We start from the raw sequence: 112328 nt of genomic DNA, 5'->3' as shown, positions 1-112328 counted from the left end.
GGGTCGCCGTCCCGCCATTCGTCTTTTGTGATGGGCGTTCGGCGCCCTGAAATCAACCGCGACAACCGCCATCTGGCGAAAACTGATACCGGTGTCCAGATCACCTGCCGGTCCCGAGGAAAGGCAATATTGACACCGGTTACCAAAATGACTAGCTTGTCGCAAAACCAGCAAAGGAACCGGATCATGAAGATCGCGCTGATCACCGAAAACAGCCAGGCCGCCAAAAACGCCATCATCCACGACGCATTAACGACGGTCGCCGAACCGCTGGGCCATGAGGTGTTCAATTATGGGATGTACTCGGCGGACGACAAGGCGTCGCTAACCTATGTCATGAACGGGCTGCTGGCCGGCATCCTGCTCAATTCGAAGGCCGCCGATTTCGTGGTCACCGGTTGCGGCACCGGCATGGGGTCGATGCTCGCCTGCAACGCGATGCCGGGCGTTTTCTGCGGGCTGGTGATCGATCCGACCGATGCGTTTCTGTTCGGCCAGATCAATGATGGCAACGCCATGTCGATGCCCTATGCCAAGGGCTTCGGCTGGGCCGCCGAGCTCAACCTGCAGGATGTCTATCGTAAGCTGTTCGATGGCGAGCGCGGTCTGGGCTACCCCAAGGAGCGCGCCGAAATCATGCGGACGAACCGCGGCATCTTGAAAGATCTCAAGGCCGCATCGTGCCACGACATGCTGACGGTGCTGAAGACTGTCGATCAGGATCTGCTTCGCGCGGCGATCGCGGGCGAGAAATTCGCGGACTATTTCTACGCCAATTCGCAGGACGACGCGATCAGCGCCTATCTGAAGAGCGTTTCGGCGGAGCGGGCGCTCGCCTGACATGTCCGGACTGTTTGACCTAACGGCCAAAGTCGCGCTGGTCACCGGTGCGAACACCGGCATCGGACAAGGGATTGCGCTCGCGCTCGCCGAAGCGGGCGCCGACATTGCCGCCGCGGGTCGCTCGCCCGCCGACGATACGGTCGGCAAGGTGCGCGGGCTGGGGCGCCGGGCGGAGAATTTTGCTGCCGACCTGTCGAGTGTCGGCGCGGTGCAACCGCTCGTCGACGCGGTGCTCGCCGAATTCGGGCGGATCGACATATTGGTCAACAACGCCGGCATCATTCGCCGCGCCGACGCGGTCGATTTCACCGAAGCCGACTGGGACGCGGTGATGGACACCAATCTCAAGACGCTCTTTTTCCTGTGTCAGGCGGCGGGCAAGCACATGATCGCGCGCGGCAGCGGCAAGATCATCAACATCGCCTCGATGCTGACCTTTCAGGGCGGTGTTCGCGTGCCGAGCTACACCGCGTCGAAAGCGGGGGTCGGCGGGCTCACCAAGCTGCTCGCCAACGAATGGGCGGCAAAGGGGGTGCAGGTCAACGCGATCGCGCCCGGCTATATCGCGACGAACAACACCGCGGCGTTGCAGTCGGACGAGACGCGCAACCGCCAGATCATGGAGCGTATCCCGGCGGGGCGCTGGGGCGACCCCGGCGACATCGGCGGTGCCGCAGTGTTCCTGGCGTCGCGCGCGTCGGACTATGTCCAGGGCCACATCCTCGCCGTCGACGGCGGCTGGCTCGCGCGCTAGCATCGCGCGATGACCGGACGCCTCGTCTTTTTCGGCGAACTGCTGATCCGCCTGACCGCGCCAGGCAACGAGCTGCTCATGCAGTCGCCGTCGCTGGCGCTCCATGTCGGCGGGGCCGAGGCAAATGTCGCGATCGGCCTCGCGCATCTCGGCTATGATTGCGCGATGGTGAGCCATGTTCCCGCCAACGCACTGGGCCGCGGCGCGGTGGCGGCGGTGCGTGGCGGCGGTGTCGACTGCGCCGCGGTCACCAGCGGCCCCGGGCGTATGGGGCTCTATTTCCTCAGCGTCGGGGCGGGGCTGCGGTCGTCCGAAATCGTCTATGACCGCGCCGGGTCGAGCTTTGCGGCAACCGGCGCCGACGATTATGATTGGGACACGTTGCTCGGCGGTGTGCGCCTGCTCCACCTGTCGGGGATCACCCCCGCGCTCGGGCCGCGTTCGGCCGAAGCGGCGCTGGCCGCGGCGCGGGCGGCAAAGCGGCGCGGTGTACCGGTCAGCTTCGACGGCAATTATCGCGCGATGCTGTGGGAGGCATGGGACAGCGACCCGCGCGCGATCCTGTCCGAACTGATCGGCCTCACCGACATCTTGTTCGGCAATCATCGCGACCTGTCGCTGGTGCTGGGTCAGGAATTCAGCGGCGAGGGCGAGGACCGGCGGCGCGAAGCCGCCGAAGCGGGCTTTGCCGCTTTCGCGGGCCTCAAACTGATCGCCTCGACCGCCCGCCACACCGTCACCGCCGATCACCACCGCATCGCGGCGCGCGTCGACCTGCGCGGCGGCGGTCATCAGACCGACGAGATCGACGTGACCGGCATCGTCGACCGCATCGGCGCGGGCGACGCCTTTGCCGCTGGGGTGCTCCACGCGCATCTCGCGGGCGGCGATGCGCGGGCGATGGCTGAATCGGGCCTCGCGCTCACCGCGCTCAAACATTCGCTGCCGGGCGATGCCAGCCGCTTTGGGCAGGCGGATATCGATGCCTTCCACGGCGGCGGGCTTGATGTCCGGCGCTAAGCTGACGCGGCGCGGCCTGCTCGCCGCGATCGCAGCGTCGTTGCTGTTGCCCATGGTCGCGAAGGCAGAGATTTTTACGCCGATAACGCATGTCGGCAGCGTCAAGGCGCATGACGGCGCCTACCGATCGGGCCGCTTCCGCGGCTTTGGGTCGGACGGCAAGGCCTGGGCCTTCACCGGCATCCGCTATGCGCGCGCCGCGCGCTTTGCGGCGCCGGTTGCGGTGACCAAGGCTGAGCAGTTGAAAGGCGACAGCTTCGGTCCGGCCTGCCCGCAGAGCGGCGACCGCTACCAACCGCAGGGCGAGGATTGCCTGTTCCTCAACGTCTGGACGCCCGACATTGCGGGTAAGCGCAAGCGCCCGGTGATGGTCTATTTCCACGGCGGCGCTTATTCGACCGGCAGTGTGACCGACCCGGTCAACGATGGCGCGGCGCTTGCTGCGCGCGGCGATGTCGTGGTCGTCACCGTGAATCACCGCCTCAACGCGCTCGGCTATCTCTATCTCGCGCGGCTCGACCCGCGCTTTCCGGACGGCGGCAATGCCGGACAGCTCGACCTGATCGTCGCACTCCAGTGGGTCCGGCGTAATATCGCGGCGTTCGGCGGCGATCCCGCCAATGTCACGCTGTTCGGCCAGTCGGGCGGCGGCGCCAAGATCGCGACGCTGATGGCGATGCCCGCGGCGAAAGGCTTGTTCCACAAGGCGATCACGATGAGCGGGCAGCAGGTCACCGCCTCGGGGCCGCTCAACGCGACGAAGCGCGCGCAGGCGTTTCTCGCGAAGCTGGGCGAAGCAGTCGATCCCGCGACCGCGCCGGTCCAGCAACTGGTTGCGGCGCTCTCGGCAACCGACCCAATCCTTGGCGGCGGGGTGTATATGGGGCCGGTGCTCGACATGCGGCACCTGACGCGCCACCCCTTCTGGCCCGACGCGGCGCCGCAATCGAACGGCATCCCGCTGATGCTCGGCAACACGGTGCTGGAGACGCGCGCCTTTTATGCGCCCGACGGCAAGCAGCTTGCGGGACTAAACTTCGACAATCTCGCCGCCCGCATCGCGCCCGAAATGCGGATCGACGCGCATCCCGAATGGGTGGTCGGCGAATTCCGCGCGCGCTATCCGGGGGCCGCGCCGCTCGACCTGTTCCACCGCATCGTCACCGCGGCGCGCAGCTGGCGCGGGCAGATCGAAGAGGCCGAGGCGCGCGCACGCGCGGGCGCGCCGGCGTTCGTCTATCAGCTCGATTTCGAGGCGGCCAAACACACCGACGACATCGGGCTCAGCTTCGGGACGATTCCCGATCCGACGGCGGCACAACAGGCGATGAGCGACAGGCTGATGGACGCTTTCGTCCGCTTCGCGCGCACCGGCGATCCGGGCTGGCCCGCTTATGATCTGCAGCGGCGGCCGACGATGATTTTCGATACGGCGAGCCGGGTCGAAAATGATCCGCGGCAATGGGAACGCGAGCTGTTCGCGCGGGTGCCCTATATCCAGCCCGGAAGCTAGACCATCTTCCGGTCGGCGAGCCAGTTCCACAGCAACTCGGGCCAGATCGCAACCGGCAGACCCGCCGTCTTCATCAAGCCAAAACCATGCTCGCCGCGCTCGAAAAAATGCGCCTCGCATGGCGCCCCGACCGCGCGGGTCGCCTCGCGCAGCCGGACGCTGTTCGCGATTTTGACGACGCTGTCGTCCTCGGCGTGGAGCAGCCACAGCGGCGGCTGGTCGGCCCGGGCATTCAATTCGGGCGAATAAAGTTTCTCGCGCGCGGCGTCGGGGTTGGCGCCGATCAGCTTCTCGCGGCTCACCGCATGCGCGATCGCGGGGTCCATCGACACCACCGGGTAGATGGCGGCGAGCGCGTCGGGACGCGCCGACAGCGCATCGGCGGCATCGACCGGCGCATAAACCCCGGCATCGAAGCGCGTGAGCAGGCTGGTCGCAACCTGCCCGCCCGCCGAAAAACCGCCGAAGGTGACGCGTGCTGGGTCGATGCCGTCAAACTTGGCGCGGCTCCTGACGAGCCGCACCGCGCGCTGCGCATCGGCGAGCGGGACGTCGGCCCTGTTCGTCCAGCCGTCGCCCGGTAAGCGGTAGAACAGCACGTAAACGGTGACGCCGCGGTCGCGCAGCCAGCGCGCCAGCTCATAGCCTTCCTTGTCGATCACGACATAACGATAGCCGCCGCCGGGAGCGAGGATGACCGCGGCGCCATTGGGCTTGGCGGGGCGGAAGATGTCGAGCCGAGGGCGGGCGATGCCTTGCAGCATCCGGTCGCTGGCGTTTGGATCGTCGCTGCGCTGGACGACTTGTTCGACGAGGCCGGGCGGCGGCGTCAAACGACCCGCGGGCCAGAGGGGGATGCTCGCGTCAGGGGCGAGGCCGGCGGGCCGTGTCCACGCCGCCTGTACGGCCGTGCTCGCGAACGGCAGCGCGAGGCTGGCGGCGAGCAGGTCGCGGCGCCCGACCGCCACCTACTCAGGCACCTTGTTGGGATAAGCGATGATCAGCACCAACGGTTCGTCACCGGTCTGGCGGATACCGACTTTCGCGCCTTTGTAGAGCCACGCCGCCATGCCCGCCTTCAGTGCCTTTTCGTCGCCGTCCGAGTGGACGACGCCAGTCCCCGACAGGACATAGTAGATTTCATCATGATCGATGGGGTGGACGCCGATCGCGGCGCCGACGTGCAGTGCGCGCTTGCGAAATTCAAAGCTGCGTGGGGCGGGGACGCGGTCGCTGATCCGGTAGGCGGTGGACAGGCCGATCGCGCCGTGCGGCGGCGCCTCCTCGCGCACCGTGTCGGCTTCGTCGATCACGACCATCGCGGGCGCATCGGCCCCCGCGAGGAGGAGCGCGGCGAGCCACATCGTCACTGGCCCGTCCGCGACGCGCGGTCGCGCGGTGAGAGGATTTCCTGCGGCATCGGCGCCGTCTGGCCGGGATAGAGCCCCGATCGCGGTTCCATCGTCGCCAGATCCCAGTCGGCGTCGACAAAGCGCGCGCGCACCGGCGGCGCGACTTTGGGATAGGCGCTGACCTCCTTCTCGTCGTCGATCACTTCGCCGCGCCCTTCGGCGACGAAAAACAGCACCCGAATTTCTTCGGCGTCGCGCGCCCACGGCCGCGCCCCGGCGCTGGCGAGCACCGATGTTTCGACGTCGCGCACCGGCAGGATCTGGTATCCCGCCAGCGGCGCGAGCGGAGCCTTGGCGCGGATCAGTTGCGCGCGCGTTTCGCCATAACGACCGAATTCCGGCAGCGGCTGGCCGTGACGGTCGACCAGCAGATTGTCCTTGCCATAATAGGCCAGATCGCCGTCGCCGCCGAGCATCAGGAAGGGCAGGCCGGGGTCGGTATCGTTGCCGCCGCGCATCACATTGCCGACCGCGGTAATTTCGCCGATCACATAGGGCTGGCCGACCCATTCGAGGTTCATCAGGTTATAATGCACCGCGCGGTGCTGCGGGTTATAGATCAGATTGTTGATCATCAGCGCCTGCGCGCCGCCCTTGATCAGCGGGTTGCGCTCGACGTTATGCGCCCAGACGTTGCGGTAGAAAACGATCCCGGTCGCATTGTCGTGGATCAGCGACCCCTTGCTATGCTCGCCCTTGGGATGGCTCGCATCGGCGAGGCCTTCGGCGGCAAGGTTGTTCGAAAAGGTGATGTTGCGGCTCGTCCCCGCGCGCCATTCTTCGACGGTCTTGCCGGTAAAGCGCGGCCCCGACGCCGACATATTTTCGTCGATCCCCCACATGAGCGTGCAATGATCGACGATGACATTATGCGCCGCGACGGTCGAGAAGGTGTCGGCTTCCCAGCCGCTGCGCTTCGGCTGGCCATCGACCCCGGTATAGACACGCAGGTGGCGGATTACGACGTCGTGCGTCCTCACGTCGATGCCGGTGCGGATCAGGGTGATCCCCGGTCCGGGCGCGGTCTGGCCGGCGATTGTCAGAAACGGATGGGTGACGCTGATCGTCTGGCGGCCCATGTCGATGACGCCGCCGACCTCGAACACGATAATGCGCGGCCCCGGGGTTTCGATCGCCGCCTTCAGCGATCCCGGGCCATCGGGCGCGAGCGTCGTGACGCGCAGGATCTGACCGCCGCGTCCGCCGACCGTGTGGGCGGCGGGACCGACCGCGCCGGGAAACGCCAGCGGCGCGGCATCGGCGGCGAGCGCCGGACTTGCGGGCAGCGCCAGCGCCAGAAAAAGCGCGGCTAGCCAAGGCTTTTTGGGCATCCCGTCTCTCCATTTCTTTGGGGTATTGACACGGTTGATCCAATCCCTCTATCTTCCTGACACCGGTTACCCCAATCGGTCAACGAGAAAATAGTCCAAGGGAGAGGGTTATTGCCGGGCCAGTCGCAACCGACGACGGCCCCGCCATCACTCTCAAAAATTTCTGGCCAGGCGATCGCGCCGATTTGTCTGGTCTCGCAAAGTAACCGGTGTCATTTCTTGCCAAAGCGAGAAGGACGGCCGATCAAGGGAGGATGATAATGGCTATTCATGCAACGCGGGGCCTTCGCGCTTTGACACAATTGGCGTGCGGCGCTTCGCTTGCCGCGCTGGCGGTGTCGCCGGCCTATGCTCAAGACATGGCAGCGGCTGAAACGGCGGGCGAAACGGTCGCGGCCGAAGACGAAATCGTCGTCACCGGCTTCCGCGCCTCGCTCGACAAGGCGCTCGACGTCAAGCGCGAGTCGGTCGCCGCGGTCGATGCGATCGTCGCCGAAGATATCGCCAAATTCCCCGATCAGAACTTGGCCGAATCGCTCCAGCGTATTCCCGGCATCACCATCCAGCGCGACGGCGGCGAAGGCCGCGGCATCACGGTGCGCGGTCTGGGATCGCAATTCACCCGCGTTCGCGTCAACGGGCTCGAAACCGTCGCCACCTCGACCGACGGCGCCTCGGCCAACCGCGACCGCGCCTTCGACTTCAACGTCTTTGCCTCCGAATTGTTCAGCTCGATCGTCGTCCACAAGACCGCGTCTGCCGAACTCGACGAAGGCTCGCTCGGCGCGGTGGTTGATCTCAACACGGGCAATCCGCTGGCTGGCAAGAGCGGTTTTACCGCGGCGCTGTCGGCGCAGGCGAGCTACAACGACCTGTCCGAAAAGGCCGGTCCGCGCGTTGCCGGGTTGCTCAGCTGGGTGAATGACGCCGGGACGCTCGGCTTCGCGGTGTCGGCGGCCTATTCGGACCAGAAGACGCTCGAACTCGGCAACAATACGGTGCGTTGGGCGCAGGCGCGCTTCGATTCGGTCAATGGCGCCCCGTGCTTTACCACCACCGCAACGAGCGGCATCGGGGTTGCCAATTCGGGCGGCGTTTATACCAATGGCCGCTCCGCCGCATGCGATTCGGTCGCGCTAGCCTTTCACCCGCGCATCCCGCGCTATGGCGAGATCGCGCACGACAAAAAACGGCTGGGGGTCACCGGGTCGATCCAGTTCGCGCCGACCGACGCGACCAAGATTTCGCTCGACGCGCTCTTTTCCAGCTTCAAGCATCAGCGCCGCGAGCGCTGGGCCGAGGTGCTGCTGCGCAGCAACGAACGCTCGATCAATGTCCGCGACTATGTGATCGACGGCGACAATAATCTGATCTCGGCGACGCTCGACGACGCGTGGGTGCGCACCGAACATTATCTGCGCCAGGCAAAGACCGAATTTTATCAGTTCGGCGGCAGCTGGGACCAGGACGTCAGCGACAATTTCCGCTTCACCCTGCTCGGCGGCCTGTCGAAATCGACCGCGTCGATCCCGCTCGAAACGACGCTCGTCTTCGACGATCGCGATGCGCAGGGCTACCGCTATGATTACACCGACATGGCAAGCCCGGTGCTGACCTTTGGTACCAGCGTCACCAACCCGGCGAATTTCCAGCTTGCCGAAATCCGCGACCGCCCGTCGGAGGTCGAAAACAAGTTCCGCACCGCACAGCTGCGCACCGAATGGGACATCGCCGATGGTTTCACGGTCAAGGCGGGCGGCGTCTATCGCCGCTTCGACTTCAGCAGCATTGCCTTCACCCGCGACACCGTGGTGTGCGGCAATGGCGGGGTCGACCGCGTCCTCGGCACGCTGACCTGTTCGCCGTCGTCGGCGTTCGGCCCGACTGCTGTCTATGGCTTCCCGGTGACATCGTCGCTCGCCGAGCTATTCACGCTGGGCAAGGCGGGTCAGCCGGCAGGGACCACCACCGAATGGCTCGTCCCCAATCTGGCGGCAGGAACGACCTTCACCGGCCTTTACAACCGCACGCCTGCGCTCGATGCCGGCAACAACCGCAGCGTGCGCGAAGAGGTGACCGGTGGTTATCTGCAGTTCGATGCCAAGGGCGAGCTTGGCGGCCTGCGCTATGCGCTCAACGCCGGTATCCGCTACGTCCATACCGACCAGACGTCGAGCGGGCTCAGCAGCGGCGCCGCAGTGACGGTCGAGCGCAGCTATGAAGACTGGCTGCCGTCGATGAACCTCGCGCTGTTCCCCCACGACGACATCATCATCCGCGCCGCGGTGGCCGATGTGATGACGCGCCCGACGCTTGGCAACCTGACCCCTGGCGGTTCGGTCGACGGCTTCAACTATCGGATCAATTACGGCAATCCGTTCCTCGATCCGTTCCGTGCCACCGCCTATGATGTCGCGATCGAATGGTATTTTGCGCCGCAGTCGATCTTTTCGATCGCGCTGTTCAAAAAGGATATCGCGAGCTTCCCGGTGTCGACGACGACCAGCGGCACCTTTGCCTCGACGGGCCTGCCGCTGTCGATCATCCCTCCGAGCAGCCCGGCCGCGATCGATCCCGAACGTCAGCTATGGACGATCAACTCGATTGGTAATGGCCAAGGCGCCAGCCTGAAGGGCATCGAAGTGTCGCTGCAGGCACCGTTCAGCTTCCTGCCAGGCTTCCTCTCGAACTTCGGCGGCATCGCCAACGCAACCTTCATCGACTCGGAGGCGGATTATTCGGTTGCTGGCCCCGCCATCGTGCCGGGCGGCCCGCTGATTGGCGCAACACGTAACGGCACGCTCTTCAACCTGTCGAAGCGCGCTTACAACGGCACGCTCTATTATGACGACGGCAAGTTCAGCGCCCGCGCCTCGATCAGCTATCGCAGCCGTTATGCCGACGCCAACAGCGGCACCGGCAATGTGTTCGAAGGCTATGGTTCGACGATCAACGTCGATGCGTCGATGCGTTATGCGATCACCGACAATATCGAATTGTCGGTCGAGGGCATCAACCTGACCGACGAATATCGCTATCGCTTCACGGACATCGACGCGAACCGTAATTACGAGAATAATCATTTCGGCCGCACCTTCCTGTTCGGCGCGCGCGTCAAGATTTGACGCATACAGGGTAGTCCCGGTGAGGCCCGGTCTTCGCTTGCGGGGGCCGGGCCTTTCTTTTTCAAGGAATGCAAAATGACCGATCGCCGCGATATGCTGAAACTGGCCGGGACGGGTCTGGCCGGTGCGATGGTCGGCGGGCTGGGGCTGGCGGGAGCCGCGGCCGCGCAACCGAAACCGGTCGCCGCCGCACCAGCTTGGGCGAAGGGCTTCGACGGCCAGCGCCAGGCCGATCTGGGCGACGGGTGTTTCCTCAATCCGATCATGGCCGGCGACCATCCCGACCCGTCGATCCTGAAGGACGGCGCCGATTATTACATGACCTTCTCGACCTTTGATTCCTATCCGGGGCTGGTCATCTGGCATTCGCGCGATCTGGTGAACTGGCGCCCGATCGGCCCCGCGCTCACCCGCAACATCGGATCGGTGTGGGCGCCTGAGCTATGCAAGCATGGCGGCCGCTACTTCCTCTACATCCCGACCAAGGGTCCGAACACGAGCTGGGTAATCTGGGCCGACAAGATCGAGGGACCGTGGAGCGATCCGGTCGACCTCGATCTGCCGCACCATATCGATCCCGGTCATGCGGTCGGCGAAGACGGGTCGCGCTGGCTGTTTCTGTCGGGCGGCGACCGCGTCCGCCTGTCCGACGACGGGCTCGGCCGGATCGGCGAACCCGAACATGTCTATGATCCGTGGCGCTACCCCGCCGACTGGGTGGTCGAGGGCTTCGCGCCCGAAGGGCCAAAGATCACCCGCCACGGCGACCATTATTACACGATCACCGCGGTCGGCGGCACCGCAGGCCCGCCCACCGGCCATATGGTGATCGCGGCGCGGTCGACATCGATCCACGGGCCATGGGAAAATTGCCCGGCGAACCCGCTTGTCCGCACCACCTCGGCGACCGAAAAATGGTGGTCGCGCGGCCATGCGACCTTGGTCGAGGGACCGGCGGGCGACTGGTGGAGCGTCTATCACGGGTTTGAGAATGGCTATTGGACCTTGGGCCGCCAGGCGCTGCTCGATCCGATCGAATGGACCGATGACGGCTGGTTCCGGATGACCGGCGGCGATCTGTCGCAGCCGATCGCGAAGCCGAAGGGTGGCACGGCCGGGCCGCACGGCATGGCGTTGTCGGACGATTTCAGCACGCTGGCGCTCGGCGCGAAGTGGAATTTCTTCAAACCCGCTGTCGACGAACGCAGCCGCGCGCGGGCCGAGGATGGGGTGCTGGTGCTGACGGCGCGTGGCAAGGCGCCGGTCGATTCGTCGCCCTTGCTGCTGATCGCGGGCGATCAGGCGTATCGCTTCGAATGTGATATCGCGATCGCGCCCGGCGGCACCGCGGGGCTGATCCTCTTTTACGACGACCGGCTCTATTGCGGGCTCGGCTTCGACGGCGAGCGGTTCGTCACCCACCAATATGGCATCGAACGCGCCCGCCCGACCAACCCGCATGGTCGAAGCATGCGGATGCGCGTCACCAACGACCGCCATATCGTCACCTATGACACCAGCGGCGACGGCGGGAAGACGTGGGTCCGCTTCGACCGCGGCATGGAGGTGTCGGGGTATCACCACAATGTCCGCGGCGGTTTTCTGATGCTACGCCCCGGCCTTTATTCGGCGGGAGAAGGCGAGGCGCGGTTCCGCAATTTCACCTTCCGCGCGCTCGGTTAAAGCGTCACGCCCGATTTCCAGATCGCGATGTCGCGCTCCTCGTTGACCTCGGCTTTGGTCGGCTGGCCCGACGCGGTGGCGACGATCAGGTCGAGCAGTGCGTCCGACGCCGCATCGAAACCGTCGCCGATTACCATCCCGGCGTCGAAGTCGATCCATCCCGTCTTGCGCGCGGCCAGTTCGTGGTTCGAGGCGATTTTCAGCGTCGGCGCTGGGAAGCCGAGCGGGGTGCCGCGGCCGGTGGTGAACAGGATGACCGTCGCGCCCGCCGCGGTCAGCGCGGTCGATGACACCGCGTCATTACCCGGCGCCTCGAGCAGCGTCAGCCCGGGCAGCCTCGCTTCGCCGCCGTAACGCTGGACATCGACCAGCGGAACCTGGCCGCCCTTCTGCACCGCGCCGAGCGACTTTTCCTCCAGCGTCGTGATCCCCCCAGCAATATTGCCCGGCGAGGGATTCTCGCTCACCGGCTCGCCGTTGCGGGTGAAATAGGCCTTGAAATCCTGCACCAGCTGCGCCGTCCGGTCAAAGACGTCATGCGACGCCGCACGGTCCATCAGCAGTTGTTCGGCGCCAAAGATTTCGGGAATTTCGGTCAGGATCACCTTGCCGTCGGCCGCGGCAACGGCATCGGCCATCCGCCCGACCAGCGGGTTGGCGGTCAGCCCCGACAATCCGTCGGATCCGCCACATTTGACCCCGAGCACGAGCGCCGACAGCGGCGCCGCGGTGCGCGGGGTGTCGGCGCAAGCGTCAACCAGTTCGTCCACCAGCGCCAGACATGCCGCTTCGTCATCCTCGACCGCCTGCGCCGACAGGTTGCGGACGTGGCGGCGGCGACCCTCGGGAATAGTGTCGAGCAATGCGGCGAGCTGGTTGCTCTCACAGCCTAGCCCGACAATCAGCACCCCGCCCGCATTGGGATGCTGCGCCAGCGCCGCGAGCAGCCCGCGCGTGTGGCCCAGATCGTCGCCGAGCTGCGAGCAACCGAACGGATGCTTGAAGGCATGGATACCATCGACGCGCCCGGCATGGCGGACACCCGCGATCCGCGCGACCCGCGCCGCCAGATTGCCGACGCAGCTGACGGTCGGCAGGATCCAGATCTCGTTGCGTGTACCGACACGCCCATCGGCGCGGGCATAGCCCATGAAGTGGTGCGGGGGCTGCGCGGGCCGGGGGTCGGCGGCGGACGGCGTATAGGCATAATCGTCGCGGCCGGTCAGCGCGGTTGCCAGATTGTGGCTATGGACATGCGCCCCCCCGGCGATGTCGGCGGTCGCGATGCCGATCGGAAAGCCATATTTGATCACACTGGTCCCGCGGGCGATTGGGGCCAGCGCCAGCTTGTGCCCGCGCCCTATTGCTTCGCTGATCGTCAGGCGCTGCGAGCCGACGGCCACCGCACTGCCAGCGGCCAGGTCGGCAAGCGCGGTGGCGACATTGTCGGCCACATGGATTCGGATCGCATCGGTCATCTGCCGTTTTCCATCCTCGTTCATCGCGCCATATTCGCTGCGTCTGGCGCGCGACCTGCATGCGGCTCGCCCACCGCCACCAGCCGTCATTTTATCATTGCCACCAGCTATTCGCTTGCTTTTGACACCGGTGTCTCTTAGACGGTTTCGCGGAAGAGGGAAATCACAAAGATGCTGGCAACCCCTGAACAAGAAAATATCGCCCGCGCCTTTCTGGCCGCTCGCGCCGAAAAGACACCGCTTACCTTGTATCCGGGCGCGATGCCGCAAAGCATGGCCGATGCCTATGCGATCCAGAGCGCGGCGATCGATTTCGACGGCCGGCAGATCGGCGGCTGGAAGGTCGGGCGGATCGCCCCCGACCTTGTCGAGCGCTTTGGCGGCGAGCGCATCGCCGGACCGATTTTTGCCGACGAGATTGCTGCCGACGGCGCTGCCATGCCGGTCTATGCGCGCGGCTTTGCCGCGGCCGAGGCCGAAGTGCTGCTCTGTCTGGGCGACGTCGGCGACCGCGACCATGATATCGCATCGGTCCGCGACTGCATCCTCGACGTTCGCACCGGGATCGAGATCGCCAGCTCGCCCTTTCCCGATATCAACCGTCATGGCCCCGCGGTCACCGCATCGGACTATGGCAATAACAAGGGACTGGTGCTCGGGCCGCCGATCGCCGACTGGCGCGACCGCGACCTGATCGCCATGCCGGTCGAAATGACGATCGACGGCGTATCGGTAGGAGGGGCGACGATGGAAACCATGCTCGACGGGCCATTCGGATCGGCGTTGTTCCTGATTCGCACCCTGCGCGCGCGCGGCATCGCGATTGCGCCCGGCACCTGGGTGTCGGCGGGCGCGATCACCGGGGTGCATGAAATTACGGTCGGCCAACGCGCCGAAGCGCTGTTCGACGGAAAAATCCGCGTCGGCTGCTCGATTACCGGCTACTAAAGCCATATGGGAGAGACTGGATGGCACAGGCATATGCGAACGGAGGTGCGGCGCCGCCGGTGCCGCGCGCGGGTCGCTACCGCTGGCTGATCATCGCGCTGCTGTTTGCCGCGACGACGGTCAATTATATCGACCGCACGATGCTGGGCCTGCTCGCGCCGGTGCTTGGCGACGAGCTGGGGTGGAGCGAGAATGACTATGGCAATATCGTCACCGCGTTCCAGGCCGCCTATGCGCTCGGTTTCCTCCTCATGGGTTGGCTGATCGACCGCTTCGGTCCCAAGATCGGCTATTCGATTGCGATCACCATCTGGACGATCGGCCATATTGCGCACGGCTTTGCCGGGTCGGTCGCCTCGTTCATGGCGGCGCGCGTCATATTGGGGGTCGGCGAGGCGGGGCATTTCCCGTCGGTCGTCCGCGCCAGCAGCGAATGGTTCCCGCAAAAGGAGCGCTCCTACGCGATCGGCTGGGTCAACAGCGCGACGACGATCGGGGTGATCCTGACCGCGCCGACGATCTGGCTGTTCATGGTCTGGATGGGGTTCGACTGGCGCCAGACCTTTATCTACAGCGGCGCTTTCGGGGTCGTCCTGCTGATCCTGTGGCTGTGGCTCTACAGCAACCCGCGTGAAAGCGGGAAGGTCAGCGAGGCCGAACTGGCGTGGATCGAACATGATCCGCCCGAGCAGGTCGAGCGCCTCGGCTGGTCGAAAATCGTCACGAAGCGCGAAGCCTGGGCGTTTGCGATCGCCAAATTCCTGACCGACCCGGTGTGGTTCCTGATGCTGTTCTGGCTGCCCAAATATTTCGCCTCGACCTATGACGTCGACCTCAAGATCGTGCTGCTGCCGATGATCATCATGTACCTGCTGTCCGACGTCGGCAGCATCGTCGGCGGCTGGACGTCGTCGAAGCTGATCCAGAACGGCCACAGCGTCAATTTTGCGCGCAAGATCACGATGATCGGCGCGGGGCTGTGCGTCCTGCCGTTGCTGTTCGTCACCGGCCTTGACAATATGTGGCTCGCGGTGGTGCTGATCGGCGTCGCGCTTGCCGGGCATCAGGCATTCTCGTCGACGATCCTGTCGATCCCGCCCGACATGTTCCCCAAACGCGCGGTCGGGTCGGTGATCGGGCTTGGCGGTTTCATGGGCGGCATCGGCGGGATGATCATGGCGAAATCGACCGGGCTGGTGCTCGATGCCACCGGCGGCAATTATACGCTGATCTTTGCCGCGTGCACGACGGTCTATTTCCTCGCGGTACTTGCCGTGCACCTGCTCAGCCCGAAACTGGCGCCGGTGCGCGTGGAAAGCGCGGCGGCGCCTGCATGACCCGGCCGTTGATCCTGCATCCCGACCGGCTGTTCCCGTCCGATCCCGACCAGCGTGCCATCGCGCGGCGGCTTTACACGGAAGTCGCGGACCTGCCGATCATCAGCCCGCACGGGCATACCGATCCCAGCTGGTTTGCCGGCAATGCGCCGTTCGGCAATGCGGCGGAGCTGCTGCTCCACCCCGATCATTATGTGTTCCGCATGCTCTATTCGCAGGGCGTGTCGCTCGACGCATTGGGTATTCGCAATCCGGAGGCCGACCCGCGCGAGAGTTGGCGGATATTCGCGCAAAATTACCACCTGTTCCGCGGCACCCCGTCGCGGATGTGGATGGACTGGGTGTTCGCCGAAGCGTTCGGGATCGACGTGCAGTTCGCAGCGGCGACATCGGACCTCTATTACGACCGCATCACCGAGGCGCTGGCGACCGACGCCTTCCGTCCGCGCGCGCTGTTCGACCGCTTCGGGATCGAAGTGATCGCGACAACCGAAAGCCCGCTCGACACCCTCGATCATCACGCCGCGATCCGCGCCGCGAACGACAGCGGCGAATGGAGCGGGCGGGTGATCACCGCCTATCGCCCCGATCCGGTCGTCGATCCCGATTTCGAGGGCTTTCGCGACAACCTGGCGCGCTTCTCCGACCTTAGCGGCGAGGATGCCTACAGCTATGCGGGCTATCTTGCCGCGCATCGGGGCCGCCGTGCCTTCTTCGCCGAAATGGGCGCGACCTCGACCGATCACGGCCATCCGACCGCAGCAACCGCCGACCTGTCCGACGCCGAGGCCGAGGCGCTGTTCGCGCGCGTCACCGGCGGCGCCGTCAGTGCCGCCGATGCCGAACTGTTCCGCGCCCATATGTTGACGGTGATGGCGGGGATGAGCCTCGACGACGGGCTGGTGATGCAGATCCACCCCGGCGCCTTCCGCAACCACAATCGCTGGCTGTTCGAGCATTATGGCCGCGACAAGGGCGCCGATATCCCGACCAGCACCGACTATGTCCATGCGCTGCGTCCGCTGCTCGGCAAATATGGCAATGAAGCCGCGCTGACGATCATCCTCTTCACGCTTGATGAGACCAGCTATGCGCGCGAACTGGCGCCGCTCGCGGGTCATTATCCGGTGCTGAAGCTCGGCCCCGCCTGGTGGTTCCACGACAGCCCCGAAGGGATGCGGCGGTTCAGGAACCAGATGACCGAGACCGCGGGTTTCTACAACAGTGTCGGCTTCAACGATGACACCCGCGCCTTTCTGTCGATCCCGGCGCGCCACGACGTCGCGCGCCGTATCGACTGCGGCTTTCTCGCGCAGCTGGTGGCCGAGCATCGCATGGAGGAATGGGAGGCGGCCGAGATCGCCGCCGACCTCAGCTACAACCTCGCCAAGGCGGCCTACAGACTGTGAGGCTTGGTCCCGACACGCCGCTCCCGGCGTCGGTGCAGGCGCCGGGCTACGACCGCTCGGCCCAGGCCGTCGGGATCGTCCATATCGGCATCGGCGCCTTCCACCGCGCGCATCAGGCGGTCTATACCGACGATGCGATGACCGCGGGCGACCGCGATTGGGGCATCATCGGCGTGTCGCTGCGCTCGGGCGACGTCGCGGCGCAGCTGAATCCGCAGGACGGGCTTTATACGGTCAGCACCCGCAGCGCCGCGGGAACCGATTTGCGTCTCATCGGCGCGGTGCGGCGGGTGCTGGTCGCGGCGGACGATCCGCAAGCGGTGATCGATGCGATCGCCGCGCCCACGACGCATATCGTCAGCTTCACCGTGACCGAGAAGGGCTATTTGCGCGGACCCGGCGGCACGCTCGACCTAGTTGCGGCGAAGGCGCCTTCGAGCCTCTATCGCTTCGTCGGTGCAGGCCTCGCCGCGCGCCGCGCGGCGGGGCTCACCGGCCTGACCCTGCTCAGCTGCGACAATCTCGCGGGCAATGGCGCGGTGCTGAACGCGCTGATGGATCAATATCTCGCCGCCGCACACCCCGACCTTGTGGACTGGTTCGACACCGAATGCCGCTGTCCGTCAACGATGATCGACCGCATCGTTCCCGCGACCACCGACGCCGACCGCGCGGCAATCGAAACCAAATTCGGCGTGCGCGACGAGGGCGCGGTCGTCACCGAACGCTTCAGCCAATGGGTGATCGAAGATGATTTCGCCGGCCAGCGCCCGCGCTGGGAAGCTGTCGGGGCGCAGCTGGTCGCCGACGTCGCGCCCTATGAAACCGCGAAGCTGCGGATGCTCAACGGCGCCCATTCGGCGCTCGCCTATATCGGGCTGGGGCGCGGGCATGACTATGTCCATCAGGCCATCGCCGATCCCGACATCCGGCCGGTGATCGAGCGATTGATGCTGGACGAGGCGGCGCCGACGATCGCCGCCGCGGCGGGGCAGGATCTATCCGCATATGCTGACGCCTTGCTCGACCGTTTCGCCAATCCGGCGCTCGATCACCGGCTGATCCAGATCGCGATGGACGGCAGCCAGAAGATTCCGCAGCGCTGGCTCGAAACGCTGGTATGGCATCAGGCGCGCGGCGCCCGCTGCCCGTCGCTCGAAGCGGCCGTGGCGGCGTGGATCGCGTTTCTGCGCAGCGGCGTGGTGATCGATGATCCGCTGGCGGATAAGCTGCGCGCCGCGGCCGCGGGACCGGACGCGATGGACAGACTGTTCGGCAATGGCGGCCTGATCGCTTCCGACTGGCATCCGGCCTAGCTCGGCACCAACAACCCGCGGCTCTCGCGCACCTCTCCATCCAGCCAGTCGATGAACGCCCTGATCCGCGGCTGCGGGGCGACGTCGCGGTGGAGCGCGAGCCAGAAGCTGCGGCCGATGGCCTGATCGGGGCGCACCCGGACCAGCGCCGGATCGCCCGCGGCGAGGAAGCAGGGGAGCACGCCGACCCCCCCGCCGCCCGCGATCATCCGCCGCTGCGCCAAGATCGACGACGAGCGGATATTGGCGCGCAGCCCCGGCTCGATTTCGCCCAGATAATCGAGTTCGGGGGCATAAAGAATGTCGGGCATATAGCCGATCACCGGAATTCCGGCACGGGACAGTGGCATGGCGGCGACCGCGTCCTGCCAGTCGCGCCGATCGGCGGGGGCATAGATGCCCAGACTATAGTCCGACAGTATGCGGGTGATCAGCGGGCCTTTTCTGGGCCGCGCGAGCAGCACCGCCATGTCGGCCTCGCGCCGCGACGGGTTCAAAAAGCCAGAAGAGGCCACCAGATCGATCTCGATTTCGGGGTGGGCGGTGGTGAAACGCGCCAGGCGCGGCGCGATAAAGCTGTTCCCGAACCCTTCGGACACGCTGATCCGCAACTGTCCCGACAATCCCGCGCCGCTCTCGGCCAGGTGAATGCGCGCCGCCGCCGCCGCCATAGCCTCGGCATGCGGGACCAGCGCGCGGCCAGCCGCCGTCGGAATGAAACCGCTTGGCGCGCGTTCGAACAATGTCTGTTGCAACGCGCTTTCCAGTGCGCTCACCCTGCGACTGACTGTTGTGGCGTCGATGTGCAGCGCCTGGGCGGCGCGCGCGACGGTCCCCTGTCTGGCGACGGTCAGGAATATTTGCAGGTTATCCCAATCCATGACCTGCAAATATGCAGGTTATTGCTGCAAGTCTATCCCTTGCAAATGGCGCGCACATCGTCTGTTGCAACGGCAACCAGACACGGGAGACTCGACCATGCGACAGATTGATCACCATATCGTCGGCGGGGCCGGCGGCAGCGCCCGCCAGGGCGACGTGTTCGACCCCAATAATGGCAGCGTGCAGGCGCAGGTCGCCTTGGGCGATGCGGCCTTGCTCGATCGCGTCGTCGCCGCGGCAAAGGCAGCGCAGCCCGCTTGGGCGGCAACCAATCCGCAGCGCCGCGCCCGCGTGATGTTCGAATTCAAACGTCTCGTTGAAGCGAATATGGACCAACTCGCGCATATGCTGTCGAGCGAGCATGGCAAGGTCATCGCCGATTCCAAGGGTGATATCCAGCGCGGGCTCGAAGTCATCGAATTTTGCTGCGGCATCCCGCATGTGCTGAAGGGTGAGTATACTCAGGGCGCCGGCCCCGGCATCGACGTCTATTCGATGCGCCAGCCGATCGGCATCGGCGCCGGCATCACCCCGTTCAATTTCCCGGCGATGATCCCGCTGTGGATGTCGGGCGTCGCGATCGCGACCGGCAATGCTTTCATCATCAAGCCCAGCGAACGCGACCCATCGGTCCCGGTGCGCCTTGCCGAATTGTTCCGCGAAGCCGGACTGCCCGAAGGCATTTGTCAGGTCGTGCATGGCGACAAGGAAATGGTCGATGCGATCCTCGACCATCCCGATATCGGCGCGGTCAGCTTCGTCGGCTCGTCGGACATTGCCCATTATGTTTACAATCGCGGCGTCGCCAACGGCAAGCGCGTCCAGGCGATGGGCGGCGCGAAGAATCACGGGATCGTGATGCCCGACGCCGACCTCGATCAGGTCGTCAATGACCTCACCGGTGCCGCCTTCGGGTCAGCGGGCGAACGCTGCATGGCGCTGCCCGTCGTCGTGCCGGTCGGCGAAGACACCGCCAACCGCCTGCGCGAGAAACTGATCCCGGCGATCGCGGCGCTGCGCGTCGGCGTGTCGACCGATGCCGAGGCGCATTACGGCCCGGTTGTGACGCAGGCGCACAAGGAAAAGGTCGAAGGCTGGATCCAGAAATGCGCTGACGAAGGCGCCGAACTGGTCGTCGACGGCCGCGGCTTCTCGCTTCAGGGGCATGAAAAGGGCTTCTTCATCGGCCCGACCCTGTTCGACCATGTCACCACCGACATGGAATCGTACAAGGAAGAAATCTTCGGTCCCGTGCTCCAGATCGTCCGCGCCGCCAATTTCGAAGAGGCGCTCGAACTGCCGTCGAAGCATCAGTACGGCAATGGCGTCGCCATCTTCACCCGCAACGGCCATGCGGCGCGCGAATTTGCGGCGCGGGTCAATGTCGGCATGGTCGGCATCAACGTACCGATCCCGGTCCCCGTCGCCTATCATAGCTTTGGCGGCTGGAAGCGTTCGGCATTCGGTGACACCAACCAGCACGGCATGGAGGGGGTGAAATTCTGGACCAAGGTCAAGACGATCACCCAGCGCTGGCCGGATGGGTCGCCTGACGGCGGCAACGCCTTCGTCATCCCGACAATGGGTTGATCGGGCGCATTTCGTGAAACCGGCATCGGCCATTGCGCATTGCTCCTCGCAAGGGAGACAGACGATGATGCGATGGACGATGCCTGCCGCGATGCTGCTGCTGGCTGCGTGCGGCGGCACTGAGGACAAGGCGCCCGCCGCACCCGAAAACAAGGCGGCGGCGCCGCGCGCGGCAGCCGAGCTGGTCGCGCCAGCGGATGACGAGGACGCGATGGCGCGCTGGCAAGAGGATCGCGGCTATGAGCCCGATCCGTCCGAACCGCCGCTGAAGCGCGCCGAGCCCGGAATCGGGATCGGTGACAAGGCGATCCCCGCGGCGATCCGCGGCCGCTGGGCGCTCGACCCGGCCGATTGCCCCAAGCGTCCCGGGACCGATCTGACCGCGCTGGTGATCGACGCGGCGAATCTGCGCTTTCACGAATCGCACGGCGAGCTGGCCCGGATTCGCGAGCGCGATGCCAGCCGCATCGTTGCCGATTACAAGTTCAGCGGCGAAGGCATGGCGTGGGATCGCCTGATGGTGCTCGACGCGCAGGATGACGGCAAGACCCTGATCCGCCGCGACTATGGCGAAGGGGCTGCGGGCGAGGGTGCCGCCGCCGGTCCGATGCGCTATACCCGCTGCGCCTGATGGTTTTGAAAGGGAGACTCACATTGGACGTTCGCATCTTGGCCCTTGCCGCCACCCTGCCACTCGCGGCTTGCGCCGCCAGCGAGGCCCCCGCCGAAACCGCGCCGCCGCCGCCCGCCGAAGCGGTGTGCAGCGCCGATGCCGTGCAATCGCTGATCGGCCAGACCGCGACCGCCGATGTCGGGGCGCAGCTGCTCAAGGGCAGCGGCGCGCGCACCCTGCGCTGGGTGCCGCCGCGCACCGCGGTGACGATGGATTTCCGCCCCGACCGGCTGACCGTTTCCTATGACGATGCGCTCAAGATCGAGCGGATCAGCTGTGGCTGACGCGGGCATCGGCGGGGCCAGCCGCCGCAACCACAGCTCGGCATCACCGTTCGAGGCGATCTACGGCTACAGCCGCGCGGTTCGCGTCGGCGACCGCATCGACGTCGCGGGTTGCGCGCCGATCGAAGCCGATGGAACATCGACCCCCGGCGACGCCGGGGTGCAGGCCGCGCGCTGCCTGGCGATCATCGGCGAAGCGCTCGACGCGCTCGGCGGCAGCTTCGCCGATGTCGTGCGCACCCGCATGTACATCACCGATGCTGCCGATGCCGATCTGGTCGGCCGCGCGCATGGCGCGGTGTTCGGGGCCATTCGCCCGGCGTCGACGATGCTCGTCATTCCCGCGCTGATCCGCCCCGAGTGGAAAGTCGAAATCGAAGCCGAAGCCATCATCATCGAGAAGAGTGTATGACCGACCAGTTCCAGCTTACCGACGACCAGCTTGCCATTCAGGATATGGCGCGCAAATTCACCGCCGACCGCATCACCCCCTTCGCGGCCGAATGGGACGAGAAGCATCATTATCCCGTCGATGTGTGGAAGGCGGCGGGCGAACTGGGTTTCGGCGCCATTTATGTCGCGGAGGAATCGGGCGGGATCGGGCTCGGCCGGATGGAGGCGGCGCTGATCATGGAGGCGATGGCCTATGGCTGCCCCGCGACCAGCGCCTATATCTCGATCCACAATATGGCGACGTGGATGATCGACCGCTTCGGCGGCGCTGAGGTCAAGGCGCGCTTTCTGCCCGACCTCGTCAGCATGGAGAAGATCGCCAGCTATTGCCTGACCGAACCGGGTTCGGGGTCCGACGCCGCGGCGCTCAAAGCGACCGCCAAAAGGGACGGCGACCATTATGTGCTGAACGGCACCAAGCAGTTCATCTCGGGCGCCGGCTATAACGACATCTATGTCTGTATGGTTCGCACCAGCGAGGAAAAGTCGAAGGGGATCAGCTGCCTCGTCATCGAAAAGGACACCCCGGGCCTTAGTTTTGGTGCGCCCGAGAAAAAGCTCGGCTGGAATGCATCCCCCACGGCGCAGGTGATTTTCGAGGATTGCCGGGTGTCGATCGAAAATCTGGTCGGCGCCGAGGGTGACGGCTTTCGCTTCGCGATGGCGGGGCTCGACGGCGGGCGGCTCAACATCGGCGCCTGCTCGCTGGGCGGCGCACAACGCTGTCTCGACGAAGCCGTTGCTTACACCAAGGACCGCCAGCAATTCGGCCAGCCGATCGCCGATTTCCAGAACACCCAGTTCATGCTCGCCGACATGGCGACCGACCTCGAGGCGGCGCGCGCGTTGCTTTATATGGCGGCGGCCAAGGTCACCGCGAACGCCCCCGACAAGTCGCGCTTCTCGGCGATGGCGAAGCGGCTGGCGACCGATAATGGCAGCAAGATCGTCAACGACGCGCTCCAATTGTTCGGCGGCTACGGCTATTTGAGGGACTATCCGATCGAGCGTTTCTGGCGCGACCTGCGCGTCCATTCGATCCTCGAAGGCACCAACCAGGTGATGCGGATGATCGTCGGAAGGGACTTGCTGCGCCAATGACCCCCAATCTCACCGAAGACGTCCTGATTTCAACCGACGGTCGTGTCGGCCGCCTGTCGCTCAACCGTCCCAAGGCGATCCACGCGCTGAACCTCGCCATGTGCGAAGCGATGATCGCCGCGTTGCTGGCGTGGCGCGATGACGATGCGATCGAAGCGGTCATCATCGACCATAGCGAAGGCCGCGGCTTCTGCGCCGGCGGCGACATCCGCATGCTCGCGGAAAGCGGCGCGAAGGACGGGACCGAAGCGCGCCAATTCTTCCACACCGAATATCGCCTCAACCATCTACTCTTCACCTATCCCAAGCCGGTCACCGCCTTCATGGACGGCATCACGATGGGTGGCGGGGTCGGCATTTCGCAGCCGGCGAAATATCGCGTCGCGACCGAACATACGCGCTTTGCGATGCCCGAGACCGGGATCGGCCTGTTCCCCGATGTCGGCGGCGGCTGGTATCTGCCACGCCTCGAAGGCCGCGTCGGGGTGTTCCTTGCGCTCACCGGGGCGCGGCTCGACGGCGCCGATTGCCTCGCGCTCGGCCTCGCGACCCATTATCTGCCGTCCGAACATCTGGCCGAAGCGAAGGCGCGCATCGCCGCGCATCCCGACCGCATCGGCGGCATATTGGGCGATCTGGCGGTCACCGCGCCGCCCGCCGCGATCACGCATCAGATCGACAAGATCAACCGGCTGTTCGCCAGCGACACCTATGAAGACATCCTCGCCGCGCTCGAAGCCGATGGCGGCGAATGGGCGACAAAGGAACTCGCGGCGCTGCATAGCAAATCGCCGCAGACGTGCAAGGTCGCGCTCCGCCAGCTGAAAGAAGGCAGCGAGATGCACGACTTCGCCGCGCAGATGACGCAGGAATATGCGATCGGCAGCCGCGTCGTCGCGATGCATGATTTCCTCGAAGGCGTCCGCGCGCTGATCGTCGACAAGGACAACAGTCCGCAATGGGATCCCGCGACGCCGGAGGCCGTCACTGACGACTGGATCGACGCGATCTTTGCGCCCTTGCCTGAAAACGAGACATGGACCCCGCTCACTTAGCTTCGTCACCCCGGACTTGATCCGGGGTCCCCGCGGTCATGGATACCGGATCAGGTCCGGCATGACGAATATCTGGAGATCATGAGAATGACCTACGAAACCCTCCTCGTCGAACAGCGCGGTGCCGTCACGCTGGTGACGCTCAACCGCCCGCAGGCGCTCAATGCGCTGAACAGCCGGGTGCTCGACGATTTGATCGCGGCCTTCGCCGCCTATGAAGCCGACCCCGGCCAACGCTGCGCTATCCTCACCGGGTCGGGCGACAAGGCGTTCGCCGCGGGCGCCGACATCAAGGAAATGGCCGACAAGCCGGCGTCCGATTTCTATCTCGAGGATTTCTTCGCGAAATGGACGAGCGACTTCGTGAAGAAGATCCGCAAGCCGTGGATCGCCGCGGTCAATGGCTTCGCGCTCGGCGGCGGCTGCGAGCTGGCGATGATGGCCGACTTCATCATCGCATCGGACAAGGCGAAATTTGGCCAGCCCGAAATCAAGCTCGGCGTCGCGCCGGGCATGGGCGGGTCGCAGCGGCTGACCCGCGCGGTCGGCAAGGCGAAAGCGATGGAAATGTGCCTGACCGGCCGGATGATGGACGGCGCCGAGGCCGAACGATCGGGCATGGTCGCGCGCGTCGTCGCGCACGACACGCTGGTCGAGGAAGCGGTGAAGACCGCGACGCTGATCGCCGCAATGCCGCCGATGGCCGCGATGGTGAACAAGGACATGGTCAACGCCGCGTTTGAAACGACGCTCGATCAGGGGCTGATCTACGAACGCCGCCTGTTCCAGATATTGGCGGCGACCGAGGACAAGGCCGAAGGCATGGCCGCCTTCATCGAGAAACGCGAAGGCGTGTGGAAGGGGCGGTGAGCCCAGTCCCCCTCCCGCTTGCGGGAGGGGTTAGGGGAGGGCCTGTTCCCTCCCCGCCAGTGCAATATTCGGGACAGGCCCTCCCCCGGCCCCTCCCGCAAGCGGGAGGGGAGATTAATGAAAATCGCCTTTATCGGACTCGGCAACATGGGCGGCGGTATGGCCGCGAATCTGGCGAAAGCGGGGCACGAGGTACGCGCCTTCGACCTCAGCGAAGAGGCGTTGTCGCGCGCCGTCGCGGCGGGCTGCACCCGCGCTGCCTCTGCCGCCGAAGCGGTCACCGGCGCCGAGGCTGTCGTCACCATGCTCCCGGCGGGCAAGCATGTCGCGTCTGTGTATGAAGGCGACGTCTATCCGAACGCCACCCCCGACACCCTGCTGCTCGATTGCTCGACAATCGACGTCGCAACCGCGCGGAGCAACATCGAAGCCGCCGCCAACGCGGGCCTCGTCGCGGTCGATGCGCCGGTGTCGGGCGGCATCGCGGCCGCCAATGCCGGGACGCTGACCTTCATGGTCGGCGGCACCGACGAAGGCTTTGCGCGCGCCCAGCCGATCCTCGCGCAAATGGGCAAGGCGGTGATCCACGCCGGCGATGCGGGCGCGGGGCAGGGCGCGAAGATCTGCAACAACATGCTGCTCGGCGCCTCGATGGTCGCGACGTGCGAGACGCTTGCGCTGGCGCTGAAGCTTGGGCTTGATCCGCAAAAATTCTTCGACATCGCCAGCGTATCGTCGGGGCAGAACTGGTCGCTGACCAGCTACGCGCCGCTTCCGGGCGTGGGTCCGACCACCCCCGCCGACAATGATTACAAGGGCGGGTTCGCCGCGGCGCTGATGCTCAAGGACCTGCGCCTCGCGATGGAGGCCGCAGCGAGCGTCGATGCCGATGTCCCGATGGGGGCGAAGGCGCGCGAGTTGTACGAGGTGTTTGTCGCCGCCGATCAGGACGGCCGCGACTTTTCGGCGATTATCCAGACGTTGCAGGGCTGACCGGCGTCTCGCGGAAACGTGGCGATGCGCTGGGAAGCGGACAAGCTCTAACCCACCTTCGTCATCCCGGACTTGATCCGGGATCCATGACGACAGTGCGGCTGGGGATCCCGGATCAAATCCGGGATGACGATGACGGAAAGATCGGACTGGCGTTTCTCACGGTCACTGATTGCGTCAGTAAAAATCCGCCGTCTCGCCCCCATCGCGGCGCTCGCCCCGATGCACCTGCGTCGGCGCGCGGCGCTCGCCCGTTCGCACCTCGATCCGCCCATCGATCCGCCGCACCTCGGCGGGCGCCAATATCCGTGCCCGGGCGATGCCGACCGCGCTCGCGGGCGGCTCCACCGGGGCGGTGACCGGAACGCTGCCGGTGAGCAGCAACAGGGCGAGAAACGACATGGCAATCATGCTCTGCCGTAACGGCAGGTGTGACCAGCACTTTAACCCTGAATCGCAACTATTTGTGTCCACCCGCGGCGTCGGCAGACCAAAGCAAAGGCCGCCTGCCCCGCGCTGGGACAGACGGCCTGCTGATCATATTCGAAAGCGGGTTCAGAAGCCGCTCTTCGCCTCGGCCTTTTCCTTGAGCAGCGGGGCGATCTCGAACCCGTGCTTTTCCAGCGCGGCGACGATCTTGTCGGTGCCTTCCAGCCCGGCCCAGAACATCGGGCCGCCGCGATAGACCGGCCAGCCATAGCCATAGATCCACACGACATCGATGTCGCTTGCGCGCTGGGCCTTGCCTTCGGACAGGATCAGCGCGCCTTCGTTGACCATCGGATACAGGGTGCGTTCGATGATCTCCTGATCGGTGATCTCGCGCTTCTGGGTTCCGGCCTTGGTGCGAAACTCCTCGATCAGCTCGGCGACACGCGCGCTTTCCGACGGCTGGCGCTTTTCGTCATAATCGTAAAAGCCCGCCTGCTTCTTCTGGCCCCAGCGGCCTTCGGCGCACAGCGCGTCGCGGATGCTTTCGATGCGGTTCGGGTCGCGGTGCCAGCCGATGTCGACGCCCGCAAGGTCGCTCATCTGGAACGGCCCCATCGGCATGCCGAATTCGACATGGACCTTGTCGACCTGCGCCGGGGTGGCGCCTTCCATGAGCAAGTTCATCGCCTCGAACTGGCGCGGTTTCAGCATGCGGTTGCCGATAAAGCCGTCGCAGACGCCCGCGACCACCGCGACCTTGCCGATCTTCTTGCCGATCGCCATCGCGGTCGCCAGCGCGTCGGGCGCGGTCTTGTCGCCGCGCACGACCTCAAGCAGCTTCATCACATTGGCGGGCGAGAAGAAGTGCATGCCCAGCACATCGCCGGGGCGGCTCGTCGCGGTGGCGATCTCGTCGACATCGAGATAGCTGGTGTTCGACGCCAGGATCGCGCCCGGCTTCGCAATTTTATCGAGCTTGCCAAAGATGTCTTTCTTGACGTCCATATTCTCATAGACGGCTTCGATGATCAGGTCGCAGTCGGCGAGATCGTCGAGGCTGAGCGTCGGCGTCAATATACCCATCATCTGGTCGACCTGTTCGGGCTTGAAGCGGCCCTTCGCGGCCGATGCATCGTAATTCTTGCGAATGACGCCGACGCCGCGGTCGAGCGCGTCCTGCTGCATTTCGACGATTGTGACGGGGATGCCCTTCTGGAGCAAGTTCATCGAAATCCCGCCGCCCATCGTGCCGGCGCCGATCACGCCGACCTTCTTGACGTCGCGCAGCTGGGTGTCTTTGGGCAGGCCGTCGATCTTGGCGGCCTGACGCTCGGCGAAGAAGATGTGACGCTGCGCCGCCGACTGGCTGCCGAACATCAGCTTCATGAACTGCTCGCGCTCGAAGGCGAGCCCTTCGTCGAACGGCAGCCGCGTCGCGGCTTCGACGCAGGCGAGGTTGGCATAAGGCGCCTCGAAGCCGCGCCAGCGCTTGGCGTTCGCGGTCTTGAGCTGTTCGATCACGGCGACGTCGCCGAACACCGGGCGCTCGCGCGTCGGGCGCGGGCCGTCGGCGATCTTGGCGCGCGCAAAGGCAATCGCATCGGCGGCAAGGCTGTCTTCGCCCGCGAGTTCGTCGACGAGGCCAAGCTCCTTCGCCTTGGCAGCGGGGAGCGGATCGCCGGTCGAGGTCATCGTCGCTGCGGCTTCGACCCCGACGACGCGCGGCAGGCGCTGCGTGCCACCTGCGCCGGGCAGCAGGCCGAGCTTCACTTCGGGAACGCCGAGCTTCGCCGAAGGGACCGCGATGCGGTAATGACAGACGAGCGCGGTTTCCAGACCGCCGCCAAGCGCAGTGCCATGGATCGCGGCGACGACGGGCTTCGATGCGGCTTCGATGCTGTTCAGCACCGCGTTAAAATCGGGACCGCGCGGCGGCTTGCCGAATTCGCTGATGTCGGCGCCCGCGATAAAGGTCGCCCCGGCGCAGCGCAGCACGATCGCCTTGACGCTATCGTCGGACAGCGCGGCGGCGAAATGATCCTCCAGCCCCTGGCGGACGTGCCACGACAGCGCGTTGACCGGCGGGTTGTTGACGATGATGACAGCAACGTCGCCATCTTTCTCCAGCGTGACGCTGACGGGGGTTTCTTCGGACATTTCAGGCTCCTTAAAGGGTTCCGTTCGCTTCGAGCGAAGTCGAGAAGCGTCTAGCGCTGCGCTCGGCGTGTCTCGACTTCGCTCGACACGAACGGTGGGTGGGTTCTCAATTCAATCGTCGATCGCGGCGTGGACCAATGTCTTGACCTCGCGCCGCACGGGATAGGTGGAAGAGGGCATGAGCTGGGTCATGAACACCATGCAGATCGCTTCGACCGGATCGACAAAGAAGCCGGTCGAAAACATGCCGCCCCAATAATAATCGCCGACCGACCCGGGGGTCATCGTCTGCGCGGGACTCTCGTTCACCGCAAAGCCCAGGCCAAAGCCGACCCCGGCATTTTCCGCCTCGGAAAATATGCCGACGCTGTGCTGGACCAGGTCGCCGCCGCCGACGAGATGGTTCGCGGTCATCAGCGCCAGCGTCTTGCGGCTGATGATCCGCGTGCCATCGAGCGCGCCGCCGCCGAGTAGCATCAGGCAGAAACGGTGATAGTCGGCCAACGTCGAAACCAGCCCGCCCCCGCCCGAATGGAAGCTCCGATCCTTCGCCCAGCGGCTCTTGTCGCCGCCGTCAAAGGGTTTCATTTTGGCCACCGGGTCGAACGCATAGCAATCGGTCAGCCGGTGCTGCTGGTCGGCGGGCACCTTGAACCCGGTGTCGACCATGGCGAGCGGGCCAAAGATACGCTCCTGCAACACCTGTGCGAACGGCTTGCCCTCGATCCGCTCGACCACCGCGCCGAGCACGTCGGTCGCCATCGAATAATTCCAGTGCGCGCCGGGGTCGAACTGCAGCGGGATTTTCGCTAGCCCTTCGATGAAGCTGTCCATCGTGTAATCGGCGTCGAAATCGTCGATCCGCGCCTTGCGATACGCGGCATCGACCGGGGTGCGCTCCTGAAACCCGTAGGTCAGCCCCGATGTGTGGCGCAGCAGGTCGACCATGCGGATCGGCTGCGTCGGCGCGCGGGTCAGGAACGGCACATTGCCGCCGCCCGCGACGAAGACGCCGGTGTCCTTGAACTCGGGGCAAAATTTGACCAGCGGATCGGACAGCGCAACCTTGCCTTCCTCGACCAGCATCATGAACGCGATGCTGGTGATCGGCTTGGTCATGCTGGCGATGCGGAAAATCGCATCCTCGGTCAGCGCTTCGCCCGGCCGCGCCTCGCCGACGCACGACAGATGCGCGATCTCGCCGCGCCGCGACACGAGCGTCGCCGCATGCGGCAGGCGGCCGGTGCCGACATATTTGGCCTCGAGAAAGGCGGGAATGCGGTCGAGCCGCGCCGTATCGAAACCGTGAGTCATGGCATCCCTTTTGACTGTGAAGGCTTCGCGCCTTCCTTTCGTTCCTGTTCGTGTCGAGCCCTTCGACTGCCTTGCAGGCGCTCAGGATAAACTTCCGGCGATTGCCGGAAGTCGAGACACCCCGAAGGCGCGCGCGACTGATGGGCATCTCGACTTCGCTCGATGCGAACGGAAGAGAGGAGGCAGATCAAAACCATTGTCTCAATGCGAAGTCTGGCCAAGCAGCTGGCGCGTCACCGGATGCGAACTGGTGAGCCCGCCGTCAACCGCGATCGCCTGTCCATTGACGTAGCTCGCCTGATCGCTGGCAAGAAATAGCGCGACATTGGCGAGCTCTTCGGGCTGCGCCGCGCGCTTGAGTGGATTGAGCTGGCCCAGCTTGTGGGTGACTTCCTTCGCCTTCGCATAGTCGAAGGTCGGCTTGGTCATCCCCGTTTCGGTCAGCCCGGGGCAGATCGCGTTGACGCGCACGCCGCTGGTGGTCAGCTGCTGCGCCGCGGTCTTGGCGAGGTTGATGACCCCCGCCTTCGACGCGGAGTAAGCCCCGGGACCAGCGCCAGAATTGATCCCCGCGACGCTCGCGGTCAGCACGATCGCGCCGCCGCGGCCCTGATCGACCATGGCTTTTCCGGCATGTTTCACCATCAGCGCCGGACCGATCAGGTTGACGCGCAGCGTCTCGGCCCAGGCGATCGGATCGAAATCGAAAATGCCGCCCATGTCGCCGATGATCCCGGCGTTGGCGAACGCGATGTCGAGGCCGCCATAGCTGTCTTTTGCGGTGGCCACGAGGCTCACGACATCGGCCTCGACGCCCGCATCGATCTCCAGCGCCACGGCCGCGCCGCCGGCATCTTTCACCAGCTGCGCGGTCTCGTGCACCGCCGCACTCTTGTCGCCGAGCACCAGCCTTGCGCCCTCGGCGGCGAAGCGCAGCGCGCTCGCACGGCCGATGCCCGAACCGGCACCCGTGATAATCGCGATCTTGCCGTCCAATGCGCCCATCATGCGCCTCCTGAAATCGTGGCCCCGCCATCGCACACGATGGTCTGGCCGGTGGTGAATGCCCCTGCCTTGCTGGCAAGGAAGACCGCGGCGCCCGCAATTTCATGCGGTTCGCCGATCCGTTTCAGCGTCGAGGCAGCGGTCGATCGTTTCAGATTCTCGGGATTTTCCCACAAGGCGCGCGCCATGTCGGTGCGGATCAGCCCCGGGGCGATACAATTGACACGCACGCCCTGCGGACCGAATTCGACTGCAAAATTGCGTGCGACCTGCATGTCGGCGGCTTTGGAAATGCCATAGGCGCCGATGATCGGCGACCCTTTGAGTCCGCCGATCGAGCTGATGATGGTGATCGACCCGTCGCCGCGTTCGAGCATCTCGGGCGCCACCATCGAAATCAGCCAGTGGTTGGACAGGATATTATTGTCCATGATCTTGCGGAACTGGTCGTCGCTGATCCCCAGCCCCGGTCCATAATAGGGGTTCGATGCGGCGTTGCAGACGAGCGCGGTGATCTTGCCGAACGCCGCGCGCGTCGCGTCTACGAGATTCTGCAAATCGTCCTTCGACGAGATATTGGCGGCGACCGCAATCGCGGTGCCGTCGCCGAACCTCGCGTTGATCTCCGCCGCGGCGTCGTCGCACGCATCCTGCTTGCGGCTCGAAATAACGACCTTCGCGCCCTGCTGCGCCATCGCCTCCGCGGTCGCCTTGCCGATGCCGCGCGACGATCCGGTGATCAGCGCGACCTCGCCGCTCATGTCGAACAGGCTCATGCCCCGGCCTTCCTGGCAAAATCCCATGCCTTTTCGGCGAGCGGACGGACGCGTTCGGACATGTCCTTGGCATGTTGCGATGATGCGGTGCCTTCGATCACGCGCTTTTTGATCCCCTGGATGATCCCCGCGAGGCGGAAGAAATTATAGGCGAAATACCAGTTCATGTCGGGAACCCCGGTGCGGTCGGTGGCCGCGCAATAACGCTCGACCATTTCGTCGAGTTCGGGAATGCCGAGCGCTTGCCGGTCAAGGTCCATGACCCCCGATCGCCCGCCATTTTCGGTCACCCACGCCATTGCGACATAGGTGAAATCGGCGAGCGGATCGCCCAGCGTCGATAGCTCCCAATCGAGCACCGCCAACACCTCAGGCCGATCCTTCGCAAAGATCATATTGTCGATGCGGTAATCGCCATGGACGACGCTGGTGAGCGTCTGTTCGGGCAGGGTCGCGGGCAGCCACGCGATCAGCTGCTCCATCTCGTCCATCGTCTCGGTCTCGGCGAGGCGGTACTGCTTGGTCCAGCGGTCGACCTGACGCCCGAAATAATTGCCCGGCTTGCCGAAATCGGACAGGCCTGCCGCTTCGACATCGACCTTGTGCAGCGCGGCGAGCGTGTCGATCATCGCTTCATAGGTGGCGCGGCGGTTTTCGGGGGTCGACCCCGGCATCGCGCCGTCCCAGATGGTGTGGCCGTCGACCATCCCCATCACATAGAACCAGCTGCCGGTCACGCTGTCGTCGGTGCACAGCCCATATTGGCGCGCGACGGGGAAACCCATCTGATGCAGCCCCGACTGGACCTTATACTCGCGGTCGACCGCGTGCGCCGACGGCAGCAGCGGACCATAGGGTTTGCGGCGGAGGACATAATTGCCCGACGGCGCGGCAATCTTGTACGTCGGGTTCGACTGGCCGCCGGCGAATTTATGCTGGGTCAGCGGGCCTGCAAAGCCTTCCACATTGGCTTCCATCCACGCGGTCAGCTTCGCCTCGTCGAGCACATCGGCGCCTTCGGGCGCGACGGTGCCGCTAAAGGCTTTCTGCGCGTCGATCGTCATTGGTCGAAAACGACCACCGACCGCGCGGCGTCGCCCTTCTTCATCTTGTCGAACCCGTCGTTGATCCGCTCCAGCGGAATCGTTTCGGCGACGATGCTGTCGAGGTCGAGCAGCCCGCGCAGATAGAAGTCGACGAGCCGCGGAATATCGACCGGGAAACGGTTGCCGCCCATGATCGCGCCCTGCAATTTCTTCCCCGACAGCAGGTCCATCGCGCTGAGGCCGACTTTCTCGCTCAGCGGCATCATGCCCAGGATCGTCGCGGTGCCGCCGCGGCGCAGCGACGCGACGGCGAGCGCCGCCGACGCCGGTCGCCCGACCGCTTCGATCGCATGATCGACCCCGCCCTTGCTGATCTCGAGGATCTGTTTCGCGGCATCGCCGTCCAGCGCATCGACGACATCGGTCGCGCCGAGCTTCATCGCCAGCGCGCGTTTTTCGGGCATCGGATCGGCGGCGATGATGCGCCCCGCGCCCGCGATCTTCGCGGCGTTGATCGTCGCCAGGCCGACGCCGCCGCAACCGACGACGACGACGGTCTCGCCCGGGGTCACTTTGCACGCGTTAAAGATCGTCCCCGCGCCGGTGGTCACCGCGCAGCCGATCACCGCGGCGCGGTCGAGCGGCATGTCGGGGTCGATCGCGACGCACGCATGTTCGTGGACCAGCATCGTTTCGGCGAACGCTGAGAGGTTGAGCATCTGGTTGACGGGTGAGCCGTCGGGGCGCGTGATGCGCGGTGCCGCGCCAACGGGGCGCCGCGTATCGCCGCCCATGCACAGCGACATGCGCCCGGAAACGCAAAACTCGCAATGCCCGCAGAAGGCTGAAAGACAGGTAACGACCGCGTCGCCGACCTTGACCGTGCGCACTTCGCTGCCGACCGCCTCGACGATGCCCGCGGCTTCATGGCCGGGAATCGCGGGCAGGGGGTGCGGATAGGCGCCATCGATAAAATGCAGGTCTGAATGGCAAAGGCCGCACGCGGCGGTGCGGATGCGCACCTCATGCGGACCGCAATCGGCGATCTGCACCGTCTCGATCGACAGCGGCTGGCCCGGTTCGATCAGAATCGCGGCTTTGGTCATGTGAACTGGAACCTTTCCCATCTACGTGTGGCGAGACCCGCTTCGCCATTCCCGTCATTGCGAGGAGCGAAGCGACGAAGCAATCTCCAGCTATCGGCCTTGCGCCATGCTGCACGCTAGAGATTGCTTCGCTTCGCTCGCAATGACGTTAGCCCCGCGATGTCAGCGCGAAGCGCCGATGTCGCCCGACGAAAAGCCCGGCTCGCTCGCCGCGCTGTGCTTGGCGAATTCGATGCGGGCGATCGCGCGTTCATGCACCTCGTCGGGACCGTCGGCGAGTCGCAGAGTGCGCTGATGGGCATAAGCGTTGGCCAGGCCGAAATCTTCGGACACCCCCGCGGCGCCATGTGCCTGGATCGCGTCGTCGATGATTTTCAGCGCCATGTTCGGCGCCTGCACCTTGATCATCGCGATCTCGGCGGCGGCGGCCTTGTTGCCGACCTTGTCCATCATGTCGGCGGCCTTCAGGCACAGCAGCCGGGTCATTTCGATGTCGATGCGCGCGCGCGCCAAACGATGTTCCCAGATGCTGTATTCGGCGATCGTCTTGCCGAACGCGACGCGCGATTGCAGCCGCTTGGCCATCTTGGCGATCGCTTCTTCGGCGGTGCCGATGGTGCGCATGCAATGGTGGATACGCCCCGGGCCAAGCCGCCCCTGCGCGATTTCAAAGCCGCGGCCTTCGCCGAGCAGCATCGCATCCTCGGCGTTGACGCGAACATCCTTCAGCTCGATTTCCATATGGCCGTGCGGCGCGTCGTCATAGCCGAACACGGGCAAGTGACGCAGGATCGTCACGCCGGGCGCGTCGAGCGGCATCAACACCATCGATTGCTGGGCGTGGCGCTTGGCGGCGAAATCGGTCTTGCCCATCACGATCGCGACCTTGCAGCGCGGATCGCCCGCACCCGACGACCACCATTTGGTACCGTTGATGACATAATCATCGCCGTCGCGTTCGATCCGGCACTCGACATTGGTCGCGTCGGACGACGCCACCGCGGGCTCGGTCATCAAAAACGCCGACCGGATTTCGCCGTTCATCAGCGGCAGCAGATATTTCTCTTTCTGCGCGCGCGTGCCGTAACGGTGGAACACCTCCATATTGCCGGTGTCGGGCGCCGAGCAGTTGAACACTTCGCTGGCAAAGCCGATCCGCCCCATTTCCTCGGCGCACAGCGCATATTCCAGGTTGGTCAGGCCCGGGCCTTCGAATTCGATCGTCTCGTCGACATGATGATGCGCGGCGCTGCGCGGCGGCATGAACAGGTTCCAGATGCCCGCGGCCTTGGCCTCGGCCTTCAGCTCCTCGACGATCGGAATGACCTTCCAGCGGTCGCCCGCCTTGTCCTGTTCCTTGTACGTCGGTACCGCGGGGCGGACCTTGCGCTCGATAAACTCGCGCACCCGATCGCGCCAATGGGTCTGCCGGTCGGTGAGATCGAAATCCATCTGAGCATCCTTTCCGTTTACGTTCGCGTAAGCCTTTGGACCGATTCGCCCTGTTTTGCCAACCCCTGCGGGCCGATTATTACCTCATTCCGTCGTCAACTGACATTTTCCGTTACGGATGTGTCGCGGCGGACTGATCCAGCGGCGACGGCTCCGGCGCGCCGCCGCGGATCGACAACGAAAAGGCCCAGGCGGTGAGCAGGCCGAGGGTCAGCGTGATCGCCAGGTAGGTGCTGGCCAGATTGCCTACGATGGCAGGGTTGATCGTCGCCGGATCGGCGCGTTCGGGAAAACCGATCGCGCCCAAAATCTGGCCCGACAGAAAAATGCCGACCCCTGTCACGCATTTCTGCATGAAGAAATATCCGGCGTAGAACACCCCCTCCTGCTGCCGCCCGGTGATGCGGAAATTGGCGGTGGTGACATCGGCCATCATCGATGCGCCGGTGATCATGACGCTAATGCTCGCCGCGGTCGAAATGGTGATGAAGGGCAGGATAAAGCCCAATGTCTGCATTGGCGTCATCGTTGGCACCCAGCCCATCAGGAACAAGAAATAGGGAGTCATGCCGACAGTTGTGGTAACGAGCGCCAACCGGACCGCCGCCGCGGGTTTGCCGTACCGCCGCCCTGCCCAGCGCGACACGACCAGCGCAAGCGCGACCCCGCCGAACAGCGAAAAGGCATAGAGCACCTGCTCCGTAGTGCCGAGTTTCCACACATAGCCGAGCAGATAGTTTGACAGCGCGAAGGTGACGCCCTGATTCGCGAATGCAAAAAAGCCTGCGAGCAACAGCAGTAGGAACGGTTTGAACCGGATACAGCCCGCCATCTCGCGCAGCGTCGGCTGGTGCGGCTCACCCGGTAGCGGACGAGCATAGCGGCGATGGGTACCAATCGCCGATGCCAGCACTGCAACTAGCATGAGCACCGATCCGGCGATCGCATAGCTGGCGTAGTTAGCTTGGGTCATATTGCCCGCCTCGTTCAGGCGGAAAATACCGTATCCAGCAGCGAGCATCAGCAGCCCACCGGTCCAGCCGAACAGGTAGCGCCAGCCGAGCACCGCGGTTCGTTCGTGATAGTCGGGGGTCATTTCTGGCGCGAGCGCGATCGACGGCACCTCGTTCAGCGAAATACTCATCCGGACAAGCGTCGCGAAGATCAGCAGATAGACGAGCTGGAACCATTGTTCGCCTGCGGGTGGCATCCAAAGGAACAGCCAGGTCACCGCGATCGGGATTGCCGACACATAAAGCCATGGGTGGCGCCGCCCCCATCGGCTGCGCGTGCGGTCGGACAAATGCCCGACCGCGGGGTCGATCAGCGCGTCGAGCAACAGTGCGATCAGCAGCACCAGTCCGACCCACGCAGCGGGCAAGCCGATCACTTGGTTATAGAAGGTTAGCAAAAAGACCGAAAAGCCGTTGTCTTTGATCCCATAAGCAACGGCGCCGAACCCGTATGTGATTTTGGTCGCCGTCGGGACGCGGTCCGCCGCCGCTGTGGTCACGCCGCTGCTCCGGCCTTGGCGGCCTCCTCCATCGCGACCAGCGCGTCGAACATCCCCGGCGATTCGGGATCCCAGGCGTGGCGCTGACCGATCGTCAGCCCGCCGTCGACGAGCAAATGGGTGCCGGTCATGAACGATGATTCGTCGCTGGCCAGAAAGGCGACTGCATTGGCGATGTCGTCGGGCTGGCCGCCGCGCGCGACCGGCTGCGCCTGCGCGCTCATCCCGGCGATGACCGCATTGGCCTGATCCTTCATCGCGTCGGGAACCTCCAGCGACGCGGTAAAGATATTGGTGTTGATAAAGCCCGGGCAGATCGCGTTGACGCGGATGCCATAGCGCGCCAGGTCGGTCGCCGCGACCTTCGACAGATGGAGCACCCCGACCTTGGCCACGGCATAGGCGGTGGGTGAATAGCCGGCGCCGAGCGCTGCGACGCTCGCGGTGTTGATGATCGACGCGCCCTTGCGCCCCTTCATATGCGGGCTGGCATAACGGATGCCCATCGCCACCGATTTCAGCACCAGATCCATCGTGCGGTCCCAACCCTCGGGGGTAATCTCGTCGATCGGGGCGCGGTCGCCACCCGCCGCGGCGTTGTTAAAGACAATGTCGATGCCGCCGGCTTTCGCGGCCGCTTCGTTCATCAGCGCCTCGATGTCCGACGGCTTGGTCACGTCGCAGCGGATGAAATCGATCTTGCCGTTCGACTGTTCAGCGAGGGCGCGGCCGCCCGCCTCGTCGATGTCGGCGGCAAAGACATGCGCGCCTTCGCTCGCCAGTTTCAAAACTGTGGCTTTGCCGATGCCCGATGCGGCACCGGTGACGACGGCAATCTTGCCTGCGAATCGCATGACCCATTCTCCCGTTTTCTTTTGCCACTTAGCTTAGGCGCCAAAGGTGACGCGTCAACGGCGGCCTGTCGGACGCTACGGCGCCGTAACGGCAGGTCGGGCCGCCCAAGTTGACGCTTGCGTAAAGCAGGCGACTGCTCCTAGATTTGGGGCTGGAAGAGGAGCCTGAAACATGAGCGATCTGGACGCTTTTCGCGCCGAAGTGCGCGGCTGGCTAGAGGCGAACTGCCCCGCCGAAATGCGCGAACCCATCCGCGAGGAAGGCGATGTGTGCTGGGGCGGACGCAACTGGGTGTTCAAGAATGACGCCCAGAAAGCGTGGCTGGAAGCCTGTGTTTCCAAAGGCTACACCGTCCCCGACTGGCCCAAGGCTTATGGCGGCGCCGGGCTGACCCCCGAGCAGACCAAGATCTTCAAACAGGAAATGAAGCGCATCCACGCGCGTTCGCCGCTCGACAGCTTCGGCATCTGGATGCTCGGCCCCGCGCTGCTGCAATTCGGCACCGAGGAGCAGAAGGTCCAATATCTGAACCCGATCGCGCGCGGCGAAATCCGCTGGTGTCAGGGCTATTCCGAACCGGGATCTGGCAGCGACCTCGTTTCGCTCCAGACCTTCGGCGAAGACAAGGGCGATCATTGGGTCGTCAACGGATCGAAAATCTGGACCAGCTACGCCGATCAGGCCGACTGGATTTTCTGCCTTGTCCGCACCGACAAGGCGAACAAATATCAGGGCATCACCTTCATGCTCTTCGACATGGCGAGCAAGGGGGTCACCACCAAGCCGATCCTGCTGATCAGCGGCAACTCGCCTTTCTGCGAAACCTTCTTTGACGATGTCGAGGTGCCCAAGACGCAGTTTATCGGCGAGATCAACCGCGGCTGGGACGTCGCCAAATATCTGCTCGGCCACGAACGCGAGATGATCTCGGGCGGCGGCGCGGGCGGCGACATGGTCAGCATCGGCGGCGCCTTTGCCAAGGCGTTCGGCAAGAACGCCGCGGGCGAACTCGACGACCCGATCCTGCGCGCCGAAATGGCGGCGTTCGACGTCGACGTCTTTGCTTACCGCGCGATGGGTGAGCGTTTCATGGACATGTGGAAAACCGGCCGCGCGCATCCGGCCAGCTCGAACATGATGAAATATGTCGGCACCGAGCTCAACAAGCGCCGCCACGAACTCGTCATGTCGGGCGGCGGCAGCGAAGCGCTCGAATGGGACAGCGAAGAGACCAAGGGCGGCGCCCGCGCGCGCGGCTGGCTGCGGACCAAGGCCAATTCGATCGAAGGCGGGACAAGCGAAGTCATGCTCAACGTCATCGCCAAGCGGATATTGGATTTGCCGGGGGCGTAAAAACACGTCGCCCCAGCGAAGGCTGGGGCCGCTATCGGGACAGGGCGGTTCAGGCTGCCAACGATCCCAGCTTTCGCTGGGATGACGAAAACAGATTGGGACAGACATGCCACTCTATCACAATGACGACCAGGCGATGCTCAAGGACAGCGTCGCGCCCTTCGTCGCCGAACAGGCGCCGGTCTCGCATCTGCGCCAACTCCGCGACAGCGCCGACGCCACCGGCTTCTCACGCGACCTGTGGTCGCAGTTCACCGAAATGGGCCTGCCCGGCATGCTCGTTCCCGAGGCGCACGGCGGGCTCGGCATGGGGCATATGGAGGCGGGCATCGTGCTCGAGGAAATCGGCCGCAACCTGACCCCGTCGCCCTTCCTGTCGACCAGCGTCGGCGCGGTTGCCGCGCTGGCGAAGGCGGGCGGCACGCAGGCGGGCCGCTGGCTCCCCGCGATCGCCAGCGGTGAAGCCATCATCGCACTCGCGATCGACGAAGGCGCCAAGCATCGCCCCGACCGCATCGCCACCACCGCAACGCGCGCCGGGAACGGCTTCCGCCTCGACGGCAAGAAGAGCTTCGTGCTCCACGGCCATGTCGCCGACATGAGCATCGTCGCGGCAAAGACCGACGGCGGCATCACGTTGTTCGCGGTGCCGAAGGACGCCAAGGGCGTTACCGTCGATCCGCGGCGTCTGGTGGACAGCAGCCTCGCGAGCCACGTCACGCTCAACGGCGTCGAGGTTGATGCCGACGCGGTGATCGGCGAAGTCGATGCGGGCGGCGACATCCTCGATGCCTTGCTCGCTGCCACCCGCGCCGGATCGGCGGCCGAACTCGTCGGCGTCGGGCAGGGCGCGATGGACATGACCGTCACCTACCTCAAGGAACGCAAACAGTTCGGCAAGCTGATCGGCGAGTTCCAGGGCCTCCAGCACCGCGCCGCGCATCTTTACGGCGAAATGGAAGTCGCGCGCGCCACGGTGATGAAGGCGCAGCAACTACTCGACGAAGGCAGCGAAGGTGCCAGGCTGATGGTCTCGGTGGCCAAGGCGAAGGCCGGCCGCGCCGCCAACCTCGCGGTGCGCGAAGGCGTCCAGATGCACGGCGGCATTGGCATGACCGACGAATATGACATCGGCCTGTACATGAAACGCGACCGCGCGCTGGCGGAATATATGGGCGACGTGCATTATCATATCGATCAGGTCGCGCGGATGAACGGGTACTAAGTGACCTAAAACCCCTCCCCTTCAGGGGAGGGGCAGTGAGACTTGGTCCGGCGTAGCCGGGCCTTAGTCGCAGCGGGGTGGGGTCTATCGGCCTTGCGCTACCTCGCGAGACCCCACCCCAACCCCTCCCCTGAAGGGGAGGGGCTTTAAAGGAGCCCATATTATGAACCTCCAGGACATGTTCGGCCTCGACGGCCGCATCGCGCTCGTCACCGGCGGCTCGCGCGGCATCGGCAAGATGATCGTCGAGGGCTATCTCGCCGCGGGCTGCGCGCGCGTGTACATCTCGGCGCGCAAGACCGCGCAGATCGAGGAAGCCGTTGCCGACTTCGAAACGCGCTATCCGGGCAAGGTCATTGGCCTGCCCGTCGATCTCGCGACCGTCGAAGGCTGCCGCGCGCTCGCCAAGGAACTCGAAGCGCGCGAAGAACGCCTCGACATCCTCGTCAACAACGCCGGCGCCGCATGGGGCGAACCGTTCGAGGGTTTCCCCGAGGCGGGCTGGGACAAGGTGATGGACATCAACGTCAAATCGCCCTTCTTCCTCACCCAGGCGCTGCACGGGCTGCTCAAGGCGGGCGGGTCGCACGACCGCCCGGCCAAGGTCATCAACATCGGCTCGATCGACGGCCAGCGGCTCAATCCTTGGGAAACCTACAGCTATCATGCATCGAAGGCCGCGATCCTCTATCTCACCAAGCGGCTCGCGGCGCGGCTGGTCCACGACCATATTCTGGTCACCGCGATCGCGCCCGGCGCGTTTCAGTCGGACATGAACAAGGCCGCGCGCGACCATGGCGACGCGGTCGCGCAGAGCATCCCGGTGAAACGCATCGGGGTGCCCGAGGATATGGCGGGCGCCGCGATCTTCCTCGCGTCGAAGGCGGGCGACTATGTCGTCGGCGACACGATTACCGTCGATGGCGGGCTGGTGCACGGCGATTTGCGGACCAGCATCGACGCCTGACGCCCTCGTCACCCCGGACTTGATCCGGGGCCCATGCCCGCGCCGCTGCCATCGATGCCGGATCAAGTCCGACATGACGAAATTGGGGCAAATTGACTCCTTCCGATCCTTGGTGTATTATATAACTAATGCACCAAGGAGGTCCTCCATGCGTCTTGCGTATCTGATCCCCCCGATGGTCCTCCTCGCCGCCTGCGGGCAGGAAAAGCCGGCGTCCGACAGTCCCGGTGCCTCGGTCAGCACCGACGGCAACGTCCAGATCACCGTCGACAAGGATGGTGGCGCGCTGAAGATCAACAGTGACGGGGTGAAGCTCGACCTCGACATCCCCGATCTCGGCGACATGGATATCGCCACCGATTTCGACATCGACGGGGTCAAGCTCTACCCCGGCAGCAAGATCGACACGATGGACATCGACGCCAGCGACAAGAATGGCGCCGACGCCGCGACGGTGAAATTCGGCTTCAGCGCACCCGCCGCGCCCAAGGTGGCCGCCGACTGGATGGGCGCCGAGTTCGCGAAAAGGGGCATCAAGATCACCCGCACCGGCAACAAGCTCGCGGGCAAGGACAAGGACGGCGCCGATTTCCGGATCAACTTCGCCCCCGATGGCGCGACCGCCAAGGGGGAGGTCGTGATCGTCAAGAGCTGAGGGTCGGTCCAACACCCACCTCCGTTCGTGTCGAGCGAAGTCGAGACACGCTGGCGCGGTGTTCGCGTGTCTCGACTTCGCTCGACACGAACGGGACGTGGTTGGCTATTCGCTACCCGCTGTTCCGCAATGCCGTCGCGATCGCATTGATCGTCAGCTGGATGCCCTCGGCGATCCGCGGGTCGGTCTCCCCGGCGCGATGGCGCTTCATCAGTTCGATCTGGAGCAGGTTGAGCGGCTCGATATAGGGCAGGCGCAGCCGGATCGACGCTTCGAGCGCCGGGTTCTTTTCGAGCAACCGCGTCTGGCCGGTGATGCCCAGCAACCCGTCATGCGCGCGGTTCCACCCGTCGCGGATGCGCGCAAAGATCGCCTCATGACCGTCGATATGCCCCGCCAGCTCGGCATAGCGCGCCGCGATCCCCATGTCGGATTTCGCCAGCACCATCTCCATATTGCCGAGCAGCGCGGCGAAAAAGGGCCAGCCCGCGGCCATATCGGCCAGCAGCGCCTTGTCCTTGAACGCCGCAAATCCCTCGCCGGTCCCGTACCAGCCGGGCAGCATCGCGCGCGCCTGCGCCCAGCTGAACACCCAGGGAATGGCGCGCAGATCCTCGATCGCGTTCGACTTGGTGCGGCTCGACGGGCGCGACCCGATCTTCAGCGTCGCGATCTCGGCGATCGGGGTCATCGCGCGGAAGAAATCCTTGAACGCGGGCGTGTCGTACACCAGCCCGCGATAGGCGGCGAAGGCGCCGTCCGACAGCATATCCATCGCCGCGGTAAAGCGCGCCGCGTCGGCATCGCTCAGCGCCTCGGGCTCGAGGCTGGCGAGCAGGCTCGCCGATACCATCGCCTCCAGGTTCGTCGCCGCGCTGGCCGCGGTGCCATATTTCGCCGCGATCACTTCACCCTGCTCGGTGATGCGGATGCGCCCCTGCACCGTGCCCGCGGGCTGGGCGCGGATCGCGGCAAAGGCGCTGCCGCCGCCGCGCCCGACCGCGCCGCCGCGGCCGTGGAACAATTGCATCGCGGTGTCGGCGTCCTCGAACACCGGGGTCAGCGCCTGCGACGCCTGATGCAATCCCCAGGTCGAGGTCAGGTAACCGCCGTCCTTGTTCGAATCCGAATAGCCGATCATCACTTCCTGATGCCCGCGCGCGCCGATCTGCGGGCCGATTTCGGGCATCGCGAAATAACGCGCCATGATGTCGGGCGCCTTGTCGAGATCGGCGATCGTCTCGAACAGGGGCACCACCATCAGGTTTGATTGGCCCGCCGCTGCGCCGCTCCGCCACAATCCGGCCTCGCGCGCCAGCACATGGACCTCCAGCAGGTCGGACAAAGTCTGCGCCATGCTGATGATCCATTGGCAGATCGCATCGCCGCCCAACCGCGCACGGACGTCGGCGGCGGCGTGGACGATCGCCAGCTCGCCCGCGGTTTCGTCGCTCCACTGGTGCCACGGTGCGGCGAGCGGGCGGTCGCTTTGCAGTTCGGCGGTGAGCAGCGCGACGCGCGCCTCTTCGTCCAGCGCCAGATAATCGGCGCAGACCCCCGATACTTTGAGCAGCTCGGCGAGCACGCGCTCATGCACCGCGCTGTTCTGCCGCATGTCGAGCGTTGCGAGGTGGAATCCGAACACCTCGACCGCGCGGATCAAACGCCCAAGCGCACCGATGCCGCCGAATTGACCCTGGCCGCTCGCCGCCAGCCCGCCCGCGATGATGACGAGGTCGCGGCGCAGATCCGCGGGAGTGGCATAGGGCGCCCCGACGAGCGCCGAAGGACGCGGCGGCGCCTTGCCGACGATCTGCGCATAGGTCGCGCACAACCGCGCATAAATCCCCGACAGCGCGCGGCGATAGGGCTCGTCGCGGCGGCTCGGCGCGGTATCGCCGCTCGCCTCGGCCAGTGCCTCGACCGCGTCCGGAACCGGCGCAAGGCTGGCCGACACCGACAATTCGGCGCCCAGGCGGTGGACGGCGTCGATATAATGGCCGAGCACCGCCGCGGCGTTGCGGCCGGTCGCCATGACCATCGTCTCGGCGGTGACGAAGGGATTGCCGTCGCGGTCGCCGCCGATCCAGCTGCCGACGCGCAGGAAACTCGCGGGGCGCGTCCCCAGCTCGGCTTCCCAGCGCGCGTAAAGTTTGGGCACCACGGGCAGGAACACGTCGCGCAAATAGGTCAGCGCATTGTCGATCTCGTCGGCGACGAAGAGCTTCTCCATGCGCAGCGGGCGGGTTTGCCACAGCAGCACGATCTGCCGCCGGATCGCATCCTCGACGACGTCACCCTCGGGCGTCTCGTCGGCGCCGCTGTCGCGCAGCAGCATCAGCTCTGCGATGCGGTTCTTGTGGTCGAGCACCGATTTGCGCCGCACCTCGGTCGGGTGCGCGGTCAGCACCGGCGCGACGAGCGAGGCGCTCAGCAGCGCCGCGATCGCGTCGCCGTCGATCCCGTCGGTGCGCAGCTTGTCGATCGCTGCCGCCACCGTCGCCTCGGGTTCGGCGGCGACCCCCTGGCGGTCCTCGGCCAGATTGGCGAGCATCGAAAACAGCATGAACCCGCGCACAAAGGCGATGGTGTCGTCGAGGCTCAGCGCATCGAGCCCCGGATCGATCGCCTCGGCCCCCGCGATCCCGCGGTGCCGGTCGACGCTCGACGAGCGGATATATTCGGTCTGCCGGAACAATTTGTCGCCGCCATAGGCGCGAATGACATCCCCCAGGATCCGCCCGAGATAGCGGATGTCGGGATTTTGCGAGATCTGGATCGGCGGGCCCATGCGCTCGATTGCTGCACCTGCGAAGGCGCAGCGTCAAGCGGCAGGGTGCGCGCATAGCTATGCGCCGCCCACACCTTCCGTCATCCCGGCGAAAGCCCGGATGTCAACGTATCGAAAAAACGCGAGGTCGAGATCCCGGCCTTCGCCGGGATGACGAGAATAGGCCTAGCGCGTCTTCACCAGATTGAGCGTCCCCATGTCGATCCGGCTCCGGCCATCGAACGCCACGCTTTTGCGCGTGTCGGTGATGAACATCAGCCGCCCCGACGCGTCGGTGATCCGTGCCGAAACCGCATAGCTGTGCCGGGGGTCGAGCGGACGCTGGTCGACGGTCAGCGAAAAGGCGAAGGGCACCTGACGCCCGTCGGCGGTAAAGTTTTGCTGCGCAATGGTGCGCGACGGTGCATCCATCAGGCTGACATCGCTCAGCTGGATTTCGATCTGCGCCGTCGGCGGCAACGCGATGCGCTCGCGATAGGTGATCTGCCCGGTCACCGACACCGGCTGTTCGGACGGCCCCAGCGTCGCACACGCGGCAAGCGGCAGGGTGGCGAGGCTGAGCGCAAGCGCGCGGGCGATACGGACCATGGTTGTTCTCCTGTTCTGGCTGGCGGCCCGGTAGCGCCGCCGCGATGAACCCTGTCTGTCCGCTTTGCTGCCTGTCGGTCAGCCTTCCAGTTCGACATCCCAATACAGCCAGTCGATCCAGCTCGTATGCAGATAGCCGGGCGGAAAGGCGCGGCCATTGTCCTGCAATTGCCAGCTCGTCGGGCGCCACGGCTGGCGATAGATCGGCATCCGCGCCTGTTGCGGCGTCCGCCCGCCCTTTTTCAGATTGCAGGGCGCGCAAGCGGTGGTGACATTTTCCCAGCTCGTGCGCCCGCCGAGGCGGCGCGGCACAACATGGTCAAAGGTCAGATCCTTGCCCGACCCGCAATATTGGCACGAAAACCGGTCGCGCAGGAACAGGTTGAAGCGGGTGAACGCCGGGTGCTGCGACGGTTTGACATATTGGCGCAGCGCGATGACGCTGGGGATCGGCATCGTCCGCGTCGGCGAGTGAATCTCGCGCTCGTAATTTTCGACGATGGTGACGCGGTCGAGGAAAACCGCCTTGACCGCGGTCTGCCACGGCCACAGGCTCAGGGGATAATAGCTGAGCGGCGTATAATCGGCATTCAGGACAAGCGCGGGACAATTATCGGGATGCCGGACAAGATCGGGATGGAACATGGCTGCGAAACATTGCCCCCGTTGCTGAGCGCCACCTTGCGAAGTGGATGGCGCGCCACTGCCTTCCCCAAGTGACAGGGTCATTACATGCCGCATCAGATTCTGGCGTCAAGGGGGCATCTGCCGCAAGATATGGAAGGAATCGGATGACGTCGGCACAGTATATGGGTTCTTTACCACTCCGATGCTGACCCGTTTCGCGCCCAGCCCGACCGGCGACCTGCACCTCGGCCACGCCTATAGCGCGGTGCTGGCGCACGCTGCGGCGCGCGCCGCGGGCGGTAAATTCTTGATCCGTATCGACGATATCGACGGCAGCCGGTCGCGCGAAGCCTATGTCGGCGCGTCGCTCGCCGACCTTGCGTGGCTCGGGCTCGACTGGGATGGCGAACCGCTGCGCCAGTCGGCGCGGCGCGGCGATTATGCCGCGGCGCTGGACCGTCTGCGCGCCCGCGGCCTTGTCTATCCCTGTTTCTGCACCCGCGCCGACATCGCCGCCAGCCTGTCGGCGCCGCACGGCCCGTCGGGCGCGATCTATCCGGGCACCTGCCGCGATCTTGCCGCAGCCGAGCGCGAACGACGGATGGTGGCTCAGCCGCATTGCTGGCGCCTCGATACCGCCGGTGCCGTGGCGCTTGTCGGTGATCTGGCGTGGGAAGAACAAGGGCAGGGGCCGCGCCCCGCTGATCCGCTCGCCCATGGCGACATCGTTCTCGCGCGCAAGGATGCGCCCGCCAGCTATCATCTTGCCAGCACCCTCGACGATGCGATGTTGGGGGTCAGCCATGTCATTCGCGGCGCCGACCTGATCGCTGCGACCGACGTCCACCGGCTGCTTCAGGCGCTGCTCGACCTGCCGACGCCGGTCTATCGCCATCATCCGCTGGTTTGCGGCGCCGACGGCCAGCGGCTCGCCAAGCGCGACGCCGCGGCATCGCTCGCGTCGCTGCGCGCGGCGGGGATCGATGGCAGGGCGCTGGCGGGTGATTTGCTGGGCCAGCGGCTTCCCACTGGATATTCGCTGCGGATGCCCTAAATTGGCGCCATGAACATCCTGCTCATCATCGGCGTCGTCGTGGCGGCCGGCTTCGTCCTCTTCTCGCTCGCGCGCGGGCTGTTTTATTTCTCGCAAGGCCACCGCGCCGCGATGGACGGCACGGTCGAGGAAAATCAGCTGATGCAGAACAAGATGATGATGTCGCGCGTCAAGTGGCAGGCGATCACCATCATCCTGATCGTGCTGATCGGCTTGCTCGCCGCAGGCGGCTGATCGGGGACGCTTCTTCTTCCGTTCGTGTCGAGCGAAGTCGAGACACCCATCGTTCGTGCCCGCCTTCCCGGTGTCTCGACTTCGCTCGACACGAACGGGGTAGGGTGATGGTCCCACTACGGATTATCCACACATGGTCAAACTGAACAAAATCTACACCCGCACCGGCGACGACGGCACCACCGGGCTGGTCGACGGCTCGCGGATCGCCAAATCGGCGCCGCTGATGGCGGCGATCGGCGATGTCGACGAAGCGAACAGCGCGATCGGCATCGCTGCCGCCGCGCTCGACCCCGCTTGCGACGCCGCCGCGATGCTGGCGCGGATCCAGAACGAGCTGTTCGACCTGGGCGCCGATCTTGCCACCCCCGCCGACATCCAGTTCGGTTTCGGCCCGCACGACATGGCGCTGCGCATCGTCCCCAGCCAGATTGCGCGGCTGGAGGACGAGATCGACCGCATGAACGACGATCTCGACGCGCTCAAGAGCTTCATCCTGCCCGGCGGCACCGACGCCGCGGCGCGGCTCCACCTTGCGCGCGCGGTTACGCGCCGCGCCGAACGGGCGGCGGTCGCGGCCGGTGCGGATCGCGACCTCAACCCGCTCGCGCTCACCTATCTCAACCGCCTGTCCGACCATCTGTTCGTGCTCACCCGGCACCTGAACGCCGCGGCGGGCGGTGACATCCTTTGGAAGCCGGGCGCGACGCGCTAGCCTGATGATCCTCCCTGTGGCGAAGCCATGGGGAGGGGGACCGTCCGCGAAGCGGATGGTGGAGGGGCGGCAATGTCAGCGCCCAGCCCCTCCGTCAGCGGCTGCGCCGCTGCCACCTCGCCATCGCTACGCGACAGGGAGGATCGAGATTGTTCCCTAAATGTTCTAGACATTTCGCTACCGCGTAACCATATTCAATCTTCATGCGAAACCGAATCGCATCGCGGGGGATTGTCTCATCATGGCCAGCCGAACCGACGCACGTCCGACAACCGAACCGCTTGAATCGCTCGCACAGCGATTCGCTGCCACCCGCCGCCTGTCGCTCGACCTCGTCGCGACGCTGTCCGACGCCGACGCCAGCGCGCAGTCGATGCCCGACGCCTCGCCCGCCAAATGGCACCTCGCGCACACGACATGGTTCTTTGAAACCTTCATCCTGCGCGACCATCTGCCGGGCTATCGCCCGTTCGACGATCGCTACGCCTATCTGTTCAACAGCTATTATGAGGCCGAAGGGCCGCGCCACGCGCGCCCGCAGCGCGGTCTGCTGACCCGCCCCTCGCTCGCCGACATCTGCATCTGGCGCGCGCATGTCGATACTGCGGTGCAGACGGCGCTGCCCGATCTGCCACCCGCGGCGCACATATTGATCGAACTCGGCATTCAGCACGAACAGCAGCATCAGGAATTGCTCCTGACCGACCTCAAACATCTCTTTGCGCAGAACCCGCTCGGCCCGGCGGTGTGGAAGGCCGAAACGGCAATCGCGAGTGAAGTTGCGCAGTTTTCCGCCATGAAATGGATCGAGGGCAAGGCGGGCATCGTCTCGATCGGCCATGGCGGCGACGGCTTTGCGTTCGATTGCGAAGGCCCGCGGCACGATGCGCTTTTGCCCCCGCACGTGCTCGCCAGCCGCCCGGTCAGCAACGGCGAATGGCAACAATTTATCGCCGACGGCGGTTATCACACGCCCTCGCTGTGGCTCAGCGACGGCTGGGCGTGGGTGCAAGGCGAAAATATCGACGCGCCCGCCTATTGGGATGGTGACCGCTACTTCACCCTGGCGGGCTGGCGGGCGATCGACCCCGCCGCCCCCGTCACCCACATCAGTTTCTACGAAGCTGACGCGTTCGCCAGCTGGGCGGGCGCGCGCCTGCCGACCGAGTTCGAATGGGAGGCCGCGGCGGCCACGCTCGATCCGGCCGCGGGACAGCAGCTCGATACCGCGGGGCCGGTGCAACCCGCCGCGTTCCCCGATGACGCCGGTTTGCAACAGATGTTCGGCAGCGTGTGGGAATGGACCGGCAGCGCCTATCGCCCCTATCCCGGCTTTCGCGCCGCCCCCGGCGCGGTCGGCGAATATAATGGCAAGTTCATGAGCGGCCAGTTCGTGCTGCGCGGCGGCAGCTGCGCGACCCCGCGCGGCCATCTGCGCCCCGCCTACCGCAATTTCTTTTACCCCCACCAGCGCTGGCAATTCACCGGCGTGCGTTTAGCCAAGGATTTTTAGATATGGCGGTCGTCCGCAGCCTGCGTCAGGTCGACGCCGACCATGCCGGAGTCGATATCGCGTTTCGCGCTGACGTCCGCGCCGGGCTCAGCCAGACGCCCAAGGCGATCCCGGCGCGCTGGTTCTACGACGCGACCGGATCGGCGCTGTTCGAGGATATCACCGCGCTCCCCGAATATTATCCGACGCGCAGCGAAACCGATCTGCTCATCCGCCATGCCGCCGATCTCGCCGCAGCGATCGGTCCGGGGCGTGCGGTCGTCGAACTCGGCTCGGGCAGCTCGGCCAAGACCCCGCTGCTCCTCGCCGCGATCGCCCCCGCGGCTTATGTGCCGGTCGATATTTCGGGCGACTTCCTGCGCGACAGCGCGCGCGCGCTCGCGGCGCGCTTTGCGGGGTTGCCGGTTTATCCGGTCGAGGCCGATTTCACCCAGCGCGTCGAATTGCCGGGCGAAATCGCCGACCTGCCCAAACTCGGCTTTTTTCCGGGCAGCACGATCGGCAACATGGTCGCGCGCACCGCGGTCGATCTGCTGCGCCACTGGCGCGGCGCGCTCGGCGACGGGTCGCTGCTGCTGATCGGTATCGATAGGATCAAGGATGTCGGCGTACTCGAACGCGCCTATGACGACCCGGCGGGGGTCACCGCGGCGTTCAACCTCAACCTGCTCGAACGGATCAACCGCGAACTCGGCGGTGACATTCCGGTCGAAAACTTCACCCACCGCGCGGTCTGGGACGATGTCCATGCGCGCATCGAAATGCATCTGGTCGCCGCGTGCGCCATGGATTTCACGATCGACGGACATCGCTATCATATGGCGGCGGGGGAGACGATCCACAGCGAGAACAGCCATAAATATGGCGCCCGCGACGCGAATTTGCTGCTCCGCGCGGGCGGCTGGACCCCGGTCGCGACCTGGGACGACACCGACCCCGCCTTTGCCCTGATCCTGGCCGCCGCGACCGCCTTCCGCTCGGCCCCCTGATCCTCCAGCCTTGACGCATGATACCGACACCGTAGGGCACGGGCGGGGTTTCCAGCGAAAGGGCAGTTTATGATCGTCGGCGTCATCGGGGCAGGGCAAATGGGCGCAGGCATCGCCCAGGTTTCGGCGGGCGCGGGTCATGACGTGCTGCTGTCGGACATCGATCTGGCGCGCGCCGAAGCCGGCAAGGCGGGAATCGCCAAGGCGCTTGGCCGCCTCGTCGCCAAGGACAAGCTGACCCAAAGCGATGCCGACGCGCTGCTCGCCCGGATCACCCCGGTCGCCGATCACAGCGCCTTCGCCCCCGCCGACCTTGTTATCGAGGCGGCGACCGAGCGCGAGGAGATCAAGCGCGCGATCTTTGCCAGCGTCGGCCCGCATTTGTCGGCGACCGCGATCCTCGCCAGCAACACCAGCTCGATCCCGATCACCCGCCTGGCGCAGGCGTCGCCCGATCCGGCGCGCTTTATCGGCGTCCATTTCTTCAACCCGGTGCCCGTGATGGGGCTGATCGAACTGATCCGCGGCCTCGCCACCAGCGACGCGACGCTGCAGACGGTCGAGGCGTTCGGCCGCGGCCTCGGCAAGGAAATCGTCCACGCCAACGACGCGCCGGGCTTCATTGTCAATCGCGTCCTGATGCCGCTGATCAATGAAGCGGTGTTCGCGCTCGGCGAAGGCGTCGCGACGATGCGGGACATCGACACCGGCTGCCGTCTGGGGCTCAATCATCCGATGGGTCCGATTACGCTGGCCGACTTCATCGGGCTCGACACCTGCCTCGAAATCATCCGCGTCCTGCACAGCGGCACCGGCGACCCCAAATTCCGCCCCGCGCCGCTGCTCGTCCAATATGTCGAGGCGGGCTGGGTCGGCAAAAAGGCGGGCCGCGGCTTTTACGACTGGACGGGAGCGGAACCGGTTCCGACGCGTTAGTGGGTGGCTGTCAGGGGGCAGCGAAGGAGGCACCATATGCACAGGAAAATTCTCGCAGCTTTGTCGGTCGCGGCATTGGCCGCCTCGGCGACCGCCTATGCCCAGCAGGGCGCACCCGAAGATTCGACGATCAAGGATACCGCCAATCAGGTGACCGAACCGTTCGACGGCAAAGAAATTCCGCCCAAGCTGCTGGCCATTCAGGAAAGTCCCTATTCGCTCGCCGGCCTTGGCAAATGCGCCGCGATCATCGGCGAAATCAACGAACTCGGCACCGTGCTGGGCCCCGACGTCAATGAACAGGTCGACAAGGACCGCGCGAAGAAACGCGAAGAAACCGCTGGCCGGGTGGTCGGCAATGTCGCGGGGTCGATTATTCCGTTTCGCGGGCTCATCGGCGAAGTCACCGGCGCCAATGCCGAACGGCGGCGCTATGCGCTCGCGGTCTATGCCGGAACGGTGCGCCGCGGTTTCCTGAAAGGCGTCGGGCTCGAACGCGGTTGCAAGGCGCCCGCGCGGCCCTGATCCGCGGACGGCAAGGGAGGGGATTTGCATGGACGTCGACAATATCCGCAGCTTCACGATCGATGTGCCGCAGGCGGCGCTCGATGACCTGAACCAGCGGCTGGCGCGCACCCGCTGGCCCGAAAAGGAAACCGTCGGCGACTGGGATCAGGGTATCCCGCTCGCTTATGCGCAGGAACTCGCCGCCTATTGGCAGGGCAGCTATGACTGGCGCCGCGTCGAAGCGCGGCTGAACGCGCTGCCCAATTATCTTGCGACGATCGATGGGCTCGACGTGCATTTCATCCATATCCGCTCGGTCAACCCCGCCGCGCGCCCGCTGATCCTGACCCACGGCTGGCCGGGGTCGGTGCTCGAATTTCTCGACGTCATCGAACCTTTGTCGGCCGACTATCACCTGGTGATCCCGTCGCTGCCCGGCTACGGCTTTTCGGGCAAGCCGACCGCGGCCAAATGGAGCGTCGAGCATATCGGCGCCGCATGGGACGCGTTGATGCGCGCGCTCGGTTACGCCCGCTATTTCGCGCAGGGCGGCGACTGGGGCAGCGCGGTGACCTGTGCGATCGGCATGAACCACGCCGATCATTGCGCCGGCATCCACGTCAACATGGTCGTCGGCGCGCCGCCGCCCGACCTGATGAGCGACCTCACCGAGGCCGAGCAGCTCTATCTCGCGCGCTTCGGCTGGTATCAGGCGAAGGACAGCGGCTATTCGACCCAGCACGCCACCCGGCCGCAGACGATCGGCTATGCGCTGACCGACTCGCCCGTCGGGCAAATGGCGTGGATCGCCGAAAAATTTCATGGCTGGACCGATTGCGGGCATCAGCCGGGCGGCCAGTCGATCGGCGGCCATCCCGAACAGGCGCTGTCGAAGGACGCGATGCTCGACACGATCAGCCTCTATTGGCTGACCGCCAGCGCCGCCTCGTCGGCGCGGCTTTACTGGCACAGCTTCCGAAATTTTGCGGCGGGCGAGATACTGGTGCCGACGGGGTGCAGCCTGTTTCCGAACGAGATCATGCGGCTGTCGCGGCGCTGGGCCGAACGGCGTTACAAAAATATCGTCCACTGGAACGAACTGCCGCGCGGCGGGCATTTTGCCGCTTGGGAACAGCCCGAATTGTTCGTCGGCGAAGTCCGCGCCGCGCTGGCCAAGATGGACCTCTGAGGAATTGCGTACAGCGGTCCTAGCGCGGCACCATCACCTGGCGGCAGGTCTCAGGTGACGAACGCAGCGCGGTGTTCCACATCGCCTCATTACCCTTGGTGTGCAGGCGCCAACCGGCGCGATTTTCGTACATCGCGCCGCTCGCCGCGGGCGCCGAGCGCATCGTCTCGGCGCGGCCGCCGTTGACGCTGACCAGCGCCCGGTCGCCGACAAAATCGACCTTCAGCCGGGTGCCGCGGTCGCATTCATAATAGGTGCTGACCCCAGGCCCGCCGACTGCGGCGCAGGCCGAAAGCAGCAGCGCGGCCGCGCCGACCGAAGCGACCTTCATCGTGGTCATGGACGTCTCCTTCAATAGCCCGACCGGACGCACAGAACATCGGCCAGATAGACGCGGTTGCTGACCGTTTCCATATGCTCGCGCGCCGACCCGTTCCAGCCGATCGAACGGCAATAATTGTCGGCGGTCTGCGCCGCGCAGTTAGCCGTCGCCGACCCATATTCGCAGGCGAGGACGCGGCGGTTGCCGCGGGCTGGCTGGGTGTGGAATTCGGCAAAATTGCCGCGCGCGACCTGATCATTGGCGGGCGGTGCCGGATCCCATCCGCCGCCGCTGCCGACCGGGCGGATCGACTGGATCGTCAGGCCGCGCAGGACATTGTTCAGCATCGGCGTGTCGCGCTCGACGGTGCGGCAATTGCCGCGAAAGCGGGTCTTTTCGCACAGCTCCCAGCGCCCGCTGGCGACGCGCACCGAATTGACCGGCCACGCCAGGCCAAGGTTGGGTTTCGCCTCGCCGATGAACACCGCCGGGCCGCGGTAGGCGGCGTCGCGATAGATCGTCGCCTCGGGCGGACGGTACATCTTGTCCTCGGGGGTCTGGGCGCTGGACGTGGCGAGGACACCGGCCCCTATCGATGCCGCGGCCGCGGCGAGGATCGACAAACGATATGCGATTTTCATGGCAAACTCCCTGCTGGCGAACGCGACCCGGGATTCGTTTTCGGTCAGCAGTTTACGTCATTCGGGGTGGGCTTGCAAATTCTCCCAAGCGCCGCGAGCGGCGGGTTAGGGGGCTTTGGCGGGCGCGGTCGCCGCTGCGTCCGGTGCCGCGGCGGGGGCTTCTGCTGGGGCGGCGACCGCCACGGGCGCCGTGGGCGGCGGGGCGACGGGCGGCGCAATCCCGAGCATCAGCCCGGCGAGCGCCGCGGACATCAGGTTCGACAAGCTGCCCGCGAGCAGGGCTTTCAGGCCCAGCCGCGCGATCATCGGGCGCTGGTTGGGCGCCAGCCCGCCGGTGACCGCCATCTGGATCGCGATCGAGCTGAAATTGGCGAAGCCGCACAGCGCGAAGGTGGCGATCGCGACCGCGGCGAGCGACATGTCGCCCTGCACCTTGCCGAGGTCGATGAAGGCGACGAATTCGTTGAGCACGATCTTGCTGCCGAACAGCCCGCCGACCACCGCGCTTTCGTCCCACGGTACGCCCATCAGCCACATCACCGGGCGGAACAGCGTGCCGATCACGGCCTGGAACGACAGGTCGGGATAGCCCAGCCAGCCGCCGATACCGCCGAGCAGGCCGTTGGCGAGTGCGACGAGCGCGACGAAGGCGAGCACCATCGCGCCGACCGCGACCGCCAGCTTGACCCCGGTCTGCGCGCCCTGCGCCGCCGCCATGATGATATTGGCGGGCTTTTCCTCGTCATGGCTCGCCTCGGGCATGATCACCGGTTCGATGCCCAGATCCTTGGGATCGTCGGGCATCATGATCTTGGCCATCAAAATGCCGCCCGGTGCCGACATGAAGCTGGCGGCGAGCAGATAGGGCAGCAATTGTTCGCCGATCATGCTGGCATAGGCGCCCAGGATCGTCCCCGCGACCCCGGCCATACCGACGGTCATGATCGTGAACAGCTGCGGCGGGGTCAGCCCGGCGAGATAGGGGCGGATGACGAGCGGCGATTCGGACTGGCCGACAAAGATGTTCGCCGCGGCGCCGAGGCTTTCGACCTTGGTGATGCCGGTGATTTTCTGAATCGCGCCGCCGACCCATTTGATCACCAGCTGCATGATGCCGAGATAATAGAGGATCGAGATCAGCGAGGCGAAAAAGACGATGACGGGCAGGGCGGCGATGGCAAAGCTGTTGGCGCCGATTTCGGGCGAAGCGAGCGGGCCAAAGATGAAATCGGTCCCCGCCTTGGCATAGCCGAGCAGGTTCGACACGGCATTCGACATCGCCTGGATGACGGCGCGGCCCCATGGGGTGCCGATCACCAGCAAGGCAAATCCGGCCTGGAGCAGAAAGGCAGGAATGACGACGCGCAGGCGAATCCAGCGGCGGTTCGATGAAAACAGCACCGCAATCGCCAGCAAGGCGACGATACCGACCAGACCAATCAGGCGTTCCATATGTTATTGCGTCCCCCGCAAGTTTGTTGCGCCTTGTCTAGCGGGCTTTGACGGTGGGGCAAGTGCCGCTGCTCCGCCCATCTTTCCAGCGCCGCCAAAAGCGACTATCGGGCGGCATGACCGACACCACATCGACGGCGCTGCCGCGCACACTCTCGCCCTCGCTCTTTCTTTTCACCATCATCTATGGCGGCATGGTCGTGCTCGCCGGGGTGCTGGGAAACAAGCAGGTCGCCCTGTTCGGGGGGCTGGCGGTCGAGGCTGGGATTTTCCCGTTCCTGATCCTCGTCGCGCTGTCGAGCGCGGTGTCGGAGCTGCAGGGCCAATCGACCGCGAACAAACTGGTGCTGTGGGGCTTTGTCCCGCTGGTGATGTCGATCATGCTGACATCGCTGGTCTATTCGCTCCCGGCAGCGCCCGAGATGGACCCGGCGCGGCTGGCATCGTTCGAAATGATCCTGGGCCAGACCCCGCGCCTGATGGCGGCGGGGATCGTCGCTTATGGCACGTCGCAGTTCCTGAACGTCACCATCTTTTCCAAGCTGCGTGGGCGTGCAGGCGCCGGAACCGGCACGACCTGGCTCGCGATCCGCGGCGCGATCGCCAGCGCGCTCAGCCAGATCGTCGACACCCTGTTGTTCGTCACCATCGCCTTTTACGGGGTCTTCCCGATCGCCAATCTGATGGGCGGCCAGATGCTGGCCAAGGTCGCGCTGTCGGTGCTGGTGATCCCGTTCGTGATCACCGGACTGGTCGCGCTGGGCCGCAATCTCGACGCCAAGAACGGCGGATGATGGTGATGACCGACCCGTCGAAAATGCCCGACCTGCTCGCCAAGGCCGAAACGCTCGTCGAGGCGCTGCCCTATTTGCAGCGCTACGCCGGCGAAACCTTCGTGATCAAATATGGTGGCCACGCGATGGGCGATGCCGAGGCGCAGCGCGATTTTGCCGAGGATGTCGTGTTGCTGAAAGCGGTCGGCATCAATCCGGTCGTTGTCCATGGCGGCGGGCCGCAAATCGGCGCGATGCTGAAAAAGCTCGGCATCGAATCCTCCTTTGTCGGGGGGCTGCGTGTCACCGACGCGGCGACCGCCGAGGTCGCCGAGATGGTGCTGGCGGGCAAGATCAACAAGGAAATCGTCGGCTGGCTCGCCGCGCTCGGCGGCCGCGCGGTCGGCATTTCGGGCAAGGACGCCAATCTGGTGCTCGCCGAAAAGGTCACGCGTAGCGAGCCCGACCCCAATTCGGGGATCGAGCGCCATGTCGATCTGGGCTTCGTCGGTGAACCAGTGGCGGTCGATCCGACGATCCTGATCAACCTGACCAAGGATAATTTTATCCCGATCGTGGCCCCCGTCGCGCTGGGCGCCGACGGTGCTACCTATAATATCAACGCCGATACGATGGCGGGCGCGATCGCCGGGGCGCTCGGCGCCAAGCGCTTCTTCCTGCTCACCGACGTTGCCGGAGTGCTCGACAAATCGGGCGCGCTGCTCACCGACCTCGACCGTCCGGCGATCGACGCGCTGAAAAGCGACGGCACGATCACCGGCGGCATGATCCCCAAGGTCGAAACCTGCGTCGCGGCGGTCGATGCCGGGGTCGAGGCGGCGGTCATCCTCGACGGGCGCATTCCGCACGCGATGCTGCTGGAAATTTTCACCGCAAGGGGTGCAGGCACGCTCATTCACCGCTAAGAGACGCGGCAAGATCCTTTTTCGGAGAAATCGCCTTGGTTCTCATGCTCCTCCAGATCGTCCACATCATCCTGACGGTCCTGTGGTGGTTCATCATCGCACAGGCGGTGATGTCGTGGCTGATCGCGTTCAACGTCATCAACACGCACAATGATTTCGTCAATCAGCTGTGGACGGTGCTCGACCGGATTACCGAGCCGCTGTACCGCCCGTTCCGCCGCATCATGCCCGATTTTGGCGGGCTCGATCTGACCCCGATGCTGGTGCTGATCATCATCATCATTCTCGACGGGCCGGTGCTCGGTTATCTGGCGCGGCTGGCCTATGCCAATGGCATGGCGTGATGATGGCTGACACCGCGGCGCAGCTGATCGACGGCAAGGCATTTGCCGCTGGCCTGCGCGCCCGGATTGCCGACGCCGTCCCCGCCTTTGTCGCCGCCGCCGGGCGCCCCCCGGGCCTTGCCGTCGTGCTGGTCGGCGACGATCCGGCGAGCGCCGTCTATGTCGGGTCGAAGGGCAAGGCGACGGTCGCCGCGGGCATGGCCAGTTTCGAGCATCGCCTGCCCGCCACCGCGTCGCAAGCCGAGGTTCAGGCGCTGCTTGCACGGTTGAATGCCGACGAGGCGGTCGACGGCATCCTGTTGCAATTGCCGCTCCCAGGTCACCTCGACGAACAGGCGGCGGTCGCGACGATCGATCCGGACAAGGACGTCGACGGGCTGACCCCGGTCAGCGCCGGGCGGCTGGCGCTGGGCATCGCCGGCATGGTCCCCTGCACCCCCTATGGCTGCCTGCTGCTGCTCCAGGACCGGCTCGGCGATCTGTCGGGCAAGGACGCGATCGTCGTCGGGCGCTCGATCCTGGTCGGCAAGCCGATGGGGCAGTTGCTGCTCGGCGCCAACGCCACGGTGACGATGGCGCACAGCCGCACCAAAGATCTGCCCGCGCTCGTTCGCCGCGCCGACATCGTCGTCGCTGCGGTCGGGCGCGCTGAAATGGTCAAGGGGGACTGGATCAAGCCGGGCGCGGTCGTCATCGACGTCGGCATCAACCGGCTGGCCCCGGCAGAGGGCGAAACCAAGGGCCGACTGGTCGGCGACGTCGATTATGCCGAGGCCGCAGCGGTCGCCGATGCGATCACCCCGGTTCCCGGCGGGGTCGGGCCGATGACCATCGCCTGCCTGCTTCGCAACACCCTGGTCGCCGCGCACCGCCGCGCGGGACTGGCCGATCCGGAAGGATTCTGATGCGCCAACTGCTGCTGCCCGCGCTCGCCCTGTCGCTGCTCGCCGGTTGTGCCGGTGACCCCAACGACGTCCGCAATCGCCCGCTGGGGCCAAACCCGAGCGCCTTTATCGCCGCCGAAATCGCCTTCGCGCGGTTGGCGCAGGAAAAAGGACAGTGGACGGCGTTTCGCGAAACATCGCACCCTGATGCGGTGATGTTCGTACCGCAGCGGGTAAAAGCGCGCGACTGGCTCAAGACCCAGAAAGACCCCGCCGAAGCGGTGAAGTGGCAGCCGCACGCCGTCTATGTCAGCTGCGACGGCAACAGCGGCGCCACGACCGGCGCGTGGCAGAAGGGGACGACCAACGGCTTTTTCAGCACGGTGTGGATGCGTGATCCCAAGAGCGGCAAGATCGACTGGATCCTTGATCATGGCGATGGGCTGACCAGCCCGCGCGAAGCCCCTGAATTCATCGCCTCGAAGCAAGCGGTGTGCGGATCGCGCCCCGCCGTCCCCATCGAAGCGGGCGCCGAGGGTGACGATATGGCGGTCGGCCTGTCGCCCGACCAGACCCTGAGCTGGACATCGACCGTTCGCCCTGACCAGGCGCGCCGCGTCACGATCCGGCTGTGGGACGGCAAGGCGATGGAAACCGTCATCGACGATCAGGTCGCGGCGCCCAAACAGCCATGATCGACCTGTTCATCTCGGCCTTTGTCACGCTGTTCGTGGTCATCGACCCGCCCGGCTGCGCGCCGATCTATGCCAGCCTGACCACCGGCGCGAGCGCCGCGCAGCGCCGCGCAATGGCGATCCGCGCGACGGTCATCGCGGGGCTGATTCTAGTCTTTTTCGCGATGTTCGGCGAAGCCTTGCTCAGCTTCCTGCACATCGACCTCGACAGTTTCCGGATCGCGGGCGGCATCATGCTGTTCATCATCGCGATCGACATGGTGTTTGAAAAGCGCACCGAGCGCCGCGAACAACGCGCCGAAAAGCTGATCGCGACGCCCGAGATCGAGGATGTGTCGGTGTTCCCGATGGCCATGCCGATGCTGGCCGGACCCGGGTCGATCGCGTCGGTGATGCTGCTGGTCGCGCAGAACAACGGTCTCGACCGCGCGTTCGTGATCTTTGGCGCGCTGCTGCTCGTGCTGCTGCTGACGCTGGGCGCGCTGCTCGCGGCAGGACCGCTGATGCGGCTGATCGGCAATAAGGGCGAGGCGGTGATCACCCGCCTGCTCGGGGTGTTGCTCGCGGCGCTGGCGGCGCAGTTTGTCATCGACGGGCTGAAGGCGAGTTTTCCGTCGCTCGCCTGATCCCGATCGCGGCGCTGTGACTTATGTCCTTGGAACCGGCAATGATTGCGGGCATCGTCGGCGGGGTGGGATCGAAATGCGTTGCCGCGACGTTTGGATTCCAGTCAGGTAGCAGGGAGCAGCAAGATGAAGATTGGTTCGCGCCGGAAACAGGCTGTTGCCTCCGCAATTGTCATCGCCGGGGCGCTCGCGCTTGGCGGGTGCGCCGGGATGGGGAAGAAGGCGGCGACCACGCTTCCGGTCGCCGACGCCCATGCCCAGCTTTATGATGCCAAGGGCGCCGACCGTGGGCGCGCTGATTTCTATCGCGATACCAACGGGCTGCGGATCGAACTGGTCGCGCGCGGTTTTGCCGCCAGCACCTATGGCATGCACGTCCATAGCGTCGGCCGCTGCGACGGTCCCAAATTCACGACGGCGGGGCCGCACTGGAACCCGACCAATGCCCAGCATGGCCGCGACAATCCGCTGGGCGCCCATCATGGCGATCTGCCCAATCTGGTGGTCGAGCCCGACACGATCGGCCGCGCGACGCTGACCCTCGTCGGCACGCGGCTGACGGGCGAGGGAGGGCTGCTCGACGCCGATGGTGCGACCTTTGTCATCCATGCCGGACCCGACGACATGAAGACCGACCCCAGCGGCAACAGCGGCGACCGCGTCGCGTGCGGCGTGATCGTTATGGGCGGCGGCTAGGGTCAAGGCCCCTAAGCGCCGCCGGCCCGCTCGACGATGGTCGCCTCGGCGGCCGGTACGGCGCGATAGGCATAGAGCAGCAGCGCCAATGCAATCGGCGCGACGCCGATCAGCGACAAGATGCCGGTGCGCAGATCGCCGACCGGCTGGCCATTCACCACCGTACCCGCCAGATCGGAAATCTGCCCGACCATATAGGGACCGAAGGACAGGCCGACCAAGGTGGTGCCCAGGAAGAAGGCGGCGGTGGCGGTACCGCGCATCCGCGGCAGCACCAGATCCTGCGTCGTCGCCGCAGCGGCGCCGAGCGCGGTGGCGCCGAACATCCCGGCGAGGAAGTTCATCGTATAGAATAGCGCCGCATTTTCGGTGGTGTAGCCGATCCAGATCGGCACGATCGGGGCGATCACGCCGAACATGATCATCAGAACGCGTCCGGCGGGGTTGCGGGCGCGCAAGGCATCGGCGATCCAGCCGCCGACGATCACCCCGATGAAGCCGCTGACCGCGCCGTTCGCGCCGAGGATCGCCGCCAGCTCCTGCTTGGGCAGCCCGAGCACCGTTTCGGCATAGGGCGCCGACCAAAAGGCCAGCGCATAGGCGGCGAGGCTGACCATGCCATAACCCAGCGTCGTGCAGATGAAGGCCGGGGTGCCCCAGATCAGGCGAAACGTGGCGCTATCGCGCGCGCGCAGCGTGCACGCCCAGGAAAAGACCGCATAATAGCCAAGGCCGACGGCCGACCATTGCGGGAAGTTGCCGGTCAGGCCAATCATCCACCAGGCAAAGGCGGCGATCAAGGCCGCAAAGCCGATGTTGATCGCCAGCGCGGTCGGCCCGCGCTGCCATGCGCCGATCAATGTGAAGGGCGGCACGATCGTCGACAAATCCTGCGCAAACTGGCGGAACGGGGCGGGTGAGCTGGGGCTGGTGACCCCGTCCATTGCGCCGCGCACCGGTTCGCGCAGGGTCGCCACCCACAGCGCGACGATCAGGCCCGGGATGCCGACGGCCAGGAACGCCGCCTGCCAGCCGACCAGATCGAGCGGGCCGCCGCCCGGATAGGCATCGTTCCACGCCTTGACGATCCATGCGCCGATGAACAGCGAGATGCCGCCGCCCAGATACAGGCCTGACGAATAGACCGCGAGCGCGGTCGCCCGCTGTTTCTTCGGAAAATAGTCGGAGATGAGCGAATAAGCGGTGGGGCTCGCGGTCGCTTCGCCGACGCCGACCCCCATGCGGGCAAAGGTCAGGGTGAGCTGATCGCGGGCAAAGCCCGACAGCGCGGTCATCGTCGACCACAGCGCCAGGCCGATCGACAGCAAGCGGACCCGGCTCCAATTGTCGGCCAGCCGCCCGAGCGGAATCCCGAACAGTGCGTAAAACACCGCAAAGGCGGCGCCGCCGAGAAAGCCCAGATCGGCGTCGGTCAGCCCCAGATCGGCCTTGATATCGACCGCCAATATGCTCAGGATCTGGCGGTCGATGAAATTGAGGATATAGACGACGACCAGCACCGACAGCACATACCAGCTGTAACCGGTGGCTTTCGGTTCCTGAACAGCCGATGTTTCGGCCGCAATGGTTTCGCTGGCGGTCTCGGCCATCTGGCAACCCTCTCCCTGACCCGTTATCTGTTATGGCCCATGGCTAGCAGAGCCGGACAAAGGCGCAAGTTGAAAGTCGGTTCACCTTTTGCGCGAGAGGATCGAGATGCACGATATAAAGCCCAACGCGCCGGCGGTTCTGTTTCTCTGCCTGGGCAATATCTGCCGTTCGCCGCTGGCCGAGGGGGCGGCGCGCGTGGCCTTCGCCGCCGCCGGGATCGATGCGACGCTCGATTCGGCGGGCACCGGTGACTGGCATGTCGGCCACGCACCCGATCGACGCGCGCAGGCGGAGGCGCGGCGCCGCGGCGCCGACATTTCGGACCTGCGCGCCCGCCAGCTGGCGCAGGACGATTTCTATCGTTTCGATCTGATCCTCGCGGCGGATGTGGTCAACCTGCGCGAGGCACGCGCGCTGGCGCCGCCCGACGCGACGGCGCGGATTCGCTTGATGCTCGACCTGGTGCCGGGGCGGCAAGGCGGTAGCGTGACCGATCCCTATTATGGCGACGCGGGTGGTTTTGCGGCGACCTGGGACGATGTCAGCGCGGTCGCCGCGGCGCTCGTCGCGGCAACATCGAGCGGGTAGCGCGCGACCGGATGATAGCGCGCGCCGCCATGCGCGAGCTCGCTTTCATACAGCACGACATGGGTGAAATCGAATGGCGGGCTGGCGAGGTCGCTGTGCTGGGTCAGAAACGCCGCAACCGGCCCGGCGCTGCGGTTCAGGCGGGCCAGCGTGATATGCGGCGTAAAGGCGCGCGTCTCTGCCGCGACCCCGGCCCGCGCCAGCAGCTGATCGACCTTGCGATGCAGCCCGGCGAGCGCCGCGAGCGGTTCGACCCCGGCCCACACCATATGCGGCCAGCCCTTGCGTTCGAACAATCCGACCCCGGCGATCCGCGCCGTGATCGTCGGCGCGTGCAGGCCGCCCAGGGCCGCGGCGATGTCTTCGGCGCGGTGGTGGTCGACGTCGCCAATGAAGCGGAGCGTCAGATGGAGCTGGTCATCGTCCTGCCAGCGCGCCGCCGAAATCCCGTGCATCGCGGCGCGCAGCCGGGCGCGGATCGGGTGCGGCGGCCGCAGCGCGACGAACAGGCGGTGGCTCGACATGGTCCGGCCAACATAACCGCTTGCCGCGGCGCAACCACCGAAACTTGCACGATTTCCGGTTTCGCTTGAAAGCCGGTGAGAAAATCACGATATTACCCCCTACGGCCGGTATGGGCTGGCCGGTGATGGAGTAATGACAATGGCGAATTGGAACGACCCCAATATGGCGGCTTCCGGTTTTGGGGCCGGCGCGAACGCAATGGACCAGGCCGTCGATGCCGGCCTGCGGTCGTACATGCTGTCGGTTTACAACTATATGGCTTCGGGCGTGCTGCTGACCGGCATCGTCGCGTTGCTGGCGTTTAACATCGGTTTCACGCAGTCGCTGATTGGCAGCCCGCTGATGTGGGTGGTGGCGCTCGCGCCGCTGGCCTTCGTCCTGGTGTTGAGCTTCGGTATCAACAAGCTGTCGACGACGGCGGCTCAGGCGCTGTTCTGGACCTTCGCCGCGGTGATGGGTCTGTCGATGTCGACAATTTTCCTGCGCTTTACCGACGCGTCGATCGCGCAGACTTTCTTCGCGACAGCTGCGGCCTTCGTCGGTCTCAGCCTCTACGGCTACACGACCAAGAAGGATCTGTCGGGCTTCGGCACCTTCCTGATCATGGGCGTGTTTGGCATCCTGATCGCGATGCTGCTCAACGCCTTCGTGTTCCAGTCGGGCGCGCTGACGCTGGCGATCAGTGTTATCGGCGTGCTGATCTTTGCGGGTCTGACCGCCTATGACACGCAGAAGATCAAGAGCATGTATTTTTATGTCCGCGGGACCGACTTTGTCGGCAAGTCGGTGGTGATGGGCGCGCTGACGCTTTACCTCGACTTCGTCAACATGTTCACCTTTCTGCTCAATCTGCTGGGCAGCCGCGAATAAGCGGGTCGGACATCGAACGAAACAAGGGAGCCCGGCGAAGCAGTTCGCCGGGCTCTTTCTTTTTGCGGGGAAGGCGGCGGCGATGAAGCGGATATGGGGTGCGGTTGGCGCCGCGGCGATGCTGGCCGCGGGACCGGTGGCGGCGAGGGCAAGCGACGACTGCCCGGTCGCGCGGCCCGCCGATGGCGACCTCACCGCCTTTGCCGGCCGCTATTTCCCAGCGGCAAATGATGCCGCGACCGATGCGCTGATCCTGTGCCTCGGCCACCCGGATCCCGCCGTCCGCGACGATTTCGCGTTCGCGCTGTGGAGCGCGGGGCTGCGCGGCAAGCATCTGCAACCGGACGGCATGCGCCACGCGGCGCAGCGGCTGACCGCGATCCTTGCTGCGCCCGATGGCGCCGCCCCCGCGGACAAGGCGGGGTTTCGCCGTCCCTTCGCCGCGCTCGCGCTGTCCGAAGTCGCGCGCGCTGACCGGATCGAACCCTTTCTGACCGAGGCCGAGTTGCACGATCTCGCCGCCACCGGCGCGACCTATCTGCGCGGTGTCACCGATTATCGCGGCTTTGTCGCGGGCGAGGGCTGGCGGCACGGCATCGCACATGGTGCCGATCTGGCGATGCAACTCGCGCTCAACCCGCGGCTCGCGCGCGCCGACGCCGACCTGCTGCTCGGGGCGATTGCGGCGCAGGTCGCGCCGAGGGGGCCCCACGCCTATGTCCATGGCGAAGCGCGGCGGCTGGCGCGGCCGTTGCTGTTCCTCGCCAAGCGTGCCGACATCGACGATGCGGCGTGGGCGGCATGGTTTCAGGCGCTGCATCCGGGCGATACACCGCGCTGGAAAGCACCCTATGCCAGCGCCGAAGGGCTGGCGGCGGTGCACAACAGCAGCGCCTTTGGCGACGCCGTCTATGTTGCGGCCAGCGAATCGCAGGATCCGCAGGTCCGCCGCCTCGCGCCGCTCGCCGCCGGGTTGCTCAAGGCGCTGCCTTAGGCCACCGGTCTCCTGCAAACCGTAGCCCTGGGCCTGTCGAAGGACGCCTATCCGAGAAGCGCCCTTCGACAGGCTCAGGGCTACGGTACGGATTAAGCCGGATTGGCCGTCTGCATCTCCGCGATCAGGCCGTTGTCGATATCCTTGGCGCGCTTGTACGCGGCACGTTCGCGCAGCGGTGCGATATAGGCCTCGAACGCCGGGCGCGACGCGATCGTGCCGAATTGCAGCCCCCAGTCGATCTGGCTGCCGACATAGACGTCGGCGGCGCTGAAGCCGTCGCCCGCGACGAACGCCTTGCCCGCCACCGCGGTTTCGAGCGCGTCCAGCGCCATATCGAGCGAGCCGAATCCGGCCATCCGCTGCTGCTCGCTCGTCGGTTCCAGCCCGAAATGTTTCGACGTGATCGCCTGTTCGACCGGCCCCGCGGTGAAAAACAGCCAGCGGTAATAATCGGCGCGGTCGGCGGGGGCAGGCGCCAGACCTGCAGCGGGGAAGGCGTCGGCCAGATAGGCGCAGATCGCAGCACATTCGGTCACGACTTTGCCGTCATGGACGATCGCCGGAACCTTGCCCATCGGGTTGATCGCCAGATAGGCGGCGTCCTTCATCGTCGTGCCATAATCCAGGATGCGCGGCTCGTAAGGCGCGCCGACCTCTTCGAGCATCCAGCGGATGATCTGTCCGCGCGACATCGGGTTGGTATAGAAAATCAGAGCATCGGCCATCGCGGCTCTCCCTTATGCATTGCGAGTCGGGGTTGAACATAACAAGAACAACGATACGGGTCCACCGGACTTGTTTTGTCATGGCGTCCGGTTAAGGCAAGCTGATGAACGACGAACGCATCTGGACAGCCGCCGTGCTGGTGATCGGCGACGAGATTCTCTCGGGCCGCACCCAGGACAAGAATATCGCCCAGATCGCGACCTGGCTCGACGCGCAGGGCATTCGGCTGCGTGAAGTGCGCGTCGTTCCCGATGTCGAGGACGAGATCGTCGCGGCGTTGAACGCGGTGCGCGCGCGCTACGACTATGTCTTTACCACCGGCGGCATCGGCCCGACCCACGACGACATCACCGTCGATGCGGTGGCGAAGGCACTGGGTGTCGGGGTGATCGTCCATCCCGACGCGCGCGCGATTCTGGAACGTTACTACAGCGGCCGCGGCATCGAATTGACCGAGGCGCGGCTGCGGATGGCGCGCACCCCCGACGGCGCCGAACTGATCCCCAACCGCATGTCGGGCGCGCCGGGCATCCGCATCGGCAATCTGTTCGTGATGGCCGGGGTGCCGCACATCACCGCTGGCATGCTCGACGCGCTGACCGGTCAGCTGGAGGGCGGCGCACCGCTGATCGCGCACACGATCGGCGCCTGGTCACCCGAAAGCGAGGTCGCCGACCTGCTGCGCCAAGGCGAAAAAGATCATCCCGGGGTCGTGATCGGCAGCTATCCCTTTTTCCGCGACGGGAAAGTCGGCGCCAATTTCGTCGTCCGGTCGACCTCGGCGGCCGACGTCGCCGCCTGCGTCGCGATGTTGATCGCGGGACTTGAGGCCGCCGGCTATGCGGTGACCGACGGCGGCATCTGATCGGGCGTATCGTCACTCGTCCGCGTGACGCGCGGCAAGCGGCGTAGCATCAGGATCGCCAGCAGGCCGAAGATCGCCGACACGATGAAGGCGGCGCCCGGAAAATGGACCGGCGCCTTGTCGGCGGTAAACCAGGCCATGGTGCCGGTCAGCAGGATCGGCGCGACGAGCTGGCCCAGCCCCATCGCCATCGCCGAAATCCCCTGCACCTCGCCCTGCGTTTCAGGGCTGGCGCGCCGCGACATCAGCGCGTTCAGCGACGGCTGCACCGGTGCCTGCAAGGCGATGGGCAGCAACAGCAGGAACGCACCCCAGGTCGAACTGACAAAGGCATAGCCCAGATAATTGGCGACTGCGATCGCGATGCCGATCGTCGCCGCGTCGCGCTCGCCGAAGCGCGCCACCATCGGCCCGACGACAAAGGTCTGGCCGAGCGCGATCATCACCCCGACCGCGGCCAGGCTGGCGCCGATCATCCCCGGGGTCCAGCCCAGCTGCGCGATGCAGTAAAAGCTCCACGTCATCGGATAGACCAGGCTGGCGATCTGCCACAGCGTCAGCACGCTCGCGACCCCGCCCATGCCGGGCAGGCCGCGCATCGTCTTGAGCGCGCCGAGCGGATTGGCCCGCCGCCAGTCGAAGGCGCGGCGGCGCTCGGGCGGTAGCGTTTCGGGGAAGATGAACAGGCCATAGAGCATGTTGGCGGCGGCGAGGATCGCGGCGGCGACGAACGGGGCACGCGGGCCGATCTCGCCCAGAAAGCCGCCGATCGCGGGGCCAGCGACAAAGCCGATCCCGAACGCCGCGCCGACGAAACCGAAATTGCGCGCGCGTTCTTGCGGCGCGGTGATGTCGGCGATCGCCGCCTGCGCCGCGGCATAGCTGCCGCCGAAAACCCCCGACAGGGCGCGCGCGACGAACAGCCAGGGCAGGGTGCCGACGACGGTAAGCAGCGCATAGTCAATCGTCAGCCCGGCGAGCGACAATAGCAGCACGCGCCGCCGCCCGAACCGGTCGGACAGATTGCCGAGCACCGGCGAGGCAAGGAAGGTCGCCACCGCCATCACCAGCCCGATCCACGCACCGACCTCGATCGCTTCGGCCAAATCGATTCGCCCGACCTCCATCACCAGCTGCGGCAGCACCGGCATGATGATGCCAAAGCCGACCGCGTCGATAAAGATCGTCGCGACGATGAAGGGGATGGTACGCGATGCGGTCACAAAATATCCCAAGGATGAATGCGTTGGCGGCTCATACCGCGCTGCCGCCGAATCGCGCCAATGCTTTTCAGTTGTGCAGCGGTTTTTATCGCCCTAGCGGCACCGATCCCGCTTTGGAGCGTTAGCAGCCGATGAAACTCGAAATCACCGCCGCGCTCGACTATCGCCTCGGCGATCCGGTCGACCTGATGCTGCATATCGAAGCGGCGGCGATCCCTGAACAGCTGATTCTGGACGCGGTGCTCGACGTCGGACCATGTGAATATTTTGCCCGCGTTCCGGCGCAGGACATGATCGGCGACCGCATCTGGTTGCGCCGCGGCGGCGAGCTTAATGTCCGCTACCGCACGACGGTCGAAATCCAGCGCGAGGTCATCGATTACCGGGTGCTCGGCAAGGTGCCGATGCACCGATTGCCCGGCGAGACGGTCCAATATCTCAACGAATCGCGCTATTGCCCCGCCAACAAGTTCATCCACTTCGTCCAGGACGAGTTCGGCGATGTCGAGGGCGGCACCAAGATCGGGCGGATGCGCGACTGGATCGAGGCGCATTTCACCTATGTGTCGGGGTCGAGCGATGCCGAAACCGGGGCGCTCGACAGCTTTGTCGAACGGCAGGGGGTGTGCCGCGACTATGCGCATGTGATGGTCAGCCTGGCACGCGCCGCGGCGATCCCGGCGCGGATCGTCAGCGTCTATGCGCTCGGGGTTCAGCCGCAGGATTTCCATGCGGTGGCCGAGGTGTTTTTGGGCGATGCCTGGCATCTGGTCGATGCGACCGGCATGGCCAAAGCGGGCGAGATGGCCAAGATCGCGGTCGGCCGCGACGCCGCCGACATCAGCTTCCTCACCGCTTATGGCGAGATCGCGATGCTCAACCAGCGGGTGACGGTACAAGCGGTTTAGGGTGCTGCGGCATGGCAAAGCCATGCCGTCGATCCTCGCTGCGCGAGGTCGGTCGGACTTTCGCTGATCGCGATTTAGCTCTGCTAAATTGCCGCCGGTGAAGGAATCCAATAATTCAGAAAAATATGTTATAATTTAATAGGATGCCTTGATGCTATACTTCAGAGGCCCCCAAGAAAGCCCCCGTCAGATCTTGACTTAAAAGTCCGGGGGTTTGATTCCGGACGCGGCTCGCTGGGCGTGGCTGGCCCGTTTCGACAAGCCCGCTATCTTGCCGCCCGCTTCGAGATCCTCAAGCGAGAAGAAGTCGCGCTTCCCGCCGAGCGACATCTGGTGCTGGTTAGTCCAAGTGCCCGATGGGTTATATTGATAGGAGATGTCATAGGTCGGAGCGAGCCGCCACTGACCTAGGCCGTGTTGACAAGAGACTTGCGCCATAGGCGCGTAGCGGCGAGGTTGAGGAGGCTCTCGAACGAGAGGATGATTTTGTCATAGCGGGTGGCGATGCGTCGTTGCTGTTTCAGCTTGCCGAACATGCGCTCGACGCGGTTGCGGTCCTTGTAGCGGCGATAGTCGGGATGCTCGGGCACCTTGCGGTTCGAGCGAGGCGGGATGATCGGCAGGATGCCCCGGACCAGCAGGCTTTCGCGGAAGCGATCACCATCATAGCCCTTGTCCGCGAGCAGTGGCTTGGGTGTGGCGACGGGGATCGCCATCAGCGGTTCGGCAGCGGTGTAATCGGAAGCCTCGCCGCCGGTCAGGATGAAGCCGACAGGCAGTCCCTGATTGTCGCAGCGGGCGTGGATTTTGCTCGTAAAGCCGCCGCGTGATCGACCAAGAGCGTTCGCACAAGCCCCCCTTTTCCGCCCGCTGCCGAGACGTGGCCGCGAACGCTGGTGCTGTCGATCATGTGCTGCCAGTCGCCGGTCAGACCCAGGTCGACCAGTGTTTGCAGCAGGGCATCCCAGACACCCTGTTCGGCCCAGCGACGGAAGCGCACATAGACCGAGTTCCATTTGCCGTAGCGCTCATGCATGTCGCGCCAGGGACAGCCAACCCGCAATACATGCAACATGCCGTTGAGGAAGCGCCGGTTATCGCCCGCCGGCCGCGCCCAACGACCGCGCTCAGGCGGCAGTAGCGGCCCGATCAGTTCCCACTCCACGCCCGACAAATCCCTGCGACCCATGACGGCTCTGGACGTTCCATCGACGAAGGGCGACTGCACCTGAAATCGGGTTTGCAGAATAGCGCGTTACTGTTTTGGCCAACTCGGGTGCAACTCGTCGATAACGTAAACATGCACCGCTTTGCCTTGTCCATGGCCTTCGGCGAAATGCGGATGGTCTGGTGGAAGATCATCGTGGCTGTGTTCGAGTATCTCGGGATCGCCGGACGGCCAAATGCAAATCGCGATCAGCGTGCCAACGAGGGCCAACACGGCGCTTGCACCAAGCGCGGCATCGATACTGGCGCGAGCGCCAACCTGACCCGCGAGCGGATAAGCGACAAGCCAGCACACATGGCTGAGCGCGAACTGCGCCGCGAACAGCGCGGGGCGGTCCTCGGCGCCCGACGAACGGCGCAGCAGCCGACCGCCCGGCGTGATACTTGCCGCATAGCTTAGGCCCAGTGCGAACCAGCCGATAAGGACGACCGGCCAGTGCCGGGTTGCGTCGGTGACCACCCAGGCAATCGTCAGCAGCGCAAGCGTGGCGGTCATGAACCCGGCGGCTGCGATCATGATACTGCGGTCGGCGATGCGGTCGAGAAGGCGGGGCAGCAGCAGCGCCGCGATCATCGAACCGCCGCCGAAAGCAGCGAGCGTGATCGCGACCTCGCTCTGGCCGAGGCCGAGCGCGCCGCGCACGAGCACCGGCGTGTTGACGATGACCATCGCGCTCGCAGCGGCGGCGGCAAGCGTGACGGCAAGCAGACCGCGCAGGCGCGGCGTTTTCAGATATTGGCGGGTGCCGCGGGTTGTCTTGTCATAGATGCCGCCGGACTGCGCTTTCGCGATGGTGCGCGGCAAGGTCACCGACAACACGAGCAGGGCCGAGGCGGCAAAGCCGACCGCGGTGCCCGAGAAGAGCCAGTGGAAGTTCATGATGCCAAGCAGCGCCGCGGCAAGGATCGGGCTGGCGAGGCTTTCCATGTCATAGGCGAGACGCGAGAGCGACAGTGCCCTGGTATAATCCTTCTCTTGCGGAAGCACATCGGGGATCGTCGCCTGGAAGGTCGGCGTAAACCCGGCTGACGCCGACTGGAGGATGAAGATGAGCAGGTAGATTTGCCAGACCTGATCGACGAAGGGCAGCGCGAGCGCGGTTAGCCCGCGCACCACGTCCATCAAGATCAGGAACGCCTTGCGCGGCAGGCGGTTGGCATAGGCGCCGACAACTGGCGCAACGCCGATATAGGCGATCATCTTGATCGCCATCGCCGTACCGAGCACCGCCCCGGCATCGGCCCCGGCAAGGTCATAGGCGAGCAGCCCGAGCGCGACGGTGGCGAGGCCGGTGCCGACAAGCGCCATCACCTGCGCGAGGAAGAGGTGGCGATAGGTGCGGTTCGCAAGCACGTCGAGCATGGTGGTTTCCTCGCTGCGACCTCCGGACGGACGCGCCGTCCGGAGGTTCGTCGCCTCGTCAGACGACGCGGCGTAATTCGCTATAGGCGCCCTCGGTGCGCAGCGTGATCGTTACGGGGCCGCCCGATCGGTTGCGCCAGAACCAGCCATGCTTGCCGTCGAAGGCGGCAACCAGCTCGCCGCGCTCGCCGGTGGTGTCCTTGCCCTTGCCATAGCCGTGGTAGGCGATGCCGGGTGCATCGGCGTGGGTGTCGAAATTGACGCGTCCACCCTCGACCGACCAGGTGAAGGCGAGCTTGGCATCCTTCGCCATTGTCGCCTTGATCTCGGCGCCTTGGCCGGGGGCGAGGGTGAGTTTTGTCGTGTCGGTACGCTGGGCAGTGGCGACCGGTGGCACGCCGGATGCCGGGGCCGCTTGCGGCGCGGCAGGTGCCACAGCAAACGCGGCATCGGCGGCTGCTTCCTCGGTGAGTTGCGCCTTGATCTCGCCCATCTGGGTGAGGCCAAGCTGGCGGCCGACGCCGGTCGGATCGATCGCATATTCGCTTGGGAGGACGACGGCGATGAGGATCACGCCAGCGGCGACGATGGCAAGAGCGGTGGCGCGAAGGAGTTGAGCGGTGGTCGGCAGGTCTTCGAGGCGGGGTTTCTGGCTGTTGAACATGATGGATTTCCTTTGAATCAGCTGATGGCGAGGCCGGCGAGCTGGTAGCCGACGAGGACGAAGCCCGCGGTCATCAGCAACACATTGGCGGCGAAGGCATGGCGCATGAAGCTCGGGGTGCGGCGCCAAAAACCCATGAGGATGAGGATCGCGCCGAGCGCGAGCAATTGCCCGATTTCGACCCCGATGTTGAAGGCGAGCAGGTTCGGGATCAGGCCTTCTTTGGCGATTTCGAACTCGATGATCTTGGTCGCCAGGCCAAAGCCGTGAAAGAAGCCGAAGATCAGCGTCGCCGCCTTGGTGTTCGGCTGGACGCCGAACCAGCGTTGATAGGCGCCCAGATTGTCGAGCGCCTTGTAGACGACCGACAGGCCGATGATCGCGTCGATGATATAGGCGTTGGCACTGATCCCGGTGAGGACGCCGAACAGCATCGTGGTCGAATGGCCGACCGCGAACAACGTCACATACAGGCCGATGTCCTTCATCCGGTAGAGGAAGAAGATGACCCCGAACAGGAACAGCAAATGGTCGTAACCGGTGACCATATGTTTGGCGCCGAGATAGACGAACGGCCAGAACAGGACGCCGCTGCTTTCCTGGATATAGCCCTTGTCTCCCTCGGCGACATTATGCGCCCAGGCGTCGACGCCGACGGCGAGCGTCAGGAGGATGAGGCTGAGAGCGAGAAATATTCTGCGGGCGTTCGTCCCTGGCGGGGCGAAAGTGCGAGCGAACATGCGGATAGTCTCCTTTAAATCTGGATGCCCCGCGCACCGCAGCGGTGCGCGGGGCAATGGCTCAAACCGGCGAGGGTATGGTAGCTGCGGGCGGCGCCTTTTCGTCCTTCGGGCGGCGCCCATGCACCATGCGGTAGAGCACCGGCAGGATGAGCAGGGTGAGGATCGTCGACGAGACGATGCCGCCGATCACCACCGTCGCCAGCGGCCGCTGTACTTCCGCCCCCGCGCCGACGTTGAACGCCATCGGCACGAAACCGAGGCTGGCGACCAGCGCCGTCATCAGCACGGGCCGCAGCCGGGTCAGCGCGCCCTCGCGGATCGCTTCCTCCAGCCCGCTGCCGCTTTCGCGAAGCTGGCGGATGAAAGAGAGCATGACGACGCCGTTGAGCACCGCAACCCCCGACAGGGCGATGAAGCCCACCCCGGCCGAGATTGACAGCGGCATTCCCCGGACGAGGAGCGCGGCGACGCCCCCGGTGAGCGCCAGCGGCACGCCCGAAAAGACGATGGCGGCGTCCTTGCCCGAGCGGAACAGCGCATAGAGCAGCCCGAAGATGAGCAGCAGCGCCGCGGGCACCACAAGCTGGAGCCGCTTGGCCGCCGAAATCAGCTGCTCGAAGGTGCCGCCATAAGCGATCCAGTAGCCGGGCGGTACTTCGACCTCCGCCCCGACCTTGGCCCGCAGCTCCTCGATGAACGAGCCGAGATCGCGGTCGCGGACGTTCGCCGTCATCACGACCCGGCGCTTGCCGTCCTCGCGGCTGATCTGGTTGGGGCCGATCACGACCTCGACCTTCGCGACATCGGCGAGCGGCACGAAACCGCGCAGCCCCGCATCGGGCGCCACCCCCAACGTCACGTCGGGCGAAAAGCCGGTGGCGGGGAGCGGGATGCGCAGGCGGCCGATTTCATCGACCCGTTCGCGGATATTTTCGGGCAGGCGCACGATGATCGGAAAGCGCCGATCGCCCTCGAAAATCTGCCCCGCCTCGACCCCGCCGATCGATACGGCGACGACATCCTGGATGTCGCTGACGTTCAGCCCGAAACGGGCGAGCGCCGCCCGGTCGGGCGTGATCTGCAACGTCGGCAGGCCGGTGACCTGTTCGACACTGACATCCTGGGCACCCTCGACTCCGGCGGCGATGGTTTCGATCTGCTGCCCGACTTCGAGCAGAGTATCGAGATCGTCGCCAAAGACCTTGACCGCGACGTCGGCGCGGACCCCCGACAGCAATTCGTTGAACCGCATCTGGATCGGCTGGGTGAACTCGTAATTATTCCCGGGAATCCGGGCGACCGCCGCCTGCATCTCGCGGACGAGCTCGGTCTTGGGTTTTCGGGGATCGGGCCAGTCCTTGCGGTCCTTCAAGATGATGAAGGTGTCGGCGACCGAGGGCGGCATCGGATCGGTCGCGACTTCCGCCGTGCCGATCTTGGCCACCACCCGTTCGACCTCCGGGAACTGCTTGAGCCGTGCCTCGAGCGCCGTCTGCATCTGGACCGCCTGGCTGAGGCTGGTGCCCGGAATGCGCAGTGCGTGGAGCGCGATGTCGCCCTCGTCAAGATTGGGGACGAACTCCGACCCCATCCGGCTCGCGGCGAACCCCGCGATCAGGACCAGCGCGACGGCGCCGGTGACAAAGGCGGTGCGTAGCCGCATCGCGCTGTCCAGCGCCGGGGCATAGGCGCGCCGCGCCCACCCCATCAGCCGGCTTTCCTTTTCCTCGATCTTGCCGGTGACGAACAGCGCGATCGCCGCCGGGACAAAGGTCAGCGACAGGATCAGCGCCGCGGTCAGCGCCATCACGACGGTGATCGCCATCGGGTGGAACATCTTGCCCTCGACCCCGGTGAGCGCAAAGATCGGCACATAGACGAGCGCGATGATCAGCATCCCGAACAGCGACGGGCGGATCACCTCCGACGTGGCAGATGCGGCCAGGCCGAACCGCTCGTCGCGGTCGAGCAGGCGCCCGAGCCGGCGCTGCGCCTCGCCGAAACGGCGCAGGCAATTTTCGACGATGATCACCGCGCCATCGACGATCAGGCCGAAGTCGAGCGCGCCGAGGCTCATCAGATTGCCCGACACCCCGCCGCGCACCATGCCGGTGATCGTCATCAGCATCGTGATCGGAATGACCGCCGCGGTGATCAGCGCCGCGCGGACGTTGCCGAGGAGCGCGAAGAGGATGACGATGACGAGCAATGCGCCTTCGAGCAGATTCTTCTCGACGGTCCAGATCGCGCGCTCGACCAGGTCGGTGCGGTCATAGATCGCGGTCGCTTTCACGCCCGCTGGCAGTGCTTTGGCGGCGACTTCCAGCCGTTCGGCGGCCGCGCGTGCGACGACGCGGCTGTTCTCGCCCGCCAGCATCAGGACGGTGGCCAGTACGACTTCCTTGCCATTCTCGGTCGCGGCGCCGGTGCGCAGTTCTTCGCCCAGGCCGATATCGGCGACATCGGCGACGCGGATCGGAATCCCGTTGCGGTTGCTGACGATGATCGATTTGAGGTCATCGATCCCCGCGGCCTGTCCCGGGGTGCGGACCAGAAATTGTTCGCCATAGCGTTCGACATAGCCCGCGCCGCGATTGTCATTGTTGCGTTCGAGCGCGGTGACCACATCGGCCAGCGTCAGCCCATAAGCCGACAGCCGTGCCGGGATCGGGGTCACATGATATTGACGTTCATAGCCGCCGATGCTGTTGACCTCGGTCACTCCCGGGGTGTTCCGCAATTGCGGGCGGATGACCCAATCCTGCAGCGTGCGCAGGTCTTCGGGGGTGTAGGCGCTGCCATCGGGCTTTTTCGCGCCCGGCTCCGCCTCCAGCGTATACATGAAAATCTCGCCGAGCCCGGTCGCGATCGGACCCATTTCGGGCGCGACGCCCGGCGGCAGCTGTTCGCGCGCGGTTTGCAGCCGTTCGTTGATCAGCTGGCGCGCGAAATAAATGCTCGTGCCATCCTCGAACACGACGGTGACCTGAGACAGGCCATAGCGCGAGATCGAGCGCGTATATTTCAGGCCCGGCAGGCCGGCGATCGCGGTCTCGATCGGGAAGGTCACGCGCTGCTCGGCTTCGAGCGGCGAGAAGCCCGGCGCCGACGAATTGATCTGGACCTGGACGTTGGTGATGTCGGGGGTGGCATCGATCGGCAGGCGCTGGAAACTCCAGACACCGATGGCGCAGAGCAGCAGCACGGCGGTCAGGACGGCCCAGCGAAAGGCGATTGCGGCCGTGACCAACCGTTCGAGTAGAGGCGCCCTTTCGGGCGGCGGGGGCATATCAATGGTCATGGCTGGCCCCCGATTTTTCGATGTCGGCGCGGATCAGGAAGGCGCCGTCGGTGACATAGACTTCGCCGGGCGCGAGCCCGCCAAGCACTTCGGTCCATTCGGGGGTGCGGCGCCCGATTTCGAGCATCCGTACCTCATAGGTGTTGCCGACCTTGGCGAAGACGACCTCGAAGTCGCGGAAGCGCTGAATTGCCTTGGTCCGCACCGCGATCGGCACATTCGCCTGGGCGACCGCGAAGCTGCCCTCGACCCCCATGCCGGGCCGGAACTCGCGCGAGGCGACGGGCGGCAAATGGACATGCGCGAGCATCGTCTGGCTCGCGACGTCGGCGGTCGGCAGCACCGCCTCGACCTCGGCCTGAAAGCGCGCTTCGCCCGACAGGCTCTTGAGGCTTACCGGCTGGCCGACGCGCACCCGCTCGGCGTCGCGCGGATAGACGAAGAATTCGGCGTGGAGCTTGGTCGGATCGGCGATGACGAACAGCGCGCGGTCGCCGGTCGTGTCGCCAACATTGACGTTCTTTTCGATGATCGTGCCGCTGATCGGCGCGGTCACGGTATAGATTTGCAGCGAATGGCTCGATTCCACGCGCGCCAGCATTTGGCCGCGCCGAACCTGCTGGCCGAGCCTGCCGCTGAGCGAAACGATCAGACCGGGAAGGCGCGCGCGAACGTCGGCCTTGCCCTCGGGCGTGATCTCGATCCGCCCGCCCATGTCGATCAGGTCGCTGACCGTTGCTGGCCCTGCGGCTTCGACCTTGATCCCGCCCGCTTTCGCGGCTGCGGCGTCGATGACGGTGCGGCCTTCATAGGATTGATATGACCATTTATGGTTGCGGCTGCCCTCCGACGCCGTGACGCGAACATCAAAGCTGTGCGGTTCGGTGACGACGCCGTTGCCGCGCAGGAAATCCTCTTGCGGCACGAAAGCGAAGCGGTCGATCTTGCCGCCGAGGCGGCCGAGCTCGATCATCAGCTTGACCTCGGACGGCTTGACCGGCTTGTCGCCGCGATAGGCGTAGACCCGAAACTCGGGATCGACCCCCTCCTCAAAGATCGTGACCTCGAGCGCGAAATCGCCATCGCGCAGCATCCGGCCGCGATGCGGACCGCGTTCATATTCGTCCGTTGCCGCCGCAGCTTCGCCGCTATCCTCTTTTTCGGCGGCGCTGTTGCCGCACGCGGTGAGCATGGCGAGGGCGATGACCGATGCCGCCCCGTAAAGATATTTGGTCATCGGATCGTCTCCATTCGGGCAAGAAGGGGTATATGGCGGCCGGTCAGCCGGTCGAGCCGCACGCCGAGCAGGTGGAAGCGTCGCAGCAATTCGACACGGCGCGAGCAGGCCTCGCTGAGAGCCGTTTGCGCCTGCGAAAATTCGAGGAACGTGAAAGCGGTGCCGCCGCGCGCCAGGCCGTCACGGATCAACCGCACGGCGCGGTTGGCACTGGGCAGCACTTCGGCGTCAATCCGTCCGATTTCGGCTACGATGAGCTGGCGGTCGGCGATCAGCCGGTCGATCTCGCGATCGATTTCGACCCGGGTGACGGCCATGTCCGCCTCGATCGCGCGCTTGTCGGCTTGCGCGCGCACGACATTGCCGCGGTTGGCGCCCTTGCTGCCGAGCGGGATCGAGCCGCCGACCATGATCGCCAGGTCGTTGCCGTCGCCGAAATGGCGCAGCCCGACACGGCCGCTCGGGTCGGCGATATTGCCGGTTTCGGCGAGTCTCACCTTCGCTTCGGCCGCCGCTGATTCGGCCGCGAGGACCGCCACATCGGCGGACTCGCCGCGCGGCGGCACGGTCATATCTAGTTTTTGTAGCACTGCCGGATCGAGCGCAAAGTCGCCGTCGCCGTCCCACCAGGCCGCAAGGCTGGCGCGCGCAATCCGCGCGGCTTCGCGGGCCTGTTCAAGCGCGATTTCGGCCTGCGCGACGTTCGTCCGCGCGCGTTCGGCGGCGAACCAGGGGTCGAGCGCGCCGGTGACCCGCTTTACGACATCCAGTTCGACCCGCCGAAGATCGGCCAGCCGGGTTTCGGCAACTGGGATCGCGGCTTGGGCGGCGAGCGCTTCGACCCACGCGGCCTGGACGCGGGCGAGCCGATCGAGCAGGCGGACACGGTTTTGTGCGCCGACCACGGAGACATCGGCCCGCGCCGCGCCGATCCGCGCTTCGCGTTTGCCGCCGCGCTCCCAGGTTCGCTCGTACCAGCCGGTGGCTTGTGACCGGTTCAGCGGCGAATAGGGACCGGTGCCCGCAAAATCCTCAAAATCAACGCCCACCACGTCGCGCGGCCGGACATCGGCTTGCAGGATGGCGGCGCCGGCGGCGTCGCGCCGCGCAGCATTGGCGGCGATGGCCGGGTCGGCGGTGGCGACGCGCGCCAGTACCTCGTCGAGGTTTAGCGTTTGCGCCGATGCAGGCGGCGCGCAGGCGGCGAGCAGAACAGCGCCGCAGAGCAAAGCACTGCGGACGGCAGGCGCGCCAAAGCGCGCGCGAGATAAGGAAAGCATAAGATAGCGGCCTCGCTGAAAGGCGTGGAAACATCCCACGCCCGATCAGCGGACGCAGGAACCTAAAGGGTCAGCGGGGTGGTTCTGGGCGGGCGCTCCGGCCCGATCGATCGCAGGCCGGCGACATGTCGGTCCCTGCCGAACGTGTGCAGCCGCGACGACGCGGGGATCGCTGCGGCGCTCGCGGCATCGGGAACGAGCAGATTGGGGCCACTGTCGCCATGATGGTGATGATGGCTGCCCGCAAGCGGATTGCCGGGCTCCTCATCAGCGGGCGCGTCACCAAAATGCTCGGCGTGATCGGCATGGCTGCCCGGCACGGCATGAATGGCGAAATCAGCCGCGCTACTATGGTCATGCGCCATCATGACCGTCGGCGCATGCCGGATTTGATCCACGGCCTTTGCCGGCACCGTTGCCGCATAGACCGTCATCAGCAGCACGCACAGTGCTGCGATCAGACGGTCCAGGCAGGGCAGCCGACGGTTCACCACGATTTCGCCTGTAGGGGGTCGGGGTTCGATTGACAAGCGGGCCGAAAGCGGCGCCGCCCCGCCGCCGTCGCTCCGCTCATTACGAACCCATCACCATCGCGGGCGCCGCCGCCAGCATCCACAGGGCCATGGCGATCATCATCAGATTTTCGGTCAGCGAGATGAAGCCGAGCGGGACGTTGCTGTCGCCGCCGACGCAGGCGCATTTGAGTTCGCGCTTGTCGATATAGACCGCCTTGAACACCGACACGGCGCCGATGCTGCCGATGAACAGTGCAACCGGGATCGAAATCCAGCTCAGGGCGCCCGAAATCATCAGGATGCCGGCGAGCCCCTCGGCAAAGGGATAGATGGTGGCATAGGGCACCCAGCGTTTGGCGAGCAGGTCGTAGTTCAGGAACATGCTCGAAAAGCTCGCGACGTCGCGCAGCTTGAGGAAAGCGAGCAACGCCATGCTGAAGCCGATGAACCATTCGGCGGCGCGGATCGTGAAGGGGGTGCCCATCGCCGCGTGGCTCGCTGCCAGCGCCATCAGCGCGGTGATCGCGAACAATGCGATGACGGGGGCATAGGTGAGCGCCTGGGGATCGCGAACTTTCAGGCCGAGATAGCGCCGCAAATCGTCGTGGCCGCCGATGCGCGCGCCGTCGATGAAGGTCTGCGGCGTCGTTGCGACGCCATGCTGCGCCTTGAACGCATCGGTTTCCTCGCGCGTCGTCAGCCAGATATCGTCGACTGCATAGCCGCGGCTGCGCAGCAGATGCAGCGCCTTCAGGCCATAGGGGCAGGTGTGATGCGCCATCACCATGCGGTAAATGGTGGCGCGCGGCGGTCCCGCGGCCGCCGTTCCGGGTGGCGATTGTGCGTCGCTGCGTGCGTCCTGGGCCTTGTTATTCATGATGCAGCCTTTCTTGATTCGTGCGTGCTGCGCCGCCTATAGGGTCCGTACCATAGTACGGAGTCAAGCCCTTGCACGACATGACCATCGGCCAGCTTGCCCAGCGGGTTGGCGTCAACGTCGAAACGATCCGCTTTTATCAGCGCCGGGGGCTGCTCCCGGTTCCGGGCCAAAACAGTCGTGGTGGCGCATCCGGCGGCGTGCGGCGCTATGATGAAGCGCTTTTCCGCCGCCTCCGCTTCATCAAATCGGCGCAGGCGGCGGGGTTCACGCTCGCCGAGATTGGCGAGCTGCTCGACCTCGATGCGTCGAGCGACCGGGCGCGCGCCCGCGAGCTGGCCGACGCGCGCATCGCCGCGATCGAAAAGACGATGGCCGAACTCGATACGGCGCGGCGCGCGCTGATCGGTCTGTCGCGCCAATGCGCCGCCGCCGACACATTGCACTGCCCGATCATCGCGGCGTTCGAGCAGGCGTAGCAAGACGCCGGGCAAGGTGGCGGCGGACGGCGCCGGCGTTTTTCACGCCCTCAACCGGTCGCAAAGGGATCCAGCATCCCGAACCACGCCACCAAGCCCAGGATGGCGAGCCCGGCTGCTGCTTCGAGCATGAGACTGGTGTGCATTGCTGTTAGGGCTTGGTCGGGGGTCGCGGCTCCCTGGCGGAGGGCAGGCGTCAGACGCCAGCGGTTGGCGGCGGCGATGACGAGCATCGCGGCAAACAGCAGCAGCTTTGCCGCAAGCAGCTGGCCGTAGGGCGACGCGGCCGATCGCGCGATGTTCGCGGCGCCGATGACGATCTGGCTGTTGACCAGTCCCGTTGCGGCGATCACGAGCACGCACAGCGTGCCGATCCGCGCGAACTGGTCGAGACTGCGCGCCGCGACGGCAAGACGCGCCTCGCTCCACGGCGCGCCCGGCCGAAGCAGTAACAGAAAGGCGGCGATGGCGCCCAGCCAGATGGCGGCGGCGATCATGTGGAGCGCGTCATTCGCGCGGTGCAGCCAGCCAAGCGCACCGTCGGTGGCCGCGGCATGACCCGCCCAGGCGAGGGTGGCGAGCGCGGCCGAACCGGCGGCAAACAGGATCGCGGCGGCGAGCGTCGGGCTTCGGTCCAGCCATAATGCCGCCGCGACCGCGACCAGCAGCGCCGCCGACCGCACGAGCCAGGCGGCGCCGACGTCGGTCTCGCGCACCATCGCCAGGAACATGCCGCGATCGATCGCCAGGGCGCCGACCCCCTGCATGGCGGCGGTGAGCGCGGCCATGCCGCCGAAGGACAGGAGCAGAGCGAACAGGCATAGCCACAGCTGAGGCCGGTGAAGGAGCCGTCCGGTCTCGCAGTCCCGCTGCTCGCCCGGCGTCAGCGCATAAAGCGGAAATGCGGCGAGCCCCGCGATGAGCATCAGATTCGCGAACAGCGCGAACCGGATGCTCACCAGCAAGAGATCGGTCATGGCCTTATTTGACGGTGAAGCTGAATTCGCTGCCCATGCGGTGCGTGTCGGCACCGGCGGCGGCCCATTTGACCTTGTAGGTGCCGGGAACCAGCGCCCGCTTGACGGTCAATGTCATCGATTTGCCGTCCTTGCCCATCATCGGGGTTATGGCGATCTTCATCGGGGCATGGTTGGCCATGCCCGGCATCCCGGTCATCACCAGTTCGACCTTCGCTGTCGAGGCGATGATTTTTTCGTTGAAGCGGAGGTTGACCGAGGTGACCTTCGAGGCCGTCGTATTGGCGGCGGGGGTCGAGCCGACGAGCTTGGCATGCGCGCTCGCGGCGGTCGGCGCGAGAAGCATCGCGACGGCCGCGGTTGCGGTGGGGAGAAAAAACTTGAGCATGAAAGTCTCCGATTGGGGGTATGTCCTGCTAATACGCGATAGTCTCGCGCGGCCCTCGCGAATCTTGTAAAAAGAAGGTCGGGCGAGGGACGATCGCAGCGCATGCGTATGACGATGGACGAAAGGATTGGCGACAGGTTCATGGACGAAGAGCTTCGTATTTTGAAAGCGGGCGATATGCCGGCGGCGCTCGACGCGCTCGACGACCGCATCATCGGCGCCCTCGCGGTCCGGCGCCAGGAGGCGGCGGCGACGCGGCGGCTGATGGCCTTTGCCGCCTTTGTCTCGCTTGGCGGCGGCATCGTTGCCGGCAGCGCGGTTTCGCAGCCCGCGATGGCCAGCCCGCTCAGCCCCCTCGCCCCGGCGAGCGCGCTGGCGCCCTCTGTCCTGCTCGACGTTCACTGACCATGGGGTCGCGCCGCCTGCTCCTGTTGGGGCTCATTGCCTTTGCCGCCGCGATCGCTGGCGTCTTTGTCGGGCGCCTGGTGTCGGACACCCCAAAGGCCAGCGAAACCGAGCTCCACGCGCTGCTGCACAGCCAGCTCGACCTGAATCCTGAGCAAAAGACGAAGATCGGGCAGATCGAGGCCAAATTCGCCGCGCGGCGCGCCGCTCTCGAAACCGAAATGCGCGCTGCCAACATCCGGCTCGCGCAGGCGATCGAAGCCGAGCATGGCTATGGGCCGCGGGTCACCGCGGCGATCGATCAGACGCATATGGTAATGGGCGAACTGCAAAAGGAAACGCTCAAGCATCTGTTCGCGATGCGCGGGGTGCTCAACCGCGACCAGGCGGCGATGTTCGACAAAAGCGTGGTCAAGGCGCTGACCGCCGATGCGCGGTGAATCCCGACCTTTCGCACTGTAGTGATAACGAGCTGGCGGCGCTCGCCCGGTCGGGCCGTCAGGACGCCTATCGCGAGTTTCTGGCGCGATACAAGGCGCCGGTGTTTCGGCTGATTCGCGGCAATGTCGGCGATCCCGACGAAGCGTTGGACCTGACGCAAGAGGCCTTTGTCGCGGGGTTTGCGGCGCTCGATCGCTATGACGGCGAGCGCCCCTTTCGCGTCTGGATCGCCCGCATCGCCGTCAACAAATGCCGCGACTGGGCGCGCCGCCGGGCGGTGCGTTCGTTCTTCTCGCGCGCGTTGCCGCTCGACAGCGCGCACCATGTGGCGATCGATGGGCCGGCGCCCGACGCCGAGGCCGCCGACCGGGCCGAGCTGGCGCGGGTCGGCAATGCGATGGCCCAGCTGCCCCAGCATCTGCGCGAGATTTTGGTCCTGCGCGGGGTCGAGGAACTCAGCCAGGCCGAGACCGCGGAACTGTTGCAGGTGAGCGAAAAGACGGTAGAGACGCGGCTGTACCGCGCCCGCGCCAAGTTGAAGGCACTGCTGGACGACGGCGCGGCGGATCGCTGATTGCCGCTGGGCGCGGTGCAGAAAGATTTCGTTGCGGCGGTGAGGGCGGCTGGGCCTCGCCGCGTATAAAGCTGGTGACAGCAACCAAACTCGGGAAAATTATGCAGATCGAACGGCGCCGCTTCGTCAACATGGCCTTGGGCGGCGGGACCGCCGCGGCGCTCGCGGCGTGGTTTCCGGCCTGGGCCCAGCCGGTTTCGGCGGGCATCGCTTCGTCGCTGCCGACCGTGTCGGGCAACGACATCACCATGCGGATCGCGCGCCAGACGATGCAGATCGACGGCAAGATCAGCCGGGCGATCGGGATCAACGGCACCGTGCCCGGCCCGCTCGTGCGCCTGAAAGAAGGGCAGACGGCGCGGCTGACGGTGGTCAACGCCCTGGACGAGGACAGTTCGATCCACTGGCATGGACTGATCCTGCCGTTTCATATGGACGGCGTGCCCGGCGTCAGCTTTCCCGGCATCAAGCCGCGTTCGACCTTCGTCTATGAATTTCCGGTGCGGCAATCGGGGACCTATTGGTATCACAGCCATTCGGGCCTGCAGGAACAGCTGGGTCATTATGGCCCGATCGTCATCGATCCCGCCGGCGCCGACCCGATCGGTTATGATCGCGAGCATGTCGTGGTGCTGTCGGACCACAGCCATCTGTCGCCCGAGGCGATTTTCCGCAAGCTGAAGGTCAACCCCGGCCATTTCAACATGCAGCGCCAGACGCTGTCGGGGCTGCTCGCGGGCAAGGACCAGCCGCTGAAGGAGCGGATCGAGTGGGGCGCGATGCGGATGGACCCCACCGACGTCGCCGACGTAAACGGATCGACGTACCAGTTCCTCGTCAACGGCCACGGGCCGCGCGACAATTGGACCGCCTTGTTCCGCCCCGGCGAGCGGGTGCGGCTGCGGATCGTCAATGCGTCGGCGATGACGATTTTTAACGTCCGCATCCCGGGCCTGCGGATGACGGTGGTGCAGGCCGACGGGCTGAACGTGGTGCCGACCGAGATCGACGAGTTCCAGATCGCGGTCGCCGAAACCTATGATGTCATCGTCACGCCCGTCGAGAACCGCGCTTATACGCTGGTCGCTGAGGCCAATGATCGATCGGGCATGGGCCGCGCGACGTTGGCACCGCGCGCCGGCATGGTCGCCGACGTCCCGCCGGTGCGCGAACGGCCGCTGGCGACGATGAAGGACATGGGGATGGGCGCGATGGACATGTCGGGCGGCGCGGGCAGCGATGCCTGCACCCCTGAACATGCGGCAATGGGCCATTGCACCCCGGCTGCCGCTGCCGCGCCGGGCGATCATGCCGCGATGGGCCATGGCGCCGGCGGCATGGATCACAGCATGCGCGATTTTGCCGTCGCGCCGCAGGTCAAGCGCGACCCGAGCGTCCAGACAATATCCCCCATGCCGGTCGACCGCATGGGCGAACCGGGTCAGGGGCTGGAGGATGTCGGGCACAAGGTGCTGACCTATCATGATCTGGTCGCGCTCGAGCGCAATCCCGACGTGCGCGCCGCCGAGCGCTCGCTCGACATCCATCTGACCGGCAATATGGAACGCTTCATGTGGTCGTTCGATGGCGTCAAGATGTCCGACCATCACGAACCGATCCCCTTTATCGAGGGCGAGCGGGTGCGGATCAACCTGATCAACGATTCGATGATGAGCCACCCGATCCATCTGCACGGCCATTTTTTCGAACTGGTCACCGGAAAGGGCGATCGCTCGCCGCGCAAGCATACGGTGCTGGTCCAGCCCGGCGGCACCGCCAGTTTCGACTTTACCGCCGACGCGCTCGGCGACTGGGCGTTCCACTGTCATATGCTTTATCATATGCACGCCGGGATGATGCGCGTCGTCAGCGTCCGTCCGAAAGGAGACGCCGCATGACCCGGCTCGCGCTCCTGCTGTCGGGCATCGCGTCGCTGGCCGTTGCGGCGCCCGCTGCGGCGCAATCGATGGATCATTCGATGCATGGCGCGGCGCCTGCGCCTGCCCCGGTGACGTCGCCCGCGCCCGAGGCGCCAAGCTGTCCGCCCGAGCATGCGGCGATGGGCCATTGCACCCCCGACGCGGGGGCGGATCAAGAGGCTCCGGACCACGGCGCGATGGACCATGGCGCCATGGAGGACGCTGCGCCGCCGCCGTCCGATCCCGACTGTCCGCCCGAACATGCGGCCATGGGCCATTGCACCCCGAAGCCCGCGCCCGCGGCCGGAACCGGCGGCGCCAGCGGCACCGACCTGCCGCCGGGCGACGGCATCGCGCCCGCGCCTCCGGCTGACTGGTATGCCGACCGCCTTTTCCCCAAGGCCGAAATGGAACATTCGCGCCACGCGATGATGGCTGAAAATGGCGCGCAGAAGATCGCCTTCCTCAGCTTCAATCTGGCCGAAGTTCAGGCGCGCAAGGGGCATGACGGGTACCGCTGGGATGCCGAGGCCTGGTATGGCGGCGACATCAACCGGTTGACCGTGAAAAGCGAAGGCGAGGGGGTTTTTCGCGAGGGCATCGAAAGCGTCGAGACCCAGCTGCTCTATAGCCGCGCCGTCGGACCCTATTTCAACGCCCAGGCCGGGATCCGGCAGGATTTTGGTCCGGGGCCGGACCGGACCTATGCCACGATCGGCTTCGAGGGGCTGGCGCCCTATTGGTTCGAGGTCGAGGGCGCGTTGTTCCTGTCGAACAAGGGCGACCTGCTCGCCCGCCTCGAAGGTTATTACGACCAGCGCATCACCCAGAAACTGATCCTCCAGCCGATGGCCGAGGTCAATTTCGCGGTGCAGGACGTGCCCGAAACAGGGACCGGATCAGGACTGTCGGACGTCGAGCTGGGGCTGCGGCTGCGCTATGAAATCGTCAAGGAATTCGCGCCCTATGTCGGGGTCGAATGGGCGCGCAAGGTCGGCGATACCGCCCGCTTTGCGCGCGCGGCGGGCGAGGACGCCGACAGCTTCAGTTTGGTTCTGGGGGTCAAGGGCTGGTTCTAGGCCCCGCTAGTCGAAGATTTCGGCAATGATCAGCGGTCGATCGAATTCCAGACCGGTGGGAACCCCACCCGTCAAAAGCAGCGCGTCGTGCTGCGCCAGCTCCAGTGCATCGCCGTGGACGCGCACCGTCGTCGGCTGCTCGGCCAGCAACAGGATTTGCGCCGCCGCGCTGGGCCGCGCCGCCGTCCAGCGATCCACCGCGATCCGGCTGCGCCCGCGCCGCGCCATCAGGTTGAACACGGTGCAGGGGCCGTCGACGGGCCGGGCCGCGACCGCCGCCTCGCCGGCGAACTGGATGGGCGGCGCGCCGAGGGCGATCCGCCGCTCACCGGCATCGCCGATCGTCAGCAATAGCTCGCCGCGCAGCAACAGGAACGCGCGATCGATCCCGGGCCAGACCGAAAAAGGCCCGGCGGCGGCGATCGTCGCGATGCTCGCGCGCCACCAAAAATCATCGTCGCCCGCGCCCGCCGGAACGGTGACGACGTCGTGGGTGACGCCGCCGCCGTTCCGCCACGGCCGCGCGGTGTAGGCGCGGCTGGCAAGGTGCAGGACGCCGGTCACCCGGTGATGGCGGGCAGGTCGAGACCTTTGTCGCGGGCGCAATCGAGTGCGATGTCATATCCCGCGTCGGCGTGACGCATCACCCCCGTCGCCGGGTCGTTCCACAGCACGCGCCCCAGCCGCGCCGCGGCTTCGGGGGTGCCGTCGGCGACGATCACCATGCCGCTATGCTGCGAAAAGCCCATGCCGACGCCGCCGCCATGGTGGAGCGACACCCAGGTCGCGCCGCTGGCGGTGTTGAGCAGTGCGTTGAGCAGCGGCCAGTCCGACACCGCATCGCTGCCGTCGCGCATCGCTTCGGTTTCGCGATTGGGGCTGGCGACCGAGCCCGAGTCGAGATGATCGCGGCCGATGACGATCGGCGCCTTCAGCTCGCCATTCGCCACCATCTCGTTGAAGGCGAGCCCCAGCCGGTGGCGGTCGCCCAGCCCGACCCAGCAAATGCGCGCGGGTAGCCCCTGAAACTGGATCTTCTCGCGCGCCATGTCGAGCCAGCGGTGGAGATCCTGGTGGTCGGGCAGCAGCTCCTTCACCTTGGCATCGGTCTTGTAGATGTCTTCGGGATCGCCCGACAGCGCGGCCCAGCGGAACGGACCGATGCCGCGACAGAACAGCGGGCGGATATAGGCGGGGACAAAGCCCGGGAAATCGAACGCATTCTCGACCCCCTCGTCCTTTGCGACCTGACGGATATTGTTGCCATAATCGGTGGTCGGCACGCCCGCGGCCTGGAAATCGAGCATCGCGCGGACATGCGCCGCCATCGACGCCTTGGCGGCTTTGGCGACCGCGGCGGGATCGCTTTCGCGCTTGTCGATCCACTCGGCGACGCTCCAGCCAGCGGGAAGATAGCCGTTGACGGGGTCGTGGGCGCTCGTCTGGTCGGTGAGCAGGTCGGGGCGGATGCCGCGGCGATACAGTTCGGGCAGGATTTCGGCGGCGTTGCCGAGCAGCCCGACCGAGACGGGCTGCTGGTCGGCGCAGCTCTGTTCGATGATCGCCATCGCTTCCTCGATCGTCGCGGCTGAAGCGTCGAGATAGCCGGTGCGCAGCCGCATTTCGATGCGGCTCGGCTGACATTCGATCGCCAGGCACGACGCGCCCGCCATCACCGCGGCGAGCGGCTGGGCGCCGCCCATGCCGCCAAGCCCGGCGGTGAGCAGCCATTTGCCCGCGAGGCTGCCGCCATGATGCTGGCGGCCCATCTCGACAAATGTTTCATACGTGCCCTGCACGATGCCCTGGGTGCCGATGTAGATCCACGATCCGGCGGTCATCTGGCCGTACATCGCCAGCCCGCGCTTATCGAGTTCGTTGAAATGATCCCAATTCGCCCAATGGGGGACCAGGTTGGAGTTGGCGATCAGCACGCGCGGCGCGTTTTCATGGGTGCGGAACACGCCGACGGGCTTGCCCGACTGGACGAGCAGGGTCTCGTCACCTTCCAGCCGCCGCAGCGTTTCGACGATTTTGTCATAGCTTTCCCAGTCGCGCGCGGCGCGGCCGATGCCGCCATAGACGACGAGTTCTTCGGGGCGCTCGGCAACGTCGGGATGGAGGTTGTTCATCAGCATCCGCAGCGGCGCTTCGGTCAGCCAGCTTTTGGCCGACAGTTCGGTCCCGGTGGGCGCCTTGATGATGCGGCTGTTGTCGAGTCTCGGGTTGAGGGGGCGGGTCATGTCTGTCCTTTCGTGGGCGTTGCAAATTCGATGCACGCCTTCAAAATATCGTTCAGGGTCGCGGCGAGCGGCGCGGCGCGCTGCGGGGCAAAGGGGGGCGGCCAATTGGCTTCACTCGGATGACCGGGTTCATCCATGTAACCGCGGATTGCGAGTTCCATCTGGATGGCGTGGATGCCCTGTTGGGGGTGGCCATAATGGCGCGTCGTCCAGCCGCCTTTGAAGCGGCCGTTGACGACGATCGACCAATCGTCGGCGTCAATTGCGTCGATAACGTCTTCGGTCAGGTCAGGATCGCACGTCTGTCCGCCATTGGTGCCGATGTTGAATTGCGGCAGTTCGCCGTCGAACAGGCGCGGGACCTGGCTGCGGATCGAATGGGCGTCGTAGAGGACGACGCGCGGGTGGATCGCGCGCAGGCGCGCGATCTCGGCTGCGATGGCGGCATGATAGGGATCGAACCACCGCGCCCGGCGCCGCGCGATTTCGGCGGCGTCGGGGCCGGTATCGGGGTACAGCGGTTCGCCGTCGAAGGTCGTCGTCGGGCACAGCTCGGTCGTTGCCTGCCCCGGGTAGAGTGACGCCCCCGACGGATCGCGGTTGACGTCGATGACGCTGCGCGAAATGCCGGTGCGGACCATCGTCGCGCCGAGGTCGGTCGCGAAATCATAGAGCCGGTCGACCCACCAGTCGGCGTCGCGGCGGGCGAGCCATTCGCAGCGAAAGGCGGCGCCGGTATCGGCCAGATCGGTTCCGGTGTGCGGAAACGCCACCACCAGCGGCGCCTCGCCGCGCCTGATGTCGAGCCAGTCGGTCATGCGATGCCGGGGAGCAGGTCGCCTGCCGTCGCCGCCAGCGCGCCCGACCGGACGAGCGCGTTTGCCGCCGCGATATCGGGGTGGAAATGGCGGTCGTCGGCGAGCGTCGGGACGCTTTCGCGCAGCAGGCGATGCGCCCGTTCGAGCGCCGCGCTCGATTGCAGCGGGGCGTGGAAATCGACCCCCTGCGCCGCGGCGAGCCATTCGATCGCGATCACCGCGGCGGCGTTGGCCGCCATGCCATGCAGGCGCCGCGCGCCATGTGCCGCCATCGACACATGGTCCTCCTGATTCGCCGAGGTCGGGATCGAATCGACGCTGGCGGGATAGGCACATTGCTTGTTTTCGCTGACCAGCGCCGCGGCGGTGACCTGCGGGATCATGAAGCCCGAATTGAGCCCGGGCCGCGGGGTCAGGAACGCGGGCAGCCCCGACAAGGCGGGGTCGACGAGCATCGCGATGCGGCGCTCGGAAATCGACCCGATCTCGCAGATCGCGAGCGCGATCATGTCGGCGGCGAAGGCGACGGGCTCAGCGTGGAAATTGCCGCCCGACAGGGCTTCGTCGGTCTCCGGAAAAATCAGCGGATTGTCCGAAACGCCATTCGCCTCGATCGCCAACGTCGTCGCGGCCTGCCGCAACAGGTCGAGCACCGCGCCCATCACCTGCGGCTGGCAGCGCAGGCAATAAGGGTCCTGCACCCGCGTGTCGTTCTCCAGATGGCTGGCGCGGATCGGCGATCCCGCCATCAGGCCGCGCAGCGCGCCCGCGACCTCGATCTGGCCGCGATGGCGGCGCAGTTCGTGGATGCGCGGGTCGAACGGGGTGTCCGATCCCTTGGCGGCCTCGGTCGACAGCGCGCCGGTGACCAGCGCCGACTGGAACAGCAATTCGGTCTCGAACAAACCGCTAAGCGCATTGGCGGCGGAGAATTGCGTGCCGTTGAGCAGCGCGAGGCCTTCCTTGGCGGCGAGTTCGATCGGCGTCAGGCCGGCTTTTGCCAGAGCTTGGGCGGCGGGCAGACGTTCGCCCGCGACAAAGATTTCGCCCATGCCGATCATTGTCACCGCCATGTGCGACAGCGGCGCCAGGTCGCCGCTCGCGCCGACCGATCCCTGCGCCGGGATCACCGGGGTCAGCCCGTGGACCAGCATCGCTTCGAGCAACGCGACGGTTTCGGGCCGCACCCCCGACGCGCCCTGCGCCAGGCTGGCGAGTTTGAGCGCCATCATCAGCCGGATCACCGGCACCGGCGACGGATCGCCGACCCCCGCCGCGTGGCTGAGCACGATATTGCGTTGCAAGGTCGCGAGGTCGGCGTCGTCGATGCGGACGCTCGCCAGCTTTCCAAAGCCGGTGTTGATGCCATAGACGGGCTCGCCATGCGCCAGGATGCGTCCGACCGCGGCGGCGCTGGCGGCGATGCGCGGCGCCGATGCCGGGTCGAGCCGGGGCACGGCGCCGCGATAGATGGCGCGCCAGTCGGCGAGCGAGGCGGTGCCGGGAACAAGCAAAATGTCGGTCATCGACCACTCCAGATACGGGCATGGAGCGGGTTATACCCCATGCGATAGACAAGTTCGGCGGGGCGTTCGACGTCCCAGATCGCGAGGTCGCAACGCTTGCCGGCCTCGAGCGTCCCGATGCGGTCGGTCAGCCCGAGCGCCCGTGCGGCATTGCGCGTCACCCCGGCCAGACATTCGGCGACGGTCAGGCGGAACAAGGTCGCGCCCATGTTCATCGTCAGCAGCAACGAGGTGAGCGGCGAGGTGCCGGGATTGCAGTCGGTCGCGATCGCGATCGCCACCCCGGCGCGGCGCAAGGCATCGACCGGCGGCAACTGCGTCTCGCGCATGAAATAATAAGCGCCCGGCAGCAACGTCGCGACCGTGCCCGATGCGGCCATCGCCGCGATCCCCGCATCGTCGAGATATTCGAGGTGGTCGGCGGACAGCGCGTCATATCCGGCTGCCAGTGCGCTGCCATGTTGGTTCGATAGCTGTTCGGCGTGGAGTTTGACCGGCAGTCCGGCGCGCTTGGCGGCGTCGAACACCCGCGCCGTCTGGGCGGCGCTGAAGCCGATGCCTTCGCAAAAGGCGTCGACCGCGTCGGCCAGCCCGAGCCGCGCGACCTCGGGCAGCATCTCGTCGACCAGCATTGCGATATAGCCGTCGGCGTCGCCGGCATATTCGGGCGGCAGGGCGTGGGCGCCGAGGAAGGTGGTGGCGACCTGGACGCGGCGCTCGCTGCCGAGCCGCCGCGCGGCGCGCAGCATCCGGATCTCGCTGGCGGTATCGAGCCCATAGCCCGATTTGATCTCGACCGTCGTGACCCCCTCGGCGATCAGCGCGTCGAGGCGGGGCAGGGCGCCCGCGACGAGTTCGTCCTCGCTGGCTTCGCGGGTCGCGCGCATCGTCGACACGATCCCGCCCCCGGCCCGCGCGATCGCTTCATAGGACGCGCCGTCGAGCCGCATCTCGAATTCGCGGGCGCGGTCGCCGGCGTGGATCAGATGGGTGTGGCAGTCGATCAGTCCCGGTGTCATCCAGCGCCCGTCGCAGCGGATGGTTTCGGCCGGGTCGAGCGCGGGGGCGTCCGCCGCGGCACCGGCGTAGACGATGACGCCGTCGGTTGCGGCGACCAGACCCTGTTCGATCAGCCCCATGCCGTCGCCGGCCATCGTCGCCAGCCGCGCGTCGCGCCAAATTCGGTCGCATCGCATCGCTCGAATCTCCTTTCCGCCGCGACACATTGCATTGATCGGCAATAATGTATAGACATAATTGAGCGGATCGGAGGGTATGAGATGATCGATGATGCAGAGGCCCAGCGGACCTTTCATTTCGGGCAGATGCTATTGCCGGATGGCTGGGCGCAGCAGGTTCGCATGGGCGTCACCGACGGCCTCATTTCGTTCGTCATTCCCGGTGCCGCGCCGCAGCCCGGCGACGCGCGCCACGCGATCGGCCTGCCCGGCATGCCGAACCTCCACAGCCATGCCTTTCAGCGCGGGATGGCGGGGCTGGCCGAACTGCGCGGGCCGGGCGACGACAGTTTCTGGACCTGGCGCGAGATCATGTACCGCTTTGTCGACCGGATCGCGCCCGACCAGTTGCGCGCCGTCGCGGCGCTGGCCTATGTCGAAATGCTCGAATCCGGCTTCACCCGCGTCGGCGAGTTTCACTATCTGCATCATGATCCGGCGGGCGCCGCTTATGCCGATCCGGCCGAACTGAGCCAGGCGATCTTCGCGGCCGCCGCGGACAGCGGCATTGCCCTCACGCACTTGCCGGTTTTCTATGCCCACGCCGGTTTTGGCGGCGCGGCGCCGACCGCTGGGCAGCGCCGCTTTGTCCACGGCATCGATAGTTTTGCCGCGCTGCTCGATGCGGCGCGCGTCGGCGCTTCGGCGCTGCCCGATGCAGTCGTTGGCATCGCGCCGCACAGCCTGCGCGCGGTGACCGCCGACGAACTGGCGCAGCTGCAGCCACTGGCCGGGACAGGGCCGATCCATATCCACATCGCCGAACAGGTGAAGGAGGTCGATGATTGTGTCGCGTGGAGCGGGAAGCGACCGGTCGAATGGTTGCTCGATCACGCCGCGATCGACGCGCGCTGGTGCCTTGTCCACGCCACCCACATGACCGGCGCCGAAACCCGCGCCCTGGCGCGCAGCGGGGCGGTGGCGGGGCTTTGTCCGATCACCGAGGCCAATCTTGGCGACGGGCTATTTCCCGCCGCCGATTTTCAGGCGGCTGGCGGACGGTTCGGGATCGGGTCCGATTCCAACGTCCTGATCGACATGACCGAGGAGCTGCGTTTGCTGGAATATGGCCAGCGCCTGTTCGCGCGGTCGCGCAATGTCATGGCCGCCGCGCCGGGGCGATCGACCGGGCAGGATTTGTTCGAGGCCGCGCTGCGTGGCGGGGCGCAGGCGCTGGGGATGCCGAGCGGCCTTGCGGTCGGTCATGTCGCCGACATGGTCAGCCTCGATGCCAATCATCCGACGCTCGCCGGCCGACCGGCCGGATCGCTGCTCGACGGCTTGCTGTTCGCGGCGGGACGCGGCGCGATCGACAGGGTCTGGCGCCGCGGCGAGGTCGTGGTCGAGGGCGGCCGTCACGTCGCGCGCGATCGGGTCGCGGCGCGCTATCGCCAGGCGCTGGCGGCGCTCGTGGCGTGACCTTGCCGCTGCACGAGCGCATCCGCAGCGAGATCGAGGCGGCGATCCTGTCGGGGGCCTTGCGTCCGGGCGCGCGCCTGCCGACCGAACAGGAATTGCAGCGCGACTATGGCTGTGCGCGGATGACGGTCAACAAGGCGTTGTCGGCGCTCGCCGCGGCGGGGTTGATCGACCGGCGCAAGCGCGCCGGCTCGTTCGTCGCGCGGCCCAAAGTCCATTCGATGGTGCTCGACGTCCCCGATCTTGAGCAGGAGGTGGTGCAGCGTGGGCAACGCTACCGCTTTGACCTGACGCAGCGGATCGTGAAACAGCCGGGCGTCGGCGATGCCGAGGAAATTCAGCTCGCCGGCAGCGGCGACCTGTTGCTGATCGAGGGGGTGCATTTCGCCGACGATGCGCCGCTGGCCTTTGAGGCGCGACTGATCAGCCTGACCGCGGTGCCGGAGATCGCGGAGCAGGCGTTCGACGGGTCGTCGCCCGGCGCCTGGCTGCTGCGTCACGTGCCCTGGACCGAAGCCGAAACCCGCATCGCCGCCGTGCCCGCCGATCGTGACATCGCGGCGCGGTTGCATCTGCCGCCGGGGTCGGCCTGCCTGTTTGTCGAACGGCGAACCTGGCGCGCCGACGAGGGGATTACGCTGGTGCGCCAGCATTTCGTCGGCTCAGCCTATGACCTGATCGCCCGCTTTGGATCGGCGCGCAGCATGGCGGCTGGCTGACCGCGGCCTCGCTGCGCGCCAGCGTAATTTTATTACGTCAACGCCGGTGCTTGCGGCCGCCGACTTTCGTCGCTTGCAGCGCCGTGAAAAAAAATGTCGCAAGCCTTGAGGGGTGGTGGTTCGGGGTGCGTATTCCATATGTCGGGTGCATCCCGATCTCGTGCCGCCAAATCATTGATATCAATCAATAATTTCTATTGACCTGTATATACAATTGATGCTCTCTTAGGTTCATCGGATAACCAAAGGGGGTTTCGCCATGTCGATCAGAAAATCTTTGCTCGCGAGCGTGGCAGTCGTTGCCGTGATTGCAACGCCGGCCGTCGGGCAGGACGGCGCGGCCTCCGCGCCCACCGCCGAGAGCGGCGATGCGGGCAGCGACATCATCGTCACCGGATCGCGTATCCGGCGGCAGGATCTTGCCGGTGTCGGTCCGGCAACCGTCGTGTCCGCAGAGCAGATCGAAAATACCGGTCTGGTCAATATCGAAACCCTGCTGCAGCGCTTGCCCGCCAACGCTGGCTTTGCGGGCAACCAGACCTCGGCCTATTGGGCGAACAACGGCTATGGCACGGCGCAGGTCAACCTGCGCGGCCTGGGCATCAAGCGCACCCTCGTGCTGCTTAATGGCCGCCGTCTGGTCGCGGGGGGCACCGGCGCCAACTCGTCGCCCGACCTCAACATGATCCCGGTCGCCGCGCTCGCGCGCACCGACGTCCTGAAGGACGGCGCGTCAGCGATCTATGGCGCCGATGCGATGGCGGGCGTCGTCAACCTCGTCACCCGCACCGACTATGAAGGCCTCGGCCTCAGCGTCCGTCAGGGGATCACCGAACAGGGCGACGGATCCGATTTCACCGCCGACCTGCTGTGGGGCGTGCGGGGCGATCGCGGCGGCTTTATGGCGGCGGTGACCTATCAAAAGACCAGGGCGGTCAACATGGCGACGCGCGCGCCCTGCTCGCTTGCCGAAACGACGCCGGGCGCGCTCAGCTGCGTCAACAGCGCCTCGACGATCGGCGGCCGCGCGGTGCTGCCCAACGGCCAGCAGATCAATTTCAATCAGGTTCCGGGCGGCAATGGCAATTTCTTTGAACCGTACAGCGCCGCCAAGCATAATTTCAATTCGAACCCGTTCCTGAACGCGGTCAGCCCGGTCGAGCGCGTGAGCACCGCCTTTTTCGCCGATTATGACCTGACCGACAGCATCGAAGCGTTCGGCGAGTTTCTTTATGCCTTCCGCAAGTCGAACCAGATTGCGTCGCCGGGCACGCTGCGCAACCTGTCGATCGCGGCGAGCAACCCCACCAACCCGACCGGCCAGAATATCGTCCTGATCCAGCGCCGCCTGGCCGAGCCGGGGCCGCGCCAGTTCTTTCAGGAAACCGACACCTGGCAGGGCAGCTTCGGCCTGCGCGGCAAGCTGGCGAACGATTGGGGCTGGGAAGTCGCGGGCGCCTTTGGCCGCAACACCGCGGTCGATGGTTCGACCAACATCGCCAACCTCGAGCGCGTCCGCAACACGATCAACACCAGCATTTGCAGCCCGGCGGCGGGCGCGGCTATTCCGTGCGGCGACTATCTGGGCTTCGGCGATCTGACCCCGCAGGTGCTCGATTATATCCTCTTCACATCGCGCGACCGCGGCGGCAACGAACTGGCGACGGTGACCGCCGACCTCAACGGCGATCTGTTCACGCTGCCCGCGGGGCCGGTCGCGTTCGCGGCGGGCGCGGTGTATCGCAAGGAAAAGGGCTGGCGCGATCCCGATCCGCTGACCGTGCTCGGGATCGCCAACACCAACCAGCAGAGCCCGATCTCGGGAACCAGCGTTGCGAAAGAGGCCTATCTCGAACTGTCGGTACCGATCCTCGCGGACCGGCCGTTTTTCGAGGCGCTGACCCTAGGCGGGGCGGTGCGCTATTCCAACTATGACCTGTTCGGCAGCGACTGGAACTATAAGGCCAGCCTCGACTGGATGATCAGCGACAGCGTGCGTCTGCGCGGCACCTATGGCACCGGATTCCGCATCCCCAACGTCCCCGAATTGTTTGGCGGGGTGTCGGAAGGCAATCTTACCACCACCGATCCCTGCTCGCGCTATACGACGAGCGGCAATGCGGGGCTGATCGCCAATTGCCAGGCGTCGGGGGTGCCGGCGAACTATGTCCAGCTCGGCACGACGATCCTGACCACCGTCGGCGGCAATCAGGATCTCCAGCCCGAAAGCTCGACGACCTGGACCGTCGGCACGGTCGTGTCGCCCAAGGGGCTGGTCCCCGGCCTGTCGCTGACCGCCGACTGGTTCGACATCAAGATCAAGGATGCGATCCGCGCCATTCCGGGCTCGACCAAGCTCGCCATCTGCTATGCCAGCACAAACCTGTCGCACCCCTTCTGCGACGATTTCACCCGCAGCGCGCTGACCGGTGAGGTCACCTTCCTGTCCGCGCAGCCGATCAATACCGGGCGTGAGGAAATGAACGGCCTTGACTTGGGCCTCGTTTACGCGGGCGGCATCGGCAGCGTGAACCTGTCGCTCGACGTCAACCTGACCTACCTCAACAAATATGTCGTCCTGCCGTTTCCGGGCGGCGCCCCGATCGACTTCGACGGATTTATCGGCGGCGGCAACGGCGGCTATTCGAAATGGCGCGGCTATGGCGTACTGACCGCCGAAAAGGATGGCGTCAGCGCCACCTGGTCGACCCAGTGGATCGGCAAGGCGACCGACTTCAACGCGGACCCCGGCGAAATCGGTTATCGCACCCCCAATGTGTTTTACCACAATCTCCAGCTCGCGTTCGAGGTTGACGAAAAGACGCGGTTCCAGCTCGGCGTCGATAATCTGTTTGATCGCAAGGCGCCCTACATTCAGAGCTTTACCGATGCGAACACCGACACCATGACCTATGACCTGCTCGGACGGCGATTCTACGTCGGTTTCCGCACGGCTTTCTGAGGGTATCGACATGGCGATCCATTGGCCGCTGCTCGTCCGGCGCACCCATAAATGGCTGGCCCTGGTGGTCGGTGTCCAGGCTTTGCTCTGGACGCTGACCGGCCTTTACATGGTGGCGGTTCATATCGACATCATTCATGGCGATCATCTGGTGCGCGCCCCGGCGGCGCAGCCCTTCGACCTCGATGGCTTTGTCGCGCCGTCACAGGTCGTCGCGGCGGCGCCGGGGGTGTCCGAGCTCCGTCTCCAACGATTTGCGGGCGAGCCGGTCTGGCGCGCCGAAACCCCTGAAGGCGCGCAGCTGTTCGACGCTCGGTCGGGGGCGCCGCTGCCTGCTCTGACCGAGTCCCAGGTCCGCGAGCAGGCGCGGCGCATCTACACCGGCGATGGCAAGATCGTGTCGGTGCGTCTGCTGACCATAGCACCGCAGGAGATGCAGGCGCGCCAGCCGCCCTATTGGCAGGTCGAGTTTGAGGGCTGGAACCGCCCGACGCTCTATCTGTCGCCGACGACGGGCGAACTGATCTCGCGCCGCCATGCCTTGTGGCGCGTTTTCGACTTCGCCTGGATGCTCCACATCATGGATTATGACGAACGCACCGACGTCAACAACCCGCTGCTGCGGATCGCAACCTGGAGCGCCTTTGCCATGGCGATCAGCGGGGCGTGGTTGCTGATCTGGTCGTTCAAGCGCCGCAAGAGGAAGCCGGCATGAAACGCATTCGACTGACGCCGCTGTTTTTCCGGCGCATCCACAAATGGGTCGGGTTGATCCTGGGCCTGCAGTTCCTGCTTTGGGCGCTCAGCGGCTCGGTGATGGCGCTGCTCGACAAGGACAAGGTCGGCGGTCACGGCGCCGGGATGACCCATGCCCACCCGCTCCCCGCGGGCGACTATGTCGATGTCGCGGCGTTGCGGCGCGGCGAAGCGATCACCGGGATTGTCCTGCGCGATCTGGGCACGCGACCGGTCTATGAGGTGCAATCGGCCAAGGGGGTCCGCCTGGTCGATGCGACGACCGGCGCGGATATTCGCGTCGACGCCGCGGTGGCCCGCGACGTTGCGGCGATGATGAACGACGCGCCGATCCGCGACGTCAGCGTGCTGCCCAAGGCGAATCTCGAGGCGCGCGACCATGCGGGGGCGATGTGGCGGGTGGATTTCGCCGATGCCGAGAACAGCAGCGCTTATGTCTCGCTCGATACCGCGCGTTTCCTGGTGATGCGCGGCGATACGTGGCGAACGTGGGATTTCTTCTGGATGCTCCACAACATGGATTATGTGAACCGGTCGAGCTTCAACCATCCGCTGATCATCTTTGTCGCCTTTGGGACATTGTGGATGTCGGGCACCGGCTTTTATCTGTTGTTCAAAAGTTTCAGCCGCGCCGATTTCCGCTGGCTGCGCCGCCGCCGCAAACCCGTCGTCGTCCGCAGCGCGCCCTGACGCCTCAGTCGTCGATCGAAAAGGCGGCGGACAGTTCAAAACGGGTGCCGGGGTGGGTCAGCCAGGCATGCGACACCAACCGGCCGCGGCTCCAGGTGCGGCGCGTCATCCGCAATACCGGCTCGCTGTCGGTCAGGCCCAGCATACTCCGCGTCCGGGCGTCGGGCATCGTCGCACAGACCCGATGTTCGACGCGCTCAAGCGGCGCGGTGCGGGTCAGATATTCATTGGGGGTCAACTGCGTAAAATCCAGCTTGCCGTAATCGGGCGCCGCCGACGCCAGCACGAAACGTTCCTCGAGCTGAATCGGAAACTCGGCCTCGTGATGGACGATGATCGAATGGAAAATCCGGGTGCCGGTGGGTATTTCGAGCAACGCCGCGGTCTCGGCGGCGGCGCGTTCTTCGATATTCTGGATCACGCGCGCCCGATAGACATGGCCGCGTTCGCGAATTTCTTCGGCGATATTGCGGATTTCAATCATCTGGCCGATCGGCTTGGGCTGCGCGATGAACGATCCGCTGCCGGCGCGGCGCACGACGACCCCCGCCGCCTGCAACTCGCGCAGCGCCCGGTTCGCGGTCATCCGCGACACGTCGAACTGTTGAACCAGCTCGGCCTCCGATGGGACGCGGTCGCCGGGGAGGAGGCGGCCGTCACGGACGGCATCGCAAATGCTTTGTTTGATCACCACGTAGCGCGGGGTCGTTTCGCTGGCGGTGGTTGCATGGGGCGGTGCGGCGCCGCGGCCGCGATGGTTTGAAACAAGAGCCTTGCTGGTGCGCGACGATGTCATCAGCCGTCTATACAAGTTCGCCCACGGGCAGCCAGGTAAAAGAATGGGTTGCGACCCGCGCCGGGCCAGCGGGGGGCTCCGGGCCAGGTCAGAAATCTTTCGCTGCCGTGCATCCACTGGCGGCCGCCGCGCCGTCTAGCTGTTGACCGGACAGCGCGCCGGTCCGGGCGGCGGCTTCGCGCGGCGGTTGATTTGTGCTCCCCGGTGCAGATTATCCCCGCCTTGCTGTAAGCCGCCGCCTGTGTTTCACCATGCCGATGCGGCATGAAGGAGAATGAGGATGAATTTTCTGATGGCCGCCGCGGCCACCACCCCCGCCGCCGCCGCGGCGCCCGCCGCTACGGTGGCGCCCGTGACGTTGCCGCAGCAGGTGATCAATCCGGCCGATGTGGCCGCCTATATCGACCCGCGCGACATCGCGGCGCTGTTGCCCGCGCCGCCGCCGACCACCGAACTGGTTGCGATCAGCGACGGCTTTTTCCGCCTGGTCGAAAATGCGACCTTTGTGGCGCTGTTCACCGTCGGCTTTTTCCTGCTCGCGCGGCTGCTCCATGCGTGGATGCTCCACCGCTCGATCCGCCGCGCGCTGGAGGCGAAGTCCGACGCGGTCAGCCCGCTGATCGAAAAGCTCAACAAGCCCTATGAACATATCGGCGGCCAGAGCCCCGAAGCCCCGGGCGACGATCGCAACGCGCTGGTGCTGATTGCGATCGGCCTGGCGATGGCGGGTTTCGGGGTGATCCAGGGGCATGAGCAGCTGATCCGGGCCGCGGCGGGCGCCGCGCTGTTCCCGACCTTTGTCGGCATCGCACTTCTCGTCCGCCGCCGCCTCGCGCGCGCCGCGGCTGCCGAGGAGCGCGCCGCTGCGTGAAAAGGGACGCGCCGATGAAGATTGGGCTCTCAACCAGCGGGTTGCCGGGGGGGATCGTGCCGCTTTCCAGCTGCTCGTGCTGCGGCATGAGGGGCGATTGCGCGCCTTCCTGGCCCGCGCCGCGGGATGCGATGCCGACGATCTGGCGCAGGAAGCCTTTGTTCGCGCGTGGCAGCGCGCGGGCGATTTTCGGGGGCAGGGGAGTTATGCGGCGTGGATCATGGGGATTGGCTGGCGCCTGTTCCTCGACCAGCGGCGCACCGCGCAGCGGCGCGAGGGGCTGGCCCAAGGCGATGACGTCGCAACCGCCACCGACCCGCGCGGCGCGAGTGATGCGGCGATCGACGCCGACCGCTTGCTCGGCGCCCTGTCGCCGCAGGAACGCGCCGCGCTCACATTGTGCTTCGGCCATGGCTGGTCGCATGGCGACGCGGCGGAGATCATGGGGGTGCCGCTCGGCACGCTCAAATCGCTGGTCTTGCGCGGGCGCGCCAAGGCGCAGAAGATGATCGGCGAAGGAGCGGACGCATGACGGCGCCGAATCAGACGGACATCGATGCGATGCTGACCGCGCTGCTGGCGCCGCCGCCGCGCCCCGGCGACCGCGCCTTTACCGTCCAGGTCGAGCGGGCGATCGATGCGCAGGCCGCCTACGCCCGCGCCCGCGCGCGCTTCTGGCGCAGCTTTGGGTTCGAGGCGCTGGCGGTCGGCGCGCTGCTCGCGGCGCTGTGGCTGCTGTCATCGGCGCCGCTGCCGGCGCCGCTGGCCGGATCGACGCATTGGGGACTCGCGCCACCGCTGCTGCTCGTCCTGCTGCTCTGGTTCGGGGTGCAGCGCTGGCGGAGTGCGTAAGCGGTAAGGGACTTCATAATATCGTCATTGCTTCGCTTCGCTCGCAATGACGAAGATAATAATCCCGAGCCTTCGGTTTCTAACCGACCGGCGAATCCTCGCCGTCGATGCCCTGATATTTGAGCTGGAGATAGCGTTCGCGCGTCGCGAGCTTGTCGAGTTCGCCCGCCGCCAGGCTGCGCGCGGCGCTGCCGATCTCGGCCTCCAGCATCTTCAGCCCGCCGACCAGCGTCTCGTCGGGGGTGCGCCCGGCATGGGCTTCGCCGCGCAGCCCCGCCGGGATGCGCTGATAACCCGCGACGAGTTCGGGCAGATCTTCGCCAACCAGCTTGCGGATATTCGCCGCCGCGGGTTCGCCGGGGTCGAGCGTCTGGAGCTGCGGCGCGAGCAGGTCGAGCTGGACGCCGATGCCATCGACCAACGTGCGCGCCGGGGCGGGCAGCATCGGGCGCTGCGCCTCGAGCCAGATTTCGGTGCGCCCCGCCAGTTGCTTGAGGTCGGTCTTGGGCAAATCGGCCTGGCGCGGTTCGGGAAAGGGCGAGCGGCCGAACAGCACCGCGACCCCGATCAGCAGCACGAACAGCGCGAGCAGGCCGATGAAGCCCAGCGGCTGGATCAGCGCGCCGAACAAGGCCGCGCCGATCAGCACGACGCCCGCGGCGACGAGCACCCGGCCCAGCTTTTTGTAGAGATGCTGGCGGCGCAGCGCGACGCTTTTGGTCCCGATCGGGCGGCGGCGCTCGCGCGACCGTTCGATCGCCGATGCGGCCGAGACCCGGATCTTGTCGACTTCGCTCATCGTCATGATGTGCCTTAGCCTTCGAGCGACGCGAGCGGGCTTTCGGCGCCGCCGACGCTCGCCTGCGCCTGGCTCGCACCCTCGGCACGCGCGATATAGCCCTTTGACTTGGCGACCTCGCCCTCCAGCGTCGTCACCGTCGTCTTCATGCTGTCGAGGGCTTTCAGCTTGAAGGTGTCGATCGCGTCCATCGTGTCATAGATATTCTGGAACGCGCGCTGCAGCGTTTCCATCGGGATTGTGCTCGACGCCGCCTGTTCGTGGATGCGCGCGGTGTTGTCCTTCAGCATCTTTGACGTGCCGTCGATGATGTTCGCGGTGGTGGTGTTCAATGCGGTGATCTGTTCGAGCACCAGTTTCTGGTTGGTCATCGCCTGCGCGACGGTGATCGCGGTCTTCAATGCGCCGACGGTGGTGGTGCTGGCGCGATCGACCCCCTTCACCAGCTCGACATTGTTCTTTTTAACGAGGTCGAGCGCGAGATAGCCCTGCACCGTCACCGCCATTTGGGTCAGCAAATCCTGCGTCCGCTGGCGCGCGTAAAACAGCGCATTTTCGCGCAGCACCTTGGCTTTCGCCGGGTCGCTGCTGTCGAGCTCCTCGGCTTTCGCTTCGAGTTTGGCGTCGAGCGTCTGGGCGATGTGGACCATCTGCTCCAGCTTGCCCATCGCCTCCCACAGCTTGCGGCGTTCGACGTCGATGGCGGCATTGTCCATCAACAGCTCGTCCTTGCCGTTCGCCAGCGCGTTGAGCACGCCCGAGATATGCGACTGGGCGCTGCGATATTTGGCGAAATAATTGGTGACGCTGCTGCCGAACAATTTGTCGAGGATGCCGCGCTTCGACATCAGCTTGCCGTTCGACGACGGGTCGAGCCGCTCGACGGTGTTGCGCAGCTCGATCAGGTTCAGGCCGATGTCGCTGTCGCGGTCCATCGCCTTGATCGGGCGGTCGAGGAAACGGTTCGACTGGTTCGCCGCCTCCAGCATTTCCTTGCGGCCCATGTTGGTGATCTGGTCGACCTTTTGCCCAAAGGCGGGCGAATTGACGTCCTGCGCGACAAGGTCTTCGATAAACCCGTCGACGCGCTCTTCCAGCTTCGATTTCTGCTCGCCCGACAGCGGGACCAGGCCGGCGGCTTTTTCGGGCGACACCACGGGCACCGGATCGGGCGGGGTCAGTTTCAGCTCGTCGGTCACGGTTGCAGTTGCCGTCACTTCGCTCATGTCTCGTCCTTCCACCCCGCAAGGTCTAAAGTGGGGCCACTTGCCTATATGGCACGCGGCCCTGTGTTATTCAAGCACTACACTCTGTGCGCGGCGATTCAGCCCCGGCGCGATCCACGCCGACAGGATCAGTTGCGCCATATGATAGACGAGGATCGGGACCAGCACCATGCCGGCGATCGCGGGCGGAAACAGCGTCGCGGCGAGCGGTGCGCCGACCGCGATGCTCTTTTGCGCGCCCGAAAACAGCAAGCTGATGCGGTCGGGACGCGCGAGCCGCAGCAGCGCGCCCAGGCCCCAGGCGCCGCCGAACGACAGTATCAGCAGCACCGCGACGGCACCGAACACAATCGCAATCTCGCGGCTGTCGAGCTGGTCCCAGATGCCTGCGACCACTGCGGCGGAAAAGGCGACATAGACGGCGACGGCAATTGCGGTGCGGTCCATGATCGTCGTTAGCCCCTTGTGTGTCAGCACCCATGGCCGCAGCCAGCGTTGTGCGAACTGCCCCGCGATGAACGGCAGCAATAGGATCAGGGCGATACGCAGCGCCGCGGCGCCGCTGATTTCGCCCGCGCTGCCCGCGAGCGCCGCAAACAGCAGCGGCGAGGCGATGACGCCGATCAGGTTGAGCAGCGCCGCCGCGACGACGCTGGCCGCGACATTGCCCCCCGCCATGCTGCTCGCCGCGGTCGCCGACTGGACGGTCGAGGGCAGGATGCCGAGAAACAGGAAGCCCAGCGCGAGCGTCGCGGGCAGCAAGGCCGCAGTCGCCAGCTGCGCGCCGAGCCCGATCAGCGCCATGACGCCGAAACAGAAAAGCAGCGCGCTGCCCTGCAATTTCCAGTTGCGGATGCCGTGCAGGACCTCGTCGCGGGGCAGGCGCACACCGTTGAGGAAAAACAGCAGGACGATCGCCGCGGTCGACACCCCCTGCGCAATCGGCACCGCGGCGCCGCGCACGGGCAGCAGGCTGGCGAGCAGGATCGTGCCGAGCAGGATGGGGACGAAGCGGTCGGGGAAGATGCGGGAAAGCATGGAGGAGCCATGGCGGGGTGAGGGTGGTTTGGCAAGAATATGATCCTCCCTGTGGCGAAGCCATGGGGAGGATCATCCGCAACCTTCCGCTCATTAAGGGCCGTTCGTCCCGAGCGAAGTCGAGGGACGTCTGGCGCGGTCCTAGCGTGTCTCGACTTCGCTCGACACGAACGGAGAGGGGATTAGAGAGGCGCAATGCCCAACCTTCTCATCCTCGCCGCGCTCCCCGAAGAAGCCGACGCCCTGTTTCCGGGCACCGGCACCCCCGAACTCACCCCAATCCCCCTCCGCCGCCTCACCGTCCACAACCACAGTCTCACTATCGCCACCTGCGGCCTCGGCAAGGTCAACGCCGCGCTCGCCGCTGGCCTGTACGGTGCCGACGTCGACCGGATCCTGATGACCGGCACCTGCGGCGCGCTCGGCGCGGCCCCCGGCGCCTATTGGATCGCCGAGGCGCTGCAGCATGACTATGGCGCGGTTCACCCCGGCACCTTCCGCCGCTATCGCGCCGGCGACTGGCCGATGGGCGAGGCCGGTGAAGCGCATTTCACCGCCATGCCCGACCCAGGCCTCGGCCTGCCCCACGCGCGGATCGCCAGCGGAGACAGCTTCGTCGCCTGCCCCACCGCCGCCGCCGACCTGCAATCGCTCGGCGCGACGCTGGTCGATATGGAGGTCGGCGCGGTGGCGCAGGCCGCGGTGCGGCTGGGCAAGCCCTGGGCGGCGATCAAGGCGGTGACCGACGAGGCGAACGACGCCAGCGGCGGCGATTTTCAGGCGAATCTGATCCGCGCCGCGCGTCAGGCGGGACAAGCGGTCGAGCGGTTGGTGGCGATGCTGTGACCAACAACCGGTTTCGACCGCAACGCGACCTCTCTATAATCGTCACCCCGGACTTGATCCGGGGTCCATGACTTCAACGCCGCGATGGATCCCGGATCAAGTCCGGGATGACAAAGGTGGGGAAACCGATGGCAGCTCCCCACCCCAAAATCGCCATCCGCAGCTCAAAAAAAGCTGTCCTACATTATTCCGCTGTGCCAGCCTTCATCTCAGCTCTTTCAATTTACAGGCAAAAGCGATCGCCGCCCGGATTGCGGATGCGGCCAGGAACCAGCCGCCCTCTGTCCGCCGAGCGCGACAAATGCGGCGCTGCACGAGGCTGAACTTTCCTGAACTTTGGTATGATGGCCCGGCCCATGCGCCGACCGGATCGCAGCCCGGGCCCCGGATAACCGAAGATGGCAATGAATGCTCGCCACCCCAAAGCGGTGGTCAGCTACTCATAACTCAAATGCGTCGCCTTGCCGCGAAAAATCCAGTGCGACAGGATCGAATATCCCAAGATCACCGGCAGCACGAACAACGCCCCGATCAGGATGATGCTCAGCGATTCGGGCGACGCCGCCGCCTGCCAGATGTCGAGCCGGTCGGCGATCAGATAGGGGTAGAAGCTGTACGCGATGCCGACAAAGCCCAATGCGAAGAGGATGCCCGCGGTCGCCAGCGGCACCCATGACAGCTCGTCTCTGGCGCGCAGCGGACGGCGCAGGAAAATCGCCAGGCCGACGAACAAGGTCGCGGCGGCGATCGGGATCGGCAGCAGCGCGATAATCTCGGGCAGGCGGAACCAGCGATCGAAGATGCGCTGGGAGAGCAGCGGCGTCGCGATCGAGATGATCGCCATCGCGAGGGCCGTCGCCCACAGGCTGACCTCGGCCCAACGCACCGCGCGCTTCTGCAAATCGCCCTCGACCTTGTAGATCAGCCAGCATGCGCCGACGAACACATAGCCCGCGACCAGCCCCAATGCCGCGAGCAGGCAGAACAGCACCGCCGCAAAGCTCTGGTCGAACCCCAGCACATAGGCGCCGAGCATATAGCCCTGACACAGCGCGGTGAGCAGCGACCCGGCAAAGAACGCATGGTCCCAGCGCTGCTTATGCTCGGGCGCCGCCTTGGCGCGGAATTCGAAACTGACGCCGCGCAGGATCAGCGCGATCAGCATCAGCACGACAGGCAAGTACAGCTGGGTCAGGATCAGCCCGTGCGCGACCGGAAACGCCACCAGCAGCAACCCGATGCCGAGCACCAGCCACGTCTCATTGGCGTCCCAGAACGGCCCGATCGACGCGACCATCAAATCGCGATTCTCATCCTTCTCCAGCCGCGTCAGCATCCCGACGCCGAGGTCATAGCCATCAAGGATGACATAGAGCAGGATCGACAGCCCCATCAGCCCGGCAAAGATGACGGGCAGCCACCAGGGATCGATGAACGGGGTCATGCGGGCGCCTCCGATTGCGGTTCGGCCGGACCTTCGGCGACCCCGGGCAGCGGGAACATCGGCTTGCCCTCGGGCGCCGCCTTGCCGAGCCGGGCGAGGCGATAGAGCACCGCGATATAGGCGGTCAGCAGCACGGCATAGACCGCCAGATACAGCGTGAGCGAACTTGCCACCATCGCGCTGCCGACCGGGCCGACCGCGTCGGCGGTCTTGAGTACCCCGGTGACCAGCCACGGCTGGCGCCCGATTTCGGTGACATACCAGCCCGCTAGCGTCGCGACCCAGCCGCTGAAGGTCATCGCGACGAGCGCGCGCGCCAGCCAGCGCGGCATCGCATCGACCCCGCGCCGCCGAATCGTCCAGGCGGCGAGCCACGACAGCGCCAGCATCAGGACGCCAATCCCGACCATGACCCGGAAACCCCAGAACAGCGGCCCGACCGGCGGGTGGTTGCCCGGATAGTCGTTGAGCCCGGGGACGACGCCCGCCGCTTCATGCTTCAGGATCAGGCTGGCGCCCGACGGCACGGCCACTTCCAGATGGTTGGTGCGCGCCTTTTCGTCGGGGATCGCGAACAGCACCAGCGGCACATGGCTGCGGGTTTCCCAATTCGCCTCCATCGCCGCGATCTTTTGCGGCTGATGCTCCAGCGTGTTGAGCCCGTGCATGTCGCCGACGAAAATCTGCACCGGGATCAGCAGCGCGGCGGCATAGACCGCGGCCTTCAGCGTCCGCCGCACGCCTTCGCCGCCGCCGTCCTTCAGCCAGCGCCACGCCGACATCCCGGCGATCAGGAAGGCGACGGTCAGCGCCGAGGCGATCAGCATATGGGTTAGCCGGTACGGCATCGACGGGTTAAAGATGATTGCCCACCAGTCGGTGGCATGGACAACGCCGTCGCGGATTTCATAGCCGACCGGGGTCTGCATCCAGCTGTTCAGCACGATGATCCAGAAGGCCGACAGCGTCGTGCCGCCCGCGACGAGCAAAGTCGCCAGCGTGTGGACCCAGTTGGGAACGCGGCTGAATCCGAACAACATGATACCCAGAAACACCGCTTCGAGGAAAAAGGCGGTGAGCACTTCATAAGCGAGCAACGGCCCCGCGACATTGCCGACCTTTTCCATATAGCCCGGCCAGTTGGTGCCGAACTGGAAACTCATCGTGATGCCGGACACCACCCCCATCGCAAAGCTCAGCGCAAAGACCTTCACCCACAGGCGGTATGCATCCATCCACGCTTCGTCTTTCGTGCGATTATACGCGAGCTTGAAGCCGAGCAGCGCCCAGCCGAGCGCGATCGTGATCGTCGGGAACAGGATATGGAAACTGATGTTCGCGGCAAACTGGATGCGCGCGAGGATCAGCGGGTCAAGTCCGTCCATGGTCGGCCTCCGTCGTCACCGCCTTGCCCCGCCCCAGCATGCGGTCCTTGAACTCGAGCGCCTTGACCACTCGCTCGCCGAGCCGCAGCAGCTGGAGCAGCCGTTCGCTGTCGAGTCGCCGCATTTCGGCATACCAGTCGGTCAGCAGCTCGATCTGTTCGTGCATCGCGGCGATGCGTTCCTGTGCGAAACGGTCCGACGCATCGGTCGCGGGTTCCATCAACAGGGTGCGCAGCGTGGTTAGCGTCGGGTCGATCTCGCGCTTCTTGCGCTCCTCGACCAGGGTGCGAAAGATCGACCACACGTCGCGCGGCGTTTCGTAATAGTCGCGCCGGTCGCCGGGGACATGGCGGAGCTGGACGAGGTTCCAGCTTGCGAGTTCCTTCAGCCCCATCGACACGCTGCCGCGCGACAGGGTCAGCGCGTCGGCGATGTCCTCGGCATGGCGCGGCGCGTCGGCCAGGAACAGCATCGCGTAAATCTGGCCGACGGTGCGGTTGATCCCCCAGCGGCTCCCCATCTCGCCGAAATGCAGGACAAACGCCTGCGCGAGCGGGGAGAGCCGGAACGGCGGGGACGGGGCCGCCGCTGGAGAATCGGGGGTGGGAGACATATCCATGCCGGGATTCATATATCGCAATTTCTAAAATTTCAATAATTATTGAAACTAATGAAGAGTGCGGCTCGCTCATTGCCGAGCGGCGCAAATCGGCGTAGTCTGCGCGGGCGATCGGTCGGCGTCCGTGGCGCCCCGATCGGTCAGGCCCGCCGAACCGCAGCGGCGCGACGGGCGGCATTTCCGGCTGTGCCGCTGCGATGTTTCCTTAAAGGAGGGTGCGATGCGGCGTGCTGTTGGACCTGGTCTGGGCATTTCGATGCTCGCGGCGGCGCTGGCCGTGGCGGCGCCCGTTCTGGCGGCGGGCGGCGGGGGCGGCGGTGGTGGATCGGCACCCAGCGCGTCGGGGCCATCCTATGACCCCGCGGCCGAATATCAAAAGGGCGTCGCGGCGTTTCAGGCCGGCCGGTTCAAGGATGCCGCCAGTTCATTTCGCAAGGTGGTCGATGTCGTGCCGCGCAACGCGCAGGCGCAATATATGCTCGGCGCCAGCCTGCTTGGTGCGGGCGAGTATAAAAAGGCGATCCGCCCGCTCGACGCGGCGGTCAAATATGACGCCACGCTGATCGAGGCGCGGCGTGACCTGGGCGTCGCGGCCGCCCGGGCGGGCGACGCCAAGCGCGCGCAGGAACAGCTGGCTGCGGTCAAGGCGCTGCACGCGAGCTGCGCGGGCAGCTGCGCCGACGCGGCGAAGCTGGCGAGCGCGCTGGCGGCGATCGAGGCTGCGATTGCAGCGGGCGGCCAAACGTCGGCGGTGGTGGTTCCCGATGTCCGCTTTGCCGATGCGGCGGCGATCGATGGTCATTATGTTACTGCGGTCGGGCTGATCAACGAGCGGCGCTATGACGCGGCGATCGCCCTGCTCGATTCGGCGCTGTGGGCCGCGGGACCGCACCCCGACATCCTGACCTATCTCGGCTTTGCGCATCGCAAGCTCGGCAATTTCGATCGCGCCGACGCCTATTATCGCACCGCGCTGGCGGTGGCGCCCGACCATCGCGGCGCGCTGGAATATCAGGGCGAGCTGAAAATCGAACGAGGTAACCTCGCCGGGGCGCGCGCCAATCTGGCGCGGCTCGACGCGCTGTGCGGGTTCGGCTGTTACGAGGCCGATGAACTGCGGCGCTGGATTGCCGAGGTGAAGCCATCCGCCAGCTAGCCGTCGCGCTGGCGCTGGCGCTGGCTTTCGCCGTTCCGGCGGTGATTGCCGCCAGCGGCCCATCGCCCTTTGCGGGTGCGCTGCGGTGGACCGCCCCGGACGCCGAATGGGCGGTGCTGGCCCAGCAGCCGCGCCAATGTTCGCGCGCCGACGCCGTAGCAAGCGATTCGCCGCCGCCGATCGCGGCGGGAGAGGCGCTGTTCAACAGCCCGGCGCTGCTCGGCGGGCAAGCGTCGAAAGCGGGGCTCAGTTGCGCCGCGTGCCACCGCAGCGGCCGGGACAATCCGCATTTCCTAATGCCGCAGCTGTCGAGTGCGCCCGGCACCGCCGATGTCACCAACAGCTTTTTCGGGCCGCAGCGGGCGAACGGGCGGTTCGATCCCGTCGCGATTCCCGACCTCGCCATGCCGGGGAAGGTGTCGCGCGCCGCCGACCGTCCCGATCTGACGCGCTTCATCCGCAATCTCGTGGTCGAGGAGTTTTCGGGCGCCGAGCCCAGCGCGGCGACGCTCGATGCACTCGCCGCCTATGTCCGGACGATCGGCCGCTGCCCGGCCGGCGATGACCAGGCGCAGCCGCTCCGGCTGGCGGACCAGCTCCGGCTGATCGACCAAAGCATCGCCGGGGCCAGGGCGGTCGGCGGTGATGATCGCGCGCTCCGCCGCCAGCTGATCGCCGCCGCGCGGCACCAGCTCGGGCTGATCGATGAACGGTACGCGGCGGCGCGCCATGCCGCGCTTCGCCGCGATCTGGTGATGGCGTCGCGCGACCTTGCGCGCATCGGCGACGGCGATACAGGCTGGCGCCCGGCGCTCGATAAATGGCATGCGCGCTTTGTCGCCAAGCTGGGGCTGCGGCTGCGCCAACGCGAAGCCGTGTCGCTCTACGATCCGGCGCATCTCCGCCATGCTCTCGCCGACCGCGCGCGCCCACCCGACTGACCGGCAATTTTGTTGCGCCGCAGCACCGCTTCTGTTAGGGGCGCGGCGTTTCGCGGTGCCCTGCGCGCTGCCCCCTCCCATCAAGGCTCTCCGCATGTCTTTGCGCAATATTGCGATCATCGCCCACGTCGATCACGGCAAGACCACCCTCGTCGACCAGCTGTTCCGCCAATCGGGCACCTTCCGCGACAATCAGCGCGTCGAAGAGCGCGCGATGGATTCGAACGATCTGGAAAAGGAGCGCGGGATCACCATCCTGGCGAAGTGCACCTCGGTCGAATGGGGCGAGGGTGACGATACGACGCGGATCAACATCGTCGACACGCCGGGCCACGCCGATTTCGGCGGTGAGGTCGAGCGGATCCTGAGCATGGTCGATGGCGTCATCCTGCTCGTCGACGCCGCCGAAGGCCCGATGCCGCAGACCAAGTTCGTCACCGGCAAGGCGCTCGCGCTGGGCCTGAAGCCGATCGTCGTCGTCAACAAGATCGACCGCAGCGACGCGCGCGCCGCGGAAGTGCTCGACGAAGTGTTCGAGCTGTTCCTGACCCTCGAGGCCAATGACGAGCAGCTCGATTTCCCGATCCTCTATGCCTCGGGCCGCGGCGGCTATGCGTCGGAAAGCGCCGACGCGCGCGACGGCACGCTCGAACCGCTGTTCAAAACCATCGTCAGCCACGTCCCGACCCCCGGCCTGCCCGAAGACGGTCCGTTCACCTTCCTCGCGACGCTGCTCGACCGCGACAATTTCATCGGCCGCATCCTGACCGGCCGCGTCCAGTCGGGGACGATCAAGGTCAACCAGCCGATCCACGCGCTCGACATGGACGGCAAGGTGATCGAGACCGGCCGCGCATCGAAGCTGCTGGCGTTCCGCGGGCTCGAGCGGGTTCCGGTCGAAGAGGCGCGCGCGGGCGACATCGTCGCCATCGCCGGGCTGTCGCAGGCGACCGTCGCCAACACCATCGCCGACACCAGCGTGAGCGAGCCGATCGCGGCGCAGCCGATCGATCCGCCGACGCTGTCGATGCGCTTTGCAGTCAATGATTCGCCGATGGCGGGGCGTGAAGGCAGCAAGGTGACGAGCCGCATGATCCGCGACCGCCTGTTCCGCGAAGCTGAAACGAACGTTGCGATCCGCATCACCGAAAGCGCCGACAAGGACAGCTTTGAAGTCGCCGGCCGCGGCGAGCTTCAGCTCGGCGTGCTGATCGAAACGATGCGCCGAGAAGGCTTTGAACTCGGCATCAGCCGCCCGCGCGTGCTGTATGGCGAGGACGAGGCGGGCAAGCGCACCGAACCGTATGAAACCGTCGTCATCGACGTCGACGACGAACATTCGGGCACGGTTGTCGAGAAGATGCAGGTCCGCAAGGCCGACCTGACCGACATGCGTCCGTCGGGCGGCGGCAAGACCCGCATCACCTTTAGCGGCCCGTCGCGCGGCCTGATCGGCTATCACGGCGAATTCCTGTCCGACACCCGCGGCACCGGGATCATGAACCGGTTGTTCGAGAAATATGGCCCGCACAAGGGCAATATCGAAGGCCGCAAGAATGGCGTCCTGATCAGCAACGGCAATGGCGATGCGGTGGCCTATGCCCTCGGCCCGCTCGAAGAGCGCGGCATCCTGTTCGTCTCGCCCGGCGAGGCGCTGTACGAGGGGATGATCATCGGCGAAAATGCCAAGCCCGACGACCTGGAAGTCAACCCGATGAAGTCGAAGCAGCTGACGAACTTCCGTTCGACCGGCAAGGACGACGCGATCCGCCTG

General features: G+C 65.7%; 107 protein-coding genes and 1 pseudogene. 60 read left to right on the top strand and 48 right to left on the bottom strand.

What is annotated here, in order from left to right; translation table 11 throughout:
- Nucleotides 1-186: 186 nt before the first annotated feature.
- The 4 genes from FFS68_RS00550 to FFS68_RS00535 are packed head-to-tail and all read left to right on the top strand — an operon-like array spanning nucleotide 187 to nucleotide 4130.
- Nucleotides 187-840 carry an RpiB/LacA/LacB family sugar-phosphate isomerase gene (locus tag FFS68_RS00550; protein ID WP_137751358.1) on the top strand — a complete coding sequence of 218 codons (654 nt, stop codon included), beginning with the start codon at nucleotides 187-189 and terminating at the stop codon, nucleotides 838-840.
- A gap of 1 nt (nucleotide 841) precedes the next feature.
- Nucleotides 842-1597 carry a 2-dehydro-3-deoxy-D-gluconate 5-dehydrogenase KduD gene (kduD, locus tag FFS68_RS00545; protein WP_137751357.1) on the top strand — a complete coding sequence of 252 codons (756 nt, stop codon included), beginning with the start codon at nucleotides 842-844 and terminating at the stop codon, nucleotides 1595-1597.
- A gap of 9 nt (nucleotides 1598-1606) precedes the next feature.
- Nucleotides 1607-2617, top strand: coding sequence for a sugar kinase (locus FFS68_RS00540; RefSeq protein WP_137751356.1), 1011 nt, complete (start codon nucleotides 1607-1609; stop codon nucleotides 2615-2617).
- On the top strand, nucleotides 2604-4130 hold the full coding sequence (locus FFS68_RS00535; protein ID WP_249339949.1) for a carboxylesterase family protein: 1527 nt from the start codon (nucleotides 2604-2606) through the stop codon (nucleotides 4128-4130). Before FFS68_RS00540 ends, FFS68_RS00535 begins: the two co-directional genes overlap by 14 nt.
- Here FFS68_RS00535 and FFS68_RS00530 read toward each other — a convergent pair.
- Genes FFS68_RS00530 through FFS68_RS00520 form a run of 3 tightly spaced genes read right to left on the bottom strand, consistent with a single transcriptional unit; the run spans nucleotide 4127 to nucleotide 6873 of the window.
- Nucleotides 4127-5098, bottom strand: a complete 972-nt coding sequence (locus tag FFS68_RS00530) for an alpha/beta hydrolase (protein ID WP_137751355.1) — start codon at nucleotides 5096-5098, stop codon at nucleotides 4127-4129. The two genes, FFS68_RS00535 and FFS68_RS00530, sit on opposite strands and share 4 nt — an antisense overlap.
- Nucleotides 5099-5494 carry a cupin domain-containing protein gene (locus FFS68_RS00525; protein WP_137751540.1) on the bottom strand — a complete coding sequence of 132 codons (396 nt, stop codon included), beginning with the start codon at nucleotides 5492-5494 and terminating at the stop codon, nucleotides 5099-5101.
- Nucleotides 5495-5496: 2 nt separating this feature from the next.
- Nucleotides 5497-6873, bottom strand: coding sequence for a pectate lyase (locus tag FFS68_RS00520; RefSeq protein ID WP_137751354.1), 1377 nt, complete (start codon nucleotides 6871-6873; stop codon nucleotides 5497-5499).
- Between the two features lie 260 nt (nucleotides 6874-7133).
- Here FFS68_RS00520 and FFS68_RS00515 point away from each other — a divergent pair, with 260 nt between their 5' ends.
- Both FFS68_RS00515 and FFS68_RS00510 read left to right on the top strand, forming a co-directional pair.
- Nucleotides 7134-9998 (top strand): TonB-dependent receptor, encoded by a 2865-nt coding sequence (locus tag FFS68_RS00515; RefSeq protein ID WP_171003688.1) that lies wholly within the window; start codon nucleotides 7134-7136, stop codon nucleotides 9996-9998.
- 129 nt (nucleotides 9999-10127) lie between these two features.
- Nucleotides 10128-11681: a family 43 glycosylhydrolase gene (locus FFS68_RS00510; protein ID WP_249339962.1), complete on the top strand. Its 1554-nt coding sequence runs from the start codon at nucleotides 10128-10130 to the stop codon at nucleotides 11679-11681.
- Here the strand turns inward: FFS68_RS00510 and FFS68_RS00505 are convergent.
- Nucleotides 11678-13159 (bottom strand): altronate dehydratase family protein, encoded by a 1482-nt coding sequence (locus FFS68_RS00505; RefSeq protein ID WP_212742308.1) that lies wholly within the window; start codon nucleotides 13157-13159, stop codon nucleotides 11678-11680. The genes FFS68_RS00510 and FFS68_RS00505 overlap by 4 nt on opposite strands.
- 171 nt (nucleotides 13160-13330) lie before the next feature.
- Between FFS68_RS00505 and FFS68_RS00500 the strand changes: the two genes are divergently transcribed.
- From FFS68_RS00500 to FFS68_RS00485, 4 genes are read left to right on the top strand one after another with little or no spacing between them, the layout of a single operon-like run.
- A complete protein-coding gene (locus FFS68_RS00500; protein ID WP_137751350.1) occupies nucleotides 13331-14107 on the top strand; it encodes a 2-keto-4-pentenoate hydratase in 777 nt (258 codons plus the stop codon).
- Between the two features lie 20 nt (nucleotides 14108-14127).
- Nucleotides 14128-15444 (top strand): MFS transporter, encoded by a 1317-nt coding sequence (locus tag FFS68_RS00495; RefSeq protein ID WP_137751349.1) that lies wholly within the window; start codon nucleotides 14128-14130, stop codon nucleotides 15442-15444.
- Nucleotides 15441-16853, top strand: a complete 1413-nt coding sequence (uxaC, locus tag FFS68_RS00490; RefSeq protein ID WP_137751348.1) for a glucuronate isomerase — start codon at nucleotides 15441-15443, stop codon at nucleotides 16851-16853. Before FFS68_RS00495 ends, uxaC begins: the two co-directional genes overlap by 4 nt.
- Nucleotides 16850-18169 (top strand): mannitol dehydrogenase family protein, encoded by a 1320-nt coding sequence (locus FFS68_RS00485; RefSeq protein WP_249339948.1) that lies wholly within the window; start codon nucleotides 16850-16852, stop codon nucleotides 18167-18169. The genes uxaC and FFS68_RS00485 overlap by 4 nt, the downstream gene beginning before the upstream one ends.
- Here the strand turns inward: FFS68_RS00485 and FFS68_RS00480 are convergent.
- A complete protein-coding gene (locus FFS68_RS00480) occupies nucleotides 18166-19050 on the bottom strand; it encodes a LysR family transcriptional regulator (protein WP_137751347.1) in 885 nt (294 codons plus the stop codon). The two genes, FFS68_RS00485 and FFS68_RS00480, sit on opposite strands and share 4 nt — an antisense overlap.
- A 97-nt stretch (nucleotides 19051-19147) precedes the next feature.
- Here FFS68_RS00480 and FFS68_RS00475 point away from each other — a divergent pair, with 97 nt between their 5' ends.
- The 8 genes from FFS68_RS00475 to mmsB all read left to right on the top strand — a co-directional run bounded on the left by FFS68_RS00475 (nucleotide 19148) and on the right by mmsB (nucleotide 26070).
- Nucleotides 19148-20641: a CoA-acylating methylmalonate-semialdehyde dehydrogenase gene (locus FFS68_RS00475; protein WP_137751346.1), complete on the top strand. Its 1494-nt coding sequence runs from the start codon at nucleotides 19148-19150 to the stop codon at nucleotides 20639-20641.
- Nucleotides 20642-20705: 64 nt separating this feature from the next.
- Nucleotides 20706-21272, top strand: coding sequence for a hypothetical protein (locus tag FFS68_RS00470; protein ID WP_137751345.1), 567 nt, complete (start codon nucleotides 20706-20708; stop codon nucleotides 21270-21272).
- A 23-nt stretch (nucleotides 21273-21295) separates the two neighbouring features.
- Entirely contained in the window at nucleotides 21296-21598 is a 303-nt protein-coding gene (locus FFS68_RS00465; RefSeq protein WP_249339947.1) for an I78 family peptidase inhibitor, read from the top strand.
- A complete protein-coding gene (locus FFS68_RS00460; protein ID WP_249339946.1) occupies nucleotides 21591-22010 on the top strand; it encodes a RidA family protein in 420 nt (139 codons plus the stop codon). Before FFS68_RS00465 ends, FFS68_RS00460 begins: the two co-directional genes overlap by 8 nt.
- A complete protein-coding gene (locus tag FFS68_RS00455) occupies nucleotides 22007-23152 on the top strand; it encodes an acyl-CoA dehydrogenase family protein (protein ID WP_137751343.1) in 1146 nt (381 codons plus the stop codon). Before FFS68_RS00460 ends, FFS68_RS00455 begins: the two co-directional genes overlap by 4 nt.
- The gene (locus FFS68_RS00450) at nucleotides 23149-24207 is read left to right on the top strand and encodes an enoyl-CoA hydratase/isomerase family protein (protein ID WP_137751342.1); all 1059 of its coding nucleotides are present in this window, start codon (nucleotides 23149-23151) and stop codon (nucleotides 24205-24207) included. The genes FFS68_RS00455 and FFS68_RS00450 overlap by 4 nt, the downstream gene beginning before the upstream one ends.
- 87 nt (nucleotides 24208-24294) lie before the next feature.
- Nucleotides 24295-25077, top strand: coding sequence for an enoyl-CoA hydratase-related protein (locus tag FFS68_RS00445; protein ID WP_137751341.1), 783 nt, complete (start codon nucleotides 24295-24297; stop codon nucleotides 25075-25077).
- 117 nt (nucleotides 25078-25194) lie between these two features.
- Entirely contained in the window at nucleotides 25195-26070 is an 876-nt protein-coding gene (gene mmsB / locus FFS68_RS00440; RefSeq protein WP_137751340.1) for a 3-hydroxyisobutyrate dehydrogenase, read from the top strand.
- A 177-nt stretch (nucleotides 26071-26247) separates the two neighbouring features.
- Here the strand turns inward: mmsB and FFS68_RS00435 are convergent, their stop codons facing one another.
- The 10 genes from FFS68_RS00435 to FFS68_RS00390 all read right to left on the bottom strand — a co-directional run bounded on the left by FFS68_RS00435 (nucleotide 26248) and on the right by FFS68_RS00390 (nucleotide 37725).
- Nucleotides 26248-26472 (bottom strand): hypothetical protein, encoded by a 225-nt coding sequence (locus FFS68_RS00435; RefSeq protein WP_249339945.1) that lies wholly within the window; start codon nucleotides 26470-26472, stop codon nucleotides 26248-26250.
- Between the two features lie 153 nt (nucleotides 26473-26625).
- Entirely contained in the window at nucleotides 26626-28659 is a 2034-nt protein-coding gene (locus FFS68_RS00430; protein WP_137751338.1) for a 3-hydroxyacyl-CoA dehydrogenase NAD-binding domain-containing protein, read from the bottom strand.
- 111 nt (nucleotides 28660-28770) lie between these two features.
- Nucleotides 28771-29973, bottom strand: a complete 1203-nt coding sequence (locus tag FFS68_RS00425; protein WP_137751337.1) for a serine hydrolase domain-containing protein — start codon at nucleotides 29971-29973, stop codon at nucleotides 28771-28773.
- Between the two features lie 201 nt (nucleotides 29974-30174).
- Nucleotides 30175-30978 (bottom strand): SDR family NAD(P)-dependent oxidoreductase, encoded by an 804-nt coding sequence (locus tag FFS68_RS00420; protein WP_137751537.1) that lies wholly within the window; start codon nucleotides 30976-30978, stop codon nucleotides 30175-30177.
- The gene (locus FFS68_RS00415) at nucleotides 30978-31754 is read right to left on the bottom strand and encodes an SDR family oxidoreductase (protein WP_137751336.1); all 777 of its coding nucleotides are present in this window, start codon (nucleotides 31752-31754) and stop codon (nucleotides 30978-30980) included. The genes FFS68_RS00420 and FFS68_RS00415 overlap by 1 nt, the downstream gene beginning before the upstream one ends.
- Nucleotides 31751-32818 carry a phosphotransferase family protein gene (locus tag FFS68_RS00410; protein ID WP_137751335.1) on the bottom strand — a complete coding sequence of 356 codons (1068 nt, stop codon included), beginning with the start codon at nucleotides 32816-32818 and terminating at the stop codon, nucleotides 31751-31753. Before FFS68_RS00410 ends, FFS68_RS00415 begins: the two co-directional genes overlap by 4 nt.
- On the bottom strand, nucleotides 32815-33906 hold the full coding sequence (locus tag FFS68_RS00405; protein ID WP_137751334.1) for a Zn-dependent alcohol dehydrogenase: 1092 nt from the start codon (nucleotides 33904-33906) through the stop codon (nucleotides 32815-32817). The genes FFS68_RS00410 and FFS68_RS00405 overlap by 4 nt, the downstream gene beginning before the upstream one ends.
- 162 nt (nucleotides 33907-34068) lie before the next feature.
- Complete coding sequence (locus FFS68_RS00400; protein WP_137751333.1) at nucleotides 34069-35358, bottom strand: acyl-CoA dehydrogenase family protein; 1290 nt, start codon at nucleotides 35356-35358, stop codon at nucleotides 34069-34071.
- Between the two features lie 112 nt (nucleotides 35359-35470).
- Nucleotides 35471-36871: an MFS transporter gene (locus FFS68_RS00395; RefSeq protein ID WP_171003686.1), complete on the bottom strand. Its 1401-nt coding sequence runs from the start codon at nucleotides 36869-36871 to the stop codon at nucleotides 35471-35473.
- Nucleotides 36868-37725: an SDR family oxidoreductase gene (locus tag FFS68_RS00390; protein ID WP_137751331.1), complete on the bottom strand. Its 858-nt coding sequence runs from the start codon at nucleotides 37723-37725 to the stop codon at nucleotides 36868-36870. Before FFS68_RS00390 ends, FFS68_RS00395 begins: the two co-directional genes overlap by 4 nt.
- A 172-nt stretch (nucleotides 37726-37897) precedes the next feature.
- On the opposite strand from FFS68_RS00390, the gene FFS68_RS00385 reads away from it, so the two are divergent.
- The 4 genes from FFS68_RS00385 to FFS68_RS00370 all read left to right on the top strand — a co-directional run bounded on the left by FFS68_RS00385 (nucleotide 37898) and on the right by FFS68_RS00370 (nucleotide 41926).
- On the top strand, nucleotides 37898-39079 hold the full coding sequence (locus FFS68_RS00385; RefSeq protein WP_137751330.1) for an acyl-CoA dehydrogenase family protein: 1182 nt from the start codon (nucleotides 37898-37900) through the stop codon (nucleotides 39077-39079).
- Nucleotides 39080-39185: 106 nt separating this feature from the next.
- Nucleotides 39186-40304, top strand: coding sequence for an acyl-CoA dehydrogenase family protein (locus tag FFS68_RS00380; protein ID WP_137751329.1), 1119 nt, complete (start codon nucleotides 39186-39188; stop codon nucleotides 40302-40304).
- Between the two features lie 163 nt (nucleotides 40305-40467).
- A complete protein-coding gene (locus tag FFS68_RS00375) occupies nucleotides 40468-41271 on the top strand; it encodes an SDR family oxidoreductase (protein ID WP_137751328.1) in 804 nt (267 codons plus the stop codon).
- 148 nt (nucleotides 41272-41419) lie between these two features.
- Entirely contained in the window at nucleotides 41420-41926 is a 507-nt protein-coding gene (locus FFS68_RS00370; RefSeq protein WP_137751327.1) for a hypothetical protein, read from the top strand.
- A 112-nt stretch (nucleotides 41927-42038) separates the two neighbouring features.
- On the opposite strand, the gene ppc is transcribed toward FFS68_RS00370, so the two are convergent.
- From ppc to FFS68_RS00355, 3 genes are all read right to left on the bottom strand, one after another.
- Nucleotides 42039-44717: a phosphoenolpyruvate carboxylase gene (gene ppc, locus FFS68_RS00365; protein ID WP_137751326.1), complete on the bottom strand. Its 2679-nt coding sequence runs from the start codon at nucleotides 44715-44717 to the stop codon at nucleotides 42039-42041.
- Nucleotides 44718-44882: 165 nt separating this feature from the next.
- A complete protein-coding gene (locus FFS68_RS00360; protein WP_137751325.1) occupies nucleotides 44883-45305 on the bottom strand; it encodes a YbaY family lipoprotein in 423 nt (140 codons plus the stop codon).
- A 78-nt stretch (nucleotides 45306-45383) separates the two neighbouring features.
- Nucleotides 45384-45950, bottom strand: a complete 567-nt coding sequence (locus FFS68_RS00355) for an HNH endonuclease (RefSeq protein ID WP_137751324.1) — start codon at nucleotides 45948-45950, stop codon at nucleotides 45384-45386.
- 184 nt (nucleotides 45951-46134) lie between these two features.
- On the opposite strand from FFS68_RS00355, the gene gluQRS reads away from it, so the two are divergent.
- The 8 genes from gluQRS to FFS68_RS00310 all read left to right on the top strand — a co-directional run bounded on the left by gluQRS (nucleotide 46135) and on the right by FFS68_RS00310 (nucleotide 53069).
- Nucleotides 46135-46986 carry a tRNA glutamyl-Q(34) synthetase GluQRS gene (gene gluQRS / locus FFS68_RS00350; protein WP_137751323.1) on the top strand — a complete coding sequence of 284 codons (852 nt, stop codon included), beginning with the start codon at nucleotides 46135-46137 and terminating at the stop codon, nucleotides 46984-46986.
- 9 nt (nucleotides 46987-46995) lie between these two features.
- Entirely contained in the window at nucleotides 46996-47220 is a 225-nt protein-coding gene (locus FFS68_RS00345; protein WP_137751322.1) for an HIG1 domain-containing protein, read from the top strand.
- 133 nt (nucleotides 47221-47353) lie between these two features.
- Nucleotides 47354-47935, top strand: coding sequence for a cob(I)yrinic acid a,c-diamide adenosyltransferase (locus FFS68_RS00335; protein ID WP_137751321.1), 582 nt, complete (start codon nucleotides 47354-47356; stop codon nucleotides 47933-47935).
- 241 nt (nucleotides 47936-48176) lie between these two features.
- Nucleotides 48177-49448, top strand: a complete 1272-nt coding sequence (gene egtB, locus FFS68_RS00330) for an ergothioneine biosynthesis protein EgtB (RefSeq protein ID WP_137751320.1) — start codon at nucleotides 48177-48179, stop codon at nucleotides 49446-49448.
- Between the two features lie 2 nt (nucleotides 49449-49450).
- Nucleotides 49451-50437, top strand: a complete 987-nt coding sequence (gene egtD, locus FFS68_RS00325) for an L-histidine N(alpha)-methyltransferase (RefSeq protein ID WP_137751319.1) — start codon at nucleotides 49451-49453, stop codon at nucleotides 50435-50437.
- Nucleotides 50438-50506: 69 nt separating this feature from the next.
- Nucleotides 50507-51373: a 3-hydroxyacyl-CoA dehydrogenase NAD-binding domain-containing protein gene (locus FFS68_RS00320; protein WP_137751318.1), complete on the top strand. Its 867-nt coding sequence runs from the start codon at nucleotides 50507-50509 to the stop codon at nucleotides 51371-51373.
- A 36-nt stretch (nucleotides 51374-51409) separates the two neighbouring features.
- Complete coding sequence (locus FFS68_RS00315; protein ID WP_137751317.1) at nucleotides 51410-51898, top strand: hypothetical protein; 489 nt, start codon at nucleotides 51410-51412, stop codon at nucleotides 51896-51898.
- Nucleotides 51899-51926: 28 nt separating this feature from the next.
- Nucleotides 51927-53069 carry an epoxide hydrolase family protein gene (locus FFS68_RS00310; RefSeq protein WP_137751316.1) on the top strand — a complete coding sequence of 381 codons (1143 nt, stop codon included), beginning with the start codon at nucleotides 51927-51929 and terminating at the stop codon, nucleotides 53067-53069.
- Nucleotides 53070-53088: 19 nt separating this feature from the next.
- Here the strand turns inward: FFS68_RS00310 and FFS68_RS00305 are convergent, their stop codons facing one another.
- From FFS68_RS00305 to FFS68_RS00295, 3 genes are all read right to left on the bottom strand, one after another.
- Nucleotides 53089-53409: an MliC family protein gene (locus FFS68_RS00305; RefSeq protein ID WP_137751315.1), complete on the bottom strand. Its 321-nt coding sequence runs from the start codon at nucleotides 53407-53409 to the stop codon at nucleotides 53089-53091.
- Between the two features lie 11 nt (nucleotides 53410-53420).
- Nucleotides 53421-54032: a beta/gamma crystallin-related protein gene (locus FFS68_RS00300; protein WP_137751314.1), complete on the bottom strand. Its 612-nt coding sequence runs from the start codon at nucleotides 54030-54032 to the stop codon at nucleotides 53421-53423.
- A gap of 105 nt (nucleotides 54033-54137) precedes the next feature.
- The gene (locus FFS68_RS00295) at nucleotides 54138-55484 is read right to left on the bottom strand and encodes a nucleoside transporter C-terminal domain-containing protein (RefSeq protein ID WP_137751313.1); all 1347 of its coding nucleotides are present in this window, start codon (nucleotides 55482-55484) and stop codon (nucleotides 54138-54140) included.
- 116 nt (nucleotides 55485-55600) lie between these two features.
- Here FFS68_RS00295 and FFS68_RS00290 point away from each other — a divergent pair, with 116 nt between their 5' ends.
- The 7 genes from FFS68_RS00290 to FFS68_RS00260 all read left to right on the top strand — a co-directional run bounded on the left by FFS68_RS00290 (nucleotide 55601) and on the right by FFS68_RS00260 (nucleotide 60428).
- The gene (locus FFS68_RS00290) at nucleotides 55601-56278 is read left to right on the top strand and encodes a queuosine precursor transporter (RefSeq protein ID WP_137751312.1); all 678 of its coding nucleotides are present in this window, start codon (nucleotides 55601-55603) and stop codon (nucleotides 56276-56278) included.
- Between the two features lie 5 nt (nucleotides 56279-56283).
- The gene (gene argB / locus FFS68_RS00285) at nucleotides 56284-57183 is read left to right on the top strand and encodes an acetylglutamate kinase (RefSeq protein WP_137751536.1); all 900 of its coding nucleotides are present in this window, start codon (nucleotides 56284-56286) and stop codon (nucleotides 57181-57183) included.
- 44 nt (nucleotides 57184-57227) lie between these two features.
- The gene (locus tag FFS68_RS00280) at nucleotides 57228-57527 is read left to right on the top strand and encodes a YggT family protein (RefSeq protein ID WP_137751535.1); all 300 of its coding nucleotides are present in this window, start codon (nucleotides 57228-57230) and stop codon (nucleotides 57525-57527) included.
- Nucleotides 57527-58432 carry a bifunctional methylenetetrahydrofolate dehydrogenase/methenyltetrahydrofolate cyclohydrolase FolD gene (gene folD / locus FFS68_RS00275; protein ID WP_137751311.1) on the top strand — a complete coding sequence of 302 codons (906 nt, stop codon included), beginning with the start codon at nucleotides 57527-57529 and terminating at the stop codon, nucleotides 58430-58432. Before FFS68_RS00280 ends, folD begins: the two co-directional genes overlap by 1 nt.
- Complete coding sequence (locus tag FFS68_RS00270) at nucleotides 58432-59106, top strand: hypothetical protein (protein WP_137751310.1); 675 nt, start codon at nucleotides 58432-58434, stop codon at nucleotides 59104-59106. The genes folD and FFS68_RS00270 overlap by 1 nt, the downstream gene beginning before the upstream one ends.
- Nucleotides 59103-59732 carry a MarC family protein gene (locus FFS68_RS00265; RefSeq protein WP_137751309.1) on the top strand — a complete coding sequence of 210 codons (630 nt, stop codon included), beginning with the start codon at nucleotides 59103-59105 and terminating at the stop codon, nucleotides 59730-59732. The genes FFS68_RS00270 and FFS68_RS00265 overlap by 4 nt, the downstream gene beginning before the upstream one ends.
- A 126-nt stretch (nucleotides 59733-59858) precedes the next feature.
- The gene (locus FFS68_RS00260; RefSeq protein ID WP_137751308.1) at nucleotides 59859-60428 is read left to right on the top strand and encodes a superoxide dismutase family protein; all 570 of its coding nucleotides are present in this window, start codon (nucleotides 59859-59861) and stop codon (nucleotides 60426-60428) included.
- An 11-nt stretch (nucleotides 60429-60439) separates the two neighbouring features.
- Here FFS68_RS00260 and FFS68_RS00255 read toward each other — a convergent pair whose 3' ends face one another.
- Entirely contained in the window at nucleotides 60440-62038 is a 1599-nt protein-coding gene (locus FFS68_RS00255; protein WP_137751307.1) for an MFS transporter, read from the bottom strand.
- A 106-nt stretch (nucleotides 62039-62144) separates the two neighbouring features.
- On the opposite strand from FFS68_RS00255, the gene FFS68_RS00250 reads away from it, so the two are divergent.
- Nucleotides 62145-62627, top strand: a complete 483-nt coding sequence (locus FFS68_RS00250; protein WP_137751306.1) for a low molecular weight protein-tyrosine-phosphatase — start codon at nucleotides 62145-62147, stop codon at nucleotides 62625-62627.
- Here FFS68_RS00250 and thpR read toward each other — a convergent pair.
- The gene (gene thpR, locus FFS68_RS00245; RefSeq protein WP_137751305.1) at nucleotides 62540-63151 is read right to left on the bottom strand and encodes an RNA 2',3'-cyclic phosphodiesterase; all 612 of its coding nucleotides are present in this window, start codon (nucleotides 63149-63151) and stop codon (nucleotides 62540-62542) included. The genes FFS68_RS00250 and thpR overlap by 88 nt on opposite strands.
- A 139-nt stretch (nucleotides 63152-63290) precedes the next feature.
- Here thpR and FFS68_RS00240 point away from each other — a divergent pair, with 139 nt between their 5' ends.
- Both FFS68_RS00240 and FFS68_RS00235 read left to right on the top strand, forming a co-directional pair.
- Nucleotides 63291-64022: a Bax inhibitor-1/YccA family protein gene (locus FFS68_RS00240; RefSeq protein WP_137751304.1), complete on the top strand. Its 732-nt coding sequence runs from the start codon at nucleotides 63291-63293 to the stop codon at nucleotides 64020-64022.
- 82 nt (nucleotides 64023-64104) lie between these two features.
- Nucleotides 64105-65016 (top strand): DUF2785 domain-containing protein, encoded by a 912-nt coding sequence (locus FFS68_RS00235; protein ID WP_137751303.1) that lies wholly within the window; start codon nucleotides 64105-64107, stop codon nucleotides 65014-65016.
- 92 nt (nucleotides 65017-65108) lie between these two features.
- Here the strand turns inward: FFS68_RS00235 and FFS68_RS00230 are convergent, their stop codons facing one another.
- Nucleotides 65109-65744 (bottom strand): glutathione S-transferase family protein, encoded by a 636-nt coding sequence (locus FFS68_RS00230; protein WP_137751302.1) that lies wholly within the window; start codon nucleotides 65742-65744, stop codon nucleotides 65109-65111.
- Between the two features lie 104 nt (nucleotides 65745-65848).
- Here FFS68_RS00230 and FFS68_RS00225 point away from each other — a divergent pair, with 104 nt between their 5' ends.
- Complete coding sequence (locus FFS68_RS00225; RefSeq protein ID WP_137751301.1) at nucleotides 65849-66610, top strand: molybdopterin-binding protein; 762 nt, start codon at nucleotides 65849-65851, stop codon at nucleotides 66608-66610.
- On the opposite strand, the gene FFS68_RS00220 is transcribed toward FFS68_RS00225, so the two are convergent.
- The gene (locus tag FFS68_RS00220) at nucleotides 66583-67833 is read right to left on the bottom strand and encodes a TCR/Tet family MFS transporter (protein WP_137751300.1); all 1251 of its coding nucleotides are present in this window, start codon (nucleotides 67831-67833) and stop codon (nucleotides 66583-66585) included. The two genes, FFS68_RS00225 and FFS68_RS00220, sit on opposite strands and share 28 nt — an antisense overlap.
- Nucleotides 67834-67964: 131 nt before the next feature.
- Here FFS68_RS00220 and FFS68_RS00215 point away from each other — a divergent pair, with 131 nt between their 5' ends.
- Complete coding sequence (locus tag FFS68_RS00215; RefSeq protein WP_137751299.1) at nucleotides 67965-68741, top strand: transglutaminase family protein; 777 nt, start codon at nucleotides 67965-67967, stop codon at nucleotides 68739-68741.
- Between the two features lie 407 nt (nucleotides 68742-69148).
- Here the strand turns inward: FFS68_RS00215 and FFS68_RS00205 are convergent.
- From FFS68_RS00205 to FFS68_RS00165, 9 genes and pseudogenes are all read right to left on the bottom strand, one after another.
- Nucleotides 69149-69930: pseudogene (locus FFS68_RS00205) on the bottom strand (IS5 family transposase).
- A 66-nt stretch (nucleotides 69931-69996) separates the two neighbouring features.
- Entirely contained in the window at nucleotides 69997-71331 is a 1335-nt protein-coding gene (locus tag FFS68_RS00200; RefSeq protein WP_137751297.1) for an MFS transporter, read from the bottom strand.
- A gap of 58 nt (nucleotides 71332-71389) precedes the next feature.
- Entirely contained in the window at nucleotides 71390-71995 is a 606-nt protein-coding gene (locus tag FFS68_RS00195; protein WP_137751296.1) for a transmembrane anchor protein, read from the bottom strand.
- 17 nt (nucleotides 71996-72012) lie between these two features.
- A complete protein-coding gene (locus tag FFS68_RS00190) occupies nucleotides 72013-72735 on the bottom strand; it encodes a HupE/UreJ family protein (protein WP_137751295.1) in 723 nt (240 codons plus the stop codon).
- 61 nt (nucleotides 72736-72796) lie between these two features.
- Nucleotides 72797-76039 carry a CusA/CzcA family heavy metal efflux RND transporter gene (locus FFS68_RS00185; protein WP_137751294.1) on the bottom strand — a complete coding sequence of 1081 codons (3243 nt, stop codon included), beginning with the start codon at nucleotides 76037-76039 and terminating at the stop codon, nucleotides 72797-72799.
- Nucleotides 76029-77276: an HlyD family efflux transporter periplasmic adaptor subunit gene (locus tag FFS68_RS00180; protein ID WP_137751293.1), complete on the bottom strand. Its 1248-nt coding sequence runs from the start codon at nucleotides 77274-77276 to the stop codon at nucleotides 76029-76031. The genes FFS68_RS00185 and FFS68_RS00180 overlap by 11 nt, the downstream gene beginning before the upstream one ends.
- Nucleotides 77273-78556 carry a TolC family protein gene (locus tag FFS68_RS00175; protein ID WP_137751292.1) on the bottom strand — a complete coding sequence of 428 codons (1284 nt, stop codon included), beginning with the start codon at nucleotides 78554-78556 and terminating at the stop codon, nucleotides 77273-77275. The genes FFS68_RS00180 and FFS68_RS00175 overlap by 4 nt, the downstream gene beginning before the upstream one ends.
- A gap of 62 nt (nucleotides 78557-78618) precedes the next feature.
- Complete coding sequence (locus FFS68_RS00170; RefSeq protein WP_137751291.1) at nucleotides 78619-79047, bottom strand: hypothetical protein; 429 nt, start codon at nucleotides 79045-79047, stop codon at nucleotides 78619-78621.
- 82 nt (nucleotides 79048-79129) lie between these two features.
- The gene (locus FFS68_RS00165; protein ID WP_137751534.1) at nucleotides 79130-79858 is read right to left on the bottom strand and encodes a MauE/DoxX family redox-associated membrane protein; all 729 of its coding nucleotides are present in this window, start codon (nucleotides 79856-79858) and stop codon (nucleotides 79130-79132) included.
- 170 nt (nucleotides 79859-80028) lie between these two features.
- Here FFS68_RS00165 and FFS68_RS00160 point away from each other — a divergent pair, with 170 nt between their 5' ends.
- Nucleotides 80029-80427 carry a MerR family transcriptional regulator gene (locus tag FFS68_RS00160; protein WP_137751533.1) on the top strand — a complete coding sequence of 133 codons (399 nt, stop codon included), beginning with the start codon at nucleotides 80029-80031 and terminating at the stop codon, nucleotides 80425-80427.
- 50 nt (nucleotides 80428-80477) lie between these two features.
- Here FFS68_RS00160 and copD read toward each other — a convergent pair whose 3' ends face one another.
- Both copD and copC read right to left on the bottom strand, forming a co-directional pair.
- Nucleotides 80478-81404, bottom strand: a complete 927-nt coding sequence (copD, locus tag FFS68_RS00155; protein ID WP_137751290.1) for a copper homeostasis membrane protein CopD — start codon at nucleotides 81402-81404, stop codon at nucleotides 80478-80480.
- 4 nt (nucleotides 81405-81408) lie between these two features.
- The gene (copC, locus tag FFS68_RS00150; protein ID WP_137751289.1) at nucleotides 81409-81792 is read right to left on the bottom strand and encodes a copper homeostasis periplasmic binding protein CopC; all 384 of its coding nucleotides are present in this window, start codon (nucleotides 81790-81792) and stop codon (nucleotides 81409-81411) included.
- A gap of 114 nt (nucleotides 81793-81906) precedes the next feature.
- Here copC and FFS68_RS00145 point away from each other — a divergent pair, with 114 nt between their 5' ends.
- From FFS68_RS00145 to FFS68_RS00125, 5 genes are all read left to right on the top strand, one after another.
- The gene (locus FFS68_RS00145) at nucleotides 81907-82197 is read left to right on the top strand and encodes a hypothetical protein (RefSeq protein WP_137751288.1); all 291 of its coding nucleotides are present in this window, start codon (nucleotides 81907-81909) and stop codon (nucleotides 82195-82197) included.
- A gap of 2 nt (nucleotides 82198-82199) precedes the next feature.
- Nucleotides 82200-82637 (top strand): periplasmic heavy metal sensor, encoded by a 438-nt coding sequence (locus tag FFS68_RS00140; RefSeq protein ID WP_137751287.1) that lies wholly within the window; start codon nucleotides 82200-82202, stop codon nucleotides 82635-82637.
- Nucleotides 82634-83212, top strand: a complete 579-nt coding sequence (locus FFS68_RS00135) for an RNA polymerase sigma factor (RefSeq protein ID WP_137751286.1) — start codon at nucleotides 82634-82636, stop codon at nucleotides 83210-83212. Before FFS68_RS00140 ends, FFS68_RS00135 begins: the two co-directional genes overlap by 4 nt.
- 101 nt (nucleotides 83213-83313) lie before the next feature.
- The gene (locus tag FFS68_RS00130; protein WP_137751285.1) at nucleotides 83314-85110 is read left to right on the top strand and encodes a copper resistance system multicopper oxidase; all 1797 of its coding nucleotides are present in this window, start codon (nucleotides 83314-83316) and stop codon (nucleotides 85108-85110) included.
- Nucleotides 85107-86210, top strand: coding sequence for a copper resistance protein B (locus FFS68_RS00125; RefSeq protein ID WP_137751284.1), 1104 nt, complete (start codon nucleotides 85107-85109; stop codon nucleotides 86208-86210). The genes FFS68_RS00130 and FFS68_RS00125 overlap by 4 nt, the downstream gene beginning before the upstream one ends.
- A gap of 6 nt (nucleotides 86211-86216) precedes the next feature.
- On the opposite strand, the gene FFS68_RS00120 is transcribed toward FFS68_RS00125, so the two are convergent.
- From FFS68_RS00120 to hutI, 5 genes are read right to left on the bottom strand one after another with little or no spacing between them, the layout of a single operon-like run.
- Nucleotides 86217-86774 (bottom strand): HutD family protein, encoded by a 558-nt coding sequence (locus FFS68_RS00120; RefSeq protein ID WP_171003685.1) that lies wholly within the window; start codon nucleotides 86772-86774, stop codon nucleotides 86217-86219.
- Nucleotides 86771-88453: a urocanate hydratase gene (gene hutU, locus FFS68_RS00115; protein WP_137751282.1), complete on the bottom strand. Its 1683-nt coding sequence runs from the start codon at nucleotides 88451-88453 to the stop codon at nucleotides 86771-86773. Before hutU ends, FFS68_RS00120 begins: the two co-directional genes overlap by 4 nt.
- Complete coding sequence (hutG, locus tag FFS68_RS00110) at nucleotides 88450-89271, bottom strand: N-formylglutamate deformylase (RefSeq protein ID WP_137751281.1); 822 nt, start codon at nucleotides 89269-89271, stop codon at nucleotides 88450-88452. The genes hutU and hutG overlap by 4 nt, the downstream gene beginning before the upstream one ends.
- Nucleotides 89268-90797, bottom strand: coding sequence for a histidine ammonia-lyase (hutH, locus tag FFS68_RS00105; protein WP_137751280.1), 1530 nt, complete (start codon nucleotides 90795-90797; stop codon nucleotides 89268-89270). The genes hutG and hutH overlap by 4 nt, the downstream gene beginning before the upstream one ends.
- Entirely contained in the window at nucleotides 90794-91993 is a 1200-nt protein-coding gene (gene hutI, locus FFS68_RS00100) for an imidazolonepropionase (RefSeq protein ID WP_137751279.1), read from the bottom strand. The genes hutH and hutI overlap by 4 nt, the downstream gene beginning before the upstream one ends.
- Before the next feature lie 84 nt (nucleotides 91994-92077).
- On the opposite strand from hutI, the gene FFS68_RS00095 reads away from it, so the two are divergent.
- The 5 genes from FFS68_RS00095 to FFS68_RS00075 all read left to right on the top strand — a co-directional run bounded on the left by FFS68_RS00095 (nucleotide 92078) and on the right by FFS68_RS00075 (nucleotide 98581).
- Nucleotides 92078-93454, top strand: coding sequence for a formimidoylglutamate deiminase (locus tag FFS68_RS00095; RefSeq protein ID WP_137751278.1), 1377 nt, complete (start codon nucleotides 92078-92080; stop codon nucleotides 93452-93454).
- Nucleotides 93451-94173, top strand: a complete 723-nt coding sequence (hutC, locus tag FFS68_RS00090; protein ID WP_137751277.1) for a histidine utilization repressor — start codon at nucleotides 93451-93453, stop codon at nucleotides 94171-94173. The genes FFS68_RS00095 and hutC (FFS68_RS00090) overlap by 4 nt, the downstream gene beginning before the upstream one ends.
- A 259-nt stretch (nucleotides 94174-94432) precedes the next feature.
- The gene (locus FFS68_RS00085; RefSeq protein ID WP_137751276.1) at nucleotides 94433-97135 is read left to right on the top strand and encodes a TonB-dependent receptor; all 2703 of its coding nucleotides are present in this window, start codon (nucleotides 94433-94435) and stop codon (nucleotides 97133-97135) included.
- Nucleotides 97136-97145: 10 nt separating this feature from the next.
- On the top strand, nucleotides 97146-97850 hold the full coding sequence (locus tag FFS68_RS00080) for a PepSY domain-containing protein (protein ID WP_137751275.1): 705 nt from the start codon (nucleotides 97146-97148) through the stop codon (nucleotides 97848-97850).
- Entirely contained in the window at nucleotides 97847-98581 is a 735-nt protein-coding gene (locus FFS68_RS00075; protein ID WP_137751274.1) for a PepSY domain-containing protein, read from the top strand. The genes FFS68_RS00080 and FFS68_RS00075 overlap by 4 nt, the downstream gene beginning before the upstream one ends.
- 4 nt (nucleotides 98582-98585) lie before the next feature.
- Here the strand turns inward: FFS68_RS00075 and hutC (FFS68_RS00070) are convergent, their stop codons facing one another.
- Nucleotides 98586-99377 carry a histidine utilization repressor gene (gene hutC, locus FFS68_RS00070; protein ID WP_137751273.1) on the bottom strand — a complete coding sequence of 264 codons (792 nt, stop codon included), beginning with the start codon at nucleotides 99375-99377 and terminating at the stop codon, nucleotides 98586-98588.
- Between the two features lie 280 nt (nucleotides 99378-99657).
- On the opposite strand from hutC (FFS68_RS00070), the gene FFS68_RS00065 reads away from it, so the two are divergent.
- From FFS68_RS00065 to FFS68_RS00055, 3 genes are read left to right on the top strand one after another with little or no spacing between them, the layout of a single operon-like run.
- On the top strand, nucleotides 99658-100248 hold the full coding sequence (locus tag FFS68_RS00065; protein WP_137751272.1) for a hypothetical protein: 591 nt from the start codon (nucleotides 99658-99660) through the stop codon (nucleotides 100246-100248).
- Nucleotides 100175-100780 carry an RNA polymerase sigma factor gene (locus tag FFS68_RS00060; RefSeq protein WP_137751271.1) on the top strand — a complete coding sequence of 202 codons (606 nt, stop codon included), beginning with the start codon at nucleotides 100175-100177 and terminating at the stop codon, nucleotides 100778-100780. Before FFS68_RS00065 ends, FFS68_RS00060 begins: the two co-directional genes overlap by 74 nt.
- On the top strand, nucleotides 100777-101100 hold the full coding sequence (locus FFS68_RS00055; protein ID WP_137751270.1) for a hypothetical protein: 324 nt from the start codon (nucleotides 100777-100779) through the stop codon (nucleotides 101098-101100). The genes FFS68_RS00060 and FFS68_RS00055 overlap by 4 nt, the downstream gene beginning before the upstream one ends.
- A gap of 79 nt (nucleotides 101101-101179) precedes the next feature.
- On the opposite strand, the gene FFS68_RS00050 is transcribed toward FFS68_RS00055, so the two are convergent.
- From FFS68_RS00050 to FFS68_RS00040, 3 genes are all read right to left on the bottom strand, one after another.
- Nucleotides 101180-101905, bottom strand: a complete 726-nt coding sequence (locus tag FFS68_RS00050) for a hypothetical protein (protein ID WP_137751269.1) — start codon at nucleotides 101903-101905, stop codon at nucleotides 101180-101182.
- A gap of 8 nt (nucleotides 101906-101913) precedes the next feature.
- On the bottom strand, nucleotides 101914-103125 hold the full coding sequence (locus FFS68_RS00045) for a toxic anion resistance protein (RefSeq protein WP_137751268.1): 1212 nt from the start codon (nucleotides 103123-103125) through the stop codon (nucleotides 101914-101916).
- Between the two features lie 66 nt (nucleotides 103126-103191).
- Complete coding sequence (locus FFS68_RS00040) at nucleotides 103192-104163, bottom strand: bile acid:sodium symporter family protein (protein WP_137751267.1); 972 nt, start codon at nucleotides 104161-104163, stop codon at nucleotides 103192-103194.
- A 195-nt stretch (nucleotides 104164-104358) separates the two neighbouring features.
- Between FFS68_RS00040 and FFS68_RS00035 the strand changes: the two genes are divergently transcribed.
- A complete protein-coding gene (locus FFS68_RS00035) occupies nucleotides 104359-105009 on the top strand; it encodes a 5'-methylthioadenosine/S-adenosylhomocysteine nucleosidase (protein WP_137751266.1) in 651 nt (216 codons plus the stop codon).
- 436 nt (nucleotides 105010-105445) lie between these two features.
- On the opposite strand, the gene FFS68_RS00030 is transcribed toward FFS68_RS00035, so the two are convergent.
- From FFS68_RS00030 to FFS68_RS00020, 3 genes are read right to left on the bottom strand one after another with little or no spacing between them, the layout of a single operon-like run.
- On the bottom strand, nucleotides 105446-106453 hold the full coding sequence (locus FFS68_RS00030; protein WP_137751265.1) for a cytochrome d ubiquinol oxidase subunit II: 1008 nt from the start codon (nucleotides 106451-106453) through the stop codon (nucleotides 105446-105448).
- Nucleotides 106450-107838, bottom strand: a complete 1389-nt coding sequence (locus FFS68_RS00025; RefSeq protein ID WP_137751264.1) for a cytochrome ubiquinol oxidase subunit I — start codon at nucleotides 107836-107838, stop codon at nucleotides 106450-106452. The genes FFS68_RS00030 and FFS68_RS00025 overlap by 4 nt, the downstream gene beginning before the upstream one ends.
- The gene (locus tag FFS68_RS00020) at nucleotides 107825-108457 is read right to left on the bottom strand and encodes a GbsR/MarR family transcriptional regulator (protein ID WP_212742307.1); all 633 of its coding nucleotides are present in this window, start codon (nucleotides 108455-108457) and stop codon (nucleotides 107825-107827) included. The genes FFS68_RS00025 and FFS68_RS00020 overlap by 14 nt, the downstream gene beginning before the upstream one ends.
- Before the next feature lie 220 nt (nucleotides 108458-108677).
- Between FFS68_RS00020 and FFS68_RS00015 the strand changes: the two genes are divergently transcribed.
- From FFS68_RS00015 to typA, 3 genes are all read left to right on the top strand, one after another.
- Complete coding sequence (locus tag FFS68_RS00015; protein WP_137751263.1) at nucleotides 108678-109613, top strand: tetratricopeptide repeat protein; 936 nt, start codon at nucleotides 108678-108680, stop codon at nucleotides 109611-109613.
- A gap of 41 nt (nucleotides 109614-109654) precedes the next feature.
- Nucleotides 109655-110554, top strand: a complete 900-nt coding sequence (locus FFS68_RS00010; protein WP_137751262.1) for a hypothetical protein — start codon at nucleotides 109655-109657, stop codon at nucleotides 110552-110554.
- 94 nt (nucleotides 110555-110648) lie between these two features.
- On the top strand, nucleotides 110649-112328 hold a 1680-nt coding region (typA, locus tag FFS68_RS00005; RefSeq protein ID WP_137751261.1), incomplete at its 3' end, for a translational GTPase TypA.

The sequence above is a fragment of the Sphingopyxis sp. L1A2A genome (assembly GCF_005502465.1).
GTDB lineage: Bacteria > Pseudomonadota > Alphaproteobacteria > Sphingomonadales > Sphingomonadaceae > Sphingopyxis.
The sequence above is the reverse complement of the archived record's forward strand: the minus strand, read 5'-3'. Positions and strand labels throughout refer to the sequence as shown.

Bases quoted from the DNA above. Each gene is read 5' to 3' on its own strand.
- FFS68_RS00495 (WP_137751349.1), top strand. From the start codon at position 14,128: ATGGCACAGGCATATGCGAACGGAGGTGCGGCGCCGCCGGTGCCGCGC.
- FFS68_RS00355 (WP_137751324.1), bottom strand. From the start codon at position 45,950: ATGTTCCATCCCGATCTTGTCCGGCATCCCGATAATTGTCCCGCGCTT.
- FFS68_RS00445 (WP_137751341.1), top strand. From the start codon at position 24,295: ATGACCTACGAAACCCTCCTCGTCGAACAGCGCGGTGCCGTCACGCTG.
- FFS68_RS00450 (WP_137751342.1), top strand. From the start codon at position 23,149: ATGACCCCCAATCTCACCGAAGACGTCCTGATTTCAACCGACGGTCGT.
- FFS68_RS00080 (WP_137751275.1), top strand. From the start codon at position 97,146: ATGGCGATCCATTGGCCGCTGCTCGTCCGGCGCACCCATAAATGGCTG.
- FFS68_RS00165 (WP_137751534.1), bottom strand. From the start codon at position 79,858: ATGGTGATGGCGCATCACACCTGCCCCTATGGCCTGAAGGCGCTGCAT.
- FFS68_RS00455 (WP_137751343.1), top strand. From the start codon at position 22,007: ATGACCGACCAGTTCCAGCTTACCGACGACCAGCTTGCCATTCAGGAT.
- FFS68_RS00175 (WP_137751292.1), bottom strand. From the start codon at position 78,556: ATGCTTTCCTTATCTCGCGCGCGCTTTGGCGCGCCTGCCGTCCGCAGT.
- FFS68_RS00345 (WP_137751322.1), top strand. From the start codon at position 46,996: ATGAACATCCTGCTCATCATCGGCGTCGTCGTGGCGGCCGGCTTCGTC.
- FFS68_RS00160 (WP_137751533.1), top strand. From the start codon at position 80,029: ATGACCATCGGCCAGCTTGCCCAGCGGGTTGGCGTCAACGTCGAAACG.
- FFS68_RS00505 (WP_212742308.1), bottom strand. From the start codon at position 13,159: ATGACCGATGCGATCCGAATCCATGTGGCCGACAATGTCGCCACCGCG.
- FFS68_RS00300 (WP_137751314.1), bottom strand. From the start codon at position 54,032: ATGAAAATCGCATATCGTTTGTCGATCCTCGCCGCGGCCGCGGCATCG.
- FFS68_RS00240 (WP_137751304.1), top strand. From the start codon at position 63,291: ATGGCGAATTGGAACGACCCCAATATGGCGGCTTCCGGTTTTGGGGCC.
- FFS68_RS00370 (WP_137751327.1), top strand. From the start codon at position 41,420: ATGCGTCTTGCGTATCTGATCCCCCCGATGGTCCTCCTCGCCGCCTGC.
- FFS68_RS00405 (WP_137751334.1), bottom strand. From the start codon at position 33,906: ATGACCAAAGCCGCGATTCTGATCGAACCGGGCCAGCCGCTGTCGATC.
- FFS68_RS00515 (WP_171003688.1), top strand. From the start codon at position 7,134: ATGGCTATTCATGCAACGCGGGGCCTTCGCGCTTTGACACAATTGGCG.
- copC (WP_137751289.1), bottom strand. From the start codon at position 81,792: ATGCTCAAGTTTTTTCTCCCCACCGCAACCGCGGCCGTCGCGATGCTT.
- FFS68_RS00290 (WP_137751312.1), top strand. From the start codon at position 55,601: ATGACCGACACCACATCGACGGCGCTGCCGCGCACACTCTCGCCCTCG.
- FFS68_RS00200 (WP_137751297.1), bottom strand. From the start codon at position 71,331: ATGCTCGACGTGCTTGCGAACCGCACCTATCGCCACCTCTTCCTCGCG.
- FFS68_RS00310 (WP_137751316.1), top strand. From the start codon at position 51,927: ATGGACGTCGACAATATCCGCAGCTTCACGATCGATGTGCCGCAGGCG.
- FFS68_RS00265 (WP_137751309.1), top strand. From the start codon at position 59,103: ATGATCGACCTGTTCATCTCGGCCTTTGTCACGCTGTTCGTGGTCATC.
- hutH (WP_137751280.1), bottom strand. From the start codon at position 90,797: ATGACCGACATTTTGCTTGTTCCCGGCACCGCCTCGCTCGCCGACTGG.
- FFS68_RS00280 (WP_137751535.1), top strand. From the start codon at position 57,228: ATGCTCCTCCAGATCGTCCACATCATCCTGACGGTCCTGTGGTGGTTC.
- ppc (WP_137751326.1), bottom strand. From the start codon at position 44,717: ATGGGCCCGCCGATCCAGATCTCGCAAAATCCCGACATCCGCTATCTC.
- FFS68_RS00305 (WP_137751315.1), bottom strand. From the start codon at position 53,409: ATGACCACGATGAAGGTCGCTTCGGTCGGCGCGGCCGCGCTGCTGCTT.
- FFS68_RS00215 (WP_137751299.1), top strand. From the start codon at position 67,965: ATGAAACTCGAAATCACCGCCGCGCTCGACTATCGCCTCGGCGATCCG.
- FFS68_RS00415 (WP_137751336.1), bottom strand. From the start codon at position 31,754: ATGAGCCTGTTCGACATGAGCGGCGAGGTCGCGCTGATCACCGGATCG.
- FFS68_RS00095 (WP_137751278.1), top strand. From the start codon at position 92,078: ATGATCGATGATGCAGAGGCCCAGCGGACCTTTCATTTCGGGCAGATG.
- FFS68_RS00315 (WP_137751317.1), top strand. From the start codon at position 51,410: ATGCACAGGAAAATTCTCGCAGCTTTGTCGGTCGCGGCATTGGCCGCC.
- thpR (WP_137751305.1), bottom strand. From the start codon at position 63,151: ATGTCGAGCCACCGCCTGTTCGTCGCGCTGCGGCCGCCGCACCCGATC.
- FFS68_RS00320 (WP_137751318.1), top strand. From the start codon at position 50,507: ATGATCGTCGGCGTCATCGGGGCAGGGCAAATGGGCGCAGGCATCGCC.
- FFS68_RS00065 (WP_137751272.1), top strand. From the start codon at position 99,658: ATGAATTTTCTGATGGCCGCCGCGGCCACCACCCCCGCCGCCGCCGCG.
- FFS68_RS00190 (WP_137751295.1), bottom strand. From the start codon at position 72,735: ATGTTCGCTCGCACTTTCGCCCCGCCAGGGACGAACGCCCGCAGAATA.
- FFS68_RS00130 (WP_137751285.1), top strand. From the start codon at position 83,314: ATGCAGATCGAACGGCGCCGCTTCGTCAACATGGCCTTGGGCGGCGGG.
- FFS68_RS00260 (WP_137751308.1), top strand. From the start codon at position 59,859: ATGAAGATTGGTTCGCGCCGGAAACAGGCTGTTGCCTCCGCAATTGTC.
- FFS68_RS00540 (WP_137751356.1), top strand. From the start codon at position 1,607: ATGACCGGACGCCTCGTCTTTTTCGGCGAACTGCTGATCCGCCTGACC.
- FFS68_RS00475 (WP_137751346.1), top strand. From the start codon at position 19,148: ATGCGACAGATTGATCACCATATCGTCGGCGGGGCCGGCGGCAGCGCC.
- FFS68_RS00235 (WP_137751303.1), top strand. From the start codon at position 64,105: ATGAAGCGGATATGGGGTGCGGTTGGCGCCGCGGCGATGCTGGCCGCG.
- FFS68_RS00015 (WP_137751263.1), top strand. From the start codon at position 108,678: ATGCGGCGTGCTGTTGGACCTGGTCTGGGCATTTCGATGCTCGCGGCG.
- FFS68_RS00390 (WP_137751331.1), bottom strand. From the start codon at position 37,725: ATGCGATTCGCAGGCAAGATTGCCGTCGTCACCGGTGCCGCATCGGGC.
- FFS68_RS00470 (WP_137751345.1), top strand. From the start codon at position 20,706: ATGATGCGATGGACGATGCCTGCCGCGATGCTGCTGCTGGCTGCGTGC.
- FFS68_RS00125 (WP_137751284.1), top strand. From the start codon at position 85,107: ATGACCCGGCTCGCGCTCCTGCTGTCGGGCATCGCGTCGCTGGCCGTT.
- egtD (WP_137751319.1), top strand. From the start codon at position 49,451: ATGGCGGTCGTCCGCAGCCTGCGTCAGGTCGACGCCGACCATGCCGGA.
- argB (WP_137751536.1), top strand. From the start codon at position 56,284: ATGACCGACCCGTCGAAAATGCCCGACCTGCTCGCCAAGGCCGAAACG.
- FFS68_RS00045 (WP_137751268.1), bottom strand. From the start codon at position 103,125: ATGAGCGAAGTGACGGCAACTGCAACCGTGACCGACGAGCTGAAACTG.
- FFS68_RS00410 (WP_137751335.1), bottom strand. From the start codon at position 32,818: ATGACGATCGACGCGCAGAAAGCCTTTAGCGGCACCGTCGCGCCCGAA.
- kduD (WP_137751357.1), top strand. From the start codon at position 842: ATGTCCGGACTGTTTGACCTAACGGCCAAAGTCGCGCTGGTCACCGGT.
- FFS68_RS00420 (WP_137751537.1), bottom strand. From the start codon at position 30,978: ATGGGCGCATTGGACGGCAAGATCGCGATTATCACGGGTGCCGGTTCG.
- FFS68_RS00550 (WP_137751358.1), top strand. From the start codon at position 187: ATGAAGATCGCGCTGATCACCGAAAACAGCCAGGCCGCCAAAAACGCC.
- FFS68_RS00295 (WP_137751313.1), bottom strand. From the start codon at position 55,484: ATGGAACGCCTGATTGGTCTGGTCGGTATCGTCGCCTTGCTGGCGATT.
- FFS68_RS00055 (WP_137751270.1), top strand. From the start codon at position 100,777: ATGACGGCGCCGAATCAGACGGACATCGATGCGATGCTGACCGCGCTG.
- mmsB (WP_137751340.1), top strand. From the start codon at position 25,195: ATGAAAATCGCCTTTATCGGACTCGGCAACATGGGCGGCGGTATGGCC.
- hutC (WP_137751273.1), bottom strand. From the start codon at position 99,377: ATGACATCGTCGCGCACCAGCAAGGCTCTTGTTTCAAACCATCGCGGC.
- FFS68_RS00225 (WP_137751301.1), top strand. From the start codon at position 65,849: ATGAACGACGAACGCATCTGGACAGCCGCCGTGCTGGTGATCGGCGAC.
- FFS68_RS00030 (WP_137751265.1), bottom strand. From the start codon at position 106,453: ATGACCCCGTTCATCGATCCCTGGTGGCTGCCCGTCATCTTTGCCGGG.
- FFS68_RS00085 (WP_137751276.1), top strand. From the start codon at position 94,433: ATGTCGATCAGAAAATCTTTGCTCGCGAGCGTGGCAGTCGTTGCCGTG.
- FFS68_RS00180 (WP_137751293.1), bottom strand. From the start codon at position 77,276: ATGACCAAATATCTTTACGGGGCGGCATCGGTCATCGCCCTCGCCATG.
- uxaC (WP_137751348.1), top strand. From the start codon at position 15,441: ATGACCCGGCCGTTGATCCTGCATCCCGACCGGCTGTTCCCGTCCGAT.
- FFS68_RS00020 (WP_212742307.1), bottom strand. From the start codon at position 108,457: ATGGATATGTCTCCCACCCCCGATTCTCCAGCGGCGGCCCCGTCCCCG.
- FFS68_RS00075 (WP_137751274.1), top strand. From the start codon at position 97,847: ATGAAACGCATTCGACTGACGCCGCTGTTTTTCCGGCGCATCCACAAA.
- FFS68_RS00525 (WP_137751540.1), bottom strand. From the start codon at position 5,494: ATGTGGCTCGCCGCGCTCCTCCTCGCGGGGGCCGATGCGCCCGCGATG.
- copD (WP_137751290.1), bottom strand. From the start codon at position 81,404: ATGACCGATCTCTTGCTGGTGAGCATCCGGTTCGCGCTGTTCGCGAAT.
- FFS68_RS00040 (WP_137751267.1), bottom strand. From the start codon at position 104,163: ATGCTTTCCCGCATCTTCCCCGACCGCTTCGTCCCCATCCTGCTCGGC.
- FFS68_RS00380 (WP_137751329.1), top strand. From the start codon at position 39,186: ATGCCACTCTATCACAATGACGACCAGGCGATGCTCAAGGACAGCGTC.
- FFS68_RS00375 (WP_137751328.1), top strand. From the start codon at position 40,468: ATGAACCTCCAGGACATGTTCGGCCTCGACGGCCGCATCGCGCTCGTC.
- FFS68_RS00535 (WP_249339949.1), top strand. From the start codon at position 2,604: ATGTCCGGCGCTAAGCTGACGCGGCGCGGCCTGCTCGCCGCGATCGCA.
- FFS68_RS00425 (WP_137751337.1), bottom strand. From the start codon at position 29,973: ATGACTCACGGTTTCGATACGGCGCGGCTCGACCGCATTCCCGCCTTT.
- FFS68_RS00185 (WP_137751294.1), bottom strand. From the start codon at position 76,039: ATGACCATTGATATGCCCCCGCCGCCCGAAAGGGCGCCTCTACTCGAA.
- FFS68_RS00400 (WP_137751333.1), bottom strand. From the start codon at position 35,358: ATGGATTTCGATCTCACCGACCGGCAGACCCATTGGCGCGATCGGGTG.
- FFS68_RS00360 (WP_137751325.1), bottom strand. From the start codon at position 45,305: ATGGTCCGTATCGCCCGCGCGCTTGCGCTCAGCCTCGCCACCCTGCCG.
- FFS68_RS00050 (WP_137751269.1), bottom strand. From the start codon at position 101,905: ATGACGATGAGCGAAGTCGACAAGATCCGGGTCTCGGCCGCATCGGCG.
- FFS68_RS00250 (WP_137751306.1), top strand. From the start codon at position 62,145: ATGCACGATATAAAGCCCAACGCGCCGGCGGTTCTGTTTCTCTGCCTG.
- FFS68_RS00510 (WP_249339962.1), top strand. From the start codon at position 10,128: ATGGTCGGCGGGCTGGGGCTGGCGGGAGCCGCGGCCGCGCAACCGAAA.
- FFS68_RS00435 (WP_249339945.1), bottom strand. From the start codon at position 26,472: ATGTCGTTTCTCGCCCTGTTGCTGCTCACCGGCAGCGTTCCGGTCACC.
- FFS68_RS00025 (WP_137751264.1), bottom strand. From the start codon at position 107,838: ATGGACGGACTTGACCCGCTGATCCTCGCGCGCATCCAGTTTGCCGCG.
- FFS68_RS00480 (WP_137751347.1), bottom strand. From the start codon at position 19,050: ATGGATTGGGATAACCTGCAAATATTCCTGACCGTCGCCAGACAGGGG.
- FFS68_RS00140 (WP_137751287.1), top strand. From the start codon at position 82,200: ATGGGGTCGCGCCGCCTGCTCCTGTTGGGGCTCATTGCCTTTGCCGCC.
- hutI (WP_137751279.1), bottom strand. From the start codon at position 91,993: ATGCGATGCGACCGAATTTGGCGCGACGCGCGGCTGGCGACGATGGCC.
- FFS68_RS00255 (WP_137751307.1), bottom strand. From the start codon at position 62,038: ATGGCCGAGACCGCCAGCGAAACCATTGCGGCCGAAACATCGGCTGTT.
- FFS68_RS00430 (WP_137751338.1), bottom strand. From the start codon at position 28,659: ATGTCCGAAGAAACCCCCGTCAGCGTCACGCTGGAGAAAGATGGCGAC.
- FFS68_RS00035 (WP_137751266.1), top strand. From the start codon at position 104,359: ATGCCCAACCTTCTCATCCTCGCCGCGCTCCCCGAAGAAGCCGACGCC.
- FFS68_RS00145 (WP_137751288.1), top strand. From the start codon at position 81,907: ATGGACGAAAGGATTGGCGACAGGTTCATGGACGAAGAGCTTCGTATT.
- folD (WP_137751311.1), top strand. From the start codon at position 57,527: ATGATGGCTGACACCGCGGCGCAGCTGATCGACGGCAAGGCATTTGCC.
- FFS68_RS00385 (WP_137751330.1), top strand. From the start codon at position 37,898: ATGAGCGATCTGGACGCTTTTCGCGCCGAAGTGCGCGGCTGGCTAGAG.
- hutU (WP_137751282.1), bottom strand. From the start codon at position 88,453: ATGACCCGCCCCCTCAACCCGAGACTCGACAACAGCCGCATCATCAAG.
- FFS68_RS00270 (WP_137751310.1), top strand. From the start codon at position 58,432: ATGCGCCAACTGCTGCTGCCCGCGCTCGCCCTGTCGCTGCTCGCCGGT.
- hutG (WP_137751281.1), bottom strand. From the start codon at position 89,271: ATGACCGACTGGCTCGACATCAGGCGCGGCGAGGCGCCGCTGGTGGTG.
- gluQRS (WP_137751323.1), top strand. From the start codon at position 46,135: ATGCTGACCCGTTTCGCGCCCAGCCCGACCGGCGACCTGCACCTCGGC.
- FFS68_RS00195 (WP_137751296.1), bottom strand. From the start codon at position 71,995: ATGTTCAACAGCCAGAAACCCCGCCTCGAAGACCTGCCGACCACCGCT.
- FFS68_RS00520 (WP_137751354.1), bottom strand. From the start codon at position 6,873: ATGCCCAAAAAGCCTTGGCTAGCCGCGCTTTTTCTGGCGCTGGCGCTG.
- FFS68_RS00230 (WP_137751302.1), bottom strand. From the start codon at position 65,744: ATGGCCGATGCTCTGATTTTCTATACCAACCCGATGTCGCGCGGACAG.
- FFS68_RS00335 (WP_137751321.1), top strand. From the start codon at position 47,354: ATGGTCAAACTGAACAAAATCTACACCCGCACCGGCGACGACGGCACC.
- FFS68_RS00500 (WP_137751350.1), top strand. From the start codon at position 13,331: ATGCTGGCAACCCCTGAACAAGAAAATATCGCCCGCGCCTTTCTGGCC.
- egtB (WP_137751320.1), top strand. From the start codon at position 48,177: ATGGCCAGCCGAACCGACGCACGTCCGACAACCGAACCGCTTGAATCG.